The sequence below is a fragment of the Arthrobacter castelli DSM 16402 genome (assembly GCF_000430705.1).
GTDB classification, from domain to species: domain Bacteria; phylum Actinomycetota; class Actinomycetes; order Actinomycetales; family Micrococcaceae; genus Arthrobacter_C; species Arthrobacter_C castelli.
Genome location: NZ_AUMN01000009.1, coordinates 1 through 115,343, shown reverse-complemented (window position 1 = coordinate 115,343; position 115,343 = coordinate 1). Strand labels below are relative to the sequence as shown.

The 115,343-nt window shown below is 64.4% G+C and carries 93 protein-coding genes and 2 pseudogenes (1 of these 95 running past the window's edge); 62 read left to right on the top strand and 33 right to left on the bottom strand.

Features of this window, described 5'->3' with window-relative positions:
• Positions 1 to 712 carry the 5' portion of a ParA family protein gene (locus H535_RS0111505; RefSeq protein WP_026819664.1) on the bottom strand. Its footprint begins 107 nt before the window's first position, so only the first 712 of its 819 coding nucleotides appear in the window; it begins with the start codon at positions 710 to 712; its stop codon lies off the left edge, out of view.
• 93 nt (positions 713 to 805) lie between these two features.
• Between H535_RS0111505 and gcvP the strand changes: the two genes are divergently transcribed.
• The 3 genes from gcvP to H535_RS0111490 all read left to right on the top strand — a co-directional run bounded on the left by gcvP (position 806) and on the right by H535_RS0111490 (position 8,697).
• Positions 806 to 3,670 (top strand): aminomethyl-transferring glycine dehydrogenase, encoded by a 2,865-nt coding sequence (gene gcvP, locus H535_RS0111500; RefSeq protein WP_026819663.1) that lies wholly within the window; start codon positions 806 to 808, stop codon positions 3,668 to 3,670.
• A 142-nt stretch (positions 3,671 to 3,812) separates the two neighbouring features.
• Positions 3,813 to 7,241, top strand: a complete 3,429-nt coding sequence (locus H535_RS0111495; protein ID WP_026819662.1) for a pyruvate carboxylase — start codon at positions 3,813 to 3,815, stop codon at positions 7,239 to 7,241.
• 49 nt (positions 7,242 to 7,290) lie between these two features.
• On the top strand, positions 7,291 to 8,697 hold the full coding sequence (locus H535_RS0111490; RefSeq protein WP_026819661.1) for a mycothione reductase: 1,407 nt from the start codon (positions 7,291 to 7,293) through the stop codon (positions 8,695 to 8,697).
• Between the two features lie 115 nt (positions 8,698 to 8,812).
• Here H535_RS0111490 and H535_RS0111485 read toward each other — a convergent pair whose 3' ends face one another.
• The gene (locus tag H535_RS0111485; protein WP_026819660.1) at positions 8,813 to 10,621 is read right to left on the bottom strand and encodes an AMP-dependent synthetase/ligase; all 1,809 of its coding nucleotides are present in this window, start codon (positions 10,619 to 10,621) and stop codon (positions 8,813 to 8,815) included.
• Positions 10,622 to 10,852: 231 nt separating this feature from the next.
• On the opposite strand from H535_RS0111485, the gene H535_RS24990 reads away from it, so the two are divergent.
• Positions 10,853 to 11,872, top strand: a complete 1,020-nt coding sequence (locus H535_RS24990) for an ROK family glucokinase (RefSeq protein WP_051299082.1) — start codon at positions 10,853 to 10,855, stop codon at positions 11,870 to 11,872.
• Here H535_RS24990 and H535_RS0111475 read toward each other — a convergent pair.
• Together H535_RS0111475 and H535_RS0111470 are read right to left on the bottom strand one after the other, a co-directional pair.
• On the bottom strand, positions 11,869 to 12,528 hold the full coding sequence (locus H535_RS0111475) for a chromosomal replication initiator protein DnaA (RefSeq protein WP_035769300.1): 660 nt from the start codon (positions 12,526 to 12,528) through the stop codon (positions 11,869 to 11,871). The genes H535_RS24990 and H535_RS0111475 overlap by 4 nt on opposite strands.
• Positions 12,521 to 13,285: an alpha/beta hydrolase gene (locus H535_RS0111470; protein WP_026819658.1), complete on the bottom strand. Its 765-nt coding sequence runs from the start codon at positions 13,283 to 13,285 to the stop codon at positions 12,521 to 12,523. The genes H535_RS0111475 and H535_RS0111470 overlap by 8 nt, the downstream gene beginning before the upstream one ends.
• A 114-nt stretch (positions 13,286 to 13,399) precedes the next feature.
• Here H535_RS0111470 and H535_RS24985 point away from each other — a divergent pair.
• Together H535_RS24985 and H535_RS0111460 are read left to right on the top strand one after the other, a co-directional pair.
• Positions 13,400 to 14,101 (top strand): annotated as a pseudogene (locus tag H535_RS24985) (lysophospholipid acyltransferase family protein); the annotation flags it as partial.
• 540 nt (positions 14,102 to 14,641) lie between these two features.
• The gene (locus tag H535_RS0111460) at positions 14,642 to 16,021 is read left to right on the top strand and encodes a class II 3-deoxy-7-phosphoheptulonate synthase (protein ID WP_211236581.1); all 1,380 of its coding nucleotides are present in this window, start codon (positions 14,642 to 14,644) and stop codon (positions 16,019 to 16,021) included.
• A gap of 118 nt (positions 16,022 to 16,139) precedes the next feature.
• Here the strand turns inward: H535_RS0111460 and H535_RS0111455 are convergent, their stop codons facing one another.
• Together H535_RS0111455 and H535_RS0111450 are read right to left on the bottom strand one after the other, a co-directional pair.
• On the bottom strand, positions 16,140 to 18,194 hold the full coding sequence (locus H535_RS0111455; protein ID WP_026819656.1) for a Stk1 family PASTA domain-containing Ser/Thr kinase: 2,055 nt from the start codon (positions 18,192 to 18,194) through the stop codon (positions 16,140 to 16,142).
• Positions 18,195 to 18,278: 84 nt separating this feature from the next.
• Positions 18,279 to 19,910 carry a lytic transglycosylase domain-containing protein gene (locus H535_RS0111450; RefSeq protein ID WP_211236579.1) on the bottom strand — a complete coding sequence of 544 codons (1,632 nt, stop codon included), beginning with the start codon at positions 19,908 to 19,910 and terminating at the stop codon, positions 18,279 to 18,281.
• A gap of 205 nt (positions 19,911 to 20,115) precedes the next feature.
• On the opposite strand from H535_RS0111450, the gene H535_RS0111445 reads away from it, so the two are divergent.
• Together H535_RS0111445 and H535_RS0111440 are read left to right on the top strand one after the other, a co-directional pair.
• Positions 20,116 to 20,505, top strand: a complete 390-nt coding sequence (locus H535_RS0111445) for an Rv2175c family DNA-binding protein (RefSeq protein WP_425387272.1) — start codon at positions 20,116 to 20,118, stop codon at positions 20,503 to 20,505.
• 159 nt (positions 20,506 to 20,664) lie between these two features.
• Entirely contained in the window at positions 20,665 to 22,557 is a 1,893-nt protein-coding gene (locus H535_RS0111440; protein WP_155838663.1) for an HNH endonuclease signature motif containing protein, read from the top strand.
• 34 nt (positions 22,558 to 22,591) lie between these two features.
• Here H535_RS0111440 and H535_RS0111435 read toward each other — a convergent pair whose 3' ends face one another.
• Both H535_RS0111435 and H535_RS0111430 read right to left on the bottom strand, forming a co-directional pair.
• Entirely contained in the window at positions 22,592 to 23,836 is a 1,245-nt protein-coding gene (locus H535_RS0111435) for a polyprenyl synthetase family protein (protein ID WP_425387271.1), read from the bottom strand.
• Positions 23,836 to 24,393, bottom strand: coding sequence for a hypothetical protein (locus H535_RS0111430; protein ID WP_026819651.1), 558 nt, complete (start codon positions 24,391 to 24,393; stop codon positions 23,836 to 23,838). The genes H535_RS0111435 and H535_RS0111430 overlap by 1 nt, the downstream gene beginning before the upstream one ends.
• Before the next feature lie 184 nt (positions 24,394 to 24,577).
• Between H535_RS0111430 and dinB the strand changes: the two genes are divergently transcribed.
• The 26 genes from dinB to nrdR all read left to right on the top strand — a co-directional run bounded on the left by dinB (position 24,578) and on the right by nrdR (position 54,521).
• A complete protein-coding gene (dinB, locus tag H535_RS24980) occupies positions 24,578 to 25,873 on the top strand; it encodes a DNA polymerase IV (RefSeq protein WP_051299080.1) in 1,296 nt (431 codons plus the stop codon).
• A 169-nt stretch (positions 25,874 to 26,042) separates the two neighbouring features.
• A complete protein-coding gene (locus H535_RS0111420) occupies positions 26,043 to 26,411 on the top strand; it encodes a DUF3040 domain-containing protein (RefSeq protein WP_026819650.1) in 369 nt (122 codons plus the stop codon).
• Between the two features lie 441 nt (positions 26,412 to 26,852).
• The gene (gene mraZ, locus H535_RS0111415; RefSeq protein WP_026819649.1) at positions 26,853 to 27,284 is read left to right on the top strand and encodes a division/cell wall cluster transcriptional repressor MraZ; all 432 of its coding nucleotides are present in this window, start codon (positions 26,853 to 26,855) and stop codon (positions 27,282 to 27,284) included.
• Positions 27,285 to 27,459: 175 nt separating this feature from the next.
• Positions 27,460 to 28,431 (top strand): 16S rRNA (cytosine(1402)-N(4))-methyltransferase RsmH, encoded by a 972-nt coding sequence (gene rsmH / locus H535_RS0111410; RefSeq protein ID WP_026819648.1) that lies wholly within the window; start codon positions 27,460 to 27,462, stop codon positions 28,429 to 28,431.
• Positions 28,428 to 29,228: a cell division protein FtsL gene (gene ftsL / locus H535_RS24975; protein WP_051299078.1), complete on the top strand. Its 801-nt coding sequence runs from the start codon at positions 28,428 to 28,430 to the stop codon at positions 29,226 to 29,228. Before rsmH ends, ftsL begins: the two co-directional genes overlap by 4 nt.
• Positions 29,229 to 29,254: 26 nt before the next feature.
• A complete protein-coding gene (locus H535_RS24970; protein ID WP_035769298.1) occupies positions 29,255 to 31,051 on the top strand; it encodes a peptidoglycan D,D-transpeptidase FtsI family protein in 1,797 nt (598 codons plus the stop codon).
• 42 nt (positions 31,052 to 31,093) lie between these two features.
• Positions 31,094 to 32,683, top strand: coding sequence for a UDP-N-acetylmuramoyl-L-alanyl-D-glutamate--2,6-diaminopimelate ligase (locus tag H535_RS0111395; protein ID WP_483771128.1), 1,590 nt, complete (start codon positions 31,094 to 31,096; stop codon positions 32,681 to 32,683).
• Between the two features lie 5 nt (positions 32,684 to 32,688).
• A complete protein-coding gene (locus H535_RS24965; protein ID WP_051299073.1) occupies positions 32,689 to 34,218 on the top strand; it encodes a UDP-N-acetylmuramoyl-tripeptide--D-alanyl-D-alanine ligase in 1,530 nt (509 codons plus the stop codon).
• Positions 34,215 to 35,318 (top strand): phospho-N-acetylmuramoyl-pentapeptide-transferase, encoded by a 1,104-nt coding sequence (gene mraY, locus H535_RS0111385; protein WP_026819646.1) that lies wholly within the window; start codon positions 34,215 to 34,217, stop codon positions 35,316 to 35,318. The genes H535_RS24965 and mraY overlap by 4 nt, the downstream gene beginning before the upstream one ends.
• Positions 35,300 to 36,865, top strand: coding sequence for a UDP-N-acetylmuramoyl-L-alanine--D-glutamate ligase (gene murD / locus H535_RS0111380; protein ID WP_026819645.1), 1,566 nt, complete (start codon positions 35,300 to 35,302; stop codon positions 36,863 to 36,865). The genes mraY and murD overlap by 19 nt, the downstream gene beginning before the upstream one ends.
• Positions 36,865 to 38,088: a putative lipid II flippase FtsW gene (gene ftsW / locus H535_RS0111375; RefSeq protein ID WP_026819644.1), complete on the top strand. Its 1,224-nt coding sequence runs from the start codon at positions 36,865 to 36,867 to the stop codon at positions 38,086 to 38,088. The genes murD and ftsW overlap by 1 nt, the downstream gene beginning before the upstream one ends.
• Positions 38,085 to 39,188, top strand: a complete 1,104-nt coding sequence (murG, locus tag H535_RS0111370; RefSeq protein WP_026819643.1) for an undecaprenyldiphospho-muramoylpentapeptide beta-N-acetylglucosaminyltransferase — start codon at positions 38,085 to 38,087, stop codon at positions 39,186 to 39,188. The genes ftsW and murG overlap by 4 nt, the downstream gene beginning before the upstream one ends.
• Entirely contained in the window at positions 39,185 to 40,666 is a 1,482-nt protein-coding gene (gene murC, locus H535_RS0111365; RefSeq protein WP_026819642.1) for a UDP-N-acetylmuramate--L-alanine ligase, read from the top strand. Before murG ends, murC begins: the two co-directional genes overlap by 4 nt.
• Entirely contained in the window at positions 40,650 to 41,417 is a 768-nt protein-coding gene (locus H535_RS24960) for a cell division protein FtsQ/DivIB (protein ID WP_051299071.1), read from the top strand. The genes murC and H535_RS24960 overlap by 17 nt, the downstream gene beginning before the upstream one ends.
• A gap of 306 nt (positions 41,418 to 41,723) precedes the next feature.
• Complete coding sequence (gene ftsZ / locus H535_RS0111355; protein ID WP_026819641.1) at positions 41,724 to 43,085, top strand: cell division protein FtsZ; 1,362 nt, start codon at positions 41,724 to 41,726, stop codon at positions 43,083 to 43,085.
• A gap of 19 nt (positions 43,086 to 43,104) precedes the next feature.
• Positions 43,105 to 43,893 carry a purine nucleoside phosphorylase YfiH/LACC1 family protein gene (locus H535_RS29935; RefSeq protein WP_026819640.1) on the top strand — a complete coding sequence of 263 codons (789 nt, stop codon included), beginning with the start codon at positions 43,105 to 43,107 and terminating at the stop codon, positions 43,891 to 43,893.
• Positions 43,877 to 44,650 carry a YggS family pyridoxal phosphate-dependent enzyme gene (locus tag H535_RS0111345; protein ID WP_026819639.1) on the top strand — a complete coding sequence of 258 codons (774 nt, stop codon included), beginning with the start codon at positions 43,877 to 43,879 and terminating at the stop codon, positions 44,648 to 44,650. Before H535_RS29935 ends, H535_RS0111345 begins: the two co-directional genes overlap by 17 nt.
• A gap of 73 nt (positions 44,651 to 44,723) precedes the next feature.
• Positions 44,724 to 45,248, top strand: coding sequence for a cell division protein SepF (locus H535_RS0111340; protein ID WP_026819638.1), 525 nt, complete (start codon positions 44,724 to 44,726; stop codon positions 45,246 to 45,248).
• Positions 45,249 to 45,315: 67 nt separating this feature from the next.
• A complete protein-coding gene (locus tag H535_RS0111335) occupies positions 45,316 to 45,603 on the top strand; it encodes a YggT family protein (protein WP_026819637.1) in 288 nt (95 codons plus the stop codon).
• 140 nt (positions 45,604 to 45,743) lie between these two features.
• Complete coding sequence (locus H535_RS0111330; RefSeq protein WP_026819636.1) at positions 45,744 to 46,523, top strand: DivIVA domain-containing protein; 780 nt, start codon at positions 45,744 to 45,746, stop codon at positions 46,521 to 46,523.
• Between the two features lie 87 nt (positions 46,524 to 46,610).
• On the top strand, positions 46,611 to 47,264 hold the full coding sequence (lspA, locus tag H535_RS24955) for a signal peptidase II (protein WP_081416615.1): 654 nt from the start codon (positions 46,611 to 46,613) through the stop codon (positions 47,262 to 47,264).
• Complete coding sequence (locus H535_RS0111320) at positions 47,264 to 48,187, top strand: RluA family pseudouridine synthase (protein ID WP_026819635.1); 924 nt, start codon at positions 47,264 to 47,266, stop codon at positions 48,185 to 48,187. Before lspA ends, H535_RS0111320 begins: the two co-directional genes overlap by 1 nt.
• A 98-nt stretch (positions 48,188 to 48,285) precedes the next feature.
• Positions 48,286 to 51,822, top strand: a complete 3,537-nt coding sequence (gene dnaE, locus H535_RS0111315; RefSeq protein WP_425387270.1) for a DNA polymerase III subunit alpha — start codon at positions 48,286 to 48,288, stop codon at positions 51,820 to 51,822.
• A gap of 3 nt (positions 51,823 to 51,825) precedes the next feature.
• On the top strand, positions 51,826 to 52,362 hold the full coding sequence (locus H535_RS29930; RefSeq protein ID WP_051299069.1) for a hypothetical protein: 537 nt from the start codon (positions 51,826 to 51,828) through the stop codon (positions 52,360 to 52,362).
• Between the two features lie 26 nt (positions 52,363 to 52,388).
• On the top strand, positions 52,389 to 53,777 hold the full coding sequence (gene hisD, locus H535_RS0111305; protein WP_026819633.1) for a histidinol dehydrogenase: 1,389 nt from the start codon (positions 52,389 to 52,391) through the stop codon (positions 53,775 to 53,777).
• Between the two features lie 213 nt (positions 53,778 to 53,990).
• Positions 53,991 to 54,521 (top strand): transcriptional regulator NrdR, encoded by a 531-nt coding sequence (nrdR, locus tag H535_RS0111300; protein WP_026819632.1) that lies wholly within the window; start codon positions 53,991 to 53,993, stop codon positions 54,519 to 54,521.
• Positions 54,522 to 54,569: 48 nt separating this feature from the next.
• Here nrdR and ppgK read toward each other — a convergent pair whose 3' ends face one another.
• Together ppgK and map are read right to left on the bottom strand one after the other, a co-directional pair.
• Positions 54,570 to 55,385, bottom strand: a complete 816-nt coding sequence (gene ppgK / locus H535_RS0111295) for a polyphosphate--glucose phosphotransferase (RefSeq protein ID WP_026819631.1) — start codon at positions 55,383 to 55,385, stop codon at positions 54,570 to 54,572.
• Between the two features lie 84 nt (positions 55,386 to 55,469).
• Positions 55,470 to 56,348: a type I methionyl aminopeptidase gene (gene map, locus H535_RS0111290; RefSeq protein ID WP_026819630.1), complete on the bottom strand. Its 879-nt coding sequence runs from the start codon at positions 56,346 to 56,348 to the stop codon at positions 55,470 to 55,472.
• Between the two features lie 71 nt (positions 56,349 to 56,419).
• On the opposite strand from map, the gene H535_RS29005 reads away from it, so the two are divergent.
• A complete protein-coding gene (locus H535_RS29005) occupies positions 56,420 to 56,584 on the top strand; it encodes an SPOR domain-containing protein (RefSeq protein WP_155838662.1) in 165 nt (54 codons plus the stop codon).
• Positions 56,585 to 56,707: 123 nt separating this feature from the next.
• Here H535_RS29005 and H535_RS0111280 read toward each other — a convergent pair whose 3' ends face one another.
• A complete protein-coding gene (locus H535_RS0111280; RefSeq protein WP_026819629.1) occupies positions 56,708 to 57,244 on the bottom strand; it encodes a GNAT family N-acetyltransferase in 537 nt (178 codons plus the stop codon).
• A gap of 40 nt (positions 57,245 to 57,284) precedes the next feature.
• Positions 57,285 to 57,497, bottom strand: a complete 213-nt coding sequence (locus H535_RS24945) for a hypothetical protein (RefSeq protein ID WP_035769295.1) — start codon at positions 57,495 to 57,497, stop codon at positions 57,285 to 57,287.
• A 399-nt stretch (positions 57,498 to 57,896) separates the two neighbouring features.
• Here H535_RS24945 and H535_RS0111265 point away from each other — a divergent pair, with 399 nt between their 5' ends.
• The gene (locus H535_RS0111265; protein ID WP_026819627.1) at positions 57,897 to 58,391 is read left to right on the top strand and encodes a GNAT family N-acetyltransferase; all 495 of its coding nucleotides are present in this window, start codon (positions 57,897 to 57,899) and stop codon (positions 58,389 to 58,391) included.
• 109 nt (positions 58,392 to 58,500) lie between these two features.
• Here H535_RS0111265 and H535_RS24940 read toward each other — a convergent pair whose 3' ends face one another.
• The 3 genes from H535_RS24940 to H535_RS27780 form a co-directional block, all read right to left on the bottom strand.
• A complete protein-coding gene (locus H535_RS24940) occupies positions 58,501 to 58,821 on the bottom strand; it encodes a helix-turn-helix domain-containing protein (protein WP_051299067.1) in 321 nt (106 codons plus the stop codon).
• A 5-nt stretch (positions 58,822 to 58,826) separates the two neighbouring features.
• Positions 58,827 to 59,153, bottom strand: a complete 327-nt coding sequence (locus H535_RS28405) for a type II toxin-antitoxin system RelE/ParE family toxin (RefSeq protein WP_081416613.1) — start codon at positions 59,151 to 59,153, stop codon at positions 58,827 to 58,829.
• 441 nt (positions 59,154 to 59,594) lie between these two features.
• The gene (locus H535_RS27780; RefSeq protein WP_162144880.1) at positions 59,595 to 59,957 is read right to left on the bottom strand and encodes a PAS domain S-box protein; all 363 of its coding nucleotides are present in this window, start codon (positions 59,955 to 59,957) and stop codon (positions 59,595 to 59,597) included.
• Between the two features lie 123 nt (positions 59,958 to 60,080).
• On the opposite strand from H535_RS27780, the gene H535_RS24925 reads away from it, so the two are divergent.
• Positions 60,081 to 60,362 (top strand): cupin domain-containing protein, encoded by a 282-nt coding sequence (locus H535_RS24925; protein ID WP_051299063.1) that lies wholly within the window; start codon positions 60,081 to 60,083, stop codon positions 60,360 to 60,362.
• 44 nt (positions 60,363 to 60,406) lie between these two features.
• On the opposite strand, the gene panB is transcribed toward H535_RS24925, so the two are convergent.
• Positions 60,407 to 61,261 carry a 3-methyl-2-oxobutanoate hydroxymethyltransferase gene (gene panB / locus H535_RS0111240; RefSeq protein ID WP_035769291.1) on the bottom strand — a complete coding sequence of 285 codons (855 nt, stop codon included), beginning with the start codon at positions 61,259 to 61,261 and terminating at the stop codon, positions 60,407 to 60,409.
• 158 nt (positions 61,262 to 61,419) lie between these two features.
• Between panB and glnA (H535_RS0111235) the strand changes: the two genes are divergently transcribed.
• Entirely contained in the window at positions 61,420 to 62,760 is a 1,341-nt protein-coding gene (gene glnA, locus H535_RS0111235; RefSeq protein WP_026819625.1) for a type I glutamate--ammonia ligase, read from the top strand.
• A 14-nt stretch (positions 62,761 to 62,774) separates the two neighbouring features.
• Positions 62,775 to 65,795: a bifunctional [glutamine synthetase] adenylyltransferase/[glutamine synthetase]-adenylyl-L-tyrosine phosphorylase gene (locus H535_RS0111230; RefSeq protein WP_026819624.1), complete on the top strand. Its 3,021-nt coding sequence runs from the start codon at positions 62,775 to 62,777 to the stop codon at positions 65,793 to 65,795.
• A gap of 30 nt (positions 65,796 to 65,825) precedes the next feature.
• Here the strand turns inward: H535_RS0111230 and glnA (H535_RS0111225) are convergent, their stop codons facing one another.
• Positions 65,826 to 67,250, bottom strand: coding sequence for a type I glutamate--ammonia ligase (gene glnA / locus H535_RS0111225; protein ID WP_026819623.1), 1,425 nt, complete (start codon positions 67,248 to 67,250; stop codon positions 65,826 to 65,828).
• A 211-nt stretch (positions 67,251 to 67,461) separates the two neighbouring features.
• Between glnA (H535_RS0111225) and H535_RS0111220 the strand changes: the two genes are divergently transcribed.
• On the top strand, positions 67,462 to 67,899 hold the full coding sequence (locus H535_RS0111220; RefSeq protein WP_026819622.1) for an RDD family protein: 438 nt from the start codon (positions 67,462 to 67,464) through the stop codon (positions 67,897 to 67,899).
• Between the two features lie 28 nt (positions 67,900 to 67,927).
• Here H535_RS0111220 and H535_RS0111215 read toward each other — a convergent pair whose 3' ends face one another.
• From H535_RS0111215 to lipB, 3 genes are read right to left on the bottom strand one after another with little or no spacing between them, the layout of a single operon-like run.
• Positions 67,928 to 68,725, bottom strand: coding sequence for a DUF4191 domain-containing protein (locus H535_RS0111215; RefSeq protein WP_026819621.1), 798 nt, complete (start codon positions 68,723 to 68,725; stop codon positions 67,928 to 67,930).
• Between the two features lie 23 nt (positions 68,726 to 68,748).
• A complete protein-coding gene (lipA, locus tag H535_RS0111210; RefSeq protein WP_026819620.1) occupies positions 68,749 to 69,744 on the bottom strand; it encodes a lipoyl synthase in 996 nt (331 codons plus the stop codon).
• A complete protein-coding gene (gene lipB, locus H535_RS0111205; protein WP_281171244.1) occupies positions 69,741 to 70,502 on the bottom strand; it encodes a lipoyl(octanoyl) transferase LipB in 762 nt (253 codons plus the stop codon). The genes lipA and lipB overlap by 4 nt, the downstream gene beginning before the upstream one ends.
• 65 nt (positions 70,503 to 70,567) lie before the next feature.
• On the opposite strand from lipB, the gene H535_RS0111200 reads away from it, so the two are divergent.
• Complete coding sequence (locus tag H535_RS0111200) at positions 70,568 to 72,409, top strand: serine/threonine-protein kinase (RefSeq protein ID WP_026819618.1); 1,842 nt, start codon at positions 70,568 to 70,570, stop codon at positions 72,407 to 72,409.
• 39 nt (positions 72,410 to 72,448) lie between these two features.
• Positions 72,449 to 75,826, top strand: coding sequence for a S41 family peptidase (locus H535_RS24920; protein ID WP_035769288.1), 3,378 nt, complete (start codon positions 72,449 to 72,451; stop codon positions 75,824 to 75,826).
• A 79-nt stretch (positions 75,827 to 75,905) separates the two neighbouring features.
• Here the strand turns inward: H535_RS24920 and H535_RS0111190 are convergent, their stop codons facing one another.
• From H535_RS0111190 to H535_RS0111170, 5 genes are all read right to left on the bottom strand, one after another.
• Complete coding sequence (locus H535_RS0111190; protein WP_026819617.1) at positions 75,906 to 76,334, bottom strand: OsmC family protein; 429 nt, start codon at positions 76,332 to 76,334, stop codon at positions 75,906 to 75,908.
• A gap of 87 nt (positions 76,335 to 76,421) precedes the next feature.
• Complete coding sequence (locus H535_RS0111185) at positions 76,422 to 76,781, bottom strand: hypothetical protein (protein WP_026819616.1); 360 nt, start codon at positions 76,779 to 76,781, stop codon at positions 76,422 to 76,424.
• Positions 76,782 to 76,912: 131 nt separating this feature from the next.
• Positions 76,913 to 78,811: a 2-oxoglutarate dehydrogenase, E2 component, dihydrolipoamide succinyltransferase gene (gene sucB, locus H535_RS0111180; protein WP_026819615.1), complete on the bottom strand. Its 1,899-nt coding sequence runs from the start codon at positions 78,809 to 78,811 to the stop codon at positions 76,913 to 76,915.
• Between the two features lie 124 nt (positions 78,812 to 78,935).
• Positions 78,936 to 80,315, bottom strand: coding sequence for a dihydrolipoyl dehydrogenase (lpdA, locus tag H535_RS0111175; protein WP_026819614.1), 1,380 nt, complete (start codon positions 80,313 to 80,315; stop codon positions 78,936 to 78,938).
• 158 nt (positions 80,316 to 80,473) lie between these two features.
• The gene (locus tag H535_RS0111170) at positions 80,474 to 82,015 is read right to left on the bottom strand and encodes a leucyl aminopeptidase (RefSeq protein WP_026819613.1); all 1,542 of its coding nucleotides are present in this window, start codon (positions 82,013 to 82,015) and stop codon (positions 80,474 to 80,476) included.
• A gap of 260 nt (positions 82,016 to 82,275) precedes the next feature.
• On the opposite strand from H535_RS0111170, the gene H535_RS24915 reads away from it, so the two are divergent.
• The 3 genes from H535_RS24915 to H535_RS0111150 all read left to right on the top strand — a co-directional run bounded on the left by H535_RS24915 (position 82,276) and on the right by H535_RS0111150 (position 86,327).
• On the top strand, positions 82,276 to 83,292 hold the full coding sequence (locus H535_RS24915) for a proteasome assembly chaperone family protein (protein ID WP_081416612.1): 1,017 nt from the start codon (positions 82,276 to 82,278) through the stop codon (positions 83,290 to 83,292).
• A 117-nt stretch (positions 83,293 to 83,409) separates the two neighbouring features.
• Positions 83,410 to 84,675 (top strand): DUF4192 domain-containing protein, encoded by a 1,266-nt coding sequence (locus tag H535_RS0111155; protein ID WP_026819612.1) that lies wholly within the window; start codon positions 83,410 to 83,412, stop codon positions 84,673 to 84,675.
• Positions 84,676 to 84,899: 224 nt separating this feature from the next.
• Positions 84,900 to 86,327, top strand: coding sequence for an RNA polymerase sigma factor (locus H535_RS0111150; RefSeq protein WP_026819611.1), 1,428 nt, complete (start codon positions 84,900 to 84,902; stop codon positions 86,325 to 86,327).
• An 88-nt stretch (positions 86,328 to 86,415) separates the two neighbouring features.
• Here H535_RS0111150 and H535_RS0111145 read toward each other — a convergent pair whose 3' ends face one another.
• The gene (locus H535_RS0111145) at positions 86,416 to 86,637 is read right to left on the bottom strand and encodes a DUF7455 domain-containing protein (RefSeq protein ID WP_026819610.1); all 222 of its coding nucleotides are present in this window, start codon (positions 86,635 to 86,637) and stop codon (positions 86,416 to 86,418) included.
• Between the two features lie 240 nt (positions 86,638 to 86,877).
• On the opposite strand from H535_RS0111145, the gene H535_RS0111140 reads away from it, so the two are divergent.
• Positions 86,878 to 88,989 carry a DNA gyrase/topoisomerase IV subunit B gene (locus tag H535_RS0111140; protein WP_026819609.1) on the top strand — a complete coding sequence of 704 codons (2,112 nt, stop codon included), beginning with the start codon at positions 86,878 to 86,880 and terminating at the stop codon, positions 88,987 to 88,989.
• Positions 88,990 to 89,002: 13 nt separating this feature from the next.
• On the opposite strand, the gene H535_RS0111135 is transcribed toward H535_RS0111140, so the two are convergent.
• Together H535_RS0111135 and H535_RS0111130 are read right to left on the bottom strand one after the other, a co-directional pair.
• Positions 89,003 to 89,989: a M56 family metallopeptidase gene (locus tag H535_RS0111135; protein WP_026819608.1), complete on the bottom strand. Its 987-nt coding sequence runs from the start codon at positions 89,987 to 89,989 to the stop codon at positions 89,003 to 89,005.
• Between the two features lie 29 nt (positions 89,990 to 90,018).
• The gene (locus tag H535_RS0111130; RefSeq protein WP_026819607.1) at positions 90,019 to 90,390 is read right to left on the bottom strand and encodes a BlaI/MecI/CopY family transcriptional regulator; all 372 of its coding nucleotides are present in this window, start codon (positions 90,388 to 90,390) and stop codon (positions 90,019 to 90,021) included.
• Between the two features lie 184 nt (positions 90,391 to 90,574).
• On the opposite strand from H535_RS0111130, the gene H535_RS0111125 reads away from it, so the two are divergent.
• Together H535_RS0111125 and H535_RS0111120 are read left to right on the top strand one after the other, a co-directional pair.
• A complete protein-coding gene (locus H535_RS0111125; RefSeq protein WP_026819606.1) occupies positions 90,575 to 91,549 on the top strand; it encodes a GNAT family N-acetyltransferase in 975 nt (324 codons plus the stop codon).
• 81 nt (positions 91,550 to 91,630) lie between these two features.
• Positions 91,631 to 91,954, top strand: a complete 324-nt coding sequence (locus H535_RS0111120) for a DMT family transporter (RefSeq protein ID WP_026819605.1) — start codon at positions 91,631 to 91,633, stop codon at positions 91,952 to 91,954.
• An 8-nt stretch (positions 91,955 to 91,962) separates the two neighbouring features.
• Here H535_RS0111120 and H535_RS0111115 read toward each other — a convergent pair whose 3' ends face one another.
• Positions 91,963 to 94,452, bottom strand: a complete 2,490-nt coding sequence (locus tag H535_RS0111115) for a DNA gyrase/topoisomerase IV subunit A (RefSeq protein WP_026819604.1) — start codon at positions 94,450 to 94,452, stop codon at positions 91,963 to 91,965.
• Positions 94,453 to 94,510: 58 nt separating this feature from the next.
• On the opposite strand from H535_RS0111115, the gene H535_RS0111110 reads away from it, so the two are divergent.
• The 4 genes from H535_RS0111110 to H535_RS24905 all read left to right on the top strand — a co-directional run bounded on the left by H535_RS0111110 (position 94,511) and on the right by H535_RS24905 (position 100,078).
• Entirely contained in the window at positions 94,511 to 97,270 is a 2,760-nt protein-coding gene (locus H535_RS0111110; RefSeq protein WP_026819603.1) for a bifunctional acetate--CoA ligase family protein/GNAT family N-acetyltransferase, read from the top strand.
• 146 nt (positions 97,271 to 97,416) lie between these two features.
• Positions 97,417 to 98,106 (top strand): DUF5998 family protein, encoded by a 690-nt coding sequence (locus H535_RS24910; protein WP_035769285.1) that lies wholly within the window; start codon positions 97,417 to 97,419, stop codon positions 98,104 to 98,106.
• Between the two features lie 3 nt (positions 98,107 to 98,109).
• On the top strand, positions 98,110 to 99,315 hold the full coding sequence (locus tag H535_RS0111100) for an alkaline phosphatase family protein (protein WP_026819602.1): 1,206 nt from the start codon (positions 98,110 to 98,112) through the stop codon (positions 99,313 to 99,315).
• Positions 99,308 to 100,078 (top strand): thymidine kinase, encoded by a 771-nt coding sequence (locus H535_RS24905; RefSeq protein ID WP_051299061.1) that lies wholly within the window; start codon positions 99,308 to 99,310, stop codon positions 100,076 to 100,078. The genes H535_RS0111100 and H535_RS24905 overlap by 8 nt, the downstream gene beginning before the upstream one ends.
• 80 nt (positions 100,079 to 100,158) lie before the next feature.
• Here the strand turns inward: H535_RS24905 and sepH are convergent, their stop codons facing one another.
• Together sepH and H535_RS0111085 are read right to left on the bottom strand one after the other, a co-directional pair.
• Positions 100,159 to 101,469 carry a septation protein SepH gene (gene sepH / locus H535_RS0111090; RefSeq protein WP_026819601.1) on the bottom strand — a complete coding sequence of 437 codons (1,311 nt, stop codon included), beginning with the start codon at positions 101,467 to 101,469 and terminating at the stop codon, positions 100,159 to 100,161.
• Between the two features lie 155 nt (positions 101,470 to 101,624).
• Complete coding sequence (locus tag H535_RS0111085) at positions 101,625 to 102,131, bottom strand: DUF3093 domain-containing protein (protein WP_026819600.1); 507 nt, start codon at positions 102,129 to 102,131, stop codon at positions 101,625 to 101,627.
• Positions 102,132 to 102,438: 307 nt separating this feature from the next.
• On the opposite strand from H535_RS0111085, the gene dut reads away from it, so the two are divergent.
• The 4 genes from dut to H535_RS24900 are packed head-to-tail and all read left to right on the top strand — an operon-like array spanning position 102,439 to position 104,819.
• The gene (gene dut / locus H535_RS0111080; protein WP_026819599.1) at positions 102,439 to 102,912 is read left to right on the top strand and encodes a dUTP diphosphatase; all 474 of its coding nucleotides are present in this window, start codon (positions 102,439 to 102,441) and stop codon (positions 102,910 to 102,912) included.
• 53 nt (positions 102,913 to 102,965) lie between these two features.
• Complete coding sequence (locus H535_RS0111075; RefSeq protein ID WP_026819598.1) at positions 102,966 to 103,697, top strand: DUF3710 domain-containing protein; 732 nt, start codon at positions 102,966 to 102,968, stop codon at positions 103,695 to 103,697.
• Complete coding sequence (locus H535_RS0111070) at positions 103,690 to 104,037, top strand: single stranded DNA-binding domain-containing protein (protein WP_051299059.1); 348 nt, start codon at positions 103,690 to 103,692, stop codon at positions 104,035 to 104,037. The genes H535_RS0111075 and H535_RS0111070 overlap by 8 nt, the downstream gene beginning before the upstream one ends.
• Positions 104,037 to 104,819: a DUF3159 domain-containing protein gene (locus H535_RS24900; RefSeq protein ID WP_051299093.1), complete on the top strand. Its 783-nt coding sequence runs from the start codon at positions 104,037 to 104,039 to the stop codon at positions 104,817 to 104,819. Before H535_RS0111070 ends, H535_RS24900 begins: the two co-directional genes overlap by 1 nt.
• Here H535_RS24900 and H535_RS24895 read toward each other — a convergent pair.
• Positions 104,816 to 105,487 carry a potassium channel family protein gene (locus H535_RS24895; protein WP_035769282.1) on the bottom strand — a complete coding sequence of 224 codons (672 nt, stop codon included), beginning with the start codon at positions 105,485 to 105,487 and terminating at the stop codon, positions 104,816 to 104,818. The genes H535_RS24900 and H535_RS24895 overlap by 4 nt on opposite strands.
• Complete coding sequence (locus tag H535_RS0111055) at positions 105,484 to 106,158, bottom strand: potassium channel family protein (protein WP_026819596.1); 675 nt, start codon at positions 106,156 to 106,158, stop codon at positions 105,484 to 105,486. The genes H535_RS24895 and H535_RS0111055 overlap by 4 nt, the downstream gene beginning before the upstream one ends.
• A 166-nt stretch (positions 106,159 to 106,324) precedes the next feature.
• On the opposite strand from H535_RS0111055, the gene H535_RS0111050 reads away from it, so the two are divergent.
• The 6 genes and pseudogenes from H535_RS0111050 to H535_RS24890 form a co-directional block, all read left to right on the top strand.
• On the top strand, positions 106,325 to 108,310 hold the full coding sequence (locus tag H535_RS0111050; RefSeq protein ID WP_026819595.1) for an APC family permease: 1,986 nt from the start codon (positions 106,325 to 106,327) through the stop codon (positions 108,308 to 108,310).
• Positions 108,307 to 109,653, top strand: a complete 1,347-nt coding sequence (locus H535_RS0111045) for a class I SAM-dependent RNA methyltransferase (RefSeq protein ID WP_026819594.1) — start codon at positions 108,307 to 108,309, stop codon at positions 109,651 to 109,653. The genes H535_RS0111050 and H535_RS0111045 overlap by 4 nt, the downstream gene beginning before the upstream one ends.
• Before the next feature lie 172 nt (positions 109,654 to 109,825).
• Entirely contained in the window at positions 109,826 to 112,645 is a 2,820-nt protein-coding gene (acnA, locus tag H535_RS0111040) for an aconitate hydratase AcnA (protein WP_026819593.1), read from the top strand.
• Positions 112,646 to 113,033: 388 nt separating this feature from the next.
• A complete protein-coding gene (locus tag H535_RS0111035) occupies positions 113,034 to 114,560 on the top strand; it encodes an Abi family protein (RefSeq protein WP_026819592.1) in 1,527 nt (508 codons plus the stop codon).
• A gap of 159 nt (positions 114,561 to 114,719) precedes the next feature.
• Positions 114,720 to 114,992, top strand: a pseudogene (locus H535_RS0111030) (hypothetical protein); the annotation flags it as partial.
• Between the two features lie 46 nt (positions 114,993 to 115,038).
• On the top strand, positions 115,039 to 115,343 hold a 305-nt coding region (locus tag H535_RS24890; protein WP_155838660.1), incomplete at its 3' end, for a helix-turn-helix domain-containing protein.

The window sequence follows — 115,343 nt, the reverse complement described above, 5'->3', positions numbered from 1 at the left end:
TGGCGTGGGCGGCGCCCTGGATCTGCTGCCAGTTCGCCTGTTCGCCCACGGTGGGGGAGAGCAGCAGGTCGCCGAACATGGTCCGCATCTCCTCCAACCGGTAGGTGTGTTCGTTGGAACTGGACCGGACACGGTTGGCAACGATCCCCGCCGGCGCCAGTGCCGGGGCGAATTCATTGCTGAACACCTCGATGGCGCGCATGGTGCGTTCCGTGCCGGCCACGGAGAAGAGGGCAGGTTCTGCCACCAGCAGTACCCGGTTGCTCGCCGTCCAGGCCATGCGGGTCAGCCCGTTCAGCGACGGCGGGCAGTCGACCAGCACCAGGTCGTAGTTCTCGATCCTGGACAGCAGCGTGGATAACCGGCGCAGGTCGCGTTTGCCCAAGTCCGGACGGTCGTAGATCGCCGTATACGCCGACCCCTTGGCGACGTCGAGCACCGGGGGCCTGCCGCCGTTCTGGCGACGACGTCGGATCCACCCGCTGGGAACCACGTTCGCAACGGGGTCAGTCCGGCGGGCATTCTTGAGCATGTGTCCGATATCGGTTCCGCTCTGGGCACGGACGCCCAGACCGGTTGTCGCGTCAGCGTGCGGGTCCAGGTCGACCACCAGTGTGCGGGTGCCTGCGGCCAGGGCGGCCGATGCCAGTCCGAGGGTGACCGACGTTTTGCCGACACCGCCTTTGAGGCTGCTGATGCTCACTACTTGCACTTGAAGAACCAATACCTAACTTTTTGTCAGTCGTCACGGACGTCGTGCCACCTACAATGGCAATGGACTGGATGGATCGTTATTGGAGCAAACTTGAAACAAAAACAAGCCAGCAGCAATACGGCGACACCGTTCAGCCGCCGACACATCGGTGTATCAACGGGGTCCGACCTTCATCATATGTTGAGTGAGCTGGATTATGGCTCCCTGGACGAACTGTGCGAGGCGGCGCTTCCCGCCTCCATTCAGTCCACGGAGCGGCTCAATCTGCCTGAGGCCGCGTCGGAAGAGGAAATGCTCTCCGAGCTCCGCGGCTGGGCGAAACGCAACACCGTCCGCACATCGATGATCGGACAAGGATACTACGGCACCTACACGCCCGGCGTCATCCAGCGGAACGTGCTGGAGAACCCGGCCTGGTATACCGCCTACACCCCGTACCAGCCGGAAATATCCCAGGGCCGCTTGGAGGCATTGCTGAATTTCCAGACGGTGGTGGCCGACCTGACCGGTATGGCCATTGCGAATGCCTCGATGCTGGATGAGGGCACGGCGGCGGCCGAAGCGATGACGCTGATGCGCCGCTCCAACCGCAAGGCCGCCGACGATGCGGCCTTCCTGGTGGATGCCGACGTCTTTCCCCAGACGCTGGCCGTCATCCGCACCCGTGCCGAAGCCCTGAACATCCCGGTGCTGGTCCATGACCTGGATGAGCCGCTGCCGCAGGAGGAAATCTTCGCGGGGCTGATCCAGTACCCCGGCGACTCCGGCAGCATCCGCCCGCTGGCGCCGGTCATCGAAGCGCTGCACGAACACGGCGCGATGGCCGCCGTCGCCGCCGACCTGCTGGCCCTGACCCGGCTGGAGGCTCCGGGCACTGCCGGGGCCGATGTAGCTGTCGGCTCCGCTCAGCGCTTCGGAGTGCCAATGGGCTTTGGCGGCCCGCATGCGGGCTACATGGCGGTCCGTGACAAGCTGGAGCGGTCACTGCCCGGCCGGTTGGTGGGCGTCTCCAAGGACGTCGACGGGCAGCAGGCCTATCGGCTGGCGCTGCAGACGCGCGAGCAGCACATCCGCCGGGAGAAGGCCACCTCCAATATCTGCACCGCCCAGGTGCTGCTGGCCGTGATGTCCGGTATGTACGCGGTCTACCACGGACCGGAAGGGCTGCGGCAGATCGCCGACCGGGTCGCCGGTTACGCAGCGGCCATCGCGCAGGCCGCGCGGGATGCGGGACACACCGTTATCCACGACAACTTCTTCGACACCGTCCGGATCCGGATCGACGGCGCAGCGGGCCACAACGCAGTGCGGATCCTCGCCACCGCCAACAGGGCCGGCTACTTGTTGCGGCAGGTGGGACCGGACACGCTGCAGGTCGCGGCCGATGAGACCACCGACGACGACGATCTCGCCGCCGTCACCGACGTGCTGGGCCACCGCACCGAAGCGTGGACCGCCCCGGATGAGCCGGCAGCGGCACGGACCACTGACTATCTGACCCACGAAGTTTTCCACAAGTACCGCTCCGAGACGCAGATGCTGCGCTACCTGCGCCGGCTGGCCGACGCGGACTATGCACTGGACCGCGGCATGATCCCGCTCGGCTCGTGCACCATGAAGCTGAACGCCTCTGCGGAGATGGCAGCCATCACCTGGCCGGAGTTCGCCCACCTGCACCCGTTCGCCCCGGCCGAGGACAGCGTGGGCATGGTGGAACTGGCCAACCAACTGGAGGAATGGCTGGCCGAACTGACCGGCTACGACGCGGTCTCCATCCAGCCCAACGCCGGTTCCCAGGGCGAATTTGCCGGTCTGCTGGCGATCCGTGCCTACCACCGGGATAACGGCCGGCCGGAGCGGAACATCTGCCTGATCCCGCAAAGCGCGCATGGCACCAACGCCGCCTCTGCGGTGATGGCCGGCCTGAAGGTTTTGCCCGTGACCACCGACGATGGCGGCAATATCGACCTCGACGACCTCAAGCGGCTGGTCAGCGAGCATTCGGATGACCTGGCCGCGATGATGATCACCTACCCGTCCACCCACGGCGTCTTTGAAACAGAGGTCTCCACGGTCTGCTCTCTGGTGCACGACGCCGGCGGGCAGGTGTATGTGGACGGAGCGAACCTTAATGCACTGCTTGGGTTGGCCAAGCCCGGCGAATTCGGCGCCGATGTGTCGCACTTGAACCTGCACAAGACCTTCTGCATCCCACACGGAGGCGGGGGGCCCGGCGTCGGTCCCATCGGAGTGCGGGAGCACCTGGCCACGTATCTGCCGGCCCGCGAGCTGGGCGACGATTCCGCCATCGGACTGGTCTCCGCCGCTCCCTATGGCTCGGCTTCCATCCTGCCTATCTCCTGGGCCTACCTGAGGATGATGGGTCCGGACGGACTGCGGAACGCCACCCAGGTGGCGATCCTGTCGGCGAACTACATTGCCAGCCGGCTCGCGGATCATTACCCGGTGCTTTACACCGGTGCCAATTCTCTGGTCGCCCACGAATGCATCCTCGACCTGCGCGCGCTCACGTCCTCCAGCGGCATCAGCGTCGAAGACGTCGCCAAGCGGCTGATCGACTATGGGTTCCACGCCCCGACCATGTCCTTTCCAGTGGCGGGAACGCTGATGGTGGAGCCGACCGAGTCCGAGGATCTGGCCGAACTGGACCGTTTCGTCGACGCGATGGTCGCCATCCGCGCCGAGATGGCAGCTGTTCAGGACGGGGTGTGGCCGCTCGACGACAACCCGTTGGTCAACGCTCCGCATACGGCATTGTCGCTGACCGGGGAGTGGGACCATAGCTACACGCGCGCCGAGGCGGCGTATCCGGCCGGGGTGGAACCGCGGGATAAGTACTGGGCGCCGGTGAGCCGCGTCGACCAGGCGTATGGAGACAGGCACCTGATCTGCTCCTGCCCGTCGCTGGAGGAACTGGCCGGATTGGGCAGCTGAGCAGCGGCGGGCGGGGAGCGCCGTCGTCCGTAACCTGAATCCGCATGACGCGACAACTGATGTAAGTTACGCAGTACTCACGTGAGCAGTATCCAAGCAGGCAGTACCCCAAGAAAGCAGTATCCAAAGAAGATAGGCGAGCATGTTCTCTAAGATTCTGGTGGCCAACCGTGGCGAAATCGCAATCCGGGCATTCCGGGCCGGGTATGAGCTCGGCGCGAAGACCGTTGCCGTATTTCCGTACGAGGACCGCAACTCCATCCACCGGCAGAAGGCGGGCGAAGCCTATCTGATTGGCGAGGAGGGCCACCCGGTCCGTGCCTACCTGGATGTGGACGAGATCATCCGGATCGCCACCGAGGCCGGCTGCGACGCCATCTACCCGGGATACGGTTTCCTCTCCGAAAACCCCGAGCTGGCCACTGCCGCACGCGACGCCGGAATCGCCTTCGTCGGCCCTCCCGCCGAAGTGCTGGGGCTGGCAGGCCACAAAGTGCACGCCTTGGAAGCCGCCCGCAAGGCCGGCGTCCCGGTCCTCAAGTCAACCGCGCCCAGTGCGGACCTGGATGAGCTGCTCGTCGCTGCCGACGACGTCGGGTTTCCCATCTTCGCCAAGGCCGTGGCCGGTGGCGGCGGCCGCGGCATGCGCCGCGTGGAGAAGCGCGAAGACCTGCAGGCAGCGCTGGAATCTGCGATGCGTGAGGCCGAGACTGCCTTCGGCGATCCCACCATGTTCCTGGAACAGGCGGTGTTGCGGCCGCGTCACATTGAGGTGCAGGTCCTCGCCGACGGCGAGGGCAACGTGGTCCACCTGTTCGAGCGGGACTGTTCGCTGCAGCGCCGGCACCAGAAGGTCGTGGAAATCGCGCCGGCTCCCCAGCTGGACGAGGAGATCCGGCAGGCCCTGCACCGGGATGCGGTCGCCTTCGCCAAGGAGCTGAACTACGTCAACGCAGGCACCGTGGAGTTTTTGGTCGATACCGCCGGTGAACGTGCCGGCCAGCATGTGTTCATCGAAATGAACCCGCGGATCCAGGTCGAGCACACCGTCACCGAGGAAATCACCGAGGTCGACCTGGTCCAGGCCCAGTTGCGGATCGCCGCGGGGGAGAGCCTGCAGGACCTGGGCCTGATGCAGGACCAGATCACCCGCCAGGGCGCGGCACTGCAGTGCCGGATCACCACCGAGGACCCCTCCAACGGGTTCCGTCCCGACGTCGGCAAGATCTCCGGTTACCGCTCAGCCGGCGGCGCGGGGGTGCGGCTCGACGGCGGCACGGTGTACCAGGGTGCCGAAATCAGTCCGCACTTCGACTCCATGCTGGTCAAGCTCACCTGCCGCGGCCGCGACTACTCCGCCGCCGTCGCCCGCGCCCGCCGCGCGCTGGCCGAATTCCGCATCCGCGGCGTCTCCACCAACATTCCGTTCCTGCAGGCGGTTTTGGACGATCCGGCCTTCCTGGCCGGCGACGTCGCCACCTCCTTCATCGACGAACGTCCCGAACTGCTGCAGGCGCGCGGTTCGGCCGACCGCGGCACCAAGCTGCTGAGCTGGCTCGCCGACGTCACCGTGAACAAGCCCAACGGTGAGGCCAAGGTGGCGCTCGATCCGGCGGAGAAGCTGCCCCGGCTGGAGCGCGGCAAGGCGCCGGACGGCTCGCGGCAGCGGCTGGCTGAACTCGGCCCGGAAGGTTTCGCCGCCTCGCTGCGGGACCAGAGAGCGGTCGCCGTCACCGACACCACCTTCCGCGACGCGCACCAGTCGCTGCTGGCCACCCGGGTGCGGACCCGCGACCTCGCGGCGGCCGGCCCGGCGGTGTCGAAGCTGACGCCCGAACTGCTGTCCATCGAAGCCTGGGGAGGTGCCACCTACGACGTCGCCCTGCGCTTCCTCGGTGAAGATCCCTGGGAGCGGCTGGCCACGCTGCGCAAGGCGGTGCCGAACATCTGCATCCAGATGCTGCTGCGCGGCCGCAACACCGTCGGCTACACCCCCTACCCCGTGGAGGTCACCGACGCCTTCGTGCAGGAGGCGGCCGACACCGGCGTCGATATTTTCCGCATCTTCGACGCGCTGAACGATGTGTCGCAGATGGCCCCCGCCATCAAGGCGGTGCGCAAGACCGGCAAGGCCGTGGCAGAGGCGGCGCTGTGCTACACCGCCGACATGCTGGACCCTGACGAGAACCTCTACACGCTGGACTACTACCTGGACCTGGCCCAGCAGATGGTCGACGCCGGCGCGCACATCCTGGCGATCAAGGACATGGCCGGGCTGCTCCGTCCGGCGGCCGCGGCGAAGCTGGTCTCCGCGTTGCGTCAGAAGTTCGAGCTGCCGGTCCACCTGCACACCCACGATACGGCCGGTGGCCAGCTGGCCACGCTGATGGCCGCCATCGACGCCGGCGTGGACGCCGTGGACACCGCCAGCGCGACGCTGGCCGGCACCACCAGCCAGCCGCCGGCGTCGGCCCTGGTGGCGGCACTGGCCCACACGGAACGCGATACCGGCATCAGCGTGCAGGCCGTTGGTGCGCTGGAACCGTACTGGGAGGCGGTGCGCCGGTTGTACGCCCCGTTCGAGTCCGGCCTGGCCGGGCCCACCGGGCGCGTCTACCGGCACGAGATTCCCGGCGGTCAGCTGTCCAACCTGCGGCAGCAGGCCATCGCACTCGGGCTGGGGGAGCGCTTCGAGGCGATCGAGGACATGTACACCAGCGCCGACAAGATCCTCGGCCGGCTGGTGAAGGTCACGCCGTCGTCGAAGGTGGTCGGCGACCTGGCGCTGCAACTGGTGGGTGCCAACGTCGACCCCGCGGACTTCGAGGCGAACCCGCGCAGCTATGACATCCCGGACTCGGTGATTTCCTTCCTCAGCGGCGAACTCGGCGACCCGCCCGGCGGCTGGCCGGAGCCGTTCCGTTCCAAGGCACTTCAGGGGCGGAATGTGAAGGTCCGCGACGAGGACCTGACGGACGAGGACAGCGCCGGTCTGCAGGCGGACTCGGCCACCCGGCGGGCGACGCTCAACCGGCTGCTGTTCGAAGGTCCGACGCGCGACTTCCTGAACAATCGGGAGATCTACGGCGATGTCTCGGTCCTCGATACCCGCGATTACTTGTTCGGAATGCACCCGGGCCAGGAGCACACCATTGAGCTGGAGCAGGGTGTGCGGCTGATCGCGACGCTGGAAGCCATCTCCGAAGCGGACGGGAAGGGGATGCGCACGGTGATGTGCACCCTCAACGGCCAGATGCGGCCCATCCTCGTGCGGGACCAGAGCATCGAAAGCAACGAGAAGGTGGCCGAGAAGGCAGACCCGAACAACTCCGGCCACGTCGCGGCCCCGTTCGCCGGTGCGGTGACGGTCACCGTGTCCGAGGGCGACCAAGTCTCCGCCGGGGATTCCGTGGCGACCATCGAAGCGATGAAGATGGAAGCAGCCATCACGACGCCGGTGGGCGGCACCGTTGACCGGCTGGCCATTTCGCAGGTCGAGCAGGTCCAGGGCGGCGACCTGCTGGTGTCCGTAAAGGCAGACCAGCCAGACCAGCCAGACCAGGCCGAGTAGGCCGACGAGACAGCGCAGAGGCAGCGCAGAGGCAGGGAACGTACAACGCATGACGCACTATGATCTGATCATCATCGGCTCGGGCTCGGGCAACACACTCGTCACCGAGGACTGGGACTCGAAGAAGGTCGCCATTATCGACGGCGGCACGTTCGGTGGTACCTGCCTCAATGTCGGCTGCATCCCGACCAAGATGTACGTATTCCCCGCCGAGCTGGCACATTCGACGGTTAAAGCCGCCGATCTGGGAGTCGACGCCCGCGTGGACGCGGTGCATTGGCCGAAAATCCGCGACCGCGTCTTCGGCCGGATCGACGCTATCTCCGAGGCCGGCCGGAACTACCGCGACGTGGAGCTGGACAACGTCGACCTGTACCAGGAGCACGCGCGCTTCACCGGCGAACGGACGCTGGTCACCGATTCCGGAGCGGAATTGGAAGGTGGCCAGATTGTCATCGCCGCCGGATCACGGCCGGTGTTGCCTGACGTGCCGGGCATGGACCTGCCACAGGTTCACACCTCGGACACGGTGATGCGGATCGAGGAACTGCCGGGCCGGATCCTGATTGTCGGCGGAGGATATGTCGCCGCCGAGTTCGCCCACATCTTCGACAGCTTCGGCTCCGAGGTGGTCCAAATCAATCGGTCGGGCCAGCTGCTCAAGCACACGGACCGTGATGTGTCCGAAGGCTACACCCGCCAGGCGCAACAGCAGTGGGACTTGCGGCTGAACCGCGTTCCGGGCTCGGTCACTGAGTTGCCGGACGGCCGGGTCGCGGCCGCGCTTGTCGATGGTGATGGAGCGGATGCCGGCACGGTTCAGGCCGATATTGTGCTGGTTGCCACCGGCCGGCGGCCCAACGCGGACACCCTCGACGTGCACCGGGCGGGCTTTGATGTCACCGGTGACGGACGGGTCGTCGTCGACGACTACCAGCGCGTCGTGGCTGCAGGCTCCGCGGTCGACGGCGTGTGGTCGCTGGGCGATGTCAGCAGCGAGTACCAGCTCAAGCACGTGGCGAACCACGAAGCCAGGGTGGTCTCCCACAACCTCGTCCACCCTGACGATCTGCGCTTCGGCGACCACCGCTACGTCCCGGCGGCAATATTCACCCGCCCGCAGATCGCCAGCGTCGGCCTGACCGAGGAGGAGGCGCGCCGCTGGGCAGCCCGCAACGGAACCGAGGTCTGCATGCAGTTGCAGGCCTATGGTTCAACGGCCTACGGCTGGGCTATGGAGGACGACGACGGGTTCGTCAAGCTGCTTGCCGAGAAGGGCACCGGCAAGCTGTTGGGTGCGCACATCATGGGGCACGAGGCCTCGATGATTGTCCAGCCGCTGATTCAGGCGATGTCGTTCGGGCTGGACGCCCATACCATGGCACGCGGTCAGTATTGGATCCATCCGGCCCTGCCCGAGGTCGTGGAGAACGCGCTGCTGGGCCTCGACGTGTAGGGCAGGGAGGCCCAGCAGCATCTTCACGCCATAGCTCCGCGCAATAGCTCCGGATCATCCCGACCCGGGCAAGGTAGTGCCGGCCCGCGCCGGGTGGTGCCCATCCCGCGCCGGGTTACGCCCGCGGAGCCATATAGATGTCGTTGATCAGCGAGTCATAATCCTTCAACACCTGGGCACGCTTGATCTTCAGCGACGGTGTCAGGTGCCCGGACATCTCCGTGAAGTCCTCCGGCACGATCCGGAACGACTTAATCTGCTCCGCCTGCGACACCGTCTCGTTGGCCGCGTCGATCAATGACTGGACCTCGGCCAGCACCTGCTCATGTTCGGAGGCTTGCTGCAGCGTCGTCGAGGCCGGCAGCGAGTGCCGTTCCAACCATCCCGGCAGCGCTTCCTCATCCAGGGTGATCAGCGCCGAGATAAATGGCCGCTGGTCTCCGAGCACCACACACTGCGAGATCAGGGCATCCGCGCGGATCCGGTCCTCCAGCAGCCCGGGAATCACGTTCTTGCCGCTCGCGGTGACGATGATTTCCTTCTTCCGTCCGGTGATCGTCAAGTAACCGGAATCGTCCAGTTCACCAAGATCCCCGGTGGCAAACCAACCGTCGACAAATGCCTGTTCGGTCAGGTCATCACGATTGTAGTAGCCGCGCATGACACACACGCCCTTGGCCAGGATCTCGCCGTCGTCGGCGATTTTCACGGCATTGCCCGGCAGCGGCATCCCGACGGTGCCGATCTTGATCAGTGAAGGCGTGGTGACCGAGATCGGGGCAGTGGTTTCGGTCAGGCCGTACCCCTCCAGCACCGTCAGGCCAATGCCGTGGAAGAAGTGGCCCAGTCGTTCGCCCATGGGGGCGCCGCCCGAGACCGCGTGCTTGACGCGGCCGCCCATGGCGTCGCGCAGCTTGCCGTAGACGAGCCTGTCGAAGACAGCGTGACGCAGCTTCAGCCCGAGCCCCACTGAGCCGTTCTGCTGCGCCTTTGAGTAGGCAATGGCCGTTTCGGTGGCCTTGGTGAAAATCCTGCCCTTGCCACCATCCTCGGCCTTGAGCTTGGAGGAATTGAAGACCTTCTCGAAGACGCGGGGGACGGCAAGGATGAACGTGGGGCGGAATTCCTGTAAGTCCGGCAGCAGGTTCTTGATGTCCGGGGTGTGCGCCACCGTCGCGCCTGACGCGACACACATCACTGAAATGAAGCGGGCAAAGACATGGGCCATGGGCAGGAACATGATGGTCTGCGCGCCTTCGCGGGCCACTTCGGGAATCGCGGCCGCGGCATTGTCCGACAGCTCGACGAAATTGCCGTGGGTCAGCTCGCAGCCTTTCGGCCGGCCGGTGGTTCCGGAGGTGTAGATAATGGTGGCCAGATCGTGAAGGTTTGCGGCTGTGCGCCGGTGTTCCAGATCCTCGTCGCTGACCCCGTGGCCGGCCTCGCGCAGTTCGTCCAGGCCGTCGCCGGCCAGTTGCCAGATGTGTTCGAGGCGGTCGAGACCTTCGGATTGGACAGCCTTCTGGACGATGTCCTGATGCTTGCCGGATTCGACGAAGACCGCCACAGCCTCGGAATCGCCCAGGTTCCACGCCACCTGGCTGGCCGAAGAGGTTTCATAGACCGGCACTGACACGGCGCCGGCAAACCAGATCGCGAAATCGACAAGCGCCCATTCGTAGCGGGTCCGGGCCATGATCCCGACCCGGTCGCCCGGGCCAATGCCGGTGGCAATCAGCCCCTTCGCCAGCTTGGAGACATCGTCGCGGAACTGCGTTGCCGTGATGTCCCGGAAGTTTCCCTCCGCGTCCTTGCGGGAGAAGAGTGCCGGATTGGTCGGTTTGTTTGCCTGCCGCAGCACGAGATCGGTGATATTGCTCTCAGGCGGCGATTCCACCATCACCGGGACGCTGTATTCTTGCACGATATCTCCTTCGGTACCTGTTGCCGGCCCACGGCATAGGGTTGCTATCCAGCCTACCGGGAACAGCGGCTGGATACGCCTGTTCACAAGTTACCACTTGGTAACTTATCGTGCCGATGACGCCGACCGTAGAATGATCCGGGTATGGAAAGACGAACTCCACGGACCCGCGCCGGGCGCGGGGCACCGCTCTGGCCGCGGACCGGCACTGTTTCCGGACGCACCAGGGTGATGCCGGCCGTTCCCGCCCGGCTGGGACGGCGTGGGCTGGCCATTGGAATCGACATTGGCGGCACCAAGGTGGCTGCCGGCGTCGTCGACGCCCATGGCGAGGTGCTGGCAGAGTTGGCCCGCCCCACACCCGCCACCGATCCGCGCATGGTCGAAGAGGCCATCATGGGGCTGGTTTCGGAGTTCGAGGCCAGTTACCGCATCTGGTCGGTGGGCATTGGCGCGGCCGGATGGATGGACCAGAGCGGCAGCACCGTGCTGTTCAGCCCGCATCTTGCATGGCGCAACGAGCCGCTGCGGAAGAACCTTGAATATAAGCTGCGGCGCCGGGTGATGGTGGTCAACGACGCCGATGCCGCCGGATGGGCGGAGTGGCGTTTCGGCGCCGGCCGGGGGGAGAGCCGGCTGGTGTGCGTCACGCTGGGCACCGGCATCGGAGGATCGCTGATTTCCAACGGCATGGTGGAGCGCGGGCGGTACGGGGTCGCCGGGGAGTACGGCCACCAGATCATCGTGCCCCAGGGACACCGCTGCGAGTGCGGCAACCGGGGCTGCTGGGAGCAATATGCTTCAGGGAATGCCCTTGGCCGTGAGGGGCGCGAACTCGCGCGCGCGAACTCGCCGGTGGCACAGGACCTGCTGCGCGCTGTCGGCGGGGACCCGGATGCGATCACCGGGGCCCTGGTCACCAAACGAGCGGCTGAAGGCGATCCCACCTGCGTGGAACTGGTGCAGGACGTGGGTCACTGGCTCGGCATGGGGCTGGCGAACCTCGCCGCCGCGCTGGATCCGGGACGGTTTGTTATTGGCGGAGGGCTCAGCGGCGCAGGCGATCTGCTGCTGCAGCCCACCCAGGCTTCGTTCCAGCGGCACCTGACCGGGCGGGGGTTCCGCCCGGCAGCACCGATCAGCATGGCGCAGTTCGGTGCCCGTGCGGGAATGGTCGGTGCGGCCGACATGGCCCGCATCAGCGCGCGCAGCGGCACCCGCGGCACCCGCCCGGCACGTTCAGGCACTTAGACGACGGCGCCGTCGTCGTGGTCATTGCCCCGATCCGTGGGCAGCCGCATCAGCAGGAACACCACCGAGGCGATAAACACCGCCACGATGCCGACGACGGCCACCATCGGCATCGAACGGAAGATAAAGGCGGACAGCAGCAATGCCAACGGTCCGCCGATGGAGCCAATCCAGGCCAGCACGACCAAAGGCTCGGCGCCGGCCAGGGACGGCGGCTCCTCGGGGACAAAACCGTCGTCATCTTCGGGCGGAATGTAATCGCGGGGGCCAAGGGGGCGCACCCCGCCGGGAAGATCCCCGCCGGGACGGCTCTCATCGGGACGGCTCTCATCGGGACGGTCATGATCGGAACGGTCCTGATCTGAACGGTTCCCGTTGGGGTGGTTCGACGGAGGTGGCTGGCCCGCCGCGGGTGGTTGAACCGTCTCCGGTGGCCGGTTTGTCGCGGGTGGTTGATCTGCTGCCGGCGGTGAGTCCGCAGGGCGCACTGGATCGGGAAGCGAATCGTCAGGCTCGGACGGTTGTGTATCCTCGAGGCGGTCCGGCAGGCTTTCGGTGTTTTCCAGCCGGGACACCAGGTCGCGCCACACCTCGTCCTCTGAAGGCTGCGGGCCGCCGGATTCGCGGTTTGCCGGATCGTGCTCGGAGTTACTCATCGCCAGTTCCTGAATGCTGCTGAATGAAACCACCGGTCTGCTCGAAAATCTGCCCGGCGTCATTATCCATCGTTGCCACATGATAGCTGTTATACAGCCGGACCACTTCAAGGTCGGCGCTGCCCAGACGCTTCTCTATCAGTGACACACTGCTGGGCGGGACGACCCGGTCCACGCTTGATTGGAAGATCAGGGTCGGCGCGCTGACCCGGTGAAGCGCGGAGGTAGTGTCCCGGAACAGCCGGTGCAGCTGGTCGACGGCGGCAACGGGGGTGCGGATGTAAGCCGCTTCGCGGACCCCGGGCTTTTTGATGTCATCCCCGATAGCCGGCACTGTGGGGCGGATATATCGAAGGATTCGAGCAAAGCGCGCCTTCGGATCGTAGAAGGTGAAACCCGGGTTGACGGCAACGACACCGGAAACCCGGTGTTCGGCTGCGGTCCGGAGGGCGAGTGTCCCGCCCATGGACAGACCCGCGACGAAGGTGTGGTCGGTTTTGCTTCGGAGACGCAGGTATTCGGCTTCGAAGGCGCCGTACCAGTCCTGCCATCTGCTGGTGGCCAGGTCCTCCCAGCTGGTGCCATGGCCGGGAAGCAGCGGAAGGGTCACGGCATAACCGGCGTCGGCCAGGTGCCGTGCCCAGTCGATCATGCTCGCGGGAGAACCGGTGAAACCATGGCTCAGGGCTATTCCAATACTGGCGTTGGGCCCTGAGCCTTCACTGGAGAACGCCTCGGTGCCAGCGGTGATTGTCATGTCTCCATGGTGTCACTGATTGGTGGGCCAAGCCTAAGGTAATGTGGCAGAAGCCACTGGAGGTTCGTCGGGCGACGGCCGGTTTCCGCAGCGCCGGTCAGGAGAGGTCACAGCGTGTTTTATTGGGTTATGAAGCGGATCTTCATCGGTCCGCTGCTCAAGATGCTGTTCCGGCCGTGGGTCAAAGGAATGCAGAACATCCCCGATGACGGTCCGGCCATTCTGGCCAGCAACCACCTTTCTTTCTCCGACTCCATTTTCCTGCCGGTGTGCGTGCCCCGGCCCGTGGTGTTCCTGGCGAAGTCCGAATATTTCACCGGCAAGGGGATTAAGGGCAAGCTCACGGCGATGTTCTTCCGCCTGACCAATCAGTTGCCGATAGACCGGTCCGGAGGCTCCGCTTCGGCGACGTCGCTGGATGCCGGCATCGACGTGCTGAAGAAGGGCGGCCTGCTGGGTATTTATCCCGAAGGCACCCGCAGCCCCGATGGGCGCCTGTACCGGGGAAAGACCGGCATCGCCAAGCTGGCGCTGACCACCGGGGTACCGGTGATCCCTGTCGCCATGATCGGCACCGACAAGGTGCAGCCGATCGGCCGCAGGATTCCGAACATCCGCCGCCTGGGCATCATTATTGGCGAACCGATGGATTTCAGCCGGTATCAAGGGCTGGAGAATGACAGGTTTGTGCAGCGGTCCGTGGCCGACGAAATCATGTACGGGCTGATGCGGCTCTCGGGCCAGGAATACGCCGACCTCTACGCCAGCACATTCAAGGACCGGATGGCCTCTCGTAAAGGCGGCAAGGGCGCCGACGCCGGCAAGGCGTCCGCCGTGCGTGCCACCCCTGGCGCGACTAAGACGCCTGGAACGGTGACGACGGTTGGGTCGGCTTCGAAAGCGCCGGCTCCCGAGGAAGGCAAAGCGGCGTCCCGCGACAGCCCTCCGGGCGACCAGGCCTCCGGCGAGGGGCAGGATCAGGACCCCCCGGGCGCTCAGGGGTCCGCTGCACCCCCCGGCCCGGCCGGGCAGCAATCTCCGTTGTCCGGCCAGAGCGATGCCGCCGGGCGTTCGGGCGATGCTGCAGGCGACGGCTCCGGGAATGGTTCCACGGGGCCGTCCAACGACACCCACGGCGCCGCTTCCGAGGCTCCTGCCGGTACTTCCGAGAGCGCATCCGATGGCGCTTCCGGCACTTCCGACGGCGCTTCCGGTACCCCGCCCGATCCCCCGGGGGAGCCGCCCGGGCCGGATCGCCGCGCCGGATTATGACATTCGGCTGAACCGGGTTACGTCCGGCGAACCTCCTGTTTGCCGATTACCCCTTACGCTGGATGGGTGAATGATTCAACCCATCTGAGTTCAAACTTCGTATCCAGCCCATCTGCCGTCCCCACGACGGCGGATTATCCCGAGCTGGATGCCTGGCGCTCGCTGCCGATTTCACAGCAGCCACAGTGGCAGGACTCAGCAGCTTATGATTCTTCGATGGCGGAACTGTCCTCGCTGCCGCCCTTGGTCTTTGCCGGTGAAGTTGACGTGCTGCGTGAGCGGCTGGCGGCAGCGGCACAGGGCAAGGCCTTCCTGTTGCAGGGGGGCGACTGCGCCGAGACATTCGAGGCCGCGACCGCTGACCGGATCAGCGCCCGGGTCCGCACCATCCTGCAGATGGCCGTCGTCCTCACCTATGGCGCGTCACTGCCCGTGATCAAAATGGGCCGCATGGCAGGACAATTCGCCAAGCCACGCTCATCGAATGACGAGACCCGGGACGGGGTCACGCTGCCGGCCTACCGGGGGGACATGGTCAATGGATTCGATTTCACCGCCGAGTCCCGTGCCCATGACCCGTCGCGCCTGGTGCGGGCTTACCATACCTCGGCGTCGACTCTGAACCTGATCCGCGCCTTCACACAGGGCGGTTTCGCGGATCTGCGGCTGGTCCACCATTGGAACAAGGGCTTCATGGCCAACCCCGCCCATTCGCGCTACGAGTCGCTGGCACGTGAAATCGACCGCGCGATGAAGTTCATGGAAGCATGTGGCTCCGATTTCGAGACCCTGAAGCGGGTGGAGTTCTTCGCCAGCCACGAAGCGTTGGTGCTCGATTACGAGCGGGCCCTGACCCGGATCGATTCACGGACCGGAAACGCCTACGACACCTCGTCGCACTTCCTGTGGATCGGGGAGCGCACCCGCGACTTGGATAGTGCACACGTCGATTTCCTGTCCAAGGTGCACAATCCCATCGGCGTGAAGCTTGGGCCTTCGACGGATCCCGACGACGTCTTGCGGCTGATCGACAAGCTGGATCCGGACCGGTCGCCCGGCCGATTGACCTTCATTTCCCGGATGGGAGCGGGTGCCATCCGGGAGAAGCTGCCGCCCCTGGTGCAGAAGGTGACCGAGTCCGGCGCCCAGGTGCTGTGGGTCAGCGATCCAATGCATGGCAACACTGTCACTTCGCCCAATGGCTACAAGACCAGGAACTTCGACGACGTCGTCGATGAGGTGCGTGGGTTCTTCGAGGTGCATAATTCGCTGGGCACGTTCCCGGGCGGATTGCATATCGAGATGACCGGCGACGACGTGGCGGAGTGCCTTGGCGGAGCGGACCCGATCGATCAGGATGCCTTCACCTCGCGCTATGAGTCGGTGTGTGATCCGCGGCTGAACCACATGCAGTCGCTGGAAATGGCGTTTTTGGTGGCGAGCGCGCTCAGCCGCAGCAGCTAGCGGAATCCACACGGTCCAGGTGGATTCCACGGTCCAGGCGGCTTCCACACAGTGCAGCTGGAATCCACGGTCCAGCCGGCTCATACAAACAGTGTCGGGTCGCAGCGGACCGGCTGATTTACACTACGGTCAGGGTGATGGTGGACCCCTTGGGCACTGATTTGTCCACGGGGTCCTGGTCCCTGACCGTGCCGAAGAATCCGCCCAGAATGTTGTTGACCTCGACTTTGAACCCGAGTTTTTCGAGTCGCTGGACTGACTTCTCCACCTGATCGCCGATCAAATTGGGTACGTCCACCATCTTCGGCCCCTTGGACAGGGTGATTGTCACCGTATCGCCGCGGAACAGCTGCCCCTGGGCGGGTTTTTGGGATACGACGCGGCCTTCACGAATGGACGGGTGGAAGACCCTGCTATCGGCCACTTCTGGTTTCAGCCCGGCGTCGGACAAGTGCCGTACGGCCGATTTGCGGGATTCACGGACCACTGACGGCACCTCGATGGGACGCGGCCCCTTGGAGGCCACGACAGCAACCGCGGCGTCCCGCCGTCGTTCTTCTCCCGGCGCGACGTCCTGGGACAGCACTGTTCCGGAGGGAATCTGCTCGTGATACTTCTTGCTGACCTTGCCGATGGCCAGCTGCGCGTCCTTCAACTCCGTCGCAGCCTCCTTGATAGTGCCACCCGTGACGTCGGGCACGGAGAACATCTGCGGGCCAATGGAGACGAACAGCGTGACATCTTCGAATTTGCGCAGCTCGGAAGAGGCGGCCGGGTCGGCACGGACGACTTGACCATCCGGGATATTCCCGTGATGGATGTCCGTGGCTCTCGACTCCAGCCCGCGGTTTGCCAGCAGTTGCCGGGCCTCGGCGACAGGCTTGCCGGACACCTTGGGAACGGAGGTCAGCGCGGCAGGGCCCGCCGCCACGAACCAGGAGATCCAGGTGACCAGTAATGAGATCAGTACGACGGCGGCGATCCACAGCAGTGCCCGTCGCCGGGGGTTGCCACGACGCAGACTCTGTTCCGGCTGCTGCGCCGCCTTGGCCTGCTCCTTCTCCTGGGCCTTCTGGTCCCGCTTGGTGTCGCGCTTCGCCGCGCGGGATGAGCGGATACTGCCAATGGCCTGGGTTTCGTCCTGTTTATTTCCGGGAATGTGCCCGGAGGCAGAGGCCGACGGGCCCGAACCAGGGTCCGCGGGGGCGGACGGGCCGGCATCATGGTCCCGGGACAGCACAGTAGTGGGATGGATCCCCGGCCTGATCACCTCAGTGTGCCGGTGAGGGGGAGTGCCGCCGGGGGAGTCGGCGTCGTAATCAAGCTCTTCATTGCTCAAAGTGGTGCGGATATGGCGCAACTCCCCAAGCAGTGCCGCGGCATCGATCGGCCGGGACTCCGGGTCCTGGGCCGTGCACCATTGGACGAGTTCGTCCAGATCCTCGGCCAGTCCGGGCAGTTCGCCGGACGGGGCCGGCACTTCCGAGTTCACATGCTGGAAGGCTACCTGGATGGGAATGTCGCCGGTGTAGGGGTGGTGGCCGGTGAGCATCTCATAGAGCATGATTCCGACCGAATAGATGTCGCTGCGCTCGTCGGCTGATCCGCCCGTCACCAGTTCGGGGGCAATGTAGGCAACGGTTCCGATCAGCGTGCCGGTATTGGTGCTGGTCGACACGGCACGAGCCAGTCCGAAGTCGCCGACCTTGATCCGGCCGTCGTCGGCCAGCAGCACGTTCTCCGGCTTCACATCGCGGTGAACCAGTCCGGCGTCGTGTGCGGCGGCAAGACCGTCCACCACCGCATCCAACAGGGCCAGCGCGAGGCGCGGCTGCAGCCGTCCCCTGTCCTCAATCAGGGCGCGCAGGGTCCGGCCGGGAACATACTCCATCACCAGGTAGACCAAGGCATCGTCGTGGCCCTGGTCCAGGACACCGACGACGTGCGGGTGTGACAACCGGGCGGCGGATTTGGCCTCCTGGCTGAAACGGTTGAGGAAGTTGTCGTCGTCGGCCAGGTGGGAATGCATCACCTTCAGCGCCACATCGCGTTCCAGACGCTGGTCGGTGGCCAGATACACGGTCGACATACCACCGCGGGCCAACCGGGCTTGCACAAGGTAGCGCTGGTCCACCACAGCGCCGACTAAGTCATCAATTGCCCGTTCCTGCACCCTTCGATCCTAGAGGTTTCAGCAGGAAAGAGCCCGAACCAACACCCGGTCCGGGCCCTTTCGCCGCCGGATGGTGCGCGGGTCTTAGCTGAACTGCTTTTCCAACGCCTTGACGGACTTCACGTAGTTCTTGGTGTCGTCGTAGAGGCCATGTTTTTCGACGGCCGCCTGTCCCTGGTAGTAGGAACCGATCGCCTTGGACCGGGAATCAGTGGTGCGAAGCAGGGCGTCAATGATGGCCACACCGGCGGTGATGTTATCGGCCGGATCCAACAGGTTGAGCTGGCGGCCCACCAGCTCGGAGGCCCACTCGCCCGAGGCAGGAATCACCTGCATGGTGCCGATGGCGTTTGCCGGCGACACGGCGCGGTGGTTGAACCCGGACTCCTGGTAGGCGTGGGCAAGGGCCAACGACGGCGGAACCCCCATGCTGCGCGCCGTCTGGACAATCATGTCCTTGATTTCCGCCTGGGACGGAGCCGGCGCTTCCAGCAAGGCCGCCTTGTTCTGATTCGCCTTGGCGACGACGTGCTTGGGGTAGGTGTAGTGCAGGAAGGTATTTGGCACGAGATTCTTCGGCTTTGACTCCTTCCCGGAGTCCTGGGAGCCCTGCCCCGGGATCGCGAGCTTATTGCCCGGGTGGATTACGCTGCCCAGGTTCAGGCTATTGGCCTTCAACAGCGAACTGAGGCTGACACCGTGGCGTGCGGCGATAGACCCCAGGGTATCTCCCGACTTCACGGTGTATTTGCCGGATGGCTCGCCCTTTTTCGATCCGGACTGGTCGATGAGCTTCCGGTCGTTCGCCTGGGTGGTGACATTGGCGCCCGAGAGCTTGATTTTCTGCCCGGGGTGGATCACGGAGCCCATATTGAGGCCGTTGGCCTCGAGGACTTCGCTGATGCTTTTGCCGTGTTGTGCGGCGATGCTGGAGATAGTGTCGCCGGCCTTGACGGTGTAGCTGCCGGACGTCTTTTCCTGTTTCGAGCCGGACTGGCCGATGACCTTGTGGTCGTTCGCCTGGGTGGTGATCGTGGATCCGGAGAGTTTGATCTCCTGTCCGGGATATATCACGGAGCCCATGTTGAGGCCGTTGGCCTCGAGGACTTCGTTGATGCTTTTGTCGTGTTGTGCGGCGATGCTGGAGATAGTGTCGCCGGCCTTGACGGTGTAGCTCGAAGATGAGCCCTTGGAAGCCCCGTTGTTGTTTGAAGCCGGGACGTTCTCATTGTGTCGTTGTTGCTTCGACGCGCTGTGGCTCCCATTCGATTCGAGTGTGATCTTTTGTCCGGGGTAAATGATTGAGCGCATCTGGAGGCCGTTGATCTCCAGGACCTCGCTGACGCTCTTGCCGTGTTGCGCGGCGATGCTGGTGATGGTGTCGCCTGACTGCACGGTGTAGCTCGAGGGTGCCTTACTGGACGTCGTCGTAGCTGACGGAACCTTCGTGGCAACCAGCGAAGAAGGTGTGATGACCCCTTGGGCAGGACCGACGGCGGTGGCTGCATTGGCCACTCCGGACGGCAGCGACTTGGGGACTGTGACGCTCGGGGAAGCCTGGGCCGGCTGTGCCAGCGCCAGGGATGAGAGGACGACTGTCGGGATGGCGGCGGTGGATATCGCGGAGCCGAATTTCCGGCTCCGCTGTGTTCCACTGCCGGAGACTGTATTGCTCGACGTCGGCTGATCATTCGTCAACTGGCGTTGCGGGCTCATAAATGTGTTCCTCGTCTGGTCTGTTTTCGGCACCCGGGGGAGTGCACTGCATTGTTGCTCATGCGGCGAATGATGTTGCTGATGCGGGTGTTTCGAATGTGACTCTTGCGAATTTACACGAATTTTCACATAGCACAAGAGCGGAAGCATTTCGTGGAACTTTATGACTTTCGGCGCGTCATCGAGGGACTGCATGGTATGGGCTATGAACGAATGGCTGCGGCATGGCACGCTTAATGCCGTGAACGAACTTGAAACGCTGATCGATGATTGGCTCACTCTGCCCGATGTAAGTGAACGGCTTGAATTGCCGATTAATAAGGTCCATAGCCTGCTGGATGAGCGGGCGCTGGTCGCGGTGCGGATCGGAGAACGTAAAATACGCTGCGTTCCGTCGGAGTTCCTTATTGACGGGCATGTGCTGGAAAACCTGAAAGGCACAGTTATCGTCCTCTCCGATGCAGGATATGACGACGAGGAAATGCTCCGGTGGCTGTTTACTGCTGACGATTCCCTTCCGGGCAGGCCTATTGACGCGTTGCGCGCGGGCCGTAAAAGGGAGATCCGGCGGCGGGCGCAAGCCCTCGCCTGGTAGGCACTCCACTGCCGCTGCGCGGCTGGGCCCCGCAGCGTTGGGTTGGTGTGCGTAAGCGCGGGCCTCAACCCCACCTTCGTTATTGTTTCGTTATCTGCTTGCTATTTTTTCGGGCCTGATTCTTCTAAAACTGTCGGTGCTCGATGGTTGACTATTTTTATGACGGTTCGAGTGGGTGTTGACGACGACGGCGGTGGCCGGCAGGGTGCTGGCGCCGGTGCTGCTGGTGCCGGCGCTGCCAAGGGCCGCAGTGCCTTTGACGACGCCGCTGCGGGTGCCTCTGGTGACGCGGGTGCTGGTGCTGGTGGTGCTGGTGGTGAGTCTGTGTTTGAGCCGTTGTTGGTGACGTTGTTTTTGGAACGTGACGTGGTTCGTGGCGCGGGGTTTAAGGACAAGCCGGTGCTGGCTCGGGGCATTATCAACGGGCTGACCCGCCTGGATCCTGAAGCGTTGGATTATCGGCAGGCGGTGAATCTGCTGGACGAGGCGTCCAAGCTTGTCTCGGCCGCCGAGGCCCTCAAAGCTAAAGCCGTCTCCCGGGTGTGTGCCACGGCCGGGGACCGGGTCGGTGAGGAAGAGCACCTGCCGCCGGCGGGTCCCGATGCTGACCAGTTGGCGTCCATGGTCGCCGAGTCGGAGATCGGCACGGTGCTGGACTTGTCGAAGCGGGCGACGGACAAACTCATCGGACACAGTCACCTGCTCACGACCGGCCTGCCGGCCACGTTGGACGCTCTGGCGCAGGGGGTGTTGCATCCGGATCAGGCCGACGTGATCGCCGATCAATGCGGGTCCCTGCCGCGTGAGGCGTATGCGGACTTTGAGGCGGAGATGGTGGGCTTCGCTCCGGGGAGGGCGAGGCACCTGGTCGCGGCGAAGGCACGCAGGGTGCGGGAACGCTCGCACCCGGAGACGATCAAGCGGCGCAAGGAAAAAGCCGCGGCCGATCGGACGGTGGTCCTCGAGCCGGTCGAGGACGGGATGTGCTGGCTGAGCATGTATTTACCGGCCGAGGCCGCCACCGCGGCGTTTAACCGGCTGACGGGATTGGCGCGTTCGTTACAGGGCCCCGGAGAACCACGTGATCTCGCCCAGTTGCGGGCTGATGTGGCTGCGGACCTGCTCCATACCGGCACCGGCACCGGACTACCACCGGCGGCCCTGTCCGGCAGTGCCAACGATGGGTTCTACGGCACAAATCCGCCACCGGGGGTCCCGACCGGGCCCGCCGCACCCGGAATAGCCGGAGCCGCCGGAACACCCGGAGTAGCCGGGGCAGCCGGAACTGGTGGTTCAGTACCCGGTTCGGCCGGTGGTGCCGGGCCCGGGACAGCCGGAAGCACCGGATCGGCCGGCCCCGGTGGTGCCGGAACACCCGGCGGTGTTGATCCGCCTGCCGGTGTTGATCCGCCGGGTTCGGGTCGGATCCCCAATTATGCCGGGATTAAGGCTGAGGTGCTGGTGGTGGTGCCGGTGTTGACCCTGATGGGGTTATCGGATGAGCCGGCCGATCTGGAAGGGTACGGTCCCATCGATGAGGACACCGCCAAACAATTGGCCGCGAACGCCCCGTCGTTCAAGCGGTTACTCACGCATCCGGAGACGGGGGCGCCGCTGTCGTACGGGCGGGACAGCTACGCGGTGCCCAAAGACCTGCAAAAAATGGTCCGGCTGCGCGACCGCACCTGCCGCGGGTACGGGTGCAACAAAGCCGCCCGTCACTGCGACCTCGACCACACTGTCCCATACCCGACAGGGCAAACCGAACTGACGAATCTGAAACCACTATGCAAACCCGGCCATGCCCTCAAGACCGCGGGACTCTGGCGGGATATCCAGCACCGCGACGGCAGAGTGGACTGGACCTCACCGGCAGGCAGGAAATACTCCAACACTCCCGAAGGCCCACTACCGGAGATGCGACCCGCCCCCGACATCGCCACCCTGCTCAACAAAGCCAAACACCAGCCAGAAAACTGCGCCAGGACGGACAACGCACCGGCAAAACCGGCGAAGCCACCCAACGATCCCAACGAGCCCCCGCCATTCTGATAGCGCAGGTACGGATGTCAGACGCGCCTGGTGTCTAAGAAATCCGCCGGATGGCAGCCCGTCCGATGCTCGCCAGGGAAGTGCGAACTGCGGGTTCGACGTCCAAGGACTCCAAGGCACCAAATGCCTGGTCGGACAGTCCATCAATTAGGTTCTCCGTGGCAGCCAACGCACCGCACTCGACCATAATGCGACGTAGCTCGACAACTTGATCCGTGGTCAGTTCCGGGTTTCCGAGGTTGTCCTCGAGAAGGGCCGCCTGTTCCGACGGTGCCAGTTGCAGGGTGTATCCAGTCAAAACCGTACGTTTTCCTTCGCGGAGGTCGTCGCCGGCGGGTTTTCCGGTTTTATCCGGATCGCCGTAGACCCCAAGGACGTCATCGCGCAGTTGGAATGCTTCACCCAGCGGCAGCGCGAAGCGCGAGAACTGTTCGAGCAGTTGGTCATCCGCTCCTGCCAGGGCTCCGCCGAGCACCAACGGGCGTTCCGTCGAATACTTTGCCGATTTGAACTGAATGATCGCGCGGGCCCGGTCAACCGCCCCCTCGGCAGATCGCACCGGGCCGGCGGACTCCTCCAGGACATCCAGATACTGCCCGGCCATCACTTCTGCACGCATGCGGTCAAAGATGGCCCGTGCCCGTCTGGGCCCCTGCCCGTGTATAGTCTTGCGGCCTTCGCGTTGAGCCGGGGCGCTGGTACCGTCGTCGACGCTTTCCATCGTGGCGAACGCAAACAGTTCCTCGCTAAAGGATAGGCACATGTCCCCGGCCAGTATGGCCGCTGCTCTGCCAAATCGATCAGGGTTGAGGGACCAACCACTCCGGTCATGAAGAGCGCTGAAGCGGCGATGGACACTCGGAGCACCGCGACGAGTGTCGGAGTTATCGATGATGTCGTCATGGATCAGCGCAGCAGACTGGAAGAGTTCAAGGGCAGCGCCGGCGGAAATGATTCGTTCCGATTCCGGTGATCCTCCCGCACCGCGGAACCCCCAATAGCACAAGCTGGCGCGCATCCGCTTGCCGCCTGCGGCCAAGTCCGAGATGGCGTCGATCAGTTCCACAACGTCTGGTGAAATCTTCGAGAGTTCGTCGCGTCGCGAAGCGAGGAAACCGGCAATCCGGTCTCCAACTGCCTGGGCGTACCGTTGCTGACTTTTATCAGCGGCAGATTGTTGTGCGGCAGATTGGCGCTCGTTCCCAAACGGCCGCGATGGTTGTCCGACGTCGGCGGCTCGGGGAAGGTCCGATGCCGGCTTTGGGTGCAGCGAATCCATCATCGGCTGTCGACAGACTCGGCCGACAGGTGAGCGCCGATGGTAATGGTGGATGTGGATCCGCTTTTGACAACGGAGATGTTGACTGTTTCCGTTCCTTCACCGCGGGTATAAGTCCTGGATGCGGCGCCCTGGGCGGTGGTGCTCTCCAATGGTTGGAATTTGTGGTTTTTCAGTTTCTTGTCATAGAAGTTCAGAACCGACTTGCGGGAGGCATCCGTTTCGGCAACGAGTGAGAGGGAAATCGTATCGTTGGCAGTTTCAACGTCGGAGACAACAACCCCGGCGTTGTCCATCAGCGGAATCAGTTCCTGCGGAAAGTCCTTGGGCAGTTCGCCCGGAGTTGGAGCTGCCCGGGACGCCGGGCCGGGCTCAGCCAGTTGCGGTGCTGGTGTCGGCGTCAGGGATTGAGCGGGTGGCTTTGTCACCCGCGATGGCTCCCGCTGCTCCGTGGAGTCGGTGCACCCCGCTGAGGCCAGCAGCACTGACAGCGCCGCTGAAACCCGCAGAGCGGTCCGCAATGCGGTGTTTTGTGGCCTCGTGCTCTTGGAAAGCAACCGCGCTCCTTGTAGTAGATGCTGTGTGGGCACGGATTCCATCTTAGCCAGTGAGCCGGAGACCGTCGCCCGTTGCCGACAGGCCAACGGTGCCGTGAGTGCAGGACGCACAGCGAAGCCAGCGGTGGTGTGTGTGTCGGACGCACCGCTAAGCCGGCGATACCCGGCATACCATGGGACAGTGATGTATCCGTCAACCGGCGAGTCAGTTCCGGCGGCGGGGCAGGGCCTGGACAGCACCGTACTGCATGTCGATATGGACGCGTTCTTCGTGTCAGTGGAGCTGCTCGACGCCCCCGGCCTCCGCGGAATTCCGGTGATCGTCGGCTCCGAGTCGAACCGTTCGGTAGTGCTGTCCGCTTCTTACGAAGCCAGGGACTACGGTGTCAGGTCCGCGATGCCGATGGCGACTGCACGCCGGTTGTGCCCTCAGGCGGTCATCGTGGAGCCGCATCAAGACAAATACCGGCAGGCTTCCACACGGGTCATGGCCATCTTCTCCGAAATCACAGACTTGGTGGAGCCGCTCAGCGTTGATGAGGCATTCATCGACGTACGGGGTGCAACACGTCGGCTGGGTTCGCCGAGGGATATCGGTGAAATGATCCGTCGTCGGGTGGCCGCTGAATTGGGGATGACGGCTTCGGTGGGGATTGCATCCAGCAAATTCGTGGCCAAAATCGCTTCCACCAGGGCAAAACCGGATGGGCTGCTGGTCATCCCGCGCAATGAAACAGTGGCGTATCTGCACTCGTTGCCCGTCTCCGCGCTGTGGGGGGTGGGCGCCAAAACCCAACAATCGTTATCCAGGCTGGGGATCTCCACTATCGCTGATGTGGCCTCGACGCCGGTGGGTGCACTGAGGCGGGCGCTGGGTTCCGCCGGTGAGCACGTCCACCGTCTCTCATGGGGAGTCGACGAACGTGCTGTGACTCCTATCAGGGAAGAAAAGAGCATAGGCGCTGAAGAAACATTTGGCGATGATGTGGCATCCGACGAAGCGCTCCGCGCGGAATTGCTGCGGCTGGCGCACCGAACAGCGTCCCGGCTGCGGTCGGCCGGGGTGAAATGCCGCACAGTCTCCATCAAGATCCGCTACTCGGACTTCAGCACCCTCACCCGGTCCAAAACGTTGGTGGAACCGGTGGACAGCGCACACCTGATGTACAGCGCGGCTGCGTCGTTGCTCACTGCGTTAGGCAATCGCCCCATGAGTGTTCGGCTGATCGGGTTGCGGGCGGAGTCACTGGAAAACTCCGCTGATTCTATGGACCAGTTGACTATCGACGGCCGGGATGACAACTGGCGTGCGGCAGAGGAAGCACTGGATCGGATCAACAGCAAATACGGGCAGGACAACCTGCAACCGGCACGCCTTCTATCCCGGGACCGGCCGGGCCGAGCCGGGCCTGCCGGTCCCGGCAGCGCGGGACTTTCAGGCGGCGAAGGTCACGAGGGGCCCCGGGACAGTGACGAATAGCGCAGGGAGCGCGTTTTGAAGGGTAAGTTCCAGCTTTCCCAAAGGGCAAATGCCATCTATCCTTATAAGTAGGCAGAGCCATCATTTGGCAGTCCGCCTGATGGTCGTGACCACACAGGTCACTGGTTGCGACCATGTTGACGTCGGTACTGACCGTAAGGAGGCAGCAATGCCACTCTCGGAACATGAACAGAAGCTGCTTGAGCAACTGGAGCGGCAATTACAGGCCGACGACCCCAAATTTGCCAGCTCCCTCGGCAATGACCGGATGCATGCCCTGTCCACCAGGCACATCGTATTCGGCGCCCTTGGTGCAGTGCTTGGTCTACTTGTGCTGCTGGTAGGGATTTCACAGCAGTGGATCATAGTCGGAGTGGTTGGCTTCCTCATCATGGGCGGCGGCGTGTATTGGGCGTCCACACAGGGCGCCAAGGCTGCAAAGCGGAAGGAAAAGGGCTCGGGCAAGTCGAAGTCGCAAAGTGGATTCATGTCGAACCTTGAGGACAAGTGGGAGGATCGGCGCCGCGAGGAGCCGTAGACGCTCCAGCCCGGGAGGATCGGCGCCGCGAGGAGCCGTGCAAGCAGCGTCCCACCGAGCCGCAGAGTGGCGGGGAGCCGTGGATATTCAGCGGCGCTCCACATTCCACCACGACTCCACCTCCTTCCCCTCCACTTCCCACCCCGTGGTCGTGCGGGTGAGGCTCATCCAAGGGAAAATCGGCCGGAATCGAGCCATTCATCGGGATCCGTAGATACGGGTCCCGATTCTTTTTAACCTCTTTTCGACGCCTGGCGTGATTCTTCCTCCACTTCCTTCCACCGGCATGATTCCGCGTCATTTCAGGCTTTTTCGAAAGGACACGCCGCGACATTCCGCGCTCGCAGATTGACCGTGGGGGAATGTGGAGTAAAGTGGGGCCTATTAGAGGGCGATGGTGGCCATGGAGGGATCTCCTCCCGGATCGGCAAGGCGGTGGCGATGTTTCTCGGAACACATTCGCCGCGGCTGGACGATAAGGGGCGGATCATCCTCCCGGCGAAGTTCCGCGAGGAACTCTCCAACGGTCTGGTCCTGACCAGGGGACAGGAACGTTGCATCTACGTCTTCAGCCAGCGGGAATTCGAAAGGGTTCATGAGCAGATGCGTGAGGCACCGATCTCCTCACGACAAGCGCGTGATTACATTCGGGTTTTCCTATCTGGTGCCTCTGACGAAGTTCCGGACAAGCAGGGCCGGGTGACCATTCCGCCTGCGCTCCGCACCTATGCAGGGCTTGACCGCGAACTGGCTGTCATTGGCGCCGGTGCCCGTGCCGAGATCTGGGATGCCCAGGCGTGGAGCGAGTACCTCGAAGAGAAGGAAACCACCTTCTCGGAGACCGACGAAAACGAACTACCTGGAATCCTCTGAGCGATCAGAGGACGCTGCAAAACGCCGGACGCTGGGATGAGATCTCCAGCCGCCCGCCGTCAGGGATCGACCTGGCTCACCTTCCCCGGAGCCAGGCGGATCACAACGGCAGGTGCGGATGGGGATCTGGTTCAAGCACCAGCGGGGCCGATGACGAAGGGAATGGGCAAGGCCAATGAACGCACAGCAGCCAGCCGGGCACCACGTGCCAGTGCTGCGCGAACGTTGTGTGTCGTTGCTCGAGCCGGCCATCGACGGAACCGGCGCCGTCGTCATCGACGCGACTCTTGGACTGGGAGGCCACAGCGAGGCGATGCTGAACCGGTTTCCCGGCCTCCACCTGATCGGTATTGACCGCGACGAAGAGGCGCTGGCACTGTCCACCGAAAGGCTGGCCGCATATCAGGACCGTATCGATCTGGTCCACGCGGTCTACGACGAAATCCCCGACGTGCTTGATGATTTGGGTGTTCCGGCCGTCAACGGTGTGCTGTTCGACCTGGGGGTTTCCTCGCTCCAACTGGACGAGCGCGAACGGGGTTTTGCCTACTCCTTCGACGCGCCTTTGGACATGCGCATGGATTCCAGCGAAGGCCAGACCGCTGCCGACGTCGTTAATCAATACCCGCTGCAGCAGCTGCGCACTATTATCCGCCGCTGGGGCGAGGAAAAGTTCGCCGGACGGATTGCCGAGGCGATCGCGGCCGCGCGGGCGGATGAGCCGATTACGACGACGGGACAACTGGTCGAGATCATCCGCAGCGTTGTGCCGGCCGCGGCGGCACGGTCCGGGGGGCATCCGGCCAAGCGGACTTTCCAGGCGTTGCGGATCGAGGTCAACCAGGAACTTGAGGCGCTGCAGCGGGCGATTCCGGCCGCTGTGGATGCCCTGATGTTGGACGGCCGGATAGTTGTGATGTCGTACCACTCGCTGGAGGACCAGATCGTCAAGTCGGTCTTCAACTCACGTTCACAGTCGTCCGCGCCCAAGGGATTCCCGGTCGAGTTGGACGAGCACAAACCGGAATTGAAACGCCTTTCACGCGGAACCGAGGCACCATCCGCGGCGGAAACAGCAGAAAACCCACGGGCCGCTTCGGCCAAATTACGTGCCGTTGAGCGCATCAGGGACAGGAGGGTGGCATGACTCAGCAGCCACACATCACGGAGCACCCCGGCCAGACCGTGGCGGGCAGTGCAGCGCTGGCGCCGACGCCGGCAGGCACGCACGCCCCCGACCACGGAGGGCACCCCGAGCGTCGCACACCACTGTCCGTGGTGCCTGCCGGCACACGGCGCCGGCGGGTTCCCTTCGCCGTATTCTGCTTCGTCGCACTGGTGGCGTCGCTGGTTGGAGTGCTGGTGCTGAACGTCTCCGTGTCGTCGGGCCAGTATCAGCTGGTGGAGCTGAACAGCAAGCAGGCATCGCTGCAACAGAAAAACGAAATGTTGACACAGCGGGTGAAAAACCATGTGGCTCCACAGAATCTGGCCTCCCAGGCGGCAGAATTGGGAATGGTTAGTTCGCCAACGTTTGGAACCATTGATTTGAACAGCATGCGCATCGCCGGTGAGCCTGAGCCAGCCGAGAAATCGGACGGCCCGGACGCCCGTGTACCTGCGCCCGATGTCTCGATCATCGATCAGGCGCCGACGGCGTCGGGCCCCTCATCGGAGAAGCCGGACAGCAAGCCGTCAGGCAGCTCCGAGGGCTCGGACAGCACATCGCAGGACAACGGACCAGACCAGGGCGCATCGGATAGCGGGCAGAGTGAGGCAGATGGCAACCAGTCATCCAATCCTCAAGCCTCGGGTGGATCGTCATCCGACGACAGCTCCAACAGTGGATCCGACGACGGCGTCGTGCCTGCCCCCGTGCAGCGCCAACCTGCTGACCTCAATGGCGGCACCATTCCGGCTCCCCAACAGGCGGGCCAAGAGTAAGTTTCCAACCCAACCGGACGAGGACGATGGCGGGATCTAAAGACCCTCAAGGCGGCACAGCAGGAGTATCGATGGGCACCCGGCGGCTGCGTATCGGGCTGGCCATGATGCTGTTGCTGCTGCTCGTACTTGGCGGCAGGCTGTTCCAGATTCAGGGAATCGACCCCGACGGGATGGCGCAGGCAGCAGTCGACAACCGGACGCGCTCGTTCCCCGTCGCGCCGCTGCGCGGGGATATTATCGGCGCCCAGGGCGATGTGCTGGCGACAAGTGTGCAACGGTTCCACATCACAGTTGACCAGCAGAATGTGCTCGATGAGTTCAAGCGGATCACCCCTGACAATGAACTGGTCACCGTGACCAAGGACGAGGCCGTGGCGAAACTGGCCAATGTGCTGGACAAGCCCGAAAAGAAGGTCAAAGACGACCTCACCGGTGACGACCGCTTCCACTACGTCGCCAAGGGTGTCTCTCCGGCGGTCCGGGACAAGGTGATGAACCTGGGCATTCCCGGCATCGTCGCGCAGGCCACCAGTGAACGCACCTACCCCTCCGGGTCGGTGGCCGGTTCCATTGTTGGCTACCTGGGCTCGGACGGCGCCGCGTTGGGCGGTATTGAACTGACCAAGGACGACAAGCTCTCAGGCACGCCCGGCAAGATCAGTTACCAGATCGGCGCCGATGGCATTCCGATTCCCACCGCTCCGCGGAAAGAAAAGCCGGCCGTCGATGGCACCTCCATCCAGCTGACCATTAACCAGGACATTCAGTGGTTCGCCCAGCAGCAGATCAAGAGCCAAGTGGATCGGCTCAGCGCCGAATGGGGCAGCATTGTGGTGCTGGAGGCAGAAACCGGCCGGGTCGTGGCCATGGCCCAGTCGCAGGCCCCGGACCCCAACAGCCCGGGCAAGACGCAGTCCAACCGTCGTCAGGCTATCGGCGTCACCACCGCCTTCGAGCCGGGATCGACGCAGAAACTGATCACCATGGCTGCCGTGATTGAAGAGGGAATCGCCGGGCCGCTGTCCGAGTTCACGGTCCCGCCGTCCTACACCGTGGATGGCCAGACATTCAGCGATGCTTTCGAACACGGCACGCAGGAACGCACCCTGGCAGGCATCTTCGGCGATTCGATGAACACCGGCACGGTGATGGCCGGCGAGCAGCTGACCAAGCAGGAGCGGTACGACTGGATGCGGAAGTTCGGCATCGGCCAGAAGACAGGTGTGGCGCTGCCCGGCGAAACTGCGGGCATCCTGGAAAAGCCGAAGAACTGGGACGTACGCCAGAAGTACACCGTGCTGTTCGGGCAGGGCGTGGCCCAGACGGCACTGCAGACTGCCGTGGCATACCAGACGATCGCGAACGACGGCGTGCGGTTGAAGCCCCGTTTGATCGACGCCTACATCGAACCGGACGGGACCCGCCACGAGGTCGGCAAGAAAAAGGCACAGCGCGTCGTCTCCCATAAAACCGCGCAGCAGCTCCAGGACATGCTGGAGACCACCGTCACCGACGCCGGCGCCCAGCTGGCGCAGATGGAAAGCTACCGGGTCGGCGGCAAGACCGGCACTGCGGAAGCCCCCGGCAAGAATGGCGGGTACAATGGCTACACAGCGTCGTTCGTGGGAATGGCTCCGATGGAGGACCCCCAGTACGTGGTCGGGGTGACCCTGCAGCGTCCGCAAGGCAATATTTATGGCATCACGGCCGGGCCGACGTTCACGGCGGTGATGGGCCATGTGCTGCACACCTTCGATGTGCCGCCCTCTACAGGGAAGCCGGCCCACTTGCCATTGTTTGCCAGCGAAAAACGGGAGTAGTTCGTGCCAGAGAATACCGGAGCCTCCACCACAGCGGTAATGATGCGGCCGGCCAACGTCGCTTCGGTATCCATCTCCACCGTGGTGGAGTTCCTGCAGGCATTTGGCGCCGCCCACGCTGCCGTGACGAGTCCGCTTCCCGAAGACACCGACGTTGCCGTCAGCGGCGTGTCCATCGATTCGCGCACTGTCCAACCCGGAGATCTGTATATTGGCCTGCCCGGAGCCCGGAGCCATGGAGCAGAGTTCGCTCCGCAGGCAGTCGAGGCCGGTGCGACAGTAGTCCTGACCGACGACGCCGGCGCCCGGCGACTGGGAGAGTGCGGCGTCCCGGTGCTGGTGGGAACCAGCTTGCGCTCCGCCGTCGGGCCGTTGTCCCGGCTGATCTTCCAAAGCCAGCCGGCAGGGGTGCAGCGGCCAAAATTGTTTGGCATCACCGGAACCAACGGAAAAACCACCAGCACCTACCTGCTCGATTCGCTGCTGCGTGCACTGGAAAACGACACCGGGCTGATCGGCACCATCGAAATCCTCGCGGGGGAGGAATCCATCCCCAGCCAACTGACCACGCCCGAGTCGCCGCAGATCCACGGACTGCTGGCGCTGATGCGGGAGCGCGGACTGAGCGCCGCATCCATGGAGGTCTCCTCCCACGCCATCACGTACCGGCGGGTGGATGGTGTGAAGTTCGATGTCGCCGGCTTTACTAATCTCACCCAGGATCACCTGGACCTGCATGGGGACATGGAGGATTATTACCAGGCCAAAGCCGCGCTGTTCAGCCGGGAACGAGCGCGCCGGGCCGTCGTGGCTGTCGACGACGAATGGGGGCGGCGGCTGGCCTCGGAGACGATGATTCCGGTGACCACGCTGTCCGGCAGCGGAATGTCCGCGGACTGGACGATCCCGGAGGTGCAGCCGGTCGGAACCGGAAACCGGTTTGTGCTGCACGGGCCTCACGGGGTCCGGCTGCAGTGCCATATCCCGGCCCCTGGAGCTTTCAACGTGATGAATGCCGCACTGGCTGCGGTGATGGTGCATGAATCGGGAGTGCCGGCCGGACGGATCCAGGAAGTGCTCGACGCCGCGGACCCATTCAGCGTTCAAGTTCCGGGGCGGATGGAAGTGGTGGGCAGCGCACCGGCCGCCATCGTTGATTTTGCCCACAACAGCGACGCCCTCGAGCGGACGCTGCAGTCGGTGAGGACACCGCAGGAATCGGGTCGGGTGATCGTGGTCTTCGGCGCCACCGGCGAACGGGACCAGGGCAAGCGGACCGTGATGGGCGCCATCGCCGCCCGCAACGCCGACGTCGTCATTGTCACCGATGATGACCCGCACGACGAGGACGCCGCTTCGATCCGCGCCGAGGTCTTCGAAGGAGCCGACACGGCACGTCGGGACGGGGGCCTGTCGTGTGAACTTTCCAACGTCGCCCCCCGGGCCGCCGCCATCGAAGCGGCCGTCGAAATGGCCACCCGAGGCGACGTGATTCTGGTGGCTGGCCGCGGCCACGAGGTGTGGCAGGAAGTCAACGGCGTGAATCTGCCCCTGGACGACCGGGTCGAACTGCGCGCGGCGCTGCAGAAGCACGGATTCACTCCTGCAGGTGCCGAGCGGATAGAGTCCTGAGCGAGATGATTGAACTATCCGCAGAAGAGATTGCCGCTGTCACCGGAGGCCGGCTGACCGGCACCGCCGATCCCGAGGCCACGATTGGATCCGTGGTGACCGATTCCCGGCAGGTCAGAGCGGACGCCATGTTCGTTGCCAAACCGGGTGAATTCGCCGACGGGCACAGCTTTATTGGTACGGCGTTCGACGCCGGGGCGGTGCTGGCGCTGGCTGAACGGGCTGTCCGCGACGCGTCCGGGGCCGAGTATCCGTCAGTCATCGTCGACGACGCGGTACTGGCCATGGGAGCCGTGGCCGCGGAGGTCATCCGCAGGCTCCGCGCCGCCGGTGAGCTGACCGTTATCGGCATTACCGGCTCCGCAGGCAAAACCACCACCAAGGACTTGCTGTCCGCGGTCTTGTCGAACGCGGCGCCCACGGTGGCACCGGTCAACTCCTACAACGGTGAAGTGGGCGTTCCGCTGACCGTGTTCGAGGCCGGCTTCTCCACCCGCTACCTGATTATTGAGATGGGCGCCACCGGAATCGGGCATATTGACTACCTCGCCCGGATGGTGGCCCCGGACATCGGCGTGGTGCTCGGTGTGGGCTCGGCCCATGCCGGCGAATTCGGGTCAATCGAAAACATCGCCCGGGCCAAGGGCGAACTCGTCGAGACGCTCGGCGCCGACGGAATTGCCGTGCTGAACGCCGATGATGCCCGCGTGGCTGCGATGGGGGACCGTACTGCCGCCCGGGTGCTGTCGTTCAGCTCCGGCCGGCAGGACACTGAGCTGCAAGAGACCGGGCTGGTCATCGGCAGCCATCTGGAGACGACCCGCGAAGGGCACCCGGCTTTTGACGTGACTTTTCCCGATGGTTCCGGCGGCCATGTCGTATCCGGACTGCTGGGAACTCATCACGTCGTGAACCTGCTTGCGGCAGCAACTGCCGCGTTTGCGGCCGGGCTGGACGGCACCGGCATCGTTTCAGGGCTGAGCGGACAGTCTGCGGGCAGCCGCTGGCGGATGGAACGCACAGAGCGCGCCGACGGCGTCACCGTGATTAATGACGCTTATAACGCCAATCCGGAGTCCATGCGGGCTGCCTTGCGCACGCTGGCCGAACTGGGGCGCGGACGCCGCACCTGGGCCGTGCTGGGCGAGATGCTCGAGCTCGGCGACGAGTCGGTCGAGCAGCATGACGCCGTGGGCCGCGATGTGGTGCGGTTGAATATCTCCCGGTTGCTTGCCGTCGGCAACGGAGCCCGGGCGATTCACAACGCGGCCGTGCTGGAAGGGTCGTGGGGCGATGAAGCGGCCTATGCCGCCGACGTCGATGAGGCGGAACACGTGCTGCGCACAGAGCTTCAGCCGGGTGACCTGGTGTTGTTCAAGTCCTCCAATGGCGCGGCGTTGCGGCTGCTGGGTGACCGGATAGCCTCGACTCAAGACAGAGTGGAAGAGACCGGCGAAGGCACAGCTACAGGCCCGGCTAAAGGCCCGGCTAAAGGCCCGGCTAAAGGTAAAGAGGAAGGACAACCGCACTCGTGATCACCTTGCTCATGGGCGGTGCCTTCTCGCTGATCTTCGCGTTGGTCGGAACTCCGCTGTTTATCAAGCTGCTGGTCAGCCGCGGCTATGGCCAGTTCATCCGCGACGACGGCCCCACGTCCCACCACACCAAGCGCGGCACCCCCACGATGGGCGGCATGGTGGTGGTTGTGTCCGTCGTCGCCGCTTACTTGCTGACCCATTTGATCGTGTACCTGATCAATCCGGACAGCCAGGGGCCGACAATATCCGGCGGCTTGTTGCTGCTGTTGATGGTGGGCATGGGCCTGGTGGGTTTCCTGGACGACTTCATCAAAATATCCAAGCAGCGCAGCCTCGGACTGAACGCCGTCGCCAAGATCATCCTGCAGAGTGCCGTGGGCATCTTGTTTGCCGTGCTGGCGCTCAACTTCCCCGACTCCAGGGGGCGGACCCCGGCGTCGACACATATCTCCTTTGTCCGCGACACCGTTGTGGATCTGGCGTTTGCCGGAACGATCGTGGGGGTTATCCTCTTCGTGATCTGGTCCAATCTGATCGTTACCGCCGCCACCAACGGGGTGAATCTGACCGACGGGCTCGACGGGCTGGCCGCCGGCGCCAGCGTCATGGTGTTCAGCGCCTACCTGCTGATGGGGATCTGGCAGCAAAACCAAAGCTGCGGTTCACCCGGAGTGACCGGCGCCTGCTACGAGGTCCGCGATCCCTTTGACCTGGCACTGCTGGCCGGGGCGCTGTGCGGGGCGTTAATCGGGTTCCTCTGGTGGAACACAGCACCTGCAAAGATCTTCATGGGCGACACCGGTTCACTGGCACTGGGTGGTGCGCTGGCCGGGTTCGCTATCTTGTCCCGCACCGAATTGCTGCTGCTTATTATCGCCGGGCTTTTCGTGATCATCAGCCTGTCAGTCATTGTCCAAGTCGGATTCTTCAAGCTCTCGGGAGGCAAACGCATCTTTAAAATGGCTCCGCTCCAGCACCACTTCGAGCTCAAAGGCTGGGCAGAAGTGACGATCGTGGTCCGGTTCTGGATCCTGTGCGGCCTCTTCGTCGCCATTGGCCTGGGCATCTTCTACGCCGAATGGGTGGCCGGACTGTGAACACGGCACGGACCGACTCGTTGACCAGTTGGGATGCGGATTGGAACGGCTTGCGGGTCGTTGTGGCCGGGATTGGAGTCTCCGGGTTCTCCGCGGCCGATACGCTGGTCGAGCTGGGAGCCGACGTCGTCGTCGTCGACGCCGCCACCGACGACGAGAGCCGCGCCAAGGCCGACACTCTGAAGATCGTTGGCGTCTCCGACGTGCTGCTCGGAGCGGAACACGCCCAATCACTGCCCGACGTCTCGGCCGGAGCGCCCCAGCTGGTTGTCACCTCCCCGGGATGGAAACCCGCTCAGCCGCTGCTGGCCGCCGCGGCCAGCGCCGGCATCCCGATCTGGGGGGATGTCGAACTGGCGTGGCGGCTGCGCAACCGCCAGGGCCGGAAGCCGGCCGAATGGCTGACGGTGACGGGCACCAACGGTAAGACGACGACCGTGGGACTGGCCGAATCGATGCTGCAGGCCTCCGGGCTGCGGGCGGCGGCGGTGGGCAACGTTGGAACCCCCGTGCTTGACGCCATCCGGGACCCGGAAGGCTTTGACGTGCTGGTGCTGGAATTGTCCAGCTTCCAGTTGCACTGGTCGCACACCCTCTCGCCGCTGGCCAGCGTCTGCCTCAATGTGGCCGAAGACCACGTGGACTGGCATGGCTCGTATGCGGGCTACCTGGCGGACAAGGCGAAGATTTACGCCAACACCCGGGTGGCGGCGGTCTATAACGACGAGGATGCGGCAACACAACGAATGGTCGCCGAGGCCGACGTCGTCGAAGGGTGCCGGGCCATCGGCTTCACCACCTCCAGCCCGGACATCAGCATGCTCGGCGTGGTTGATGACCTGCTGGTGGACCGTGCCTTCATCGAGGACCGCCACACCTCCGCCGCGGAACTGGCGGCGCTGGGCGACTTTGAACATGGCGCCGCACGGCACCTGGTGGCCAACGCCCTCGCTGCCGCCGCGCTGGTGCGCGCTGCCGGCGTCGAGCCCGGCGCCGTCGCCGCGGGCATCCGGACGTATCGGCCCGGCGAACACCGGATCCAACTGGTCGCCCACTATGCCGGCGTGACGTGGGTGAACGATTCGAAGGCAACCAACCCCCACGCCGCCGAAGCATCGCTGGAAGCCTTTAAACAAGTCATTTGGATCGCCGGGGGCCTGCCCAAGGGTGTTGAATATGACGATTTGGTGGCCCGGAACGCGCCCCGGCTCAAAACTGTGGTGCTGATCGGCGCCGATACCTCGAGGCTGAAGACAGCATTGCGGCGACACGCACCGGATGTGCCGATAATTGAGGCGCTGCCGGGGGAAACTGAGGGGGAACAGCCGGACACCAACGGCGTGGCGGGTTCTGCCTCAGGCAGTAATGTCATGTCCGCGGCGGTGGCAGCGGCAGCGGATGCGGCCGGAGACGGCGATACGGTGCTGATGGCCCCGGCTGCCGCATCGATGGATCAGTTCCCTTCCTACGCGCACCGCGGCAACGCTTTTATCGAAGCAGTACGTGAGTACGTGGAGGGGCAGGCGCCGACCACCAAGGAGCTGTAATGGTCACCACGCCCACCCGGCCGGGCGCGGGCAAGGCGGGGCGGAATCCGTCCCGGCCCAATGGACCGGCCCGACTCTGGGCATTCCTGGAAGGCAGCGGCAATTCCAATTCCGGGTCCGGGTACTACCTGATCATCGGCGCCACTCTGGCCCTGACTGCCATCGGATTGCTGATGGTGCTTTCCGCCTCGGCGGTGGAGGCCATCGCCTCGGGCAAGTCCCCCTACGATTACCTGGTTAAACAGGCCATCTACGCGGTATTGGGGATCGTGCTGATGCTGGTGTTGTCGAGGATGAGCATTAGTTTCCTGAAACGCTTGGCATGGCCCGCCCTGGGGCTGGGACTGGTGCTGCTGCTGCTCGTCTTCTCCCCACTGGGGGTCGCAGTTGGCGGCAACCGCAACTGGATCGCTATCGGCAGCTTCAGCGCCCAGCCTTCCGAGGCCGCAAAGCTTGCCCTCGCGCTGTGGATGGCTGCCGTGCTGGCCCGCAAGGGGAAGCTGATCAGCCGCTGGCAGCATGTGCTGATTCCGGTGATCCCGGTGGCGCTGCTGGTCATTGGGCTGGTGATCCTGGGCCACGATCTGGGTACTGCCCTGATCCTGATGATGATCGTCGCCGCGGCGCTGTTTTTCGCCGGTGCGCCGGCCAGGATGTTCGTCATAGCAACTATTGTCGGCATCGTGGCGGCCGGGACGCTGACGGTGACCAGCGAGCATCGGATGGAGCGTGTGGCCAATTGGCTGCGCGGCGTCTGCCCGGTGGGAGAAGCGGGCTGCTATCAGTCCACCAACGGACTCTACGCCCTGGCCTCAGGCGGATGGACCGGCGTCGGGCTGGGGCAGGGCCAGCAAAAGTGGAGCTGGATCCCGGAGGCCCACAACGACTTCATCTTTGCCATCATCGGCGAAGAACTCGGGCTGGCCGGCACACTGCTGGTTGTGGCGCTGTTCGGCATCCTCGCTGTCGCGATCGCGCGGATCATCACCCGCCACCAGGATCCATTCGTGCGCATCCTCAGCGGGTCGATCATGGTCTGGATTATCGGCCAGGCTTTCGTCAATATCGGTATGGTGACCGGGCTGCTGCCGGTGATCGGGATTCCGCTGCCGTTCATTTCCTACGGCGGGTCGGCCCTGGTGTTCACTTTGGCAGGCATCGGCGTGATCCTTGCCTTTGCACGCAGGATGCCGGCGAAGACGACGGCGGAATCTTCCGCATGAGCGGTGCAGAACTGTCCGTGGTGCTCGCTGGAGGGGGCACCGCCGGCCATGTCAGTCCGATGCTTGCCATCGCCGACGCCGTTGCCCGCCGATGGCCGGACGCGAAAATCCTGACAGTTGGAACTGCCAGTGGAATGGAAACCACACTCGTGCCGGCTGCCGGATACGAATTGGCCACGATTCCCCGGGTGCCGCTGCCGCGCCGGCCGAGTGCCGACGTGCTGAAGCTGCCCGGCCGGCTGCGTACCGCGATCGCCGCATCAGAGCGCATCCTGCGCGATGCCGGAGCCTCCGTCTTGGTCGGTGTCGGCGGCTACGTCTCGGCTCCGATGTACATCGCCGCCAGGCGGTTGAAGGTTCCCGTGGTGATTCACGAGGCCAACGCCAAGCCCGGCCTGGCCAATCGGCTGGGAGCACGGTGGGCGGCCGCCGTCGCCGTTGCCTTCGACAACACCCGGCTGCCCGGCGCCCAATGGGTTGGTATGCCGATGAACCCCGCCATTGCCTATCTGGAGCGTTCCAGGCACCGCAGCGCGGCACGGACCGCCCTCGGGCTCGACCCGGACAAGCCCACCTTAGTGATCACCGGAGGCTCCTCGGGCGCCGCCAGCATCAACAGGACTGCGGCCGGTTCCCAGGACGTTTTTGCCTCGGTGGACGTGCAGGTCCTCCACATCACCGGACGCGGCAAGCAGAACTTCGACGCCGATGGAGCCTTGGTGCAGAACCAGCATTACCGTCAGGTCGAATACGTCGACGGCATGCAGAATGCCTACGCCGCGGCCGACCTGCTGGTGGCCCGGGCCGGAGCCGCGACGGTGTGCGAAGTCAGCGCGGTGGGCCTGCCGTCGATCCTGGTGCCCTTGCCGCACGGCAATGGCGAGCAGGCGCTGAACGCCGCCGGTGTGGTGGCCGCCGGGGGAGCGGAGCTGGTGCCTGACGCCGAGTTCACTCCCGAATGGGCCTCCACCCGGCTTCCCCGGCTGTTCTGGGACGAATCCACGCTGGCTCGAATGAGCGAGGCAGCAGAATCGATGGGCATCAAGGACGCCGCCGAACAGATGGCCCGGCTGGTGGCACAGGTGGCCGGCGTCCGATGAGATACAGTTCCACCCCGTCCGCAGAAGAGCTGGGCAACGTGCATTTCGTCGGCATCGGCGGAGCCGGGATGTCCGCCATAGCGCGCATCCTGCTGGCACGTTCCGTGACGGTCTCCGGATCCGATGCGCGCGACTCCGAAATTCTTGCCCAGCTCGGCAGCCTCGGTGCCACTGTGCATGCCGGACACAACGCAGAATGGGCCGGATCCGCCGACACCGTGGTGGTGTCCACCGCGATCCGAAGTGACAATCCCGAAGTCCGGGCGGCAACCGCCGCCGGCGCGCGGGTGATCCATCGTTCCCAGGCTTTGGCCGCTGCGATGGACGGCAAGTCGGTGGTGGCCGTGGCCGGGACCCACGGGAAAACCACCACGACGGCGATGATCACCGTGATGCTGCACCACAACGGCCTCGACCCGTCCTTTGCCGTGGGCGGGGACGTGGCGGGCCTGTCCGTCAACGCCGCCCATGGCAGCGGGGACTGGTTCATTGCCGAGGCCGACGAGTCAGACGGTTCTTTCCTCAACTACCGGCCCAATGTGGCTGTTGTAACAAATGTGGAGCCGGACCACCTTGACCATTACGGGTCGCCGGAGGCGGTGTATGCGGCCTTTGACAGTTTCGTCGACAGGCTGGCCCCCGGCGGGACGCTGATTGCCTGTGCCGACGACGGCGGCGCAGGCGCACTGGTGGAGCGGCTGCGCGAACGGGCGCGCGATGGTCGGGCGGCCGCGGAATGGGCTGGTGACGACCGGGGCGGCGGTGGCGGGATCCGGGTGCTGACCTATGGGTTCTCGGAATCGTCGACGGTCAGGATCGTCTCCAGTGAGTCGTGGGACAGGACCAGCACCGCGGTGCTGGAGTTCGGCGACGGCGGCACGGTCCGCCGCCAGGAGCTGGTACTGGCGGTTCCGGGCACGCACAACATACTCAATGCCGCTGCCGCATTTGCAGCTGGATTGCAGGCTGGCCTGACGGCGGATGCAGCCGCGGAGGGACTTTCCGCATTCTCCGGTGCGGCGCGGCGGTTCGAGTTCAAGGGAGAGGCCGGCGGGGTGCGGGTCTTCGACGACTACGCACATCACCCCACGGAGGTGTTGGCGGCGCTGACCGCCGCCCGCACCGTGGCGGGGCCCGGCCGGGTGCATGTGCTGTTCCAACCGCATTTGTTCTCCAGGACCAAGGAATTCGCGGTTGGCTTCGCCGACGCACTGTCCGCGGCCGATTCGGCCACTGTGATGGACATTTATCCGGCCCGGGAAGATCCAATGGAGGGGGTCACCAGCGAGCTGATCACCGGCCGGCTCGCCGGCAGGTGCTACCAGCCCGACTTGCAACGGGCACTGGACCGGGTCGTCTCGATGGCCAGCTGCGGCGATATCGTCCTCACAGTGGGGGCCGGGGACGTCACGCAATATGGTCCGCTGATCCTGAACCGGCTGGAGGGAGGCACCGTTGGCAATGACCAAGGAGACTGAAACAGACACCTCCGGCTCGGTGGTGGAGATGCCTCGCCCGGCGTGGCGGCGCCGACGGCGGAACTGGCTGATCGGTGGCGGAACCGCGGCCGTGTTGGTCGCAGCATTGATCGCGGCCGTGATCTTCACCCCGATGTTTGCCGTGAGGACACTGACCATTGACGGCACCAAGCTCGCCACGGATAAAACAATCCGCAAGCAGCTCGAACCGGTGATGGGGGTGCCGCTGCCGCAGGTCACTACCTCCGAGGTGCATTCGCTGCTCGACGATGTGCCGCAGGTGGCCGACGTCGACATTGAGGCGCATCCGCCGTCGGAGCTGGTGGTCCACGTCCAGGAGCGGATCCCTGTGGCGGTGATCAAGAAAGGGGGGAAATTCGCCCTGATCGACAAGACCGGAACCGAATTGGCCTCCGTCAAGGATCGCAGCAAGGTCCAACTGCCGCTGATCGAGGGGACCAGCGGGCAGGTGGGCGAGGAGATTTTCCGCACCACGACGGAGGTGCTTGCCTCGCTGCCCGCTTCGATCAGGTCGAAGCTTGAGCATGCCTCGGCCGAATCCATTGATTCGGTGGTGCTGACCCTGGAGAACGGAAAGAAAGTGATCTGGGGCAACGCCACGAAGAACCAGCTGAAGGCCGAGGTGCTCCAAGTGCTGCTGGAAGAGGCAGGCAAGAAGGACACCGAAACCGGAGCCGCCCCCATCCGGGTCTATGACGTCAGTTCGCCGACCAGGCCGGTCACGCGTTGACGCAAGGAGAGCCCGACGCAAGGAAAGCCGGACGTGAGGGCCGCCGGCTGCGGGCTGCTGCATCCAGGGCGGATTCTTCCGAATTTTCGCCAATTCTTCCCTGTAGCAAGTTTGCGGCCGACACGCTGGCCCCGGTCGTTGCAAGAGCATCCAATCGGCCATAGCGTCTCGGTTAAGGAATTACTTGACATAACTCTAACCCTCAACTAGAGGGTTAAGGTTGAAATCAGGAGCTTCCAACCGGGAAGAGCATTCCGGTATGAGCAAGAACAGTCAGTGCAGAGATTCGAACAAGGGACACAGGACGTGGCAGCACCGCAGAATTACTTAGCCGTCATAAAGGTCGTCGGCATCGGCGGCGGTGGCGTGAACGCCGTCAACCGGATGATTGAAGTAGGACTCCGGGGCGTGGAGTTCATCGCCATTAATACCGATGCGCAGGCCCTGCTGATGAGCGACGCCGACGTCAAGCTCGACGTCGGGCGTGAACTCACCCGTGGACTGGGCGCCGGGGCAGACCCGGAAGTGGGACGCAAGGCGGCCGACGACCACCAGGATGAAATTGAAGAAGTGCTTCGCGGGGCGGACATGGTCTTTGTCACCGCGGGTGAAGGAGGCGGAACCGGCACCGGCGGCGCACCTGTCGTCGCGCGCATCGCCCGGTCGCTGGGCGCGCTCACCATTGGCGTGGTGACCCGGCCGTTCACCTTCGAAGGCAGGCGCCGCTCAACCCAGGCTGAGACCGGTATCGATTCGCTGCGCGACGAAGTCGACACATTGATCGTTATTCCGAACGACCGGTTGCTGTCCATCAGCGACAGGAATGTGTCGATGCTTGACGCCTTCCGATCCGCAGACCAAGTACTGCTCTCCGGCGTGCAAGGCATCACCGACCTGATCACGACCCCGGGCCTGATCAACCTGGACTTCGCGGACGTGAAGTCCGTGATGCAGGGCGCAGGGTCCGCACTGATGGGCATCGGGTCCGCCAGGGGAGACGACCGGGCGGTCAAGGCGGCCGAGCTGGCCATTGCCTCGCCGCTGCTGGAAGCATCCATCGACGGTGCCCACGGCGTGCTGCTCTCGATCCAGGGAGGCTCCGACCTGGGTCTGTTCGAGATCAACGAGGCCGCACGCCTGGTCCAGGAGGTCGCACACCCGGAGGCCAACATCATCTTCGGTGCTGTCATCGACGACGCGCTCGGCGACGAGGCGCGCGTCACGGTGATTGCTGCCGGATTCGACCAGGTGGATGCCACCTCTGCGCCGGCCATTCCGGAACAGCGGCAGGAGGAAGCGATTCCCGCCTCCGTGGGTGCCGGCTCCTGGGCCGGCAACGGCAGTCAGCAGTCGGGGCAGCAGCCGGCGTACCAGCAGGGCCAGCAGCCGAGTCAGCAGCCGGCCTACCAGCAGGGTCAGCAGCCGGCGTACCAGCAGGGAAACCAGCAGCCGACGTATCAGCAGGGAAACCAGCAGCCGGGTCAGCAGCCGGCCTACCAGCAGGGCCAGCAGCCGGTCTACCAGCAGGGACAGGGCGGTCAGCAGGGCGGCCAGGTCCCGGCCGATGGGGGATTCGATGTTGACATGCCTGCCGTCGTGGAGCCGGAGAATACGGGCAACGGGCAGTCGCGCCGGGACGACCTGGATGTCCCCGACTTCCTGAAATAAGCAGCGGCGGTCGGACGACGTGTTCTGGTGGCGGCAGCAGATTGCAGCAGGTGTCGAAGCAGCGTTCACTGATGTGGATGCGGGCAACCTGTCGCTGCATGCCGGCGACGGCGACCCGGTGGCGGTACGCCAAGGCCGGGCGCAGCTGGCGGTCGCTATGGGCGTCGATCCGGCCGGACTGCGGTTCATGAATCAGGTGCACTCTGCACGCGTGGCGCGGGCGGATCAACTTGTCCCTGTGGATCCGCCCGGCCCGGACGCTGTCCCCGGGCCTGGTTCCGGCTCGGGGCCCGGGAGCATGGACGCCATGGTCTCCCCAACGGGGCAGCACCCGATGGCGGTGATGGTCGCTGACTGCCTCCCGGTGGTGCTCGCCGGCTTTGCGCCGGGCACCGGGACGGTGGCGGCCACCGCCGTCGCCCATGCCGGGCGCCAAGGGCTGGCAGCCGGCATACTTCCCGCGACAGTGCGTGAGCTCAAAGCTTGCATGGGCGCGGTGGAAGCAGCCGTGCACCAGGGACAGGTGCGGGCGTGGATCGGCCCATCCGTGTGTGGCAGTTGCTACGAAGTGCCGCCGGGGCTGGCTGCCGAGGTGGCCGCAGCCGTGCCGGGCAGTGCCTCGACAACACGTCAGGGCACCACGGGTCTTGACCTGGGCGCCGGGGCCGAGGCGCAGCTGCAGGCGCTCGGCGTTCAAACGGAGCGCGTGCCGGGGTGCACGATGGAGCAGGACCGGTTGTTCTCCCATCGGCGCAATCAACGGACGGGCCGGTTCGCCGGATTGGTGTGGCGTGGACAGACAGACTGAGCTGAGCGGAAATCTGCAGGCAGTTCGGCAGCGGGTCACGGCGGCACTCGACACCGCCGGCAGGGACGATTCGCCCACGCTGATCGTTGTGACCAAATTCTTCCCGGCCTCGGACGTCGCCGCCCTGGCAGAGCTCGGCGTGCGTGATGTGGGTGAGAACCGGGACCAGGAGGCGTCGTCGAAAGCGGCACAGGCAGCGGACGATCCACGCTGCCAGGGGCTCCGGTGGCATTACGTTGGTCAGTTGCAAAGCAACAAGGCCAAATCTGTGGTGCGGTATGCCGCAGCCGTGCACTCCATTGACCGGGGATCGCTGGTTAAGGCCCTGGACAAGGCTATGACTGTCGAACAACAACGGCGTGCCGGCGACGGGGCCGCCCCGAGGGATAATTTGCAGTGCTTCATCCAGGTCAATCTGGATCCGGCGGGCGTCGATGACGACGAAGCCCGGCAGGGCGGGCACCCGGCTGGCCGTGGTGGCGTCGACCCCGTCCACCTGCACCAGTTGGCGGCCCGGATCGATGGCGCCGAACATCTGGACCTGGCCGGAGTGATGGCGGTTGCGCCGCTGGGCGGGGACCCCGACGAGGCCTTCGAGACGCTGGCCGGAATTTCAGCCGGTTTGCGGGCACGCTACCCGGCTGCCCGAGCTATATCGGCGGGCATGAGTTCTGATCTGGAACCGGCGCTGAATCACGGCGCGACACACCTGCGTGTCGGTTCCGACGTCCTCGGTCAGCGTCCGGATCTGCGGTAGCGTCGCAGCTGGGGCAACAAATGGGGCGCCAATAGGAACCAGGCCGTAAAAAGAGGCACGATAGGAGCTAACCATGGCTGGCGCTTTGCGCAAGACAATGATCTATCTTGGGCTCGCCGATGGTGACGAGCACTACGAGCCTGAGCAACGCCACTCGGGACGCAAGAATGAGGACTATTCAGTGGACTATGAGCGGGACGAACACCGCAGCCAGGCGTCGGCTCCGGCCGAGGCGTACCGGACGGCCGACGACGGGTACCGGGCTCCTGTGACCCCGATCAAGCGTGCCCCGTCGTCCAAGGACGATGCTTCAGGGCTGCGTAAGATCACTACCATTCACCCGCGCTCCTATAACGACGCCAAGTTGATCGGGGAAAGCTTCCGCGATGGCATCCCGGTGATCATGAACGTCACCGACATGGGCGAGGCGGACGCCAAGCGGCTGGTTGATTTCTCTGCCGGCCTGGTGTTCGGGCTGCACGGAAGCATTGAACGCGTCACGAATAAGGTGTTCCTTCTCTCCCCGTCATACATCGAGGTGCTCGGTGACGAGAAGACGTCCGGCGACGGACAGTCCGGATTCTTTAATCAGAACTAAGACGCCCGGCGGTACCGTAGGATGGGAACGTTCTTTCAACCGTTTTTATAAGGAATGTGGCTGACGCGTGAGTCTCGTTTTCTCCCTGCTGTACTTGGTGCTGCTGGTGTTCCTCCTGGCGTTGCTGATCCGGTTGATATTCGACTGGGTCCAGGTCTTCGCCCGGGAGTGGAAGCCGCGCGGCGCCGCATTGGTGCTGGCCTCCGGCGTCTACTCCGTGACAGACCCGCCGCTGCGCAAATTGCGCAGAGTGATGCCTCCGCTGAGGCTGGGCAATATCTCCCTTGATCTGGCATTCCTGGTGCTGGTGCTCGCGGTATTCATCGCGATGTCCGTTGTCCGTTCCTTGGTATGAATGACGGTGAGCGCACCCCCGGGGCGCGGAAGATATACTCTTTTCAGCGATAGAGTGAATGAAGTTCCGTCGATTAATGATCTACTATAGCGACGAAGGCCCGGCAGCCCGTTGCAGAAAAACCAGTATGAGGTGACCAGATGGCGCTAACGCCAGAAGATGTAGTCAATAAGCGGTTCCAGCCCACCAAGTTCCGCGAGGGCTACGACCAGGACGAGGTGGACGATTTCCTTGACGAAATCGTCGTGGAACTGCGGCGTCTGAATCAGGAGAACGAGGAGCTGCGCAAGCAGCTGTCCGACACCGGGTCCGAGTCTTCGAGCCCCGAGGCCGCCGAAACGGAATCGGCCACCGAGGCTCAGCCTGCAACCACTTCGGCCACGGCGACCAGCGAGGCCACGTCGGCCACCGGGGAGACGTCGTCGACTGAGACCGTGCCGGGCCCTGTGCCCGCCACCGGGGCAGCCGAGTCTGACGACACGGACACTGCGACGGCCGCAACCGAGCCTGACACTGAAACGTCCGTAAAGGAAACAGAGGAACCAGCGGAAACAACGGCCAAAGGCGCCACCGACGATACGGCCCAGCCGACATCGGAGTCGGCGGCCGGGGTGCTCGCCATGGCACAGCGGCTGCACGATGAGTACGTCAACGCCGGTGTGGAGCAGCGGGACAAAATCATCTCCGAAGCCCAGGTCGAGGCCCACGGACTGGTCAACGACGCTCAGGAGAAGAGCCGGAAGACCCTGGGGGATCTGGAGCAGCAGCGCGCGGTACTGGAACGCAAGGTGGAGCAGCTGCGCGGGTTCGAACGCGACTACCGCTCACGCCTGAAGGCCTACATCGAAGGTCAGCTGCGCGATCTGGACGCCCGCGGATCCGTGGCGTCAGCTGATTCAACTGACGCTTCCGAGGCCTAGGCAGGATAACTGAGCCGGCACAGCGCGGCCGGTGGTTGAGCGCTTGCTCGGCCACCGGCCCTTGTGCTTAACACTAATGAAAGCATCATGACCGATAATCACAGCGGCCCCTCTGCCGAGGCCGGCGACGGAAACGCCGGCCCGGACGGACGGCCGGGCGGGCAGGTTGAGCACCCCCGGCGCCCGGCGCGCAAGCGGACCTATTTGCTGATCATGGCCGGCTGCGGGCTGTTCGCCTACCTGTTCGACCTGTTCACGAAAATGTGGGTGGTCAACACCATGACGGTGGGACAGGTGACCGAGGTGCTCCCTCCCGTATTGAGCTGGCATTTCATTCGGAACTCCGGGGCCGCGTTTTCCATCGGGGAGGACGTGACCTGGATCTTCACTATCATCCAGGCCATCGTGCCGCTGATCGTCTTCTGGCTCAGTCGGCGGCTGGGATCAATCTGGTGGTCGATCGCGTTCGGCCTGCTGGCAGGCGGGGCGTTGGGGAACCTCACCGACCGGCTGTTCCGCCCGCCCTCCTTCGGGATGGGGCATGTGGTGGACTTTATCGCGTTCCCGAACTTCGCTATCTTCAACATCGCGGACTCGGCCGTGGTCGGAGCGGTTATCCTTGTCTGCATCCTGACCTTCAAGGGTATTGGTATCGACGGTGCACCCGCCGATGACAGCCCCCGTGACGCCGACCGGCGTGATGGCGGGCCGGAGACATCCGGACGGGGGAAAGGAGCCTGATGCAGCGATCCGTGCAGGTGAGCGCCGAACACGACGGCCAACGGGCCGATGCAGGGATCGCTGCCCTGCTGGGTATCTCCCGCTCAGCGGCCGCGGCCATGTGTGCCGAGGGGCATATTGCTTCACGAGGATCTGTGCTGGGCAAGTCCGAGCGGCTGCAGGAGGGCCAATGGCTGGACATCGAGATACGCGAGCGGGCCGATCCACTGGAAATTGTCGCCCAGCCGATTGACGATATGGACATCATCGCCGACGAAGCAGACTACGTCGTCGTCGATAAGCCGGTGGGAGTTGCCGCACACCCGTCGCCGGGCTGGGTGGGCCCCACCGTCGTCGGCGGGCTGGCCGCAGCCGGGTTCCGGATTTCCACCTCCGGTGCCCGCGAGCGGGCCGGGATAGTGCATCGGCTCGACGTCGGCACCTCCGGAGTCATGGTGGTGGCGAAAACTGAGGCCGGTTACAGCGAACTGAAACGCGCCTTCAAGGAACGCACCGTCTCGAAGGTCTATCACGCCCTGGTCCAGGGGCTGCCGGACCCGCTGAGCGGTACTATCGAGGCGCCGATTGGCCGGCACCCCGGATACGACTGGCGCTTCGCGGTGACCGAGGACGGCAGGCCGTCTGTCACGCATTATGAAGTGATTGAGGCATTCGGCAAGGCGACCTTGGTCGAAGTGCAGCTGGAAACCGGCCGGACTCATCAAATCAGGGTCCACTTCTCGGCACTTAAGCACCCCTGTGCCGGAGACCTGACCTATGGTGCCGATCCGAAGCTGGCCGCGTCCCTTGGGCTCACCCGGCAGTGGCTGCACGCAACTTCCCTGGGGTTCACCCGGCCGGGCACCACCGACGTGGTCGAATACACCAGCAATTACCCGCAGGATCTTCAGTACGCGCTGCAGGCGGTTCAGGAAGGCCGGTAGCGCCGTAACAGGGTGCAGTCGAGGCTGCTCGGGCCAAATCCGTCGACCCGCCGGAGGGCTGGCTGGAACCGTGTCCTGACACCTCTACAATGGAATCCGTGGCACCTGGGAAAAAAGACTCGTTCGTTCATCTGCACAACCACACCGAATATTCCATGCTGGACGGTGCCGCCCGTTTGACGGACCTGTTCGAGCAGGCAGACAAGCTGGGAATGGACTCGGTGGCAACCACCGACCACGGCTACGTATTCGGCGCCTTCGACTTCTGGTCCAAAGCCAAATCGGCCGGGATCAAGCCGATTATCGGCGTCGAAGCCTATGTCACCCCCGGCACGGCCCGGCAGGACCGCACCCGTGTGCAGTTCGGTGACGGGGGCCGCGGCGACGTCTCCGGTAACGGTGCCTATACCCACATGACGCTGCTGGCCTCCAGCACCGAGGGGATGCACAATCTCTTCCGGATGTCGTCGCGGGCTTCGCTCGAAGGGTTCTTCCACAAGCCTCGTATGGACCGGGAACTGCTGAACACCTACGGCAAAGGCATGATCGCCACCACGGGCTGTCCCTCCGGCGAGGTGCAGACCCGGTTGCGGCTTGGCCAGTACAAGGAGGCGGTCGCTGCCGCATCCGAGTTCCGGGATATCTTCGGCGCCGAGAACTACTACTGCGAGCTGATGGACCACGGCCTGGACATCGAGCGCAATGTCCATGCCGACCTGCTGAAGCTGGCCAAGGACCTGAACCTGCCGCTGGTGGCCACTAACGACCTGCACTACACCAACGCCGAAGATTCCAAGGCGCACTCGGCGCTGCTGTGCGTGCAGTCCGGTGCGACGATGCAGGATCCCAAGCGCTTCAAGTTCGACACGGACGAGTTCTACCTCAAGTCCCCGGCCGAAATGCGCGACGTGTTCCGCGATCATCCTGAAGCCTGCGACAACACCCTGCTGATCGCCGAACGGTGCGAGGTCGAATTCGACACCGAGGCGAACTACATGCCCCGCTTCCCGGTGCCCGAGGGCGAAACCGAGCAGACCTGGTTCATCAAGGAAGTCGAAAAGGGGCTCCAGTACCGGTTCCCCGGCGGTATTCCGGACGATATCCGTGCCCAGGCCGAGTACGAGATCGGCATCATCACCCAAATGGGTTTCCCGGGATACTTCCTGGTGGTCGCCGACTTCATCAACTGGGCCAAGGACCGCGGCATCCGGGTGGGCCCGGGGCGTGGTTCCGGGGCCGGCTCCGTGGTGGCCTACGCAATGCGCATCACCGAACTCAATCCGCTCAAGCACGGACTGATCTTCGAGCGCTTCCTCAACCCGGACCGCGTGTCCATGCCGGACTTCGACGTCGACTTTGACGACCGCCGCCGGGGCGAAGTGATCAATTACGTCACCGAAAAGTACGGCGACGAGCGGGTGGCGATGATCGTCACCTACGGCACCATCAAGGCCAAGCAGGCGCTGAAGGACTCCTCCCGCGTGATGGGATACCCGTTCTCCATGGGCGAGCGACTGACCAAGGCGATGCCGCCGGACGTGATGGGCAAGGGCATTACATTGCCGGAGGTCCACGACACCGAGTCCCCGCGGTACTCCGAAGCGGAGGAACTGCGGGAGATCGTCAAGACCGACCAGGACGCACAGCAGGTCTTCGACACCGCCCTCGGGCTGGAAGGGTTGAAACGCCAGTGGGGCGTGCACGCGGCCGGCGTCATCATGTCCTCCGACCCGCTGATCGACATTATCCCGATCATGCGCCGTGAACAGGACGGCCAGGTCATCACCCAGTTCGATTACCCCACCTGCGAGGGCCTCGGGCTGATCAAGATGGATTTTCTGGGGCTGCGGAACCTGACGATCATTTCCGATGCCATCGAGAACATTAAGATCAACCAGGACTTAGACCTGGACCTCGAGGGCCTCGACGTCGATGACCCGGCGTCCTACGAGCTGCTGGCCCGGGGCGACACCCTGGGCGTGTTCCAGCTCGACGGCGGTCCGATGCGGCAGCTGCTGAAGATGATGCGGCCGGACAACTTCGAAGACATCTCCGCCGTCATCGCGCTTTACCGGCCCGGTCCGATGGGGGCGAATTCACACACCAACTATGCATTGCGCAAGACCGGTCAGCAGCAGATCGAACCAATTCATCCGGAATTGGCCGAACCGCTGGCCGATATCCTGGACACCACCCACGGGTTGATCGTGTACCAGGAGCAGGTGATGGCCATTGCCCAGAAGGTGGCGGGATTCTCGCTGGGCCAGGCCGACATTCTCCGGCGTGCCATGGGCAAGAAGAAGAAGGCCGAGCTGGACAAGCAGTACGTCGGGTTTCACCAGGGCATGGTGGACAGCGGCTACTCCGAGGCGGCGATTCAGGCGCTGTGGGACATCCTGCTGCCGTTTTCCGACTACGCCTTCAACAAGGCGCACTCGGCCGCGTACGGGCTGGTGTCCTTCTGGACCGCATACCTGAAGGCGCATTATCCGGCGGAGTACATGGCGGCGCTGCTGACCTCGGTCGGCGACGACAAGGACAAGATGGCCCTGTACCTGAACGAGTGCCGGCGGATGGGCATCACCGTGCTGCCGCCTGACGTCAACGAATCGGAACTGAACTTCACCCCGGTCGGGCGGGACGTGCGCTTTGGCATGGGCGCCGTGCGCAATGTCGGGGGCAACGCCGTGTCCGCGATGGTCGATTCCAGGAAGGAAAAGAAGGCCTTCACCTCGTTCAACGACTTCCTGCAGAAGGTGCCCGCCGTCGTCTGCAATAAGCGCACCATCGAGTCGATGATCAAGGCAGGCGCCTTCGACTCCTTGAAACACCCCCGGCGCGCGCTGGCCATGGTCCACGAAGAGGCTGTCGACTCCGTGGTGGCCGTCAAGCGCAAGGAGGCGGAGAACCAGTTCGACTTCTTCTCGCTGATGGGCGAGGAGGACCCGGACGCAGGATTCGCCATCTCCATTCCGGACCTGCCCGAATGGGAAAAGCAGGACCTGCTCGGATTCGAACGCGAGATGCTCGGGCTTTACGTCTCCGACCATCCGCTCAGCGGACTGGAACCGGTGCTCACCCAGCACGCCGACAGCAGCATCAGCAGCCTCATCGGTGAAGAAGGACCGCCTGATGGAGCCGTTGTCACCATCGCCGGGATGATCACCTCGCTGTCCCGCCGGATCGCCAAAAACAGTGGCAACGCCTACGCGCGTGCCGAAATCGAGGACCTGGGCGCCTCTATGGAGGTGATGTTCTTCGGCAAGGTGTACGGGCCGATTTCCACCATCCTCGCCGAGGACCTGATCGTTACGGTGCGAGGCCGCGTGCAGCGCCGGGACGACGGAGCAGTGAGCCTGAATGCGCAGGAATTGACGGTCCCGGACCTCAGCGACGGGCATTCCGGCCCGGTGATGATCTCGATGGTCAACCACAAGGCCACCGAGGCGGTCGTCACCGAGTTGTCGGACGTGCTGCGCAACCACCCCGGCAGTACCGAGGTGCAGCTGAAGCTGACCGGTTCGCGGAAGGTCGAGCTGCTCAGGCTGGGCGTTCAGCTGCGGGTGAGCCCGACGCCGGAATTGTTTGGCGACCTGAAGGTGCTACTCGGGCCGGCCTGCCTGGAAGCCGGATAGCAGGTGGGTGCCATCGAGACGCAGTATCCGCCCGAGGTGTACGCGGCTGCTCCGCCGGAGGAGCTCGTCCGCGCGCCCCAGACGCCCCTGTGGGTATGGTTTACGCTGACCGCGGCGGCTGGAATCCCCGCGGGGCTGGTGTGGTGGATGGCTGCACCGGGCGGAGCGTTCTATGGCGGCGGTTCCACCGGAGCATGGTTGCCCCGGGACCTGGCGCTGGGGCTGATCGGGATCCTGTGCGGCCTGGTCGTCGGGCTGATGGCGGCCCGGCAGCGTTTCGCCATCGCTGCAGCGGCACGGACGACGACGGCGGTTGCGGGTTCGGCGCTCGGTTCGCTGATTGCCTGGCTGGGCGGCGAATGGACGGCGTCACTGGCCGGGTCGACCGCGCAAGCGGCGGCATCGGCGTCCGCGGGATCCGTGGCGCACGGCTTTTCGCTGGCGTCCTATGGGATTCTGCTGCTGTGGCCGGCTGCCGCCGCGCTGACCGTGTTCGGCGTGACCATGATCAGCATGTTGCGCACCGCGCGGGCGGCATAACCGGGCGCACTGCACCGGCACGTAGAATAAGTGCCGTGACACCTTCGGACACTGCTTCCCCAAGCCCGCTGCTGCAGACTCTCGATCTTCGTGGCAGGAGCCTTTCCTATGCCCGGTTGCGGCAGCTGGTCCCCCGGGCCGAAAGCGCCGGCAGCAACGTCGCCACGGCCGTTGCAGGCATTATTGACGACGTCCGCGCCCGCGGTGTTACCGCCCTGACCGAACTGGCCGCCAGGTTCGACGGCGTGCAGCAGCAACATCCCCGGGTGCCGCAGGCGGAGCTCGACGCGGCCCTGCAGGCACTGGACCCTGACGTGGCCGCCGCGCTGGCCGAATCCATCGACCGGGCGAAGGCCTTCGCCGCCGCCCAGGTCCCGGATGAAACGCTCGTTGAGGTCGCACCCGGGGCAGTCGTGAGGCAGAAATGGATACCGGTGCGCCGGGTCGGCCTGTACGTGCCGGGCGGGCTGGCTGCCTACCCCTCGTCGGTGGTGATGAATACCGTGCCGGCCATGGCCGCCGGGGTCGAATCCGTGGCCCTGGCCTCCCCGCCGCAGTCCGATAACGGAGGATTGCCCCACCCGGTTATCCTCGCCGCCGCCGCGCTGCTGGGGATCGAGGAGGTCTACGCCATCGGCGGCGCCCAGGCAGTGGCCGCCTTCGCCTACGGCGTCGACGGCGCCGGCGAGGGCGTGGACGGTTCCGGTGGGGCTTCTGCGGCGGAAACTATCGAACCGGTGGATATCGTCACCGGGCCGGGCAATGTCTTCGTGGCCACCGCAAAGCGACTGGTGAAGGGTGTTATCGGTATCGACGCCGAGGCCGGAACCACCGAGATTGCCATCCTGGCCGATGAGACGGCGCGATCGTCCCTGGTGGCGGCCGATCTGATCAGCCAGGCCGAACATGATCCGGCTGCTGCTTCGGTGCTGGTCACCGACTCGGTTCAATTGGCCGAATCAGTCCAGAGCGCCGTTGCCGAACGCGCCGCTGCCACCAAACACACCGAACGGGTGCACACAGCACTGAGCGGCAGCCAGTCCGGCGTCGTGCTTGTCGATGACATAGAGCAGGGGATCGCAGTCTGCGACGCCTACGCGGCCGAACACCTGGAAATCCACACCCGCGAAGCGGCGGCAGTGGCCGGGCGGATCCGCAATGCCGGCGCTATCTTCATCGGCGACTATGCACCGGTCAGCCTGGGCGACTACTGCGCCGGCTCCAACCACGTGCTTCCCACCGGGGGAACGGCCGCTTTCGCGTCCGGACTGAATGTGCACACGTTCCTCAAGGCCGTGCAGCTGGTGGACTATGATCGTGGTGCGCTGCAGGAGGTCAGCGGCCACATCCGCCACTTGTCGGCCAGCGAAGACCTGCCCGCACATGGCGAAGCCGTCGACGCCCGGTTCGAATAAGCACCCGGCGCCCGCACGGCATTAGGAGCAGTCCGCGCATCGGCGAGGACGGATCCCGAATGGAGCAGCCGCCGCCCACTATCGGGTGTCACCACTAGATATAGTAAAAAACCTTGTAAAAACACCACATATAGTTCTATGATGTGTATGCGCCGGTCAACGGGTCCATCAGGCGCATCATCGGGCGACTCACGGCAGAGCAGGGAGGGCACTATGTACTGTCCCTTCTGCCGCCATGCCGACTCACGTGTCGTGGACAGCCGGACAGCGGACGACGGTTCAGCCATCCGCAGGCGGCGGCAGTGCCCGGAATGCTCACGCCGCTTCACCACCATCGAGACCACCAGCCTGACGGTCGTCAAGCGGTCCGGGGTGGGGGAGCCGTTCAGCAGGACCAAGGTCATCACCGGCGTCCGCAAGGCGTGTCAAGGCCGACCGGTCACCGAAGATGACCTGGCGGTGCTGGCGCAGGAAGTCGAGGAAGCCATCCGGGCCAGCGGGGCGGCCGAGATTGAGGCCCATGAAGTCGGGCTGGCGATACTGGGCCCGCTGCGGAAGCTCGACCTGGTGGCGTATTTGCGCTTCGCCAGCGTCTACCAGGCGTTCGACTCGCTGGAGGATTTCGAGGCAGCCATCCAGCTGCTGCGCCACGAATCGGAGGCAGTCGAAGCAACCGGTGACCGGCCTGCCCGCCAGAGCCGGAAGAAACAGCCGGCCACTGACGGCCAGGGGACGCTGCTGTAATCTCCGGTGGTGGCCGCGGAGGGGAAGCCGCAGGCCACCACCGGCTCTCTAAATATGCTTGAAGCGTTCCGCCGAATGGAGCGCTGCCCCGACGATTCCGGCGTTGTTCTTCAATTTCGCGGGCAGCACCGGTGTGCGCAGGTCCAGCAGCGGGAGGAAGTCCTCGCTCCGCTTGGAAATTCCGCCTCCGATGATGAACAGTTCGGGGGAGAAGAGGAACTGGATATGGCTGAAGTAGCGCTGCAGCCGTTCTCCATACTCATCCCAGCTGAGACCCTCCCGTTCGCGCGCCGAGGCAGAGGCGCGTGTTTCGGCGTCGTACCCGTCCAATTCCAAGTGACCCAGTTCGGCATTGGGGACCAGCACGCTGTCCATGATGAATGCCGAGCCGATGCCGGTACCGAGGGTAATCATCAGCACCACACCGTCCACTCCGGCCCCGGCGCCGAACCTGGCCTCAGCCAGACCGGCGGCGTCGGCGTCGTTCATGACTTCGACTTCCCGCCCCAGAATGTCAGTGAAGAGGGTGTCGACGTCGGTATCGATCCAGCTCTTGTCCACGTTGGCCGCGGAGCGGGCGATGCCGTGGGAGATGATCGCCGGGAATGTCACCCCCACCGGGGATCCCGGGGCCGGAGCCAGCTCCCGGGTCGACAGCTCGTCGACAATGTCCTTCACGCACAGCGCCACCTGCTTCGGAGTCGAGGGGCGGGGCGTGTCCAGCCGGTACCGTTTGCCGATTACCTTGCCGGTGGCCATATCGACAATGCCGCCCTTGATCCCGGTGCCGCCAATGTCGACGCCGATGACCGTGGTCGGTGCGGCGCCATCGGCGGTGGTAGCGGCGGGCTGGTGCTGAGTCATGGATACTCCGAAGGTGGTCTCGTGGGCGCGCGGCGTTTCCACCGTCGTCGGCCTCCACCGCCGTCGGACGGTGCGCCATGCGCCTCAGGGCAGGGTCAGAATCTCCGCACCGGTCTCGGTGACCAGCAGGGTGTGCTCAAACTGGGCAGTGCGCTTACGGTCCCGGGTCACGACTGTCCAGTCGTCATCCCACATGTCCCATTCGACGGTGCCGAGGGTGAGCATAGGTTCTATAGTAAACGTCATTCCGGGTTCGATGGGCCTGTCATAGGCCGGTGCGGCGTCATAATGGGGGATGATCAGGCCGGTGTGGAAGGCTTCGCCGACGCCGTGTCCGGTGAAATCCCGCACGACCCCGTAATTGAAGCGCTTGGCGTAGGACTCGATAGCACGGCCGATGACGTTGATCTGCCGGCCCGGAGCGACCACCCGGATAGCCCGGTTCAGCGCTTCCTGGGTGCGCTCGACCAGCAGCCCGGACTCCTCGTCCACATCGCCTGCCAGGAAGGTGTAGTTCGTATCGCCGTGCACACCGTTCTTGTACGCGGTGATATCGATATTGACGATGTCGCCGTCGGCGATGACAGTGCTGTCCGGGATGCCGTGGCAGATGACCTCATTGACCGACGAACACAGTGACTTGGGGAAGTTCCGGTAGCCGAGCGTGGAGGGGTAGGCCTGGTGGTCGAGGAGGAATTCATGGCCGACCCGGTCCAGATCATCGGTGGTCACGCCGGGCTGGATGTGCTTGCCGACCTCCACCAGTGCCTGAGCCGCGATTTTCGAGGCTTCGCGGATCCTCTCAAGGGTCTCGGCGCTCTTCACCTCGGAGCCGGTGAATTTCGACGGCGCGTCCTTCCCGACATACTCCGGCCGGTCGATGCTTTGCGGGACCGGGCGGATGGGGGAGACGGTTCCCTGGGTCAGCGTGCCAATAGGTGCGGTTGAAACATGTTGGGGCATACCATCGATCATATAAGCCAGATTAGGCACGGGTGGAAAATCCCTCCCTCGGCGAACGGAGAGGAGTATGTATGGGTGACTTTTGGTACAACGTCGTCACCGGCAAGGTCGAAGAAGGTGCCCAGTCGGACTGGACTCAGCTGATCGGGCCGTACCAGACGCGGGCCGAGGCCGAACAGGCCATGCAGAAGGTGCAGCAGCGCAACGAAGCCTGGGATTCGCAGGACGATTTCTGACGTAGGATTCCAAGCAATTTTCCGCGTGTCGCCAGCGTGCGCGTGCTGCCCCAAGCTGTCTGGGCAAATTTCCTCGGTCTCAGCGATGGTCATGGATCAATGCCCTACGTCGAACACAGCGTGTCAACTCCGAATCAGTGATGTGTCTGTGAGGGAAGGGAATGGATCGGTGCGCAATCGTGCATGGGTTTCGACGTCGAACCGTTCATCGCCATAGCGCAGTTTTTGCCGTTCGATCCCCTCAGGCATGAAGCCGGCACGGCGTGCCACTCCGCATGAGGCAGGGTTATTGACGCGGTGTCCAAGTTCGAGCCTGAACAGGCCGCGAGCAAACGCCCAATCGGACACCGCGGCCAGGGCATAGGCGGCGTAGCCGCGCCCACGGGCCGAGGCAGAAAGCCAGTAATAGGCCCAAGCGGTTTCATGCCGCCACTCGATTGCTGAAAGTCCAACGTTGCCCACGGCTACACCGCCGGTGGTGATCGCCCAGTTTCGGCTCGTATCGGTGAATGGCAGCTGCTTGCTGATGAACTCTTCGGCGAGTTCCACGGTAGCCAGGATTGCCGTCCCAAACTGATTCACCAAGTCGGGACTCGACGCATAAGCATCGTGCAGTGCGGACGCATCACCGGGCGACCAGCTACGAAGTTCGATAGTCATACGACCCCATTATGCCCGACCACTCACAGGCCCGCTGCGGTCAGCTGCTGTTATTCTCGTCGGCTGGGTCTTCGGCGGTGCGCTTCCGTAGCTGGTCGGCCCCGATGGCGAGGGCGAGGCCGAGCGACGGGCCAATCGCGACGCCCAGGGCGATGTTGTCAAGCAGCATGCCGAGCACGATTCCAAATGCGCCCCCGAGGCCCAAACCGAGCCCGAGCATCCGGTTCTCCGGTGGCTCCTTCTTGTCAGACATAACTCCAGCGTAGGGGCGGCAACTGTCGTTGACGAAGGGGCCGCCCCTCAGCTCAGCCGAGTCGTTGGATACGAGCCGCCTTATCGATTGGCAATCCAGCGCCACATCAACGGACGATTCGCACCGATGGACCGCGTCGAAATCGGGCTGATGCCTGCCGGCAACGAGACAAGCATAAATCTGCCCCATTCCTTCGGACCCCTTCGACAGGAGCTGCGGCACGAAGCGTATGACTTCTTTGCCGATGGATGCAGTGACAGCCTCGAGCACCTGCAACAATTTGTCAACGATGACCCTGGTGATCCGTAACGAGCTGCGTAGCCAACTGGTGTCAATTACCGATCCCGTTTCGGTATGCCGATGACTGCTCAAGGGGCGCTGACGTGGCATCCTGTCGGGATGACATTGAAAGTTCGTGCCGCGGAAGCTGCAGACTTGGACTTCCTGGCTGCGATGCTTGCTGAAGCCGCCTTCTGGCGTCCGAGCGAGCCACGTGAGAGCGTCGACGAGGTCCTGCGCCGCCCGGAGTTGGCGCATTACGTGGCAGGATGGCCGCGTCCCGGCGACCGCGGCCTGATCGCTGAGTACGAGACCGATGTGCCAGTCGGAGCAGCATGGCTTCGATTCTTCCCGGAAGCCGACCCGGGATACGGGTTCGTCGACGCCGCCGTGCCTGAACTCTCGATGGGCGTAGTGCCATCCGCGCGCGGGCAGGGTGTCGGTCGCCGCCTGCTCAAGGGCCTCATCGACGCGAGCCGTAGCGCCGGTCTGCCGGGAATCAGCCTCAGCGTGGAAACCGACAATTACGCTCGACGACTGTACGAGCAGGCCGGCTTTCGGCCGGTCGGCCTCGAGGAAGGTGGCGCAGTCACCATGCAGTTGTCCTTCTGGTGACCCGATAACCGCTCGACAACCGGTTATTCCTCAGCTGCTGCTCCAGGCCACGCGGATAATGGACGGACCCCGGTGGTGAATAGCAGTCACAGCGATGGCCGTCTCCGGGTCAGGCACCTTCGCGTAGATGTATCCCGCCACGATGAATGTTGACCGTGAAATCCACATTAAGGGCTGCCGACAGCCGTGCCAGAGTAGCCAGCGATGGCTCGTGCTCGCCGGACTCCAGCCGCGCCACGTGGGGCTGGCGCAGGCCCACCAATTTGCCGAAAGCGGTCTGGGTCAAACCGTGCTCATTCCGATAGCGCAGGATACGGATCGCGACGTCGTTAGCGAACCGGGTCCGCTCGTGCTCGGCCCGATAAGCCGGATCGCCCAGGTCCCGCTCATGGAGCACATCCGCCGCGGTCAATTCTGACAACTTCACCATCTTCCTCACTCCTCCAACTCGCCCAGCCGCTTCATAGCGGCATTGCAAGCCCGCTTGAAGCCCTTCGGGTCCTGCTGTGCCTCCGGCGAGACAGCAGCGATAACCAACGTGTCCCCAAACTGCCGATACAAACCACGCCACGGGCTCCGCCCCGCCCTGGGACGAAGCTCCCGCAGCCGAAAGGCTCCCTTCACGGCACTGGTATGTGGATAGCCCAACGTGGGTCCTATCGACTGGAGCTTGGCCACCGCGTTGTAGAGAGCGTTACGTTCACCGGCTGGCAGTTTGTCCCGCTCGCGCTCGGCATCAGGTAGATAGACAACTGCCCACATACAATAAATATACCACGAATGGTATCAGGCGCCGTCTCAGTTATCCATGCGTCCTCAACTGAAATGTGCTGTTCAGAGAGTAGCCCCTAATATCAGCGTGTCTGCTCCGTTTTTGAGTACCCGGCTGCCGACAGCCAATCTTTCTCGGCGACTCGCTGCGGTGACTGTCCTTTGAAGCGCGTTCGGGGCGGATCGCCGACATTGAAGATTTGGCACCGTCGATTTTCTGTCGAAATCAGATCCGCCGTCGTCGCGCACTTCCACCCCACAGCAGTCAACAATGACGTTGACCTCGGAAGCTCCGGGGAGACGGGAAGATCATCATGACTACCGAATACATCTTGGAATATCGGGAGCAACAATGGCGCGATACATCCAGCCATGGCAGATGCAGACATATCCTTGTCGATCACTGAAATGTAAATGGGCCGCAATTGAGCTTCAGGTGCTGTCCCCGGTGGAGAACGGGCGGACGCCGGTGGATCCATCCGCTCGGTAGATGGCTATCGCTCCGATGGCTGTTTGCATGCCGTCGCTCAATGCCAGCAGTCTTCCTGCGAACTCACGGATCCGGCCGTCTGAACACAGCACCGGCAAGTCAGCCGCCATGTCCTTGATTTCCGGATTGGCCATGGCTCGATGAAAGCCGACCCAGTGGGCATCGCGCAGATTCTCGGGAATGATGATGTCTACACGCGCTCCGATAGCGGAGGAAGCCTGATGGCCGAACAATTGGACCGCGCCATCGTTCCAGGAAGTGATGAAACCATCCGTATCGACGATGATTACAGCATGTGTGGTCACCTTGTCATCCAAGCACGTACCCCGCTCAAACGAAAGCAACCTGACCTTATTCACAAACGGATCGGCAACCGAACCAACAACGAGCCTGGCAATCGGTGAGTTCGGTGTGTAAAGCTTGGAGCTATGGCGGACCACACCCATCGCCACGCGCTGATGGATGAATCGTTCTACGTACTTTACGGAAGCTACACGGTCACGTGCGGAGACCAGGTGTTCGACGCTTTCGAAGGCGATCTCGTCCATCTACCGAAGGGAATTCCCCACAAGTACGCCGCAGGCCCTGACGGGGGACAGAAACTGATCCTGGCGACTCTTGGTGGACTGGAAGACTTCTTCGACGACTTGGACGGCGGAATGGAACCCGGCGAACTCGCACGGAAGCACCACATCGAATTCCTGGACTGAGCCGCCTTCGCATGCGAATTCCCAACTGACGGGGACACACAGGTTCAGAAAGAGTGTTCCGGTCCGGGGAAACTGCCGTCGCGCACATCCTGTGCGTAGGCAGCGGCAGCGTCGCTCATCACCGCATGCAGGTTGGCGTACTGTTTGACGAACCGCGGGCTTTTGCCGGTCCCCAGGCCCATCATGTCCTGCCACACCAGCACCTGGCCGGTGGTGGCGTTACCCGCGCCGATGCCCACCGTGGGAACCGGCACCGCACGGTCGACGGCGGCGGCAACCTCGGCGGGGACCATCTCCATCAGCACGCAGAAGGCGCCGGCCTCGGCCAGTGCGACGGCGTCGTCGATCACCGCCTGTCCTGCGGTGTCCTTGCCCTGGACCCGGTAACCGCCCAGCGCGTGTTCGCTTTGCGGGGTGAAGCCGATGTGGGCCATCACCGGGATGCCGGCGTCGACCATGGCCTGTACGTACGGGGCGTAGCGCCGGCCGCCTTCCATCTTGACGGCGCTGACCAGCCCTTCTTTCATCAGCCGGACCGAAGACGCGACTGCCTGGCCGGCCGAGACCTCGTAACTGCCGAAGGGCAGGTCGGCCACCACGAATGCGCGCTTCGCGGACGATGAGACGGCCTTGCACAGCGGGATCATCTCATCGAGTGTGATCGGGATGGTGGTGTTATGACCGTAGACATTGTTGGCGGCCGAATCACCGACGAGCAGCACTTCCACTCCGGCGTCGTCGAAGATCGAGGCCGAATACTGCTCATAGGCGGTCAGCATGGCGAACCTGCCGCCGTCGTCCTTGAGCTGCTGCAGATGGTGGGTGCGGATCCGTCCGGGCCGCCGGCCAGTCGAGGTGGTGCCGGAACCATAGGGCGCGGGTTGTTCACCGGAAGTCATACCCAAGAGCCTACTGGACGACCACGACGAGCACAGCGGGGAGGGCGGAAGTCCCGGGCGGCGACGTCATCCATGAGACCGGTACCGTCACCCGCCGGCCCGAAGGAAAGTAGAGTGAGCACAGAGGCGATGCCGCCGTCGAACGAAATGAGGTAGCAGTGAACCGTCAGCAAGAGTTTGTCCTCAGGACCATCGAAGAGCGTGACGTGCGTTTTGTGCGGTTGTGGTTTACCGACGTCGTCGGTTCACTCAAGTCCGTGGCGCTCGCGCCCGCCGAGGTGGAGGGCGCGTTCAGCGAGGGCCTGGGATTCGATGGGTCCTCCATCGAGGGGCTGTCGCGAGTATTCGAGTCGGACATGCTGGTCCAGCCCGACCCGTCGACCTTCCAGATCCTGCCGTGGCGCGGTGAGACGGAGGAAACGTCACGGATGTTCTGCGACATCCTCACCCCGGACGGCATGCCTGCCGCCGCGGATACGCGCAACGTGCTCAAACGGACCCTGGCCAAGGCCGCCGATATGGGGTTCACCTGCTACACCCACCCGGAGATCGAGTTCTACCTGCTCAAGTCGGACAAGCTCGGGGCCGACGGGTTCCCGGAGCCGGTGGACGAGGCGGGGTATTTCGACCATGTTCCCGGAGGGGTGGCCCAGGACTTCCGCCGCACGGCGGTGAGCATGCTCGAAGCTGTCGGCATCTCCGTGGAGTTCAGCCACCACGAAGCCGGGCCCGGCCAGAACGAAATCGACCTGCGTTACGCCGACGCGCTGCAGACTGCGGACAACGTGATGACCTTCCGCACCGTGGTCAAGGAAGTGGCATTGACCCAGGACAGCTACGCCACCTTTATGCCAAAGCCGTTCTCCCACCACCCCGGCTCCGGGATGCATACCCACTTCTCACTCTTCGAAGGTGATACCAACGCTTTCTTCGAGGCGGGCACGGAATTCCAGCTGTCCAAGACGGCGCGCCAGTTCATCGCGGGCTGGCTCAAGCACGCCCCGGAGTTCACGGCGGTCACCAACCAGTTCGTCAACTCCTACAAGCGGCTCTGGGGTGGCGGCGAAGCACCCAGCTACCTGTCCTGGGGACACAACAACCGCTCGGCGCTGGTGCGGGTGCCGCTGTACAAACCGGGCAAGGGCCAGTCCGCCCGGGTGGAGTACCGGGGGATCGATTCGGCGGCCAACCCGTATCTCGCCTATGCGGTGCTGCTCGGCGCCGGGTTGAAGGGAATTGAGGAAGGCTACGAACTTCCCGACGCCGTCGAAGAGGACGTGTGGTCGTTGTCGACGGCGGAACGGCGAGCCATGGGCCATGACCCGCTGCCCTCCAGCCTGCACGACGCCATCAGGATACTGGAGGAATCCGAGCTGATGGCCGAAATCCTCGGCGAGCAGGTGTTCGAGCACTTCCTGCGCAATAAACGGGACGAGTGGCACGATTACCGGCTCGAGGTCACCCCGCACGAGCTCAAGCGCAATCTGGGCGTGCTGTAAACGCCGGGGTTGCGATGAATCCGAAATCACCCACCCGCCGGCTGATCACCGCAGGTTTCGCGGACCTTGAAAAGAGTGCCCGGCTGCTTCAGGCACCGGAACTCAACGGCCTCGAGGCGTCACGGCTCTTCGAATCGCTGGCGCTGTCTGCCGATCCGGACCAGGCACTGCTGTTGCTGGTGCGGCTGTTGGAAAAAAGCCCGGAGCTGGCCGGTCTGGTCAACAGCGGCCCGGATGCCAGCGAGCCACTGTTCCGGCTGCTCGGCGCATCCGAGGCACTTGGTGAATTCCTGATCAGCCACCCGGAGAATCTGGACGTGCTGCGGGCCAAGGTCAGTCCCGAACCTACCGGCACGAGCACGGAAGCGCTGCGCGTGTCGCTGCTCAAGGCAGTGCGTGCCGATCCGGGACAGCTGATGCCGGTCGCCGCGGAAGTGGGTCAGGACGCCTACCAGGCATTGAGGGCACAATACCGCCGGCATCTGACCGAACTGGCCATCCGCGACCTGTGCGCCGCGTCCCCGCAGGACTTCTTCCCCATAGCTGCGCGGGAACTGGCCGACCTGGCCGCAGCCGCCCTGGACGCGGCGCTCGCCGTCTCCCGCGCCGAGCTGGCCTCCCACCACGATCCCGACGAGATCGCCGACATCCGGCTGGCCGTCATCGGGATGGGCAAATGCGGTGCGGGCGAATTGAACTACATTTCCGACGTCGACGTCATCTATGTGATCGACAGTGACGATGCCGAGGACGCCAAGGCGGCCACCATTGGCACCGCACTGGCCACCGGGATTTCCCGGGCCATTTCCTCGGCGGCCAGCGAACCCGGGTTGTGGGAAGTCGACGCCAACCTGCGTCCCGAGGGGCGGGAGGGGCCGCTGGTGCGCACCGTGGAGTCCCACCTGAACTACTACCAGCGGTGGGCGAAGAGCTGGGAATTCCAGGCCCTGCTGAAGGCCAGGCCCATCGCCGGTGACATGGAACTGGGGCGGCGGTACGAACAGGCGCTGAGCCCGCTGATCTGGAGCTCCTCTGAACGGGAGGGGTTCGTTGAATCCGTGCAATCGATGCGGCGGCGGGTGACTGAACATATCCCCGCCCAGGAACAGGGCCGGCAGATCAAGCTCGGTTCTGGCGGACTGCGCGATGTGGAATTCACCGTTCAGCTGCTGCAATTGGTGCACGCCAAGGCGGACGAGTCGCTGCGGTGCCGGGATACCACTTCGGCCATCGCGGCATTGTCCGAGGCGGGATATATCGGGCGGTCCGACGCCCGCGAGTTCGACGCCGTGTACCGCTACCTGCGGGTGCTGGAGCACCGGATTCAACTGGTCCACTTGCGCAGGACTCATCTGATGCCGCAGTCCGAAGCGGCCCGTCGGGCGCTGGCCCGCGGCATGCTCGGCGCGCTGACCGCCTCCAGGCCCAGCGCCGAAAGCCTGATGGCCTCGTGGCAGCGTACCAAACGGTCCGTCCGCACGTTGTATGAACGCATTTTCTACCGGCCAGTGCTGGCGACGGCGGCACACCTCAGTGCCGAGGACGTGGCGCTCTCGCCGGCGGCAGCCGGCGCGCGGCTGGCGGCGCTGGGGTACATGGATCCCAAGGGGGCGCTGCGGCACATCCAGTCGTTGACCGCCGGCATCAGCCGGCGGGCGGCATTGCAGCGTCAATTACTGCCCGTGCTGCTCGGCTGGCTCGCCGACGGCGTCGACCCCGACGCCGGCCTGCTCGGTTTCCGGCGGATCAGCGAGGCGCTGGGCACCAGCCCCTGGTATCTGGGCATGCTGCGTGATTCCAATGCGGCCGCCGAACGGTTGTGCCATATTCTGTCCAGTTCCCGCTTCATCACCGACCTGCTTGAGGTCTCCCCCGAGGCGGTGAAGTGGTTGGGTTCCGACGACGGCCTGACGGTGCGCAGCTTCGACGCCCAATGGGAGGAAATCCGGGCCAAGATGCGCAGGAGCCACGATTCAGCGGGAGCTATCCGGCTGATCCGGCTGATCCGGCGCCGGGAAATCCTGCGGATTGCGATCGCCGACAGCTCCGGACTGCTGGACCAGGACACGGTGGGGCAGGCGTTGGCAGACGCGGACCGGGCGGCGATTCTCGGAGCGCTGCATGCGGCCGAGGAGCAGGTGTTTGAGTCCGCCGGGAAACTGACGTCCATGCTGATCGTGGCCATGGGCCGGCAAGGCGGACGCGAAATCGGCTACGGATCCGATGCCGACGTGCTGTTTGTCCACCGCGGCCTCGAGGGTGTGCCCAAGGAAGCGGCGCAAAAGCAGGCCGAGCAGATCGTGACGCTGACGACGTCGTTATTGAAGCAACCATGCAAGCCGCCCATTCTGGCCGAACGAGTGCTGGATGTGGATGCCAGCCTCCGCCCCGAGGGCAAACAGGGGCCGCTGGTGCGATCCTTTGACTCCTACCGCGAGTACTACACCCGCTGGTCCCAGGTCTGGGAGGCCCAGGCGCTGCTGCGGGCCCGGCCGATAGCCGGAGACGACGCGCTGGCCGAGGACTTCATCGCGCTGATCGACCCCGTCCGCTACCCGGCGCAGGTCAGCGCCGGCGAGCAGCGGGAAATCCGGCGGATCAAGGCCAGGGTCGAGGCCGAACGGCTGCCTCGCGGGGCGGATCCCGCCCGGCAGCTGAAACTGGGCAGGGGAGGGCTGTCCGACGTCGAATGGCTGGTCCAGCTGCTCCAGCTGGAGAATGCGTATTCGGTCCGGGCGCTGCGCACGACGTCAACCGTTGAAGCTACCAATGCCGCCGTGGAGGCGGACCTGCTGCCCGCCGACGAAGCACAAACCCTGCTGGAGAGTTGGCAGCTGGCCAGCCGTATCCGTTCGGCGAACGTGATTTGGAGCGGGCGTGCCTCCGACCTGCTGCCCTCCGCCCGCCAGGACCTGGAAGCGGTGGCCCGATGGTGCGGCTACGAGGCCGGTATGGCCGCCGACATTGAAGAGGACTACCTGCGGCTGACGCGGCGGGCGAGGGGCATCTTCGAGAACCACTTCTTCGAGCAGTAGAGCGGCGCAGGACGAGGTGGCCGCGGGGCTTTAGACCCCGTAGTACAGCTCGAACTCGTACGGGTGCGGCCGCTCGGCCAGCGGGGCGATTTCGCTCTCGCGCTTGTACTCAATCCAGGTGTCGATCAGGTCCTGGGTGAACACGCCGCCGGCCTGGAGGAACTCGTTGTCGTTCTCCAGGGCAATGAGGGCCTCTTCCAGCGTGGCGGGGGCCTTCGGGATGTCCCTGGCCTCTTCCGGCGGCAGTTCGTAGAGGTCCTTGTCGATCGGTTCCGGCGGTTCGATCCGGTTCCGGATGCCGTCCAGGCCGGCCATCAACTGGGCGGAGAAGGCCAGATACGGGTTCCCCGAACCGTCCGGTGCGCGGAACTCCAGCCGCTTGGCTTTCGGGTTCGAGCCGGTGATGGGAATCCGGATCCCGGCGGAACGATTGCCCTGCGAGTAGACCATGTTGACCGGCGCCTCAAAACCCTTGACCAGGCGGCGGTATGAATTCACCGTCGGATTGGTGAAGGACAGCACGGCGTCGGCGTGCTTGAGCAGTCCGCCAATGTACCAGCGGGCGACGTCGGACAGCCCGGCGTAGCCCGTCTCGTCGTAGAACAGCGGTTCGCCGCTGTTCCACAGCGACTGGTGGCAGTGCATGCCAGAACCGTTGTCGCCGAAGACAGGTTTGGGCATGAAGGTCAGGGACTTGCCCCAGGCATGGGCAACGTTCTTGACGATGTACTTGAACTTCATCAAGTCATCGGCGGCGGAGGTCAGGGTGGAGAACTTGTAGTTGATTTCCGCCTGCCCGGCAGCGCCGACTTCATGGTGGGAGCGCTCGACTTCCAGGTCGACGGCGGCCAGTTCGATGCACATCGCATCGCGCAGGTCCGCTTGATGGTCGACCGGAGCCACCGGAAAGTAGCCACCCTTCTCCGGTGTCTTGTTGGCCAGGTTGCCGCCTTCTTCCTCCCGCCCGGAGTTCCACCAGGCTTCTTCGGAGTCGATCTTGTAGAACGTGTTGCCCGGGGTGGTTTGGAATCGGGCATCATCGAAGATGTAGAACTCAGCTTCGGAGGCGAAGAACGCCGTGTCTGCTATGCCGGTGGAGGCCAGGTACGCCTCGGCCCGCTCGGCCACGCCACGGGGGTCGCGATGGTACGGGTCGCCGGTGCGCGGGTTGACGATGGAGAAGCTCAGCGTCAGGGTCTTCTCGATACGGAACGGATCGATGTAGGCGCTGGTGGGATCCGGAATGAGCTGCATGTCCGACTCGGCGATGCCCTGGAACCCGCGGATCGAGGATCCGTCGAAGAGCTGGCCGTTGACGAAAAAGTCCTCGTCGACGCTGGCGGCGGGCACATTGAAGTGCTGCTGGACGCCGGGCAGGTCGGTGAAACGGACATCGACGAATTTGACGTCTTCGTCGGCGATGTATTTGAGGACTTCGCCCGCATCTTTGAACATCGAAAATTGCTCCTTGTATATGAAGATGAATGCCACCAGTGTGAAACGTCACGCCGCTGGACTTTGTTGGTTCAGATTGCCGCCGTCGGCCGGTCTGCACGATGGTTTAGAGTGTACGAGCCGGCGGTTTCATGCCCGTATCGGAAATGTTTCCGGCAGATTACGTCGCTGTTGGAAGCCCCCTTTGCCCCGGTCGTACTAGGCTTATTGTGTGGTGCAACGACGAGACATAGGTTCCTGGCTGGAAGGAACGCCGGATAACTCCGGCCAGCATTGGCCCGGCGAACGCCTCGGAAAGCCAAAGACGGGGCCGGGGTCCATGGCCCGGCCGGGACGCAGGCTGGCGGCGCTGTTGATCGACTGGCTGCTGTGCTACCTGATTGCCGCCGGTCTGTTCGACGCCAACCAGATGGCAATTCTGGGCATCTTTGCCGTGGAGCAGATGGTGCTGGTTGCCACGCTGGGCTACTCGGTGGGGCACCGGATCCTGGGCATCCAGGTGCAAAAACTCGATGGCGGACCCGCGGGTCCACTGGCTGCGGTCGTCCGCACCGTGCTGCTGTGCCTGCTGATACCGGCAGTGGTGTTCGACGTCGACCAGCGCGGGCTGCATGACCGTGCCATGGGCACAGTGCTGGTGCGGATGTAACCGTTCGGGCATCACAGGCAATTGGCGGTCAGCGGCCCCGGGCGGCCTTGCGGTCCGGCCGGGCCTTGAGCGGATCGACACCCTTGGGTATCGGCAGCCGGTTGCCCAGCGAAGTGATCCGCTTATTGACCTGCTGCACCTCCTGCTTGGTCAGCTCTTTCTTCAGCTTCTGGATCCGCTTCGATACCTTGCTCAGCGGGACCTGATGTTCGCCGTCGCCGGCCTGGATGACATGGATTGACACGTTGGGCAGGATCCGCCGCAGCCGCTTCCGTTCACCGTCGATCAACCGCTTGACCCGGTGTGGCGGTCCTTCGCTGACCAGCACGACGCCGGGACGGCCAATGGCCCTGAAGACCGCGTCCTGGCTGCGGGGGTCGACGGCGGCGGGCTGTTCCTCGGTGATCCAGCCGCGGCGCAGTGTGCTCAGGGCCGCTCCGGCGGCACCGGGTTGGCCGTCCAACTGTGCAAACGCCGCCCGTTCGGCCCGGCGGGACAGAATGAACATTGCGGCGAGCAGGCCAAGCGGCACGGCAACAATGAGCGCAGTGATCCAGTTGTTGATCAGCAGGCCAACGACCAGCCCGATGGCGGTGATGCCCAGGAAAGCCAGCAGCATCAGCCAGACCACGCTGGGGTCGTTGCGGCGGGTCATCTGGAAGACGTCCCGCATCTGCTTCATGCGGCCGGGCTTCTTATTGGCTTTCGCCTCTTTGTTCCGCCGCTTGAAGATGCTCTTCTTCTCGGGCTTGCCGGGGTTGCCCGGTTTGTCGCTTTTGCCGCCGCCGGTGGCGTTTGTCACGTCTGAATCAGTCCTTTTGGCCATAGTATTACCAATTCTACGGGACGTCACACCAGGCTGGCGGCCTCCTGGAGGGTTGAGCCCGATTCGGCGATGTGAGCCAGTTCATCCGGAACGTCACGCCCCTTTTTCCGCATTGCCGATGCCCACATCCGGCCGGCGCGGTAGGACGAGCGTACCAGCGGTCCACTCATCACCCCGAGAAAGCCGATTTCCTCGGCTTCGTCGCGGATATCCAGGAATTCCTGCGGCTTGATCCACCGGTCGACCGGGTGATGCCGCGGGCTGGGGCGCAGGTACTGGTTGATGGTGATCAGGTCGCAACCGGCCTCATGGAGGTCGCGCAGCGCCTCGGAGACCTCTTCGCGGGTTTCGCCCATGCCCAGGATCAGGTTCGACTTCGTCACCATGCCCTGGTCCCGGCCCTGGGTGATCACGCCCAGCGACCGCTCATAGCGGAAAGCGGGACGAATGCTGCGGAAGATCCGCGGAACCGTTTCGACATTGTGCGCGAACACCTCCGGCTTCGCATCGATCACTTCCTGGATCAATTCCGGTTTGCCGGAAAAGTCCGGGATCAGGATTTCGACGCCGGTGCCCGGGTTCATCGCATGGATGGCACGGATGGTCTCGGCATAGAGCCACACGCCCTCATCGGCCAGGTCGTCGCGGGCCACGCCGGTGACTGTGGCGTACCGCAGGTCCATGGATTTCACGGAGGTGGCCACCTTGCGGGGCTCGGCCACGTCGAGGCGGGACGGCTTGCCCGTGTCGATCTGGCAGAAGTCGCACCGGCGGGTGCACTGCGAGCCGCCAATCAAAAAGGTCGCCTCGCGGTCCTCCCAGCACTCAAAGATGTTGGGGCAACCAGCCTCCTCGCAGACGGTGTTCAGACCCTCTTTGCGCACCTGGTTTTTCAGGGCGGCGAATTCCGGGCCCATCTTGGCCCGGGATTTCATCCAGTCCGGCTTGCGTTCGACGGGAGTCTCGGCATTACGGGCTTCGACCCGCAGCATCTTTCGTCCCTCCGGGGCTACGCTCATTGCAATGCTCCTTCCGTACGTGCGGCGGCTGGACCGGCCGGGCCGGGTGCCGGCGCGGCGCCGGCCACCAGTTGGTCTTCGTGGCGGCGCAGGCCGGCGATGATGGCTGGTGCGATGTCGGCAGGGCTGACATCCTGTTTGGTTTCTTCGTAAATGGAAGTCACTGAAGCGTCGGAGATGCCGCAGGGAACGATCTTTGAGTAGGGGCGCAGATCGTTATTGCAATTGATCGCGAACCCATGCATTGTCACTCCGTCGGCCACCCGGATACCGATGGCGGCGATTTTGCGCGCCGGACCGCGGGAATCCGCCGGAAGCCATACCCCCGAACGCCCGTCCACCTTCTCTCCGGGTACCCCATACGTGCGCAACACCTCGATGATCACGTCTTCAAGTAGATGCACGTAGGCGGACTGCCTGACGGGGTCGGGCAGTTCCAGAATCGGATATCCCACTAATTGCCCGGGGCCGTGCCAGGTGAGCTTGCCGCCCCGGTCGACATGGACCACAGCTGTGCCGTCGTAGGGCAATTCATGATCCTCAGTGCGCTTGCCGGCGGTGAACACGGCCGCATGTTCCAGCAGCAATACGGTACTCGGGGCCGTACCGGCTTTCACCCGCGCGTGCAGATCGCGCTGTGCCGCCCATCCGTCGTCGTACTGTACAAACTGCGGGGCGAGCCCCAGCTGTGTGAACTCCAGTGTCATGACGCTCAGCCTAAGCGCGGCAACGGGTTCAGGCTTAGACGTATGATTTATCGGCCGTCATTGCGGCTGTGGATAACTTCTGCACGGTGCGGTCCGGGTGGGGTATCACTGGAACCATGATTTCAACCCGGCACGATCCCGAAGCAGACGAGCCCACCACCGGCGGCCCGCCGCGGCTGGACGGATACCGGGTGGGACGTCGGCTGGGGACCGGCGGCAGCGCGTCAGTCTGGCTGGCCACATCCGAGCACGACGGCGGCCAATGTGCCGCAAAGGTGTTTGGCGGCGGCTCGATGACGGCGGGGCAGATGCGCACCGAAGTGGAGCTGCTGCAACGGCTGGATCACGAACATCTGGTGAGGCTGCACGGTGTCCGTCAAACCGATCAGGGCACTGCGTTGCTGATGGATTACGCGGCCGGGGACTCGCTGGGCGCACTGGTCTCTGCCCGGGGGCCGCTGCCGGTTGAGGAAGTCGTGACTATCCTCACGCCGGTGGCCCGTTGCCTGGCCTATCTGCACAGTCACGGCGTGACGCATTCCGACGTGTCTCCGGGCAATGTGGTGTTCACCGAACACGGCAAACCGCTGCTGACCGATCTCGGATCGGGGCGGAAGACGGGCCAGGGCGGTTCCACCACGGCCGGCACAGTTGGTTTCGCGGCAGCCGATACGGCGGAACTGCCTCACGGGCGGCTCCGGCCCGAAGACGATATCCATGGACTCGCCGCCGTGGGATGGTATGCGCTGACCGGGCGGATTCCGGCTGCGGGCGACCGACGTCCGCCGCTGCCGGTGGTGGTTCCCGCGGTTCCGGAGGAAATGGCGCTCATCATCGAGGCGGGACTGCAGGCCTCACCCGGGTTGCGGCCTTCGGCCACCGAGTTCGAGCAGGCGGTGTTCCACAGTGCCGGCGCGGCACCTGTCAATCTGGTTCCATCCGTCCACGAAAGCGTGCTGCCTCACCTGCTGACCCGGCGCAAGGCCATCGAACTGGAACGGCCCGCGGGACGACTCAGCCGGCACTTCAGGGGCCGCACAGGGCGTGGGGGCGATCGCCTCCGGCAACGTCGGGAAGGTCAGGGCGGCTGGACCTGGACGGGCAAGCGTGGAGCCCGCCGGTCCGGTGCCAAACGAGCCGCCGTGGGACGTCCGGACGTTCCGCACCAGGGAGGCGGCGGATCCCGGATTCGCACGATGACTGCGGGGGGAGTCTTCCTGGCCGCTGTCGTGGCCGCCGGTGCCCTCTACGCAGCGGCCGGGACGGAAACGGCTCCACAGGGGGCGTCGGATCCGGCGACCATGCATCGGCCCGGACCGACCCAGGGGCAGGCAACCCCGCAGGCGACCGGTGCGACGCAGCCACCGGTTTCTCCTCCGCCGCCAGGCCCCTCTCAGGGGGCCACTTCCTCGTCCTCCAGCACGCGGGCCGGCTCTGCCGGCGATGGACCCTCCGATGTTCCGGCCAGGATACGGACGAAACTGGGGTCGGCCGATCCGGGCTCCGCCGTGCGGGGGCTCGCATGGCTTCGTTCCTACGCCTTCAGCAGCGGCCGGACGGACTTGCTCGGCAGCGTCAATGTTGCGAACTCGCCGGCTATGGCCGCGGATCGCCGGATTGCCCGTCGGCTTGAACGTGACGGGCATGTATTTGCCGGATTCCAGACCCGCATCAGTGCCGCGGATCGGCTCGGCCCGTCAGCAGTCAAAGATGCGGTACAAGGCAATTCCTCCGACCATGCCGACCATGCCGACCATGCCGATCATGCCGGACATAACCGCCATCCGGCGGCGTTCATGGCGGTGAAGGTCGCCAGCGGGGGTTTCGTCGAAAAGGACCGGCAGGGCCAGGTGGTGCGGCGACATCGACAGGGCGAGCAGCGGCTGGTGCTGGAACTGCGCCGGGTCAGTGGGCAGTGGCTCATCGCCGATATCCTCAGGCCGGTCCGGGGCGGCTGAGGGCAAAACGAGCGGCACATCTGTGACTAAGATCAACACATGAGTTCATCGAGTTACTTCAGGTACCCGCATCTGCACGGCGAATTGGTGACATTCGTGGCCGAGGACGACGTCTGGGCCGCTCCGTTGAGTGGCGGCCGGGCATGGCGGATTTCCGCGATGCAGCTTCCCGCCCGCAACCCGAGATTCTCCCCGGACGGCACAACTATTGCCTGGACAGTTGTCCAAGGCAGCGCACCGGAAGTGGTGGCAGCCGACGTCGACGGCGGTGGCTTCCGGCAACTGACGTATTGGGGATCGGCAACCACCAAGGTCAAGGGGTTCACCACCGGCGGCGACGTGCTGGCCACCAGTTCCTATCAACGCGAGGAAAGCAGGCATACATGGGCCCATGCGGTTCCACTGGATGGATCGGCCGCACACGTGCTGCCCTACGGACCGGTCGATTCGGTGGCATATGGGCCGGCATCCGGTGGCGACCGGGCCGTGGTTGTATCAACGGTCCTCTCCCGGGAACCGGCGTGGTGGAAGCGATACCGCGGAGGTACGGCGGGAAAGTTGTGGCTGGATGCCGACGGTTCGGGCCGGTTCCAACGCCTCGCCGCCGACCTCAGTGGCAGCCTGGCAGACCCGATGTGGATCGCGGGCCGGATCGTGTTCCTTTCAGACCATGAGGGATATGGCAATGTGTATTCCATCGACCCGGACGGCAGCGACCTGCGGCGGCACACCGATCATGATGACTTCTACGCCCGGCACGCCTCCAGCGATGGCAGCCGGATCGTATACGAGTCGGCGGGGTCGTTGTGGCTGCTGGATGGTCTCGACGCAGAACCTCGGCCGCTGGCGATCTCCCTGGGCTCTGCGTCAACTGCACGGAGGCAACAGCCACTGAAGGTGGCATCCCATCTGGGGGAGGTGGTGCCGGAGACGAGCGGCCGCGCCAGCGTGGTCGAGTCGCACGGCACCCTGCACTGGCTCACCCACCGGGACGGGCCGTCGCGGGTGCTGGAGGCGCAACCCGGCGTGCGGGGCAGGCTCGCCCGGCCGCTGGGGGAGGGAAGGGTGCTCTACGCAGCCGACCATGGGGGAGAAGAGGCACTCTACATCAAGGACGTGCATTCCTCGCCAGTGCCCGGGATGAACGCCTCTGAACAGGGCGGAGCTGCCGGACAAACCGGCACAGTGCGGATCGATTTGCCGCAGCGGACCCGGGTCAGCGCGATAGCGGCGAGTCCGGACGGCGAGCGGGCGGCAATCGCCACTGAATTCGGCGAAGTGCTGATGCTTCAGACGTTGAGTGGGGAATTGCGCAGCATCTCCACCACGGTCCATGGCGCCATTGACGACATCTGCTTCGCCCCTGATTCCGCCTGGATTGGCTGGGCAGAACCGGTTACCGGCGAAGGAGCCAGATGCAAGATCCGGATCGCCCGGATCGCCGGGACCCCGTCCGCGGACGGCGACAGCACCGGCGATGAGGCAGCCGGTGCGAACATCATCGATGTCACTGACGGCAGATTCAACGACCATAGTCCAGCGTTCACACCCGACGGCACATTTATCGCCTTCCTGTCCGAGCGAAGTTTCGACCCGGTGTATGACACCCACCGCTTCGACTTGAGTTTCCCCTCGTCGACCAAGCCCTTCCTGGTGGCGCTCTCGGCGCGGACTCCTTCGCCCTTTGGCCCGTCTGCCGATGGGGCCGCTGCCAGCGGGGATGAACGCTCCGGCCGTGACGGACCGGTGGCCGGGGACGAAACCGAAGCTGCCGGATCGGCCGATAACGCGGTAGCGGTCGAGGTCGACGTCGAGCACCTTGCCGACCGTGTGATTGCAGTCCCGGTTCCCCAGGGAAGCTACGATTCGCTGTCCGCCGTCGACGGCGCGTTGCTGTGGCTTGCCAATGACATCTACGGCGTCACCGGAGAAGGGCGCGCCTCGGTCACGGACCAGGATCCAGGTCGCCGGCTGGAACGATTCGATATCGCCAAGCGGGACGTTACTGTGCTGGTTCCGGCGGTGGAACGCTACCGCGTCACAGGCGACGGTAAACAACTTGTGATGGTCAATGACCAAAAAGTGCGGGTGCTGCCGACCGGATACAAGACCGAGGAAGACGCCGCCGAGAATATTTCGGTGGATCTGGGAAGAATCCGTGTCCACCTCGATCCGGTTCGGGTATGGGGGCAGGCGTTCGACGAAGCATGGCGGCTGCAACGCGATTTCTATTGGGCACCGGACATGGCCGGGATCGACTGGCAACAGATCCACGATCAGTACCGCCCGCTGGTCGCGAAGCTGGGCTCGCACGACGACCTGGTCGACGTGTTGTGGGAAATGCACGGCGAACTTGGCACCTCGCACGCCTATGTCATGCCGGCCCCGGTCACCGAACCAGGTGCCGGACGGCAGGGACTGCTCGGCGTCGACGTCAAGCAGCACCGGCACGGCTGGGAGATCACCCGGATCCTTCCGGGCGACTCGTCTGACCCGCTGGCACGCTCACCGCTGACGGCCCCGGGGGCGGCGGCCCGCATAGGAGACATCATCACTGCGGTCGATGGCTTGCCGGCGGCAAACGGGGCCGGCCTGGGTTCCCTGCTGGCGGGTGCAGCAGGCAAAACGGTCGAGCTGACGATCCTCGACGGCCCGTCCCACGGTGAGGCAGCCGGCGTCGAACGCAGGATAGCGGTTGTACCGGTCGCAGACGAAGAACGGCTGCGCTACCAGCATTGGGTCTCCGGTAACCGGCGTGTCGTGCGTGAGGCCTCCGGTGGTCGGTTCGGATATTTGCACATTCCTGACATGGTGGCGCGAGGTTGGTCGCAACTGCACCGGGACCTGGATAACGAAGCCGCGCAGGATGCCCTCGTCATCGATGTCAGGAGCAATCGCGGCGGGCATACCTCGCAGCTGGTCGCCGAATTGATTGGACGCAAGGTGGCCGCATGGAATCTTCCCCGCGGTGAGCAGCCGCACACCTACCCGGCCCATGCACCGCGGGGTCCTATCGTTGTGCTGGCCGACGAGTTTTCCGGTTCCGACGGCGACATCATCACCCAAATAGCCAAGCTGCGCAGTATCGGCCCCGTTATTGGCACCAGGACGTGGGGAGGGGTGATCGGCATCGACGGCCGGTTCAAACTGGCCGACGGAACCGGGGTGACACAGCCTCGTTATGCTTTCTGGTTTAGCGGATCCGTCGGTTGGTCGGTGGAGAATTACGGAGTCGATCCTGATATCGAGGTCGAATTCCCGCCGCACGCCCACGGGGCCGGGGAAGATCCCCAGCTCGAACATGGCGTGGGCGTCCTCACGGAGATGCTCCGCGAGCAGGGAACCGACGAGCCGCCTCAACGGGCAGGTTACCCTTCCCGTCGTCCGGGGCCGCTGCCGCCCCGGCCGCAGGGCTGAGCCGGCAAAAAGGGGCCCCGCTTTGAACGGGGCCCCTTTCGCAGCTGCGCGGCCGGTACTGAGCCGGCCGGTACGGCTTCTAGCTCTCGAGCGTGGCATCCAGCGTGATGGTGGTGCCCTTCAGCGCAGCTGAAACCGGGCAACCGGTTTTCGCGCCGTCGGCCACCCGCTGGAAGTCCTCATTGCTCAGCCCGGGAACGTTCGCGGACATGGTCAGGTGGATGCCGGTGATGCCCTCGCCCGGCTGGAAGGAGACGTCCGCCTTGGTTTCGACCCGCTCAGGAGTCTTGCCCTCCTCCTTAAGGGCGGCGCTGAACGCCATGGAGAAACATGACGAGTGCGCCGCGGCAATCAGTTCCTCCGGGCTGGTCTTGCCATCGGCCTCCTCGGCCCGCGCCTTCCAGGTGACGTCATACGTGCCGACCCCGGAGGTGTCGAGGGAAACCTGGCCGGAGCCGGTGGGAAGATCTCCGCTCCAAACGGTATGAGCTGAACGTGTTGTCGCCATGAATACTCCTGAAGGATTGTGTCGGGTCAACAGCGCCCGGCTGAAGACATCTGCCGTCTCCATCCTAGGGTCGGGCTATCGAACCTGCTAATTCCAGAGGGTGGCCAGGCCGATGTTAATCAGGCCCAGGCCTCCCACCGCGTGCGCCAGCCCCGTCGACACCGGCTCACCCTTGCGGTGCTTGCGGGCTCCGATGAAGGCGGCGATCGCAATGACGATCCCGAAGAGGAACTTGATGCCGTACCTGACGTAGTACTCCCAGCCGGTGCCCCAGCCGAGAGCCGGTATCAGCCCCAGCATGACGATGCCCGTGATCAGCTGGAGGATGGCTCCGTCGAACTGGCGCGGATGCACGGTGGGGGCCTTCATATTGGCAATCCAGATTCCCACCACCATGGCGGCACCGATGACGTGGAAGAAGATCATGACGTTGAAGAGGAGGTCCATCGCACCAGTCTAGGGATGATCCGTCACCAGTGCCCACTACCGGCAGGTTAAACGCCGGTGGGCGCCTGCTTGAGAAGCAGACGCCCACCGCGGCGCTCTTGGCCCGGCACAACACCGGAGGAGCTATTGTCCTAGATGCCCAGGTCGGGCTCGAAGGCGCCCTCTTCGAGACGGGCCTTGAGCGTTTGCAGGAAACGACCCGCATCGGCACCATCGACCAGACGATGATCGTAGGTCAATGACAGGTACATCATGGACCGGATGGCGATCGTGTCATCGCCATTGGTGTCGCTGACGACCACCGGGCGCTTGACGATTGTTCCGGTGCCCAGGATGCCCACCTGCGGCTGGTTGATGATCGGCGTATCGAACAATGCGCCGGCACTGCCGATGTTCGTGATCGTGAATGTTCCGCCGGAGAGCTCGTTCGGGCCGATGCTGTTATCCCTGGTGCGGGCCGCGACGTCCGAAATCCGGTTCGCCAGTCCGGCCAGGTTCAGGTTACCGGCGTCGTTGATCACCGGCACCAACAGGCCCCGGTCCGTGTCGACGGCTATCGCCAGGTGCTCGGCATCGTGGTAGGTGACCTCCTTGGCCTCTTCATCAAACGACGAATTCAGCTTCGGATGCTGCTTCAGCGCTTCAGCCACGGCCTTGGCGAAGAAGGGAAGGTAGGTCAGCTTGACGCCATTCTGTTCCTGGAACTTGTCCTTCGCCGCCCCGCGCAGCTTGGCGATTTTGCTGACATCCACTTCGATGACCTGGGTCAGCTGGGCTGAGACATCCAGGGACTCGCGCATCCGGCGGGCAATGGTCTGGCGGATGCGCGGAACTTTCTCGACCGTGCCGCGCAGCTTGGCGCTGGCTTCGGGCACAGCGCCGGACGCGGCAGCTGCGGCAGGCGCGCTCGGGGCCTGCGGCGCGGCTGCTTCCGACTTCTTCTTCTCGGCCGCGGCCGTCACGTCCTGCTTGCGGATACGGCCGCCGACGCCGGTGCCTTCGACAGTCGACAGGTCGATGTCGTGCTGATTGGCCAGCTTGCGCACCAGCGGAGTGACGTAATTGGCATCGGCCCCGGTCGACTCGCCACCGGACTGCGCAGCGGAGGGAGCGGCTTCGGCCTGGCTGGTGTCCGCCTTGGCTTCGGCGGTCTCCTTCTCCGCTTGGGCCTTTTCGTCCTGCGGTGCCTTGGCAGGCTCCCTGGCCGCAGGCTCCGTGGATTCAGGCTCCGTGGACTCAGCTGCTGAGGCTTGCTGTTGTGGCTGCTCCTGTTGTTCCGGCTTGGCCGCAGGCTCCGGTTCTTCGGGCGCGGCGGAGCCTGTTGCGGCTGCGCCGGAGCCGACAACGGCCAGCACCGCCCCGACCTCGACGGTCTCGTCCTCGGACACCTTGATTTCCTGAAGCGTGCCGGCGACAGGCGATGGAATTTCGGTGTCGACCTTGTCGGTGGAGACCTCCAGCAGCGCCTCGTCGACCTCCACTGTCTCGCCGACCTGCTTCAGCCAGCGAGTGACCGTTCCTTCCGTGACGCTTTCGCCCAGCGCAGGCAGCGTGACGTCCTTGGTTTCGCCACCACTCTGCCCGGCGCCTTGAGACGAGCCAGAGCCGGACTCGGCACCGGAGCCGGATTCGTCCGCGGACATTGCCTCGGCCGGAATCTGCGCTGCTTCGGTCGATTCGCCTGCGGTATCTTTCTGGGCCTGCTGCTCAGCCCCATTTTCCGCAGTGGAGTCCGCAGCAGAGTCAGTATCCGAGGCTTCACCGGAGCCCTCCGATGCGCCGGAGCCGCCATCGCCTTCACCGATCTTGACCAGCGGGGAACCGACTTCGGCGGTCTCGTCTTCCGCGACGAGGATCTCCTCGATGACGCCGGCGACAGGCGACGGGACTTCGGTGTCGACCTTGTCGGTGGACACCTCGAGCAGGGGCTCGTCTACTTCAACCCGGTCGCCCACCTGCTTCAGCCATCGGGTCACCGTCCCTTCAGTGACGCTTTCACCGAGTGCGGGCAAGTTCACGGATTCAGACATGTCGTCCCCGTTTCTCCTCGTACATTCAAAGTTCTTTTGTGGTTCCTGTGGGCCAGCTTATTGCACTGGCCATATTGTGACACGCTCCGGCGGGCCCGGTTGGCTGCGCCTGATGTGCGGTCGGTCAGCCGTGCAGTGGCTTGCCTGCCAGTGCCAAATGAGCCTCGCCGAGTGCCTCGTTCTGGGTCGGATGCGCATGGATCAACTGTGCGACTTCCTCGGGGAATGCTTCCCAGTTGACGATCAGCTGTGCCTCGCCGACCTGCTCGCCCATCCGGCTGCCGATCATGTGCACCCCGACGACCGGACCGTCCTTCTCCTGGACCAGTTTGATTAAACCGCCGGTGCCGATGATGGAGCTCTTGCCGTTGCCGGCCAGGTTGTATTCCTGGACCTGGACCGAATCCTCGCCGAACTTTTCCTTCGCGCCCGCTTCGGTCAGCCCGACCGAGGCAATCTCCGGCTCGCAATAGGTGACGCGCGGGATGCCCGATTCGTCGATGACAGCCGGATTGTGCCCGGCAATCTCCTCGGCGACAAAAACGCCCTGCTGGAAACCTCGGTGGGCCAATTGGAGGCCGGGGACGATGTCGCCGACGGCGTAGATGTTGCCGACGCCGGTGTGCAGCCGCTCGTTGGTGATGACGAACCCGCGGTCCATGGTGACGCCCGCCTCTTCGTAGCCAAGGCCATCAGTGACCGGGCCGCGGCCAACGGCGACCAGCAGCAGGTCGGCGTCGAAGGTTTTGCCGTCCTCGAGCTTGGCCGTGATGCCGTCGCTGCGCTGGTCGACGCTGTCAAAGCGGACACCAGTGGAGAAGTTGATGCCGCGTTTGCGGAAGGAACGCTCCAGGTTCTTGATGATGGTGGCGTCTTCATTGGGCACCAGCGACGGGAGGGCCTCGACGATCGTGACGTCGGCCCCGAAAGACTTCCAGACCGAGGCGAACTCGCAACCGATGACGCCGCCGCCCAGGACCACAACGCTCTTGGGCACGTAGTCCAGCTTCAGGGCCTCATCCGAGGTGATGACACGGTCCTTGATCTCCAGGCCGGGGAGGGACTTGGAGTAGGAACCGGTGGCCAGAATGATGTTCTTGCTCTTGTATTGGGTGCCGTCGACGTCGACAGTCTGCTGGTCGACGAGCTTGCCGGCGCCTTCAATGACGGTGACGCCCTTGCTCTTGAGAAGTCCCTGCAGCCCTTTATGCTTGCCGGCGACAATGCCGTCCTTGTACTTGTTCACGCCATCCATGTCGATGGACTCAAAGTTGGCCCTGACTCCGTACTTTTCGGATTCGCGGGCGCCGTCGGCAATTTCTGCGGTGTGCAGGAGCGCCTTAGTGGGAATACAGCCGTTGTGCAGGCAGGTCCCGCCGACTTTCCCCTTCTCGATCAATCCCACGGACATGCCGAACTGGACTCCGCGCAAGGCGGCAGCATATCCGCCGCTACCTCCACCGAGAACCAGGATGTCAAATTCTTGAGCAGCTGAATCCGCCACTTGGACGCTCCCTCGCGTGGTCAGTGACGTGCATGTGCACGTCGGTATGTGATGTTGATGCTCTCTTACCCGTGTTCACCTTAGCGCCCATCCGCGGGCCCTCTCCAGTTGGGTGCCGCCGGACACGCGGTGCAACGGGCCCCAATGTGTGCGGGCTCTCAACTGGTGCGGCCGACGACGTCTTCCGCGTAGGCAACCAGGGTGCGTACTGCCACCCCGGTGGCCTCCTTGGGGGTATAGCCATACGGGGGCCCCTCGTTGAAAGCGGGTCCGGCGATGTCGAGGTGGGCCCACGGAATCTTTCCGCTGTCCGTGTCCCCGACGAACTCCTGCAGGAAGATTCCAGCGGTCAGCATTCCGCCGTGTTTATCGCCGATGTTCTTCAGATCGGCGACATTGGAGTCCAGCGTTGCCCGCAGTTCCTCAGGGAACGGCATCGGCCAGAACGCTTCTCCCGCCCGGTCGGCGGCCTCCTTCACAGCGGCCCGGACCCCTTCGTCGCCCATCACGCCGCTGACCCGGGACCCCAGGGCGACCATCTGCGCGCCGGTCAAGGTGGCGACGTCGAGGATGACGTCGGGTGCTTCCTCGCTGGCGGCGACGATGCCGTCCGCCATCACCAGGCGGCCCTCGGCGTCGGTGTTCAGCACCTCGACCGTCCGGCCACCATAGGTGGTGATGACATCCGAGGGGCGCTGGGCAGTTCCCGAGGGCATGTTCTCGGCCAGGCACAACCACGCGGTTGCCTTCACCGGAAGGCCGAGTTCAGCGATGGCCAATACCGATTGCAATGCGGCGGCCGCCCCCGCCATGTCCAGCTTCATCGTCATCATGCCGCTGCCCGGTTTCAGGGACAGCCCGCCGGAGTCGAAGGTGACTCCCTTGCCGACGAAGGCCAGCTTCGCCTTGGCCTTGGAGGGGGCATACTCAACTTTGACCAGACGCGGCGGCCGTGACGAGCCTTTGCCGACGCCGAGAATGCCGCCGTATCCGTCCTTCTCCAGCTTCTTCTCGTCGATCACGGTGATCTTGATGGGAAGATTCCGGGACATCTCCTTGGCGGCCGCGGCAAACGTGTCCGGGTAGAGATCGCTGGGGGGCTGATTGACGAGGTTACGAGTGCTGTTCACGCTCCGGCCGATCACCGTCGCACGGTTCAGGGCCGCAGCGAGTTCCGGATCGTCGGCCAGCGGAGTGAACACGGTGACATTGCGCACAGTGTCTCGTTGGGATGCGGCGCTGACGTGCCGATAGTGTCCGTATGAATAGGCTCCCATCACGGCCCCTTCGGCCACTGCCGCTGCCTGGGCCAACGACGATGCCGGCAGTGCCAGCAGCACCGACTCCACGCCGGCCAGCTGCCGCACGGCCGAACCGGCGGCACGGCGCAAGGCCTCGTCGTCGTATTTGGCGTCCTTGCTGTCATCGCTGACAGTGGTCTTGCCCGCGCCTGCGAGCACCAGTACATCGGCGTTCAGTTCCGGCAGCCCCGGCATCCGGCGCACTTCGTCGACAGCACCGGTGACGCCGAGGGCGTCCAGGGAGTCGGCCAAAGCCTTGGCGGCCTTGGGTGGCAGTGGATTGTCCAGCAGCACGGGGCCGTCCGCGCCTTGCCCCACGCCGATGACGATCGCATCACACTGATGCTTCCTCGCATCCTTGGCGATCGCGTTGAGTTTGAGTTCGCTGGCTTTGATCACGAAGATCCTTCCTCACTGCTATGAGCTGAACGTTGCTGCCGGTCATACGTCACTGTACGTACCGGCCCCGGTGGTGTCTTCGGCGCCCGTGGCACCCTTACTGATCGTAGTCTGCTTCGCCTCCGGTGTGCTGTACCTTGGGACACAGCGGGGTCACCGATGCTTCGGCGCCGGTTGCGGAATTGTTGAGGGTATCTTCAGCGTTCCCTTCAAAGATGGACGATAGCCTCGTGATCACGGGGCGTGGAAATGGAGGGACCATGCTTGATCCGTTGACTCTGTTCAGTACCAACGCAGAGATCATGGATACAGATGGGCTCAAGGGCTTGAACCTGCTCATGGGCTTTACCGGTTATGCGGATGCCGGACAGGTGACCACACAGATCAGCGAAGAGCTGCTGAACCATCTGGACCACGAACTGATCGCGACTTTCGATGCTGACCAGCTGATCGATTACCGGTCCCGCAGGCCGCACATCACATTCATCGAGGACCATTTCGCGGAGTATCAGCCTCCGCGGCTGGAGTTGTACCGGCTCCATGACAGCTTGCAGCAGCCATTCCTGCTGTTGACCGGGTTCGAACCGGATTTCCAATGGGAACGGTTCGCCTCTGCCGTTATCGCGCTGGTGCGCCGGCTGGACGTTAACCTGGTGACCTGGGTCCACTCGATGCCGATGCCGGTGCCGCACACCCGGCCGCTGGGCGTTACAGCGCACGGCAACCAGCCGAACCTGATCGAGGGCATCACGGCGTGGAAGCCGACCGCCGAACTGTCCGCAGCAATTGGCCATTTACTCGAACTGCGGCTGGCTGAGTCGGATATCCCGGTGGTGGGTTATGTGGTCCACGTGCCGCACTATCTGGCCGAGGCGACATACCCGCAGGCCGCGGCCGGAGCGCTGGAGTACCTGGGTGCCGCTGCCGGATTAATGCTGCCCGCTGACCGGTTGCGCGATGAAGGGCGATCGGTCGAGCGCCAAATTGCCGACCAGGTGGCCGGTTCGTCCGAGGTGCAGAACGTGGTGGCGAACCTGGAAAAGCGGTACGACGAATACGCTCAAGGCATGGAGCGCCGGTCGCTGCTGACCAAAGACAATGACGAGCTGCCCGGCGCCGAGGAACTGGGCGCTGCGGTCGAAGCATACCTGGCGACGCAGGTGTGGCCTTCCGGTGGATCCGGCACCAACGACGGCACGGCCGACGGGGAGTATGGCGGAGAGTATGGTGGAGAGGCCGAAGAGCATGACGACGGCCCCCGGGAGGACGGCAGCTAAGCACAGGCGCCGGCGGCGTCGCCGCTTGTCCTCCACAGCGACGCATGACGGCGCAGTTACCCACATCCGGCCGAAGGTGCCTGTGAAGGCAAATGGCGTGCTTCCAGACTGGAATGCATGACTATTGAAAAGCCTTTCGGCGTCAGCACCGCGGCAGACGTGCTCAGCTTTATTCCCCACTCGCTGGGATACTGGCCCGGCGAGTCACTTGTATTCATTACCTTGACCGGGAAAGTGTCGGGGGCGACCTTGCGGGTGGACCTTCCGGACGAACCCGGCCCGGTGCCATTGCGGAGTTTCGTTAAGCAGGTCCGTCAGTACCTCACCTCGGACACCACTGCCGACGGAACCATCGTCGCCATGTATACAGAGCTTGACTGGCAGGCATCCGACCCTCCGCACCGACCCGTGATGACAGCACTGCAGGAGGAACTGCGCGACGCTGGAATTCCCCTGCGGGATGCCTGGTGGGTCGGCCCGTCGACCTGGGGATGCTATGACTGCAGCGGCAATGGCTGCTGTCCGCCTTCGGGACGGGACATCGACGACATCACCACCAGCATGCTCAACGCCGAATTGATCTTCCAAGGCAGCCACTACGGCGACAGCCTGCAGGACGCCCACGCCAACCGCCCTGAAGCGGGATCCGGGCGTGAGGTGGCGGTGGACCATGCCACGGCCGGCAGTCTGAGCCGGATTGGTGCGTCATGGCTGCAGCAGGACCAGTTCACAGCCACGTTGGCGGCGTGGCAGGTGGCAATGAGCAGTCGGCGGCAACAACCGAACCACCGCATCAGCGCCCCCGGCGCGGAATCAACCGGGTTCCTGCTGGCCAGCCTCAATACCAAGATGATCCGCGATTGCCTGCTGGTGCAAATCAGTGTTGGCCGGAGCACGGCGCTGACTGGAGCCGGGTTCTCCGGCGCCCTGGAACCGGCCGGCGGATACCCGGTCGTCCCGGATGGACTGCGCCGGGCCTTGAAGATTGCTCCCATGGCGGATGCTCTCGGAGGCGGGGATCGGCTCGCGGTCGGCGACCCGGATGCTGAAGATAAGCTGCTGGCCTTCCGCGATGTGCTGCTGGGCCAGCACACAGGAGTTCCGGACTGGCCCGTCATCAACCGTGCCGCCATGCTGTTCCAATCCCTGCTGGAGTACAGTACCGGGACACCCGCAGCCGCACTGCTGACGATGCTCGCCTGGATTGAGTGGATCAAGGGGCGGGGTTCGAGCGCCGCCAAATACGTTGACAGCTGCCTTCAAATAGATCCGGAATATGAATTGGCCATCCTGCTGGACGAACTGTTTTCAGCCGGCATGCTGCCGTCCTGGGCGATGAGCCCTGCAACTGCCTGGCGCGGCGGCAGTAAGGACGCAGCGTAGCGCGCGGTCCATTGTGCCGTGCCCGCCGAGTCGTGAGACAATGGAAGCGAGACCCGGTTGGGTCCGTGCTTCGAGACAGCTGAATGAATCCCGGTTTCAGGGAACATCCGGCCGCTGTCGTTAGTTCTACACAATGGACTGCCAGCGAGGAAATGTGCCTCGAAATCAATCACGGACTTGACAGGGTCATAGTGGTGTTACCCCCTTGGTGACGCCGCAGACCGCTGTATGAAAGGTTTTCTGTGTCAACGGCTTCAAAGAAGACAAACCCTGACTCCGCCGAGGAGAGCACCGTGGCCGGGACGGCCGCTTCCGCGGCGCCGGGGACGAAGGGAGCTCCCACCAGCGGGGAGTCCGCGCCCAAGGGCGGGCGTAAGAGTACGTCCGGCAGTGCTGCGGCAAAGACCAAAACCGAAACCAAGCGGGCTGCCGGCACATCGAGTGCCGCCCCCGATACTGCCGGTGCCACGGACGGAACAACTGAGCCCGACGAAGCGGCAGAGGCGAAGGCGCCGGCCCCCAAGAAGGACATCGTGGACGAGATCGTCGAGGCACCCAGCGTCGAAGAGGCCGACGCCGAGGAAGCTCCCGAGGGCGAAGAGGCAAAGGCCGAACCGTCAACCGACGACGCTGTGGGACCTCCAACGGCCGCTGCTGAAGAGGGGACCCCTTCCGGCTCGGGCTTTGTCTACTCGGACGCCGACGACGACGATGCGCCGGCTCAGCAGGTTATATCCGCCGGCGCGACGGCCGATCCGGTCAAGGATTACCTGAAGCAGATCGGCAAAGTCGCGCTGTTGAATGCTGAACAAGAGGTCGACCTTGCCCTGCGCATTGAGGCGGGCCTGTACGCGGAGCACAAGCTGGCCGAGGGCCAGGACCTGCCGCAGAAGAACAAGCGCGAGCTTAAATGGGTGATCCATGATGGCAAGCGGGCCAAAAACCACCTGCTCGAAGCGAACCTGCGTCTGGTCGTCTCGCTGGCGAAACGCTACACCGGCCGCGGCATGCTGTTCCTGGACTTGATCCAGGAAGGCAACCTCGGCTTGATCCGCGCGGTCGAGAAGTTCGACTACACCAAGGGCTTCAAGTTCTCCACGTACGCCACGTGGTGGATCCGGCAGGCCATCACCCGTGCGATGGCGGACCAGGCCCGCACCATCCGCATTCCGGTTCATATGGTCGAGGTCATCAATAAGCTGGCCCGCGTCCAACGACAGATGTTGCAGGACCTGGGCCGGGAGCCGGCGCCGGAAGAACTGGCCCTCGAGCTGGACATGACCCCGGAGAAGGTCGTGGAAGTGCAGAAATACGGGCGGGAGCCTATTTCGCTGCACACCCCGCTTGGCGAAGACGGCGATTCCGAATTCGGCGACCTGATCGAGGATTCCGAGGCGGTCGTGCCGGCCGACGCGGTCAGTTTCACCCTGCTGCAGGAACAGCTCCACTCGGTTCTCGATACGCTCTCCGAGCGTGAAGCCGGTGTGGTGGCCATGCGCTTCGGACTCACCGACGGCCAGCCGAAGACCCTGGACGAGATCGGCAAGGTTTATGGGGTGACCCGTGAACGTATAAGGCAGATAGAGTCCAAGACCATGTCGAAACTGCGCCATCCCTCGCGGTCGCAGGTGCTGCGCGACTACCTGGACTGACCAGATGAAAAGGCCCCCGGAAGTTATCCGGGGGCCTTTCCTAAGTCTGCCTCAGTTGCGCGTACGGCAACGGGGTCCACCGCTGAGGTCACTCGTCAGTGGTGCCGACCTTCTCATGCAGCCGGCTTGTCTCATCCTGCCACTCCGAAGCGAGCGACTTCAGCTTTGGCTCGTGTTCACGTGCGTGGTGTGCGCAGAACAGGAGCTCTCCACCGGAGGATTCAAGCACGACACGTACATAGGCCTGTGCACCGCAACGGTCACAGCGGTCTAGCGCATTAAGTTCGCGGCTGGCTACAGCTGTCGTCATGACGACCTCCTTTTTTCGTTCGTACACTCCATACAACCATTATTCGCGGCATTTTCTTCGCAGGATGGGCCGCTTTCGCTAACCGCGTACGGTTGACGCAGCGCCGTGAGCCCCCGGAATCCCGGCGCGCCAGGCGGGTCGTTGGCGCACCACCGGCGGCAAAGACGGCTAACCTAGAGAACGATTACCCTAACGCCGCCGCTACCGGCAGCAACGCCAGAACGAGGAGCTAGACCACACGTGGGCCCAACAAAATCCGAATATTCTGCACGGCATCTGTCGGTCCTGGAAGGACTGGAAGCTGTGCGGAAGCGTCCAGGTATGTATATCGGGTCCACTGACTCACGCGGTTTGATGCATTGTTTGTGGGAGATCATCGACAATTCCGTGGACGAAGCCTTGGCCGGTTATGGGCAGAGCATTAGCGTGATCCTGCATCCGGACGGGTCGGTGGAAATCCACGACGACGGCCGCGGCATCCCCATCGATGTGGAACCGAAGACCGGGTTGACCGGTGTTGAAGTGGTCTACACCAAGCTTCACGCGGGCGGTAAATTCGGCGGCGGTTCCTACACCGCGTCCGGCGGGCTGCACGGTGTCGGCGCGAGCGTGGTCAACGCCTTGTCGGCACGCCTCGATGTCCAGGTGGACCGCGGGGGCAAGACGTACCAGATGTCGTTCCGGCGCGGCGAGCCCGGCCATTTCGCCGACAAGGGCAAGACCCTGACCCCAACTGCGCCCTTCGAGCCCTTTACGACGGGTTCAACCCTGGACAAAGTCGGTACCACGAAGCGGGGAGTCAGTGGAACCCGGGTGCGGTACTGGGCCGATCCGCAGATCTTCACCCCGGACGCCAAATTCTCCTACGAAGAGCTGCAGGACCGGGCACGGCAGACCTCCTTCCTGATCCCCGGCCTGGAGATCACCCTCAGGGACGAGCGCCGGCTGCCGGGCACGCCCGGCGAGGCCGGCCCGGTCGAAGAAGTCTTCCAGCATGACGGGGGGATTTCCGAGTTCGCCGAGTATCTGGCGGTGGATACCTCCGTGACCGATATCTGGCGGCTGCACGGGGCGGGAAATTTCACCGAGTCCGTGCCGGTCCTCGATGACAAGGGGCACAGCCACGTCCGCGAGGTCGAACGCAATTGCGAGGTCGATATCGCGCTGCGCTGGGGGGTTGGCTACGACACCACCGTGCGCAGTTTCGTCAACATCATTGCCACCCCCAAGGGCGGCACCCACCAGAGCGGCTTCGAGCAGGCAATGCTTAAGGTGTTTCGCAAAACCATCGAGGCGAACGCCCGAAAGCTGAAGGCCGGAAACGACAAGATCGAGAAGGACGATGTCTTCGCCGGGCTCACCGTCGTGCTGACGGTCCGGCTGGCGGAACCGCAGTTCGAAGGGCAGACCAAAGAGGTGCTGGGAACCTCTGCGGTGAAGCAGATCGTCAGCAAAGTGGTCGAAAATCAGATGCTGGCCAAGCTGAATTCGAAGAGCCGCTCGGAAAAGCAGCAAAGCGCCGCGCTGCTCGAGAAGGTGGTTGCGGAGATGAAATCGCGGATCTCCGCCCGGGTCCACAAGGAAACCCAGCGCCGTAAGAATGCCTTGGAAACGTCGGCGATGCCGGCCAAGCTGGCTGATTGCCGCATCGACGACGCCGAACGGTCCGAGCTGTTCATTGTCGAAGGCGATAGCGCGCTGGGCACCGCACGGCTGGCCCGCTCGTCCGACTACCAGGCGCTGTTGCCGATTCGAGGCAAGATTCTCAATGTGCAGAAGGCATCCGTCGGGGACATGCTGTCCAACGCAGAGTGCGGTGCCCTGATCCAAGTGGTGGGCGCCGGTTCAGGCAGGAGTTTCCAGGCAGAGGCGGCCCGTTACGGCAAGGTCGTGTTGATGACCGATGCCGACGTCGACGGCGCGCATATCCGCACCCTGCTGCTGACCCTGTTTTTCCGCTACATGCGGCCGCTGGTGGAAGCCGGGCGGGTGTTCGCCGCTGTCCCGCCGCTGCACCGGGTTGAAGTGATCCACTCAGGGTCAACCTCCAATGAAATGATCTACACCTACAGCGAGCAGGAACTGACAGCGCTGCTGGCACGACTCGAGAAGGAAGGCAAGCGGTACAAAGAGCCCATCCAGCGCTACAAGGGCCTGGGCGAGATGGACGCGGACCAGCTCGCCGAGACGACAATGGATCCCCGCCACCGGACCTTGCGCCGGGTGCGCGTTGAAGACGCCGAGGCAGCGGAGCGTGCCTTTGACTTGCTGATGGGCAGCGACGTGGCGCCGCGCAAGGAGTTCATTATTGCCGGCGCCGCCGTCCTGGACCGTGAACGGATCGACGTATAACGCCGCTCAGCGGTCACCAGATGAACAGGCCCGGAATCATCAGCAAGGCGGTCGGGAGCGCCAGCAGCGCGGCCGATCCGGCCACCACCGCCGTCCGGCCGCTGTGCGGCAACGGGGGCTGAGGCGTCAGCAATCTGTGCACCCGTGCTGAAGGGGCCATTGCACCGTCCCCGGCCGCTCCGTCAGCTGCACGGTACTGTCCTGGATCGGCACCGGCCGGGCCGTCCTGGCCAGGGTCCGTCGCTCCCGGCGGTCCCGAAGCGACGATAGCGATGGCATGGATGAGTGTGGGTTTTTCCACGCTCTTGAGCGCTTCGTCGTCGGCAAGCATTTCGATCAGTTCGTTGACGGCGTGTTGGGCCAGGCGCGACGTCGGCAGCCACGGCAACGCTGCCCGCCAGGCCGCGAAGGCCCACAGCAATAGGTGATGGCGCTGAGTCAGGTGTGTCTGTTCATGGAGCAGCACCGCGTCAAGTTCCGCCGGTTCAAGAAGATCAACCAACCCATCGGACAATACGGTCACCGACCGGGCACCACCGGGCAGGCAGTAGGCGACGGGAGCAGGATGATTAATGACGACCGTGCCGCCGGCCTCCGGGGACGGCGAACTGAGCAGGGTCAGCAGATCCCGGTGCCGCCGTCGTTGTCGGCGGATGCGCGCATAGGTCAGCAGCAGGGTGAAGACAAGATGGGTGCCCAGCAGCAGTGCGGCACTGAGGGCGAACACATGCCACACGCCGAGGGCGCCGGCTGGACCATTGCCAAAGACGATGGCGGACAGCGCCCGCAGGCCTCCAGGCAGCGTGTCCGAGAGCGGGTCCAGGCCCCAAATGAGCATGGCCCCGATCATCGACAGACCGCCGGCGAGCGCAATGGCCTGCCAGAGAATCATTGCAGTAAAAGGCGAGCGGGCAGGCCACCGGGCCCGGGAGAGCAGAATCGGAGCGGGCCATGCCAGCACGATGGCCAGAGCTGCCAGCGCGTAGGAAGCCCAGATCATGATCGCCCTTCAGCCAGCGCCGGCGCGCCCTAGTTTCGTCCGAGCAGCTTTCGCAGTGTTGCTGCCTCACCGTCGCTGACCGTCCCCAGGAAGCGGGCAAGCACCGCTTCGCGGTCGGGCGCCGAGCCCAGCACCTGGTGCATCAGCTCGGCAGTGTGGTCTTCGCGGCTGGTGACGGCCTGGTACCGGTGGGGGCGCGTGTCGCGCTCCCGGTCCACCAGGCCTTTCTTCTCCAAGCGGGAGAGGACGGTCAGCACCGTGGTGACAGCCAGTTCCTTATGCGCCTGTGGTCCCTCGGGGCTTTGGGCGAGCTTGTCCCGAAGCATATTGGCCGTGACAGCTTCTCCCGTTTCCCACAACATATCCATCACGGTGCGTTCAAGCTCACCTAGTGTGGCCATCGAGATTCCTTGTCTGTCTTCGGCAGCTCTTCGACAGCGGCGTTTAGCGGCCGCGTCTGCAGGCTGGTCTGGTCTGCGGGTTCATGGTCTGGTTCGTGCTCACTATCCAATCTACCGGGTTTTGCGCCAAGGTTCTACATTGCGTAGAAGCATGGCGCGGCTGTTGCGGCGCTACTCTTGGAATATGAGCGATACTGCTGCCCCGTTCCCGGATCGTTCCACGGGATTGCGGTTCAGGGCACTGGTGCCTTCGGACATCGATGCCTGGCTGGACCTCATTCTCCGCATGGCCGAGGCAGATCAACCGATCTGGTTCGAACGGCGCGAAGATCTCGCCGAGGTGTTCGCTTCGATGAAGAACGACCCGGTTCACAACAGCGTCGCAGGCTTCGATGATTCGGGCGCGCCCCGCGCCTTTGGCCGGGTCACTATGAATGAAGGCTCACGGAAAGCCCACTCATGGGGAGGCGTCGACCCGGCATGGCGCCGCCGCGGGACCGGAACGGCTGTGTACCGGTGGCAGCAGGCCCGGGCCGGCCAGCGGGGCGCAGCCATCCTCAGGACGTATGCCGAAGAGGGAAATGCCGGCCATAATGCCCTGCTGCGGATGATGGGCAATGAGATCGTCCGCTACTGGACCGAGATGACCCGGCCGCTCCACGATCCCCTCCCGGATGCAGTGCTCGATGACGGGTTAGTGTTCGCGGACTTCGACGCCGGAATATCCGAACAAATCCGGCAGGCGCATAATGAGGCGTTCAAGGACCACTGGGGGAGCGAACCACGGGACGCGGAAAGCTGGAAGTTCACCGTGGCCCATCCGGATTTCCGACCCGAATGGAGCCTGGCCGTGCTCGACGCCGGAAGCGGCAACGTTGCCGGGTACCATATGGCAAGCCTGGATCCGCACTTCTCAGCCATCCACGGCTACACTGAGGGATATACAGAGTTGGTGGGAGTGCGTCACCAATACAGGGGCAGGGGCATCGCTCCCGCCATGCTGGCCGAAGCCATGCGCAGGTACAAGGCCGACGGTATCGACCATGCGGGACTGCAGGTCGATACCGAGAATCCCTCGGGTGCACACGGGTTGTACGAAGCCATGGGGTACCGGCCAACGCACCGGACCTTCACGTATGACAAGGTGCTGGGGCACTGAAACCGGGCCACTAATTGTGGCCACTGACAGATCCACTGTGCCGCCGGGTGGACTGACCGCTGCAAGAGCAAGGAGCGTGCGATGCCATACATCTTCCTGGCCCTGGCCATTGTGTTCGAAGTAGTCGGCACCTCGTTGCTCAAACTTTCGGACGGCTTCACCCGGCTGTGGCCCACCCTCGGGGTCGCGGCCGGTTACGGGGTGGCCTTCTGGATGTTGTCGCTGACCCTGCGTTCCGTTCCGGTGGGTATCGCATACGCCATCTGGGCCGGGCTGGGCACCGCCCTGATCGCCGTCATCGGCTCCGTTGTCTTCGGCGAATCGCTCGGCCCGGTGAAAATCACCGGAATCGTGCTGATTGTTGCCGGCGTGGTGGCCCTGAATATCGACAACGGGGCCCACTGAGTGCGCTGTTAAGCCTGCCCGTCGCCGGAAGTCCAGTTCTGTGCGGCTCCTATCAGCTCCACCGTCTGGGACAGCGGAACGCCTGATCCGTCGCGGCGACCGTATTCGGTGGGCAGTGCCCGGGCCACCCCCTTTGCCGAGGCCGCCTTGGCCGGGCCATGGCCGGCCCAGGCCACCGTCAGACCGTCTTCTCCCTTGAGGAACCGGTGGGCCCTCACCCCGGCCGTTGCCCGGCCCTTGGACGGGAACTCGGAAAATGGTGTGACCTTGGCCGATCCGGCCGCCATGCCTGGCAGCACCGACGAGGCACCCGCAACTGTGACGACGACGGCGGCCGGGTCGGCCGCAGCGACCACGCCAAAGGAAAGCACCCCGTCCTCGTCGGCGACCTTCATGCCTGCGACGCCTCCGGCCGTGCGGCCCTGGGGACGGACCGCCGAGGCGGCGAAGGTGAGCAACTGTGCGTTGGCGGTGATGAAGACCAGGTCGTCGTCGTCGCCGGCGGGCGCGGCGCCGATGATCCGGTCCCTGGGCTTGAGGCTGATGATCTCCCAGTCGTCCCGATTCAACGGGTATTCGGGGTTGACGCGCTTGACCACACCCTGCTCGGTGCCCAGCGCGACGACTGCATCCAGCGGGGCCAGGCAGACGAGCGATTCCCCCTTGAGCAGCGTGATGAACTCCCCGGCAGGAACGCCACCGGCAAGATTCGGTGACGCCGCCGCGGCCAGCACGGGCATATCCATCACCTGCAGGCGCACCATCCTGCCCTGCGAGGTGATGGCACCTATTTCCGCCCGGGCGGTGGTACTTACCACCGAGGCGAAGACGTCATGGCGGACCCGCGGCCCGGAATCGTCCAGGTCCGGCCGGTCCGGCGTGCGGGCCAGCTGGCCGGAGGCCGAGAGGATCACCCAGCAGGGGTCGTCGGCGATCTGCAGCGGCACGGCCGTCTTGGCCGGCTTGAGCTGCCCGGAGGTGACCGTCGCCGTCGTCGTCGCGTCCGATTCCAGCAGCACGGTCCGCCGCTCGTCCGCATGCGCGGCAGCGACCTCGCCCAGTTCCGTGGACACCAGCGTCCGCAGCAGCGATTCCGACCCCAGGGTTTCCTCGAGGGCGGCAATTTCGCGGCGCAGCTCGTCCTGCTCGGCTTCCAGGTCGATCCGGGAATACTTGGTCAGCTGCCGCAGCCGCAGCTCCAGGATGTAGTTGGCCTGCACCTCGGTCAGGTCGTAAATGGTCATCAGCCGTTCCCGGGCTGCCGCCGCTTCGTCCGAAGAACGGATGATCTGGATGACCTCGTCAATGTCGACAATGGCGATCAGCAGCCCTTCGACCAGATGCAGCCGGTCTTTCTTGCGGCCCAGCCGGTACGTGGTGCGCCGGCGCACCACGTCAATCCGGTGGTCGATGTAGACCTGCAACAGTTCGAGCAGCCCCAGGGTGCGTGGCTGCCCATCGACCAGGGCCACGTTGTTAATGCCGAAGGAATCTTCCATGGGCGTGAAGCGGTACAGCTGTTGCAGCACCGCCTGGGGGTTGAAGCCGTTCTTCAGCTCGATGACCAGCCGCAGCCCATGGTTGCGGTCGGTAAGGTCGATGACGTCGGAAATGCCCTGCAGCTTCTTGGAGGTGACGGCATCTTTGATCTTCTCGATGACCTTTTCCGGGCCCACCGCAACCGGCAGCTCAGTCACCACCAGCCCGGTCCGTCGTGCCGTCAACTGTTCAACCTCGACCTTGGCGCGCACCTTGAACGAGCCCCGCCCCGACGCGTACGCATCGCGGATCCCGCTCAACCCCACGATTTTGCCCCCTCCGGGCAGATCGGGGCCCGGGATGTGCTCCATCAGGTCGTCGAGGGTGGCTTCGGGATGAGCGATCAGGTGCTGCGCCGCCGAGATCACCTCACCGAGGTTGTGGGGGGCCATATTGGTGGCCATCCCCACCGCGATCCCGGAGGACCCGTTCACCAGCAGATTGGGATAGGACGCCGGCAGCACCTCCGGCTGGGTGAGCTGGTTGTCGTAGTTGGGCACAAACGGGACCACGTCTTCGCCCAGGTGGTCGGTCAGCGTCAGGGCGGCGGCGGTCAGCCTGGCCTCGGTATACCGGGGCGCGGCCGGGCCGTCGTCGAGGGAACCGAAGTTGCCGTGGCCGTCGATCAGCGGCATCCGCAGCGAGAAGGGCTGGGCCATCCGCACCATCGCGTCATAGATCGCGGAATCGCCGTGCGGATGCAGCTTGCCCATCACCTCGCCGACCACCCGGGCCGACTTCACGTGTCCACGGTCGGGCCGCAGACCCATCTGGGTCATCATGTACAAAATCCGCCGCTGCACCGGTTTCAGCCCGTCCCGGGCATCGGGCAGCGCGCGTGAATAGATCACCGAATAGGCGTACTCCAAAAAGGAGCCCTCCATTTCGGAGGTGACATCGATATCGACGACATTTTCGGTGTAATCCTGAGGCGGAGCAGTCGTTCGGCGCCGGGCCATAATGGGGCTGATTCCTCGCTTATCTGGTGGAACGGACAATGATCGCTAAGCTGAGTCTATGGCCGGAGGAGGAAATTACCCCGAATATTGGGAAGCTGATGTCGTGTTGCGCGATGGCGGAACCGCCCATTTACGGCCGATCGGCCCCTCAGACGCCGAGGCGGTCAAGGCATTTCACGCGGCACAGTCCCAAGACTCCATCTACATGCGGTTCTTCACCTACAAGTCCAGCCTCAGCGGCCGGGAGTTGAAGCGCTTCACCGAAGTGGATTACCAGGACCGGGTGGCGTTCGTCATCATCCGCGGGCAGGAGATCATCGGCATCGGCCGCTATGACCGGCTGGATGACCCGTCCGAGGCCGAGGCGGCATTCAATATTTCAGACCACTACCAGGGCCGGGGACTGGGCTCCATCCTGCTTGAGCACCTCGCGGCGGCCGCACGGGAAAACGGGATCCGCAAGTTCTCCGCGGAGGTGCTGCCGAACAACCGGAAGATGCTTGATGTTTTCTCCGACGCCGGCTACGAAGTGGAACGGCATTTCGACGACGGCGTGGTGGCGCTGTCCTTCAATATCGACCCCACCGCCCGGTCCAGGGCGGTGATGGAGGCCAGGGAGCACCGCGCCGAGGCGCGCAGCGTGCGGGACCTGCTGACGCCGTCGTCGGTGGCTGTCATCGGCGCCAGCCGCCGGGACGGGGCGCTCGGCGCCCAGCTGCTCGAACACATCGTCGCTGGCGGGTTCACCGGACCGGTGTATGCGGTCAATACTGAAGCCTTGGAGGTCGGCGGGCTGGCCGCCTATGGGAGCGTATCCGCGATTCCGGACCCGGTGGACCTGGCGATCGTCGCCGTCCCGTATGAGCATGTGATGACGGTGATGGACGAATGTGCGCAGGCCGGCGTCGGCGGTGTGCTGCTGGCCACTGCTGGGTTCGCCGACGACGGTGAACGGGGCAACGAGCGGCAGCGGTCCCTGGTGCGGCAGGCGAGGGCGTACGGGATGCGCGTCATTGGTCCGGCCTCGCTGGGCATTATCAACACGGCGCCGTCGGTGTCGCTGAACGCGTCAATGGCGCCGCGGTTGCCGCGCCACGGCGGGCTGGGACTGTTCAGCCAGTCGGCCGCCATCGGAGTGCTGCTCTACGCTGCGGCCGGCCGGCGTGATATCGGCCTGTCGTCGTTCCTGTCGGCGGGCAACCGCGCGGATGTCTCGGGCAACGACATGATGCAGCACTGGGAGGACGACGCCGGCACGGCAGCGGTCGGGCTGTATCTGGAGTCGATCGGAAACCCGCGTAAATTCTCCCGGATCGCCCGCAGGCTGTCCCGCAACAAGCCGGTCATTGTGGCCAAGTCCGACACCATGGGTCTGCAGCTGCCACCCGGACACCTGGTCCGCACCACCCAGGCGCCGCCAGGTGCCCTGGACGCGCTGCTCCGCCAGGTCGGCGTGATCCGCGTCGACACCAACGAAGGACTGGCCGACATCGCCCAGATCGTGGTCAGCCAACCGCTGCCCGCCGGAGGCGCGGTCGCCGTGGTCACCAACTCCCTCGCACTGGGGCACGTGATAGCCGACAGCGCGGCGTCCCACCAGTTGTCGGTGAAGCAGGTGGCCGCCGACCTTCAGCTGGACAACGGGGGAGCGGCGCCCCTGGAAATGCTGCGGCTGCGCCTGCTGAAATGCCTGCAGGCGCCGGAAGTCAATGCCGCCGTCGTCGCCCTGCTGCCGGTCCCCGGCGTGGAAACCTCCGAACTGGCGGCGGTGCTCAGCGAATGTTCGGTGCAGGCCGGTAAGCCGGTCGTGGCCTCCTTCACCGGCATTGTGGACCCTTCCGTGCGGGCCGAGGGCCTGCTGGATGTACCGGAGGCGGAGTCGCCGGCGCCGTCACAACCGACACCGGCACAACTGGCGCCGTCCACCCCGCCACCGCCGCAGGAAGGGCCCCGGCAGCAAGGACTGCCCTGCTACGCAGGTCCCGGCAAGGCTGTTGAAGCGCTGGCCGCCGTCGTGCAGTATGCCCAGTGGGTGCAGCGTGACCATGGCACCTTCGTGGAGCCGGACGGTATCGACACCGACGCCGCGGCCGAAGAAGTGCAGCGGCTGACGCAGCAGGTCGAAGGCAGCGGACTGTACCGGCTGGACCCGGAAGAGACAGCGTCGCTGCTGGCCCATTACGGGATTTCGATGCTGCCTTCTGTTCCCTTCGAAACGCCGGAGGAGGCCGTTCAGGCCGCCGACCGGCTGGGATGGCCGGTGGTGCTCAAGACCACTGACGAGAATCTGAGGCAGCGGCTGGACGTGGGCGGTGTCCGGCTGGGCATCGATGGGCCGGAGGCCCTGCGCAGCAACATTGAGCAGATGAGGCAGGTGCTGCAGCCCTATGGGTCCTTCGCCCTGGAAGTGCAGAGCATGGCGCCCGCCGGCCAGGCCTGCAGCCTGCGGGCCATCGAGGATCCACTGCTCGGGCCGGTGGTCTCCTTCGGACTCTCCGGCGACGCGGTCAACTTGCTGGACGACTGGTCGCACCGGGTCCCGCCGTTGACCGACGTCGATGTTGCCGAACTGGTGCGCAGTCCGGCCGCGGCGCGCAAGCTGTTTGGATACCAGGGACTGCCGCCGGTGCGCGTCGATGTCCTCGAAGACCTGGTGGCCCGGTTGTCGGTGCTCAAGGACGCCCATCCCGCCGTCGCGGTGGTCGAGTTCAAACCCGTGTTGGTCTCCGATACCGGTCTGCGGGTGCTTCATGCGGACGTGAGGATCGGGAATCCGACCCGTCGGACCGACAGCGCCCGGCGGGCCATGCGCAATTAGCCGGCAACTGAACGGCACCGAGTCGCACCGAGTCCCGAGCCCACACCGTGCCCGTAACAGAGCCCGTAATCGTGCCCGCACAACGGGGACCGCAACCGCCGGTGCCGCGTTATGCCTGCGGTGCTCTTTCTGGGAAACTGGGGGATATGACTGACTCGCGCAGTACCACTGACGATGAAGCGCAACGGCTGGACACCTCGCTGCAGCAGGCAGGGTTTTATCCCCGCATGGTCGCCGACGTGGTCCAGGATGCATTGGATGAGCGGGAACCGCTGTCACATCTGGTCCATCTGGAGACCCATTTCGACAGGACCGAGGTCCACCGGCACATTACGGTGCTGGTGCTGACGGCTGACATGATGGTCATCACCCATGTCGACGACCAGCAGCTCGACGACGACGGGGACCAGGTGGTCGCTCAGATATCAACCGAATCCGTTCCGGTCACCCAGATCCGTTCGGTGGTATTGAGCTACCTTTACACGCAGCCGCAGAACTACCAGCCCTCGGATCCGGTCCGTGAGCTGACGCTGGCCATTGCCTGGTCCGGTGGTCAACGCATCGACATGGGCCCGGCCAGTTGCGGAGATCCGGAGTGCGAAGCGGATCATGGCTACACGGGCACGATTGCCCAGGAAGACATTGTGATGCGCGTCAGCGAAGAAGCAGACGGCACCAATGCGGTGGAGAATGCCAAGTCGTTCGCCCGGGCGCTGCGCAGGGCTAATACCAGCGGTTCACCCGTGCCCCGCACCGAGCAGGCCGGAATGGACCAGCCCAGGGCGCGATTGACGAATCTCGGCGGACGGGCTGCGCGCGGCCACCACCAGCGGTAGCGGATGAGCTCTTCGCCCGCCCAGCCGCTGCCTGCCGCACCGGCCTACGGGCGGAACTCGGTGACAGAAGTACTGACCAGTGCCGCCGCCGCCATGGGTATTTCCGGATTCACCAATCAACTGTCGTACCGGCCCGCGGATCGGATCTGCGTGGTGCTGGTCGATGGACTTGGCTCCGCATTGCTCAAGGCCGCCGGGGGGCACGCACCGTTCCTGCGCCGTGCGGCGGACTCGGCGCCGACTTTGTCCTCGGCGTTTCCCTCCACCACGGCCACGTCGCTGGCATCGCTGGGCACCGGACAGGTCCCCGGCGCACATGGAATGGTCGGTTACGACGTGCTGGATCCCGAACAGGACAAGGTCGTCAATATGCTCGGCGGCTGGGACCGACGCGTCGATCCACTGACCTGGCAGCCGCACCGCACCGTATTCGAACAGGTCGAATCCGAGGTTCCTGTCGCCACTGTGAGCCTGCCGAAGTTCGCTGAATCGGCCATGACCCGGGCAGCTCTGCGTGGGGGAACATTCCTTCCGGCGAGGTCCACCCACGCCAAGACGGCGGTGGCCGCCGAGGCGATGGCGTCGAACCGGCGGATGCTGATGTACCTCTACTTCAACGAACTGGACCGGGCCGGACACCGCTACGGTTGCGGCTCGCCCGAGTGGGAGTACGAGTTGGAAGAACTGGACGGGGCCATGCGGCGGTTAAGCAGCCAATTGCCGGCAGGGACCAGGCTGCTGCTCACCGCCGACCACGGAATGGTCGATGTGCCCGAATCGAACCGGTATGACTATTCGACGCAGGGATCATTGATCCAGGGTGTGCGGCATACCGGAGGCGAACCCCGGATGGTGCACCTGTACCTGGAACCCGACGCCACCGAACGGACCCGGGCGGCGCTGATCGAGGCCTGGTCAGCCGCCCATGGACACCAGGCGTGGATCATGACCCGGGACGAGGCCGTCAGTGCGGGGTATTTCGGCGACACCGTGAGCAGGACGGTGTTGCCCCGGATCGGCGACGTGCTGGTCGCTGCGCGGGAACCGGTGGCTTTCTACGACACCCGCCGGGTGCGTTCTGCGGCCATGGAGGTTGTGGGCCAGCACGGTTCACTGACGCGGGCGGAGCGTCATGTTCCGATGCTGGATATCGAAGTGGCCGGCACCGCCGCCAGGCGTGCAGGAGCAGGAAAGGCTGTACGTGGCTGAGCTGGTTTTCTTCTCCGGAACCATGGATTGCGGAAAGTCGACGCTGGCACTGCAAATGGACTACAACCATCGAGCCCGCGGCCGCGGCGGGATGCTGTTCAGCTGCCGCGACCGGGCCGGGGAATCGAAGATCACCAGCCGGCTGGGACTGCGTACCGACGCCGTCGAGGTGGTGGCAACCACTGACTTTTGGGATGAGGTGGTTCGCAGCCGCACCGCCGGCGGGTCCGTCGATTACCTGATCTGCGACGAGGCGCAGTTCTATACTGCGCAGCAGGTGGAGCAGTTGGCACGGCTGGTCGACGAGATGGACGTGGACGTCTTCGCCTTCGGGATCACCTCCGACTTCCGCACGCGGCTCTTTCCCGGGTCGCAGCGCCTGATCGAACTCTCCGACCGGGTGCAGGTGCTCCAGGTCGAAGCCTTGTGCTGGTGCGGGCGGCGAGCCACCCACAATGCCCGCACGGTTGATGGCGTGATGGTGGTCGAAGGCGATCAGGTGGTGGTAGGCGATGTCACGTCAGACTGGTCGGTCGGGGGAGAGGAACCGCTGCAGCAGGAGGTGTTGTCCGGCGCCGGACTCGATGACCTCGCAGATGGCGGGCCGGTGACCGGGTACGAGACATTATGCCGGCGGCACTACATGCGCCGCGTGACGGCTCATCAGGCCAATGTCATGGCCGAGACGGACCAGGTGCTGCCATTCGATTCCTGCGCCCTCAGTCCGCGTCTGCCCACTATACGGCGTGACGCCCGGGCTTAGCGGACTCAGGCGCGGGCGAGCTTCGCAGTTGCCATCCGCTGGCCCGGGGCTTTTTCAACCCGGGGCGTTCCAGGACAGATTCAGTCGCCTTTGGTGCCAAACACGATTTCGTCCCAGCTGGGAACGCTGGAGCGTTTTTGCTTGTTCTGCTTCCTGTCTGCCGCCTCGGACACTGCCGGATCCTCGTCAGCTGCAGCCGGCTGTGCAGCGGCGCGGCCGGCGTCCGGATCCCCGTCCCGGCTGCCGTCGCCGCCGTGGCTGTCGGCGGCGTCGTGGCCGTCGACAGCGCTCTGGCTGCCGCCGTCGACGTCGTCTTCCTGCTTTGGCGCTCCGGAAATGGTGATCTCGCTGGTTTCGTCGCTGACGCCGTCATGCAACTGATGGTTGCCCTCGTCGTCAGCGGCGGTATATGCCGGTGCGAGGCTCAAGGCGGGAGCCGTAGCGGAGTCGTCCCGTTCGGAAGCGTCCGCGTCGGCCGCTTCTTCATCCCTGGGGTGGGCCGCGGGCACACCCCCGCCGCGGCTGAGCATCATGGCCAAGGCGTCGTCGCCCTCTTCGTCGGCGCCGATGCGCTGGCCGCGCCGTGACCGCAAGACATCCAGCAGATTGCCCGGATCGGCCGATGAGGACTCCGGATCCTCGTCGGCCTGTGCCTCGGTCGCTTCGTCCTGCTCGGCCTCGAAATCGAACACCCGATCGGCCACTGCAGACAACCGCCGTGCCGGAACAGGACCGTCCATGGGCTCGAGTTCGCTGAGCACCTGAGCCCAGCGGTTGCTGTTGTGCAACGTCTTGCGCACGGGGTTGAAAATCCATTGGGCCGGCGGCTGCTCACCAATGCCGGCAGCCGCATCGGACGTTGCCTCGAAGTGCGCCACGACATCCCATGCCCCGTCGGGACGCCGCCAGGCATCCCAGTCGACGGAACCGGAATCCAGGCCAAAGGCGGTCAAGCGGTGTGCGACCATCTCTCCGAGACTGGCCGGATTATCGCCGAAGGCGGAGCGGTAGCCGTCGTTGTTCGGCAGCGCAGCGGCGACCTCCACCTTTTGCGCCTGCTGCGCCGTGTGGTCGCGCTCAGCCTGCACCGGTCCCTCATAGCGTTCAACGCGCGCCAGGTCCAGCCCGGATTCGGAAGCGACTTCCTCGGCCGTGGCACCGGCACGGATGCGGGACTGGATATCGCGCGGAGACATGCTGACCACCGGCTCCGTTGGCCGGGGTCTGGAGTTGGCAGGCGCGGGGCCGGACGCCCCAAAGCGCTGCGGGTTCCTGGAGGCAGCGACCCGCAACGCTTCATCGATACGCAGCCGATAAATGTCGCCGCCGGCGCCGCTCAAGAGCAGATGTTCACCACCATCGTGAACACCCACCAGCCGTAGATCCTGCATTACTTACCTCCGCCAGACATATACTCCTGCATAAACTGTGCCATCGTGGGTCCGTTTTTCCTACTACCACGCGGGCGTGGCGCTGATGTGCCGCTGTTTCCGTGCCGATCCGCCACGGGGACCAACGGTGGATCCGCCACGCCGAAGAACCCAGGTCAGGATTCGGGCGTCGACGTTCCCGTCCGCCGGCCGGATACCACCGCGGCCAGTTGTCGCGGCCGCCGTGTGGAGGCCAGCCAGTACGGAGTCGGGTCGGATTCGTCGGTGATCTCGATCCTGACGACGGGACTGATCCACCCCCGGATACACACATACGCCAACCCGTGTAGTTTAGTACCCCGCTGCTCGGTGGCCTCACTGCCGGTGAAGCTCTCAACAGTGCCGACAAAGCGGCGCTCGATAACTGCCCGGCCCACCTGCACGGTCTGTTCCGTGACCACGATGGTCGGGGTGGACAGGATCAGCAGCGCGCTGACGATCACCAGGAGTACGATGGCGGCAGTGATGCCGGCGGAGATGCTGATCGGAGCGAAGATGAATATTCCTGCTCCGGAGAATCCGAGGACCACCACCCATATCCACGGCGCGGGCCACATCTTTTCGCGGTAGAGAGGCTCGGCCGCCGGCGGCGCGGATCCGGTCGGCGGGGAAGAATCTGACATAGGGCCAGCTTTTCATCTTTGCCGGACCATTTCACCTCCGGCCGTCGTGAATGCGGCCCCTGCTCACGGTCCGGCCCGGCGCGGCCCGTGCTCTGGCCTTGCGCAGTCCGCGCCCGCCGGTAGGACGATAAGTGCCGGAATGGCTGGGTCGAAATGGAGGGATAGTGTCCAACCGTCGCGATTCCGGCAGAAAATGACCACTCGACGCCAGCAGGCTGTAACCGTGCAGGGTCGCAGGACTGCGTGGACGTTCAGCCGGAAAGGCTACAGTGATGAGCTGACCCAACGCCAACAGCAGGAGAGAGACGTGGATCAACGACAGCCGGGGGAATCGCCCCTCGATATTGAGCTGCAACTGCTCGATCCGGACCTGGAGCCGCCCAGTTACGCGCATCCCGGTGATGCCGGAGCGGATCTGAGGACACGGCAGGATGTTGAGTTGGCCCCGGGCGAGCGGGCCTTGGTCCCCACCGGTGTGGCGATTGCCCTGCCGGCCGGCTACGTGGCGCTGATTCATCCCCGTTCCGGCCTGGCCACCCGGCTCGGCCTGACGATTGTTAATGCTCCCGGCACCGTGGACGCCGGATACAGGGGCGAGATTTCGGTGACCTTGCTCAATACCGACCGGCAGGAACCCATCAAGTTGGACCGCGGCGATAGAATTGCACAAATGGTTATTCAACGGGTGGAACAGGCAAGATTCCATCTGGTGGACGAACTGCCCGGCTCGGTGCGCGGCGCGGGCGGGTTCGGATCCACTGGCGGTTTCGCGGCGCACTAACGTGTTGCGCCGCCGTTGACGCAAGCCACACCACCAATGAGAGGAACCCAGTCATGGCATTCGGGCGCCGGAAGAAGAAAGAAGAAGCCGTAGAGGCAACGGAAGAGGCCCCCGCCACCGAAGAGGCTGCCGATGAACCATCGCAGGCCGATACGGAACCGAACGGTCCCTACGACGCGGAGGAGATCGGAAGCCATGATGGTTATGTGGACCTCGGCTCCATACTGGTTCCCCCCACTGAAGGGCTGCAGCTTCGGCTGGAAGTGGAGGAACGGACCAAACGGGTGGTGGCCCTGACCCTGGACCTGCACGGTTCCAGCCTGCAGTTGCAAGCGTTCGCCGCGCCCCGTTCGGAAGGGTTGTGGGATGAAATCCGCGGCCAGATTGCCTCATCGGTGGGGTCGCAAGGCGGCACCGTCGAAGAAGTAAAAGGACGGTTCGGCCAGGAAGTTGTGGCCAAGCTGCCCGCCGAAACTTCCGACGGAAAGCGCGGCTACCGCGTGGCACGTTTCATCGGATTCGATGGCCCGCGCTGGTTCCTGCGCGGGGTGTTCGGAGGGGACGCCGCCCTGGACCGCGAGAAGGCCGAGAACCTGGAACGGTTGTTCCGCTCTGCGGTCGTCATCCGCGGCGAGAACCCGCTGCCGCCGCGTGACCTGCTGCCATTGCGGCTGCCCAAGGATGCCGTCACGGATGCTGAGGGGCACGTGCCGGCAGACAAACCGGCGGAGCCGACACCGGAGGACCGGTTCAAGCGTGGTCCCGAAATCACCCACATTGGCTGAACACTCCCGTGCCGTGTTCCTGGGCGTGATCGATTCGATCACCGTCCCGCCGGCGTCTGCGCCGCCGTCGTTCTCCGCAATTGTGGTGCGGCAACCCGATACGGGCGGGTCGGTGCAGACGAAAGCTCCGCTCCGCTCCGGTGCGGATACCGGGCATACCGGGCCACGCCGGTCCTCCGGCGCCGGGCGGTTACGGTTGATTTGGATCGGACAGCGGCAGATTCCGGGGATCGCCGCTGGCACAACCCTCAAGCTTGAAGGAATGGTTTCGGCCGCTGACGGCATGCCGACCATTTACAACCCGCGTTACGAAATTATCTCCAGTCAGGAAAGCCGATGATGAGCAAGCCCGCCGAAGACGGGGACCGGAACGCCGACGGCCGGCTCGACGACGGCTCGCCCGACGACGGTACACAGCAGCCGAAGGAACCGTCGCTGGCCGACGTCGCCGGAAGCTATGCTGCCCAGTCCGGAATTGAGCGCCGCAGCGACGGCCAGATCGACGTGCTCAAGTCGGTGGGCGGTGTCAGGGGACTGATCGAGGCGATTCTGCCCGGACTGGTCTTCCTGGTGCTGTTCACGGCCATTTCCGACCTGCAGGTCTCGTTGATCGCGTCGCTGGCCAGCGCAGCGGTCTTCACCATCGCCCGGCTGATCCAGCGCACCACCGTCACGCAGGCGTTTTCCGGATTGATCGGCGTCGGAATCTGCGCCCTGGTCGCCAACAGCACCGGCCAGGCAGAAGATTTCTACGTCGTCGGTTTCATCACCAACAGCGCCTACATCGCCGGGATGCTGATTTCGATGGCGGTGCGCTGGCCGGTGGCCGGTCTGCTGTTCGGGTTCATCCGGGGCGAGGGGCTGCACTGGCAGAAGGACCCGGCCCGGCGACGGGTGTACCACCTGGCCACCGTGGTGATTATGGCGGTGCTGGCGCTGCGCCTGATGGTGCAGGTGCCGTTGTACTTTTCCGAGGCACTTGTGGCCCTCGGCACCACCCGGCTGATCATGGGGGTCCCGCTCTACGCTTTGGGCCTGTGGGTGGCCTGGATGATCTCGCGGCCCAAAGAGGTAGTCGACCGCCAGCAACAGACCGACCACCCGGAACAGCGGCTGTCCTAGTTTTCCAAGCGTCGCTGCTCAGAGAGCAACTGCCGCAGCTCGTCCTCAGCGGCGATCGTGGTGACGAAGAACAATTCATCGCCGGCCTCAAGCACGTCATCCTGGCTGGGCGTTATCGGCACGTCGTCGCGCAGGATGGCGACCAGGACGGCGTCCTGCGGCCACTCAATGGCGGCCACCGTCCGTCCCACCAGGTCCGCACCCTCGGGAACTGTGAATTCAACAAGCGTTGAGACACCTGTCTGGAGGGTCAGCAACCGGACCAGGTCGCCGATCTCCACGGCTTCCTCCACCAGGGCGGTCATCAGCCGGGGAGTATTGACGGCGACGTCGACGCCCCAGGAATCGTCGAACATCCACCCGTTCTTCGGATTATTGACCCGGCCAACGGTCCGGGAGACCCCGAATTCCGACTTCGCCAGCAAAGAGACCACCAGATTGACCTTGTCGTCGCCGGTGGCTGAGACGACGACGTCGGCTTCCTCCAGTTGGGCTTCCTGCAGCGTGGACAGTTCGCAGGCATCGCCGACCATCCACTGCACATCGAGGTCGCCGCGCGCGGACAGCTCGGGTTTCTGGTCGATCATCATCACCTGGTGCCGGTGGGACACAAGTTCGCGGGCAATGGACGAGCCGACACTGCCGGCGCCAATAATGACGACTTTCACTCTGACTCCTCCACCGGTGGCTTGGACAGGATGCGGCTGATCTCCTCGCTGGCCTGCAGATCCATCATCATGTGCACGATGTCGCCCTGCTGATAGCTGGTGTCGGCCTTGGGAAGGGTCCCCTCGCCGAAGCGGGTGATGTAGGCAACCCGGGCGCCGGTTGCATGCTCCATGGCGGTGAGCGGGTGGCCGATCCATCCGGCATCGGGATTGACCTCGCCGAGGATCAGCCGTCCGGACGACTCACGGAAATCGCCGGCGATACTTTGCTCCGGCAGGATCCGGCGCAGCACCTGGTCGGCGCTCCACCTCACCGCGGCGACAGTGGGGATCCCGAGGCGCTGGTAAATCTCCGCCCGCCCGGAGTCATAGATCCTGGCCACCACATGCGGCACGTGGAACGTTTCCCTGGCCACCCGGGTGGCCAGGATATTCGAATTGTCCCCGCTGGAGACTGCCGCAAACGCATAGGCATGATCGATGCCCGCCTCCCGCAACGTGTCGCGGTCGAACCCGACCCCGGTGACCTGTTCACCGGAAAAGCTGCTGCGCAGGCGGCGGAACGCCCGTTCGTCCTGGTCGATGATGGTTACCGTATGGCCGGAGTCATCGAGAGTATGGGCCAGGCTGACTCCTACGCGGCCGCATCCCATGATGACAAAATGCGCCATGACCGCCACTCCAATCCATTCATCAATTTCGCTCTCCACCCCGCAGCCACCGTGCGCACTTGGGCATCCGTTGAGAGTCTAATCCCAAGACGGCTGCCACTGTTACGTCGCCGGCGCCGGGTTGCCATCATGACATTGGGCACTATAAGGGTTAGCGTTTAGGGCTGTGCTGACATTTTTCGATGCCGCGAAACGCGTGCTGGTGGGTCGGCCGTTCGGCAACGAGCGGCTGAAGCGGCCATTGCTGCCCAAGCGGATTGCGCTGCCGGTGTTTGCCTCCGACGCGCTGTCCTCGGTGGCCTACGCGCCGGACGAGATCCTGCTCACCCTTGCGCTCGCCGGTGTCACCGCGGTGGCCGTTTCGCCGTGGGTGGGACTTGCCGTTGCCGCGGTGCTGCTGATTGTCGTCGCATCCTACCGGCAGAATGTCTACGCCTACCCGTCCGGCGGTGGCGACTACGAGATCGCCAAAACCAACCTGGGAAGTTCGGCGGGCATCACCGTGGCGTCGGCGCTGCTGGTCGATTATGTGTTGACCGTTGCCGTCTCCATTTCCTCGGCCGCACAGTACCTTGTCACAGCGGTTCCTGCCCTCGAAGGATCTCAGGTGTGGGCCGCGGCCGCGGGCATCGTGTTGCTGGCGTTGGCCAATCTGCGCGGGCTGCAGGAGTCCGGGCGGTTGTTCGCATTTCCCAGCTACTTTTTCATCGCCTCGATCGTGGGGATGTGCGCCGTCGGCTTTTTCCAGGCCATGGCCGGATCGCTGGGGCGGGCGCCGAGTGCCGGTTTCGACATCGTTCCGGCCGCAGCGTTGGACAGCGGGCTGGTGGGTCTCGCCGGCGCCCTGCTGGTGCTGCGGGCCTTCTCGTCGGGCGCGGCGGCCCTGACCGGCGTGGAAACGATCAGCAGCGGCGTTCCCAGCTTCCGCAAACCGAAGCGCCGGAACGCGGCGACCACCCTGCTGTTGCTCGGTTTGATCGGCGCGGCCATGCTGACCGCAATCCTGTTCCTGGCCCGGGCGACGGGCTTGCGTGTCGTGGCCAATCCTGCTCAACAGTTGAGGCTCGATGGCGGGCCGGTTCCTGCCGGATACGTGCAGCATCCGGCGATCAGCCAGCTGGCCGAGACCATTTTCAGCCCCGGGTCGTTGTGGTTCTACGTGATTATCGCGGCCACGGGCATCATCCTGATCGTCGCCGCCAACACGGCCTTCAAGACGTTCCCGGTGCTGGCCTCGATCCTGGCCAAAGACGGGTATCTGCCCAAACAGCTGCGCACCCGGGGCGACCGGTTGACGTTCAGCAACGGTGTGCTGGCCCTCTCGGCGGCGGCCCTGGTGCTGGTGATGGCCTTCGGGGCCAACGTCAACGCCTTGATCCAGCTGTACATCGTCGGTGTCTTCGTCTCCTTCACCGCCAGCCAGCTGGGCATGGTGCGCCACTGGAACCGCCAGCTGACCAAGACCGCCGGCAGGCCCGCGCGGCTGCGGATCATCAAGTCGCGTGCTATCAACATGACCGGGTTATGCCTGACGGCGGTGGTGCTCGTCGTCGTACTGGTCACCAAGTTCCGGTACGGGGCGTGGATCGCGCTGCTGGCCATCATTGTGCTGTGGCTGATTATGTACAGCATCCACCGGCACTACCGGAACGTCGCCCGCGAACTCGCCCTCGACGAGGACTCTGCCCCCCGGGCCTTGCCGTCGCGCGTACATGCGGTGATCCTGGTGTCCCACGTCCGCAAACCGGTGATGCGGGCGCTGGCTTTCGCCCGGGCATCGCGCCCGTCCAAGCTGGACGCCGTCATCGTCGACTTGGATCCGGAGGAGACCCAGCGCACGCTGGCCGACTGGCAGCGCCTCGACATTCCGGTCCCCATCACCGTGCTGGCCTCCCCGTACCGGGAAACCATCGAGCCCATCCTCGACTACATCAAGAACATGCGGCGCGAGTCACCCCGCGACCTGATTGTTGTTTATATACCCGAATACGTCGTCGGCCGCTGGTGGGAGCAACTTGTGCATAACCAGACAGCACTGCGGATCAAGGCGAGACTGCATTTCGAGCCGGGCGTCATGGTCGCCAGCGTGCCGTGGCAACTGGCCTCCTCGGATGCCGCAGTGCCCAATGAGCCCGACGAGAGGTCCACATGAGTGATGGGGAGCGGGCGGCAGCTGAGCTGCTCACGGTGACGCTGGGGCCGGTGGCCCACGGCGGCCACTTTGTCGCCCGGCACGAGGGCAGGGTGATATTTGTCCGCCACGGTCTGCCCTCGGAGACGGTCCGCATCCGGCTCACCGACGCTGCCGACGAGGCCAGGTTCTGGCGCGCGGACGTGGTCGACGTCGTCGATGCCTCGCCGGCGCGGGTGGCACATCCGTGGAAGCCGGCCGACGCGCTGGCGGCGGCAAGCGCTGGCCGCCAGCCGGTGGGCGGGGCCGAATTCGGCCACATCGAAATCGCCGCACAGCGCCGGCTCAAGGCCGACGTGCTGACCGAACAACTGCGCAGGCTGGGTGGCGTGGAACGGCACACCGAGGTCGAAGCCCCCGACCCGGATTCGGGCGGCGGAATGCACTGGCGCACCCGGGTCGCCTTCGCCGTCGAGCCGGACACCGGCAGGCTGGGCATGCGCCCTCACCGGTCCAATGACATCGTCCCCATCCGCTCCATGCCGCTGGCCTTGGCCGCCATCGAGGAGTTGACGCTGTGGGCAGTGGACTTTTCCGGCATCGAACGGGTCGAGGTGGCCGCCCCGGGCAACGGAAGCCGGCCATTGATCCTGTTGATTCCCCGGCCGGGGACGGGCCGGAAGAAGATCGACGACGTCGTAAGCCGGCTGCCGGAGGCCGCATCGGTGGCTCTGTGGGAGCCCGACGGCGGCGCCGGCGACGGATCCGGGAAACTGACCCGGCTGCGCGGTCGCAGCTGGGTCGCCGAGAGCGCAGGCGGCCATCATTACAGGGTGACCGGGGACGGGTTCTGGCAAGTGCACCGCCGCGCCCCTGACGTGTTGATGGGTGCCGTGCTGGCCGGGCTCGACCCGCAACCCGGGGCGCAGATTGCGGACTTGTATGCGGGGGCCGGGCTCTTCACCGCGCCGCTGGCAACCGCCGTCGGGGACAGCGGGTCGGTGCTGTCCGTGGAGGCAGCGGCCGGGACCAGCCGCGATGCACGGCGGAACCTGCATGGATTCGGCCACGTGGACATCGTCCAGGGCCGGGTGGAACGGGTGCTCCAATCACGGGGGGCCGGATGGGACGCGGTGGTGCTTGACCCGCCGCGGACCGGGGCCGGAAAGCAAGTGGTCCGCTCGCTGGTCCGCGCCCGGCCTGAGGCGATCGGCTACGTCTCCTGCGACCCGGCCTCCTTCGCCCGGGACCTGGGGTACTTCCGCCGGGCCGGATGGAATCTGGCGCAACTGCGTGCCTTCGACCTGTATCCGAACACCCACCACCTTGAAACATTTGCCGTACTGACCCCGGATCGCCGGTGAGGTATGTCACGTCCGCGCCATATTCGGCCTCTTTCGGAGGGCCGCAGATGCGGTGCGGTTAGGATGGAAGCAGTAGTAGCTGAGGCTCCAACGTGTCCGCAGCCGGGTGTTTCCTGCCGCCGGTGCGCTGAGCCTTGGTCCGATTCGAGGTAGGGCGAGAGGAGCCGCGGCGATGAGCGATGTGGACAGTTTTGGGTCCAGGGGTGTGCTCGAGGTAGCTGGCAGTGAGTATGAGATTTTCCGTCTTGGTGCTGTGGAGGGTGCGTCGAGTCTGCCTTTTAGCTTGAAGGTGTTGTTGGAAAATTTGCTGCGGACCGAGGACGGGGCGAATATTACGGCCGATCATGTGCGGGCGTTGGCCGGTTGGGATCCGGAGGCGGAACCGGATAAGGAGATTCAGTTCACTCCGGCGCGGGTGATTATGCAGGACTTCACCGGGGTGCCGTGTGTGGTGGATCTGGCCACGATGCGTGAGGCGGTTAAGGAGCTCGGTGGTGAGGCTTCGCAGGTGAATCCGTTGGCGCCGGCGGAGTTGGTGATTGACCACTCGGTGCAGATCGATGTGTTCGGTAATCAGGATGCGCTGGAGCGCAATATGGAGATGGAGTATCGGCGCAATGGTGAGCGGTACCAGTTTTTGCGGTGGGGCCAGGATGCCTTTGATGATTTCAAGGTGGTTCCTCCGGGGATGGGCATTGTCCATCAGGTGAATCTGGAGTATTTGGCCCGTACGGTGATGACCCGTGAGGTGGACGGGGTGTTGCGGGCATATCCGGATACCTGTGTGGGCACGGATTCGCATACCACGATGGTCAACGGCCTGGGCGTGCTGGGTTGGGGCGTCGGTGGTATTGAGGCCGAGGCGGCGATGCTGGGCCAGCCGGTGTCGATGTTGATTCCGCCGGTGGTTGGTTTCAAGCTCTCGGGGGCGATCCCGGCCGGTGCGACGGCCACGGATGTGGTGTTGACGATTACCGAGATGCTGCGTGCCCACGGTGTGGTGGGTAAGTTCGTGGAGTTCTATGGTGCCGGTGTGGCTGAGGTTCCGTTGGCGAACCGGGCGACGATCGGCAATATGAGCCCGGAGTTCGGTTCGACGGCGGCGATGTTCCCGATCGATGAGGTGACCCTCGACTATTTGCGGCTGACCGGCCGGTCGGAGGACAACATTGCCTTGGTGGAGGCCTACGCCAAGGAACAGGGCATGTGGCACGACCCGGATGCGGAGGTGAAGTACTCGGAGTATCTCGAGTTGGATTTGTCCACGGTGGTGCCTTCGATTGCGGGGCCGAAGCGGCCGCAGGACCGGGTGGCGGTCTCGGATGCGAAGGCGCAGTTCCGTGATGATTTGAAGCATTACGTCGACCACGATGAGCATTACGGCACGGTTGATGAGGCGTCGGTGGAGTCGTTCCCGGCTTCGGATTCGCCGACGTTCACCCCGCATGAGCATCAGGTTCAGGAGGATCAGCCGCGGGCGACGGTTTCGGCTGCGGCGTCGGCGGCGGGCCGGGTTTCGAAGCCGGTGGCCGTGCAGACGGAGTATGGGGGTGAGTTTGAGCTTGATCATGGTGCGGTCTCGATCGCGTCGATTACTTCGTGCACGAATACCTCGAATCCATCGGTGATGCTGGCCGCGGCGGTGCTGGCCCGTAACGCGGTCGATAAGGGCCTGGCCTCGAAGCCGTGGGTGAAGACCTCGGTGGCTCCGGGGTCGAAGGTGGTGACCGATTATTACGAGAAGTCGGGGCTGACCCCGTACCTGGAGAAGCTGGGCTTCTATCTGGTGGGGTATGGGTGCACCACGTGTATTGGTAACTCGGGGCCGTTGGCCGAGGAGATTTCGTCGGCGATTGCCGATAATGATCTGGCGGTGACCTCGGTGCTCTCCGGTAATCGGAACTTCGAGGGCCGGATTAATCCGGACGTGAAGATGAATTACCTGGCTTCGCCGCCGCTGGTGATTGCCTACGCGTTGGCCGGGTCGATGGACTTCGATTTCGAGGCCGACCCGCTGGGCACCGATGCCGAGGGTGCGGAGGTGTTCCTGGCCGATATCTGGCCGTCTCCGTCGGAGGTGTCGAAGGTGATGGATGCCTCGATTGATGAGGAGATGTTCACCAACAGTTACGCGTCGATCTTCGATGGCGATGACCGGTGGAAGGCGCTGCCCACCCCCGAAGGGGACACCTTCGAGTGGGATGCGGATTCGACGTATGTGCGCAAGCCTCCGTATTTCGAGGGCATGGGCCGCGAGCCGGAGCCGGTTGAAGATATTGCCGGCGCGCGGGTGCTGGCGAAGCTGGGCGATTCGGTGACCACTGACCACATCAGCCCGGCCGGTTCGTTCAAGTCGGACAGCCCGGCCGGCCAGTATTTGCTGGCCAACGGGGTGGCGCGCAAGGACTTCAATTCCTACGGGTCCCGCCGCGGCAACCACGAGGTGATGATCCGTGGCACGTTCGCGAATATTCGGTTGAAGAATCTGCTCCTGGACGGGGTCGAGGGTGGATACACCCGCGACTTCACCCGCGATGGCGAGCAATCCAGTATTTATGACGCGGCGCAGAATTACCAAGCCGCCGGTACACCGCTGGTGGTGTTGGCCGGGAAGGAATACGGTTCGGGCTCGTCCCGTGACTGGGCGGCGAAGGGCACCGCCCTGCTGGGGGTCAAGGCCGTGATCGCCGAGAGTTTCGAACGGATCCACCGCTCCAACCTGATCGGCATGGGTGTGTTGCCGTTGCAGTTCCCTGCCGGGCAGAGTGCTGATTCGCTCGGCCTGGACGGGACCGAGGCCTTCCGTGTCGAAGGCGTCACCGCGATGAACGACGGGACCACCCCGGCGAGCCTGAAGGTTACCGCCACCGGCACCAGCGGCCAACCCGTTTCCTTCGACGCCGACCTGCGCATCGACACCCCCGGCGAGGCCGACTACTACCGCAACGGAGGCATCCTGCAGTACGTGCTTCGGCAACTTGCCGGTAGTTGAGCTAAACCGCTCGAATAAAAGAACCTGACACGCCCGACCGTGTCTAGTTCCAGCGTCTCACACATACGCTCCGTCAGGCTTCGGCCTGGCGGAGCGTATGTGTCTATGGCTCAGTCGAGGTGTCGACACCAGAACGAGTCGTCGGCCCAGTCGTCGGGGATGCCGATGTCTCACAGGTGCACGACCGCTCTTCATCCCCAGTTCAGAGCCCGGCTAACCCTTGGGCCAGGCGAGCCTCGACGACTCGTGAAGTGGTCCTCCTCCGTTCGTTTGACCCATGTGCAGCGACCCCGTATGCTTGTACCAACACGACAGGTCCGCTTCTCTAGATGAGACGCGGGCCTGTTCTCTTTCTGCCCCGCGCCGGGGACGCGAGGACGATAAGCACATGAGCACGCCGGAGAGCACCTACGCCAAGCCGTTCCTGACGATCCCCGAACAGATCAGGCGGCTGCGCGGGCGAGGCATGGACTGCGGAACAGGCACTTTCGCTTCGGGCGTCCTCGAGCGCTACGGCTACTACCGGCTGTCGGGATACTGGCACCTCCACCGAGCTCGACCCAAGCCTCCCGCGGATCGTTTCGACAAGGACGGCCGTGAGATCCGCCTGGACTCGTTCGTGCCCGGCACGAGCATGGCCCACGTGGTCGCCCTCTACGAGTTCGACCACGAGCTGCGGACCCGTCTTGGCGACATCATCAGCATGGTCGAGACATCGTTCCGGTTCCACGTCGGCCACCGACTCGGAAGGAGTGACCGGTTCGCCCATCGGCGTCCCGAGAAGCTCGGCGCGCTCCGGCCAGCGGACCCGGGCGCGCCACCCGAGCCGACCACTGCCTACCGCGAATGGCTCAAGGAGTACGAGCGTCACGAGAAGCGTGCACGGGGCGACTTCGTCGTGCATTTCCGCGAGACCTACGGTCCGCACCTGCCGATCTGGGTGGCCACGGAGGTGATGTCTTTCGGTGTCCTGAGCGGCCTCTACGACCTGATGACCCAGGCCGATCAGGAGATCCTTGCAGCGCGGTTTCACATCAGCACCGCCGACGGCAAGGGCGACCGCGGTGCTTTGAGCAACTGGCTCAATAACCTCCGGAACGTCCGGAATATCTGCGCGCACTACGGCCGCCTGTGGAACCGCAGCTTCGACGTGGTCATCGACGCGCCGGGGCAGGCGCGCGCGGACGCGGGCGACATCCTGGCCCCGCTCGTCGAGGAGGGCGTTAACAATCGGCTGTACGGCGTGCTGCTTATCCTGCGCCACCTGGTGCTGAGCATCGCGCCTGAACGGTCCGACGTCATCGACCTCGCCGACCTCATCGAGGCCAGGTCGAACGAGATCGGATTCTCCATGACCCAACTCGGGTTCCCCGACGACTGGCGGAGCAGCCCGACCTGGGACCGGGCCTTCTCGCTCGATCCCTCGCCCATGCTGACGGCGAGCCTGCTCGACCGCGCCAAGTGGTGGACGGCAGTCGAGACGCGAGCCGCGCTGACCCGGGCAGAGGTCGCTGGGACCGAGCATTATCGGACCCCGGAGGAGGCGGCGCGGGCGATGAAGGCGGCCCAGCGCAGCCTGCTGCGGACCTATCTCAAATACCGAGTCGTGATCGAGGTTGAGCTCGGGAAAACCAGGCACTATCCCGCTTTCCAGTTCCGCGACGGCAAGATCATCGACGCTCTCGCGGAGATCAACAAGGCGTTGGCCGCTGCTTGCGAAGACGTGGATCCAACGCAACTCGCCGCGGCGCTGCTGGACTGGTGGCAGACGCCGCATCGTGGACTGCCGAAGGATTCGGACGGCTCGGATCAATCGCCCGTCGACTTGTTGTATTCAGTCTCCGAGCAGGACTTCGAAGCGGCGGTCGAGGAATGCGGTGCGACGAGCAGTTTCGTTGCGCCGGCGCGGAGTTAGCTCCTGGGGCATGTCCTGGAGGCATTGAAACGCGAGATCGACTGGGCGATGTGCAAGACGGGCACTGGATCGGCTCCAGCGACTAGCCGATGTTGAGCGCGGTGAGCTGCTCCGGGGTGCCGGTGACGACCTGCCGGTGGGGGTGTGTTTGCCAGCCATATGGCCGGCCTCGACGTGCCCGGCAGGCGCGCGGTCGTGTTCAGCGGCGCTACCCGGAACTCGCTCGTCGTGCCCCCGCTTGTCCTCGCCCTGCCCGCCGCGTTCGACCTCGCCCCGCTGGTTGTGGTCGCCCCGACCCTCGTCGAGCTCGTCGCCATGGTCGTGTTCGTCCGCCTCGTGCAGCGACTTGTAGCGCAGAAGCAGTACCGACCAGCCGTTGTCGGCGTGCCTCTCGTAGACATCTCGCAAACGAGACCGGAGGTGATCTGCTAGTGGTGTGTCACGCAAATAGTTAGAGCGTGAGTTGATAGAATGGAGTATGTCCGCTCCAGCAACCCCTCTGATGATGTCCCCGGCCGACCGCGAAGTCCTCACGCGGGTCGCCCGATCGAGCACGGCCGCGCACCGCGAGGTGGTCCGCGCCGGAGTCCTCCTTGCGGCCGCCGAGGGTGTCGGTAACCGCACCATCGCCCGTGAACACGGTGTCTCCGCGATGACGGTGCGTGCCTGGCGGGACGCGTTCGACGCAGATGGGCTCAAGCACTGGGGCAAGGTCAAGAAAGGGCGGGGCCGTAAGCCGTCCATCCCGGACGAGACGGTCGCGGAGATCGTGCGGGTGACCAC

Excerpts from the sequence above, each read along its gene's own strand:
- H535_RS24920 (WP_035769288.1), top strand. The coding sequence starts at position 72,449 with ATGAGTTCATCGAGTTACTTCAGGTACCCGCATCTGCACGGCGAATTG.
- H535_RS24940 (WP_051299067.1), bottom strand. The coding sequence starts at position 58,821 with ATGGTGAAGTTGTCAGAATTGACCGCGGCGGATGTGCTCCATGAGCGG.
- H535_RS0111130 (WP_026819607.1), bottom strand. The coding sequence starts at position 90,390 with ATGGCCACACTAGGTGAGCTTGAACGCACCGTGATGGATATGTTGTGG.
- map (WP_026819630.1), bottom strand. The coding sequence starts at position 56,348 with ATGCCCCAACATGTTTCAACCGCACCTATTGGCACGCTGACCCAGGGA.
- H535_RS0111035 (WP_026819592.1), top strand. The coding sequence starts at position 113,034 with ATGAGCACGCCGGAGAGCACCTACGCCAAGCCGTTCCTGACGATCCCC.
- H535_RS0111120 (WP_026819605.1), top strand. The coding sequence starts at position 91,631 with ATGCCATACATCTTCCTGGCCCTGGCCATTGTGTTCGAAGTAGTCGGC.
- H535_RS0111125 (WP_026819606.1), top strand. The coding sequence starts at position 90,575 with ATGAGCGATACTGCTGCCCCGTTCCCGGATCGTTCCACGGGATTGCGG.
- H535_RS0111475 (WP_035769300.1), bottom strand. The coding sequence starts at position 12,528 with ATGAGTAACTCCGAGCACGATCCGGCAAACCGCGAATCCGGCGGCCCG.
- lspA (WP_081416615.1), top strand. The coding sequence starts at position 46,611 with ATGACCGATAATCACAGCGGCCCCTCTGCCGAGGCCGGCGACGGAAAC.
- H535_RS0111340 (WP_026819638.1), top strand. The coding sequence starts at position 44,724 with ATGGCTGGCGCTTTGCGCAAGACAATGATCTATCTTGGGCTCGCCGAT.
- glnA (WP_026819623.1), bottom strand. The coding sequence starts at position 67,250 with ATGTTCAAAGATGCGGGCGAAGTCCTCAAATACATCGCCGACGAAGAC.
- H535_RS0111280 (WP_026819629.1), bottom strand. The coding sequence starts at position 57,244 with ATGACTATCGAACTTCGTAGCTGGTCGCCCGGTGATGCGTCCGCACTG.
- H535_RS0111445 (WP_425387272.1), top strand. The coding sequence starts at position 20,116 with ATGAACGAATGGCTGCGGCATGGCACGCTTAATGCCGTGAACGAACTT.
- sepH (WP_026819601.1), bottom strand. The coding sequence starts at position 101,469 with ATGCAGGATCTACGGCTGGTGGGTGTTCACGATGGTGGTGAACATCTG.
- H535_RS0111215 (WP_026819621.1), bottom strand. The coding sequence starts at position 68,725 with ATGGCCAAAAGGACTGATTCAGACGTGACAAACGCCACCGGCGGCGGC.
- H535_RS0111230 (WP_026819624.1), top strand. The coding sequence starts at position 62,775 with ATGAATCCGAAATCACCCACCCGCCGGCTGATCACCGCAGGTTTCGCG.
- H535_RS24965 (WP_051299073.1), top strand. The coding sequence starts at position 32,689 with ATGATTGAACTATCCGCAGAAGAGATTGCCGCTGTCACCGGAGGCCGG.
- H535_RS0111320 (WP_026819635.1), top strand. The coding sequence starts at position 47,264 with ATGCAGCGATCCGTGCAGGTGAGCGCCGAACACGACGGCCAACGGGCC.
- nrdR (WP_026819632.1), top strand. The coding sequence starts at position 53,991 with ATGTACTGTCCCTTCTGCCGCCATGCCGACTCACGTGTCGTGGACAGC.
- rsmH (WP_026819648.1), top strand. The coding sequence starts at position 27,460 with ATGAACGCACAGCAGCCAGCCGGGCACCACGTGCCAGTGCTGCGCGAA.
- H535_RS0111440 (WP_155838663.1), top strand. The coding sequence starts at position 20,665 with ATGACGGTTCGAGTGGGTGTTGACGACGACGGCGGTGGCCGGCAGGGT.
- murC (WP_026819642.1), top strand. The coding sequence starts at position 39,185 with ATGAGATACAGTTCCACCCCGTCCGCAGAAGAGCTGGGCAACGTGCAT.
- H535_RS0111395 (WP_483771128.1), top strand. The coding sequence starts at position 31,094 with ATGCGGCCGGCCAACGTCGCTTCGGTATCCATCTCCACCGTGGTGGAG.
- ftsL (WP_051299078.1), top strand. The coding sequence starts at position 28,428 with ATGACTCAGCAGCCACACATCACGGAGCACCCCGGCCAGACCGTGGCG.
- H535_RS0111135 (WP_026819608.1), bottom strand. The coding sequence starts at position 89,989 with ATGATCTGGGCTTCCTACGCGCTGGCAGCTCTGGCCATCGTGCTGGCA.
- H535_RS0111115 (WP_026819604.1), bottom strand. The coding sequence starts at position 94,452 with ATGGCCCGGCGCCGAACGACTGCTCCGCCTCAGGATTACACCGAAAAT.
- H535_RS0111045 (WP_026819594.1), top strand. The coding sequence starts at position 108,307 with ATGAGTGATGGGGAGCGGGCGGCAGCTGAGCTGCTCACGGTGACGCTG.
- ftsW (WP_026819644.1), top strand. The coding sequence starts at position 36,865 with ATGGTCACCACGCCCACCCGGCCGGGCGCGGGCAAGGCGGGGCGGAAT.
- H535_RS0111145 (WP_026819610.1), bottom strand. The coding sequence starts at position 86,637 with ATGACGACAGCTGTAGCCAGCCGCGAACTTAATGCGCTAGACCGCTGT.
- H535_RS0111435 (WP_425387271.1), bottom strand. The coding sequence starts at position 23,836 with ATGGATTCGCTGCACCCAAAGCCGGCATCGGACCTTCCCCGAGCCGCC.
- sucB (WP_026819615.1), bottom strand. The coding sequence starts at position 78,811 with ATGTCTGAATCCGTGAACTTGCCCGCACTCGGTGAAAGCGTCACTGAA.
- H535_RS0111330 (WP_026819636.1), top strand. The coding sequence starts at position 45,744 with ATGGCGCTAACGCCAGAAGATGTAGTCAATAAGCGGTTCCAGCCCACC.
- H535_RS0111200 (WP_026819618.1), top strand. The coding sequence starts at position 70,568 with ATGATTTCAACCCGGCACGATCCCGAAGCAGACGAGCCCACCACCGGC.
- mraZ (WP_026819649.1), top strand. The coding sequence starts at position 26,853 with ATGTTTCTCGGAACACATTCGCCGCGGCTGGACGATAAGGGGCGGATC.
- H535_RS24915 (WP_081416612.1), top strand. The coding sequence starts at position 82,276 with ATGCTTGATCCGTTGACTCTGTTCAGTACCAACGCAGAGATCATGGAT.
- H535_RS0111100 (WP_026819602.1), top strand. The coding sequence starts at position 98,110 with ATGAGCTCTTCGCCCGCCCAGCCGCTGCCTGCCGCACCGGCCTACGGG.
- H535_RS0111085 (WP_026819600.1), bottom strand. The coding sequence starts at position 102,131 with ATGTCAGATTCTTCCCCGCCGACCGGATCCGCGCCGCCGGCGGCCGAG.
- lipA (WP_026819620.1), bottom strand. The coding sequence starts at position 69,744 with ATGAGCGTAGCCCCGGAGGGACGAAAGATGCTGCGGGTCGAAGCCCGT.
- H535_RS0111155 (WP_026819612.1), top strand. The coding sequence starts at position 83,410 with ATGACTATTGAAAAGCCTTTCGGCGTCAGCACCGCGGCAGACGTGCTC.
- H535_RS0111490 (WP_026819661.1), top strand. The coding sequence starts at position 7,291 with ATGACGCACTATGATCTGATCATCATCGGCTCGGGCTCGGGCAACACA.
- H535_RS24910 (WP_035769285.1), top strand. The coding sequence starts at position 97,417 with ATGACTGACTCGCGCAGTACCACTGACGATGAAGCGCAACGGCTGGAC.
- H535_RS0111075 (WP_026819598.1), top strand. The coding sequence starts at position 102,966 with ATGGCATTCGGGCGCCGGAAGAAGAAAGAAGAAGCCGTAGAGGCAACG.
- H535_RS24900 (WP_051299093.1), top strand. The coding sequence starts at position 104,037 with ATGAGCAAGCCCGCCGAAGACGGGGACCGGAACGCCGACGGCCGGCTC.
- H535_RS28405 (WP_081416613.1), bottom strand. The coding sequence starts at position 59,153 with ATGTGGGCAGTTGTCTATCTACCTGATGCCGAGCGCGAGCGGGACAAA.
- H535_RS24960 (WP_051299071.1), top strand. The coding sequence starts at position 40,650 with ATGACCAAGGAGACTGAAACAGACACCTCCGGCTCGGTGGTGGAGATG.
- H535_RS0111190 (WP_026819617.1), bottom strand. The coding sequence starts at position 76,334 with ATGGCGACAACACGTTCAGCTCATACCGTTTGGAGCGGAGATCTTCCC.
- H535_RS0111470 (WP_026819658.1), bottom strand. The coding sequence starts at position 13,285 with ATGACAATCACCGCTGGCACCGAGGCGTTCTCCAGTGAAGGCTCAGGG.
- panB (WP_035769291.1), bottom strand. The coding sequence starts at position 61,261 with ATGACTTCCGGTGAACAACCCGCGCCCTATGGTTCCGGCACCACCTCG.
- H535_RS0111110 (WP_026819603.1), top strand. The coding sequence starts at position 94,511 with ATGGCCGGAGGAGGAAATTACCCCGAATATTGGGAAGCTGATGTCGTG.
- H535_RS0111450 (WP_211236579.1), bottom strand. The coding sequence starts at position 19,910 with ATGAGCCCGCAACGCCAGTTGACGAATGATCAGCCGACGTCGAGCAAT.
- dinB (WP_051299080.1), top strand. The coding sequence starts at position 24,578 with ATGTATCCGTCAACCGGCGAGTCAGTTCCGGCGGCGGGGCAGGGCCTG.
- H535_RS24990 (WP_051299082.1), top strand. The coding sequence starts at position 10,853 with ATGCCGGCCGTTCCCGCCCGGCTGGGACGGCGTGGGCTGGCCATTGGA.
- H535_RS0111420 (WP_026819650.1), top strand. The coding sequence starts at position 26,043 with ATGCCACTCTCGGAACATGAACAGAAGCTGCTTGAGCAACTGGAGCGG.
- H535_RS0111265 (WP_026819627.1), top strand. The coding sequence starts at position 57,897 with ATGACATTGAAAGTTCGTGCCGCGGAAGCTGCAGACTTGGACTTCCTG.
- ppgK (WP_026819631.1), bottom strand. The coding sequence starts at position 55,385 with ATGACTCAGCACCAGCCCGCCGCTACCACCGCCGATGGCGCCGCACCG.
- H535_RS29005 (WP_155838662.1), top strand. The coding sequence starts at position 56,420 with ATGGGTGACTTTTGGTACAACGTCGTCACCGGCAAGGTCGAAGAAGGT.
- H535_RS0111495 (WP_026819662.1), top strand. The coding sequence starts at position 3,813 with ATGTTCTCTAAGATTCTGGTGGCCAACCGTGGCGAAATCGCAATCCGG.
- H535_RS0111185 (WP_026819616.1), bottom strand. The coding sequence starts at position 76,781 with ATGGACCTCCTCTTCAACGTCATGATCTTCTTCCACGTCATCGGTGCC.
- H535_RS24970 (WP_035769298.1), top strand. The coding sequence starts at position 29,255 with ATGGCGGGATCTAAAGACCCTCAAGGCGGCACAGCAGGAGTATCGATG.
- H535_RS24925 (WP_051299063.1), top strand. The coding sequence starts at position 60,081 with ATGGCGGACCACACCCATCGCCACGCGCTGATGGATGAATCGTTCTAC.
- murD (WP_026819645.1), top strand. The coding sequence starts at position 35,300 with ATGGGTGGCCGGACTGTGAACACGGCACGGACCGACTCGTTGACCAGT.
- acnA (WP_026819593.1), top strand. The coding sequence starts at position 109,826 with ATGAGCGATGTGGACAGTTTTGGGTCCAGGGGTGTGCTCGAGGTAGCT.
- H535_RS24945 (WP_035769295.1), bottom strand. The coding sequence starts at position 57,497 with ATGTCTGACAAGAAGGAGCCACCGGAGAACCGGATGCTCGGGCTCGGT.
- murG (WP_026819643.1), top strand. The coding sequence starts at position 38,085 with ATGAGCGGTGCAGAACTGTCCGTGGTGCTCGCTGGAGGGGGCACCGCC.
- H535_RS0111055 (WP_026819596.1), bottom strand. The coding sequence starts at position 106,158 with ATGGCGCATTTTGTCATCATGGGATGCGGCCGCGTAGGAGTCAGCCTG.